Origin of the sequence: Mesorhizobium sp. B2-7-1 (assembly GCF_006440735.1) — a bacterium.
Lineage (GTDB): Bacteria > Pseudomonadota > Alphaproteobacteria > Rhizobiales > Rhizobiaceae > Mesorhizobium.
Genome location: NZ_VFUA01000018.1, coordinates 1 through 82772 on the forward strand (window position 1 = coordinate 1; position 82772 = coordinate 82772).

Consider the following 82772-nt stretch of genomic DNA (forward strand, 5'->3'; position numbering starts at 1 on the left):
CGCTTCGTGCTGCCGGGCTCGGCCCTGCTGCGCGGGCTGATCACGACATGGCCGATGCCGGCGGCCAAAAGCGACTTCGGCACACCGGCCCAGTTGAACAGTACCAGCAGCCCCATGCCGATGATCAGGTAGCTCACGGTGAGCGGCAGCGTGATCAGCCCGCGCAGCAGGGCCGAGCCCGGCAGCACGAAGCGCGCGAAGCCCCAGGCGGAGAGGAAGCCGAGCGTGACCGAGGCAAGCGAGGAAAGCACCGCCACCAGCAGCGAATTGACCAGCGCCGAGGTGAGCCGCGCATCGGACAGCACCGCCTGGTACCAGCGCAGCGACGGGCCGGTGAAGGGCGGGATCGGAAACGAGGTCGCCTGCAGCGAAAACAGCACCAGCACGAACACCGGCAGGAAGATGAAGCCGTAGACGGCGAGCGCGTAGAGCCAGGCGGCGAGGCGGATAACGGCGCGCATCGTCAGGCCCGCTCGATCTTCAGCCAGCGCGCGCAGGCCAGATAGGCGATGGTGACGACCGCCATCAGGATGATCGACAGCGCGGAAGCCAGCGGGAAGTCGCCGCGGCGGCCGATCTGCATCATCACCAGCTGCGGCATGAGCAGCTCGTTGTTGCCGCCGAGGATTTGCGGCGTGATGTAGTCGCCGATGCAAAGCACGAAGGTGAGGAAGGCGCCGACCATGATGCCGGGCAGGGTCAGCGGCAAGACGACATGCAGGAAGGTCCGCACCGGCCCTGCGCCGAGATCCGCGGCAGCCTTGCGGTAGCTGGGGCTGAGCTGCTTGAGGTTGGCGAAGATCGTCAGCGTCAAAAGCATGACGAAGAAATGCACGAAGCCGGTGACGGTGGCGAAGCGCGTGTTGGCGAGCTGCAGCGGCTCGCCGATCAGGCCGATGCCGGTCAGCGCCCGGTTGATGACGCCGTTCTGCGCCAGCACCAGCAGCCAGGAATAGGAGCGCACCACATAGGAGGTCCAGAACGGCAGCACGGCCAGCATCAGCGCCAGCCGCTGCCAGCGTTCCGGCACTTGTTCCGCCAGGATCCAGGCAAAGGGATAGGCGAGCAGGATCGAGATCACGGTGACGGTCGCCGTGACCTCCAGCGAGTTCACCATCGCCCGCCAGTAGGATGGATCGGTGAAGAACTGGCTGTAGTTGGCTAAAGTGAAGCCGCCGCCTTCATGCGCCGTGAGGCTGGAAAACCCCATGGCGATGAAGGGCAGCACGAAAAACAGAAGCGTCCACGCCAGCGCCGGCGTGACGAGCGCCCAGGGCAGGGCACGCGAATTGCCTCCAGAAACACTCATTGGCCGATTTACTGCGCCTGCAGCATCTCGGTCCACATGTCCTGCATCTTCTTGTCGAGATCGGCGTTCGGCGCCGGATAGGCCTGGGCGCGGGCGAGGAAGCCGGGCTGCTCGTCGAAGCGCAGGATCTTCTTCTGCTCGTCGGTGAGCGCCGCCTTGGTGTTCGACGGCATGCCCCAGTAGCAGGAGGATGTCGCAAGCCGCGCCTGGCCCTCGGGGCTCAGTATGTACTGGATGAATTTCAGCGCCATGTCCTTGTTCTTGGAATCCTTGAACATGGCGAGCGACTGCGACCACAGCACCGCGCCTTCCTTCGGGATCGAGAAGTCGAGCGCCGGGTTCTCCTTGGCAAGGCCGGCCGTCACCCATTCGCCGCCGCCAACCAATATGTCGACCTCGCCGGTGGCCAGCGCCGTCTGGCTGGCTGTCACCTCGCCAACCAGCTTGGCATTGGCCTTCATCTTGAGGAGCTCGGCCTTCAGCGCCGGCAGGTCGGCCTCGGTGAGGTCGGCGGTTTTCTTGCCGATGGCCAAGGCCGCCATGCCGATCACCGGCAGGTAATAGTCGTAGATCGCGACCTTGCCCTTGTATTTGTCGCTGGTGAGCGAGGCCAGCGACTCCATATCGGCCGGGTCGACCTTGGTCTTGTTGAAGCCGATCGTGTTGTAGCCGAACTTTTCGGTGATGCCGTAGCGCTTGCCGTCGACGATGGTGGACTTGTCCATCTTCACTTCCGGGAAGAGGTCGGCGAAGGGCAATTTATCCTCGGGCAGCGGCTCGAACAGGCCTTTCTCGACGCCGCGCGGCACGTCGATGCTATCGATCACCATCACGTCCCAGTCGCCGGGCTGCGACTGGTCGACGATGGCCAGCCCCGCGCCGGTGCCTTCGAATTCCTTGACGTTGACCTTGACGTTGTTGGCCGCTTCGAAGGGCTGAAGCAGCGCCGGATCGGAATGATCGCACCAGATCAGCGCATTGAGATCGGCAGCCTGAGCGCCGCCCGCCGCGACGAGGAGCGCGGCGGCTGCGCAAGCGGCTGCGAGACGGGACTTCAGGCTGGAAAGCGGAGTCCGGGCATTGACGGTCATCGAGTGTTCTCCCTGCCTTGCTGGCTTGTTGGAAGAAAAGTTGAACCAATTCTAAAATTGAGTCAATTATGATTTTGTGGCAGAGAGGCCGATATGAGCGGATTGCGCGAACGGCAGAAGGCGGACCGGCACCGCCGCATCATCGATGCGGCGACGGAGCTTTTCCGCGAGGTCGGCTATGAAGGCGCCAAGATCGAGGCGATTGCCGCTCGAGCCGAAGTCTCGATCGGCACCATTTACAATTACTACCAGAACAAGGGCGACATCCTCGGCGCCATCGTTTCGATGGAAGTCAACGAGGTGCTGAACGCCGGGCGAGGAGTCGTCGCCAACCCGCCCGCCAATGTCGGCGACGCGCTGGATACGCTGATCGGCATCTATATCGAGCACTCGCTGAATTATCTGAGCAAGGAGATGTGGCGGCAGGCGATGGCGATCTCGACCCAACTGCCCGACAGCCCCTTCGGCCAGGCCTATACGGCGCTCGACCGCGACCTGACCGAGCAAATAAGCGCGCTGATCGCCCGCCTGCGGGAGGTCGGCCTAGTGCGACCGGACATAGACGGGCCCGCGGTGGGCGAGCTGATCTTCAACAATATGAACATGATGTTCATCGAGTTCGTGAAGCGCGACGAGGCGAAGATACCGGAGCTGAGGGCGGCGATCCGACGGCAGAATAGGGTGCTGGTGACGGCGATTGGGGTGTGAGGCCCTCAGGAAAGGTCCCGGCATGCAAAGTTTTGAGCGGGCGCTAATCGAGCTTCAGGATGCGCCCCTTGTCGAGGCGGAATATTCCGTCATTGTCCCCCTGGGACTCAAAATCGGTCTGCAGATCGTCCGTCCCATGTACCGAGATATTGCCCGCAATCAGCACATCTGATTGGCGTTGAAGGCTGCGCATCGGCCGGAATCTGGAGGCGGATCGTCCCGCAAAAGGGGCACTCCAAAAGGTGATCCAGATATGCGCCGGCCATCGTCTTCATTCAGAGAGCCCCACGTCGAATTCAACCACAAACCCCGCGTCGATGGCGGCTCGTGCAATGTGATCGCCAAGCTGCCAATCCGTCAACTCGCAAAGTGGGAACATCTCTCTGATGGCATCGACAGCGTCGGCGATCGAAATGCTGGGATTGTCGACCCTATCGAGCAGGTAGCGGACAACCGCCTGCCGAACGTCCGACGAAGTGGCTGTCTGCGTGACCGTGAGCATCTCCGGGCCCTATGAATGGAGCCGCATTTCCTCGCCCTTGGCCATCGTTGCGTCGAAGGCCACGGGAATGCCGTGAACGATGCAGGCCGCCGCCAGCATACCTTCCAATTCGTGGTCGCTGGTTCTGCAGGCAGGCATAAGTGTTCGGATGGCGCGGATTGCCTGTGCGATGGAAAGGAACCGGGCTCGACCCCTGGAAAGGACATAGGCCTCGGTTGCCTTTTCAACTGTGACGCCGTGAAAAGCGTTGGTCATTGCGAGTTCCTCCCTGAACCCAAACCAACGTAATTTACGCCCCATTTTCAGCGGCCATCAAGCTTATGTACGATTTCGGACAATGCTGAAATGCCGTTGCTCCTCCTCGCCATAGGCGCCGTGCGTGAGCTTTATCAGTCCGCTGCGATCGACGATCGTGATCTCACCACGCCTGGCCTGGATCAGCCCCCGATATTCAAGCATTTGGAGGGCAGTAGTGACCCCAGGGCGCCGGGCACCGAGCATGGTCGCGAGAAATTCGTGCGTCAGGTAAATCCTGCTTCCTGAAGAGCGATCGTGGACCATGAGCAGCCACCGAGCCAGTCGCTCCTCGATCTTCGAGTGGCCGTTGACCAGCGCGGTCCGGGAGGCCTGGATGAGGAAGGCGTTGGCATATCGAAGCAACGATCGGCCAAGGGTCGGGCTTTTTGCGAGGGCCGCGCGAAGATTTTCAACCGGCAGGGACCAGCCCTGGCCAGCGATCTGAATATAGGTCTCGTTGGGGGAGCTCTCCTGGCCGAGAATGACCGTAACACCCGTCATACCATCGTGGCCGATGATGCCGACTTCGCTTTGTCGCCCTCCGGTCATGATAGCGACTACCGAAGCGATCCCCGTCTCCGGAAAATACACCTGCTCTATCGGCTGATAGGGGACCTCTAACTGATCTTTGATGCCCAGTTCGACGTGATGCATCGACGGCTGCAAGAGGGCGAAATCATCAGGGTCGATGGATTTCAGAACGTGGTTGCGAAAAGTGGATTGACGCATGGCTCTTCTCCCGTTGCGGGCAAGAGCACTTTCCTCTCACTGTCGGCTGCATCCGTACATGTCTGGCGGCCGATATCGAAAGCATAGGCTTCGGACGGCCTATTAGCAACGACGGCTCGCTTGCCTGCAACTTTGCATGCCGGATTTCGCATCGCTCAAGGCGCAGTATATTTTGTCCTCTCTGGCCAATGCGGAACACGAGTGGATACGCCGGGGACCTGGAATATTAGGCGACTAATCGGCGTGCGGAACAAAATCGCTCCAAACACGTTGCATCATGTTGGGACACGCTCCATGGCCGACCATAGCAGCGAACTTCGCGCAAAGGCCCTCAGAGACCACCACGTCGCTTGGCTAGTAAAGGAAGCTGGTGTCACAGCCGCGCAAGCTCACGAGCTAATCGAATTGATCGGCATGGGCAATCTACCATCCCTGCGGCGCGAAGCTTTCTTGCTGAAAAAGTCGCTCTACTAACCGGCGGCTACCCCAACATGCGCCTTCCCGCTGGTATCTCCCTTAAAAGAGCACGGACGCGTCACGGCTGATAGGAAGTACAGGTTGGTGCCGCCTGAGGGACTCGAACCCCCGACCAATAGTTTACAAAACTACTGCTCTACCAGCTGAGCTAAGGCGGCACATTTACCCGTACGCATACCCCTGAAACTCCCTCTCTGGAAAATGATGAGGCTTTCCAGAATTTTAGCTGATTGATCCAACGAATTACAAAACCGCTGCTCTACCAGCTAAGCTACAAGGGCATGGCGCTCCGGTAGCATATTTCGTGCGCCAGTAAAGACAAAACTCCGTTTTGGGTTGCTAATGGACCCGCCGCGGTCACCAAGGGGGCATCCTGAAATTCGGCGTGCCGCTTCCTACATCTCATTCGGGTGCAATCGCATCGAACGGGGTGCCGCATGATCAGATTCGTCATCATCCTGCCGCTCATCGTCGTGACCTGGCTTCTCTTGGTGAAGGTCATCAGCGACCTGAAGAAGGCCAATATCGACTGGACCGGCGTCGCCACCTTCGTCGGCTTCGTCGTGCTGGCCTTCTGGCTGAGGCATGTCACGGGGATGGGGTGAGGGAGCGAATAGGGAATAGCGAGGAGCGAATAGGGATTTGAGTCCAGCATCCGCCGTGCTTTCCCTACTCACTATTCGCTACTCCCTACTCGCTCATATTCGAACCTTTTGCCGCTTCGCCACGACTGATCTCTCGAGAGGCGAATGGTCGCCTCGATCAAGGATCCAGGAGATCATTATGCTGAAGCGTACCCTTACGTCCGGCGTCGTCGCCGTCTTCGTCGCCACCGGCGCGCTGGCCGCCACGGTCCAGACGTCCTCGGCCCATGGCAACCATCATCACCACCACCACAGCCATCACGGCAAGCCTTGGTGGTGGTGGCACAACCATCATTACAAGCATCACCACCACGGCAAGGTGATCATCTTCCTCTGACGAGAAGACCATTTTTCTTCGAAGGGCGGCCTCGGGCCGCCCTTTTTTCGTTCCGGGCTAACCGGCGGCCGCGGGCGAGGAAATCGCCGGTCAAAAAATCTGAAAATTCTTCGAACCTTTTTGCGGCTCGCCGCGACCCATGATCAAGAGGCGGATGGTTCGCCTCTCCACCGAAACCAAGGAGATCCATCATGTTCAAGCGCACCATCGTTTCCGGCCTCATCGCCACCATCGTCGCCGCCGGCGCGCTCGTCGGCACCGTCCAGCCCTCGGCCGCCCACGACCATCATCACCGCCGCGAGCTCGGCATCGGCATTGCCGCAGGTGTCGGTGGTTTCGTGCTCGGCAGCCTGCTCGCCCAACAGCCCCGCACCGTCTATGTCGAGGACGACGGCTACGGCTCGATCCACGTCCGCCGCTGCTACGCCCGCTACGCCAGCTACGACGAGCGCTCCGACACCTATATGAGCTATGACGGCCCGCGCTACTGCCGGCTCTAGGAGGGGGCAAGATCAACGACAGGAAAGAGGGGCTACGCACAGCCCCTTTTCTTGCGTTCGAGCGCTACGCATCCGTCTGATTGATTTGATCTTTTTGGCGAACAACGTTTTAGGAGTTGGGCTTCAGTTCGGGCAACGCCAAGCCCGCCATGCGGCAGGCGCCGCTGACCGAAGCGTCGTTTATCGCGACGAGCTCGAAGCTGTTTCCGGCATCGGGATGGATCTTGCCGATGAAAGGCTCGTTGCCGCCGGGAGAGCCCTTGTCGTCGACATAGCCGCACACGACGGTCTCGTCGCGGCCGTTCAAACTGCGCTCTCCGGCGAGCATCGTTCCGAACTTTGCGGCGATCGGGTTCCTCAGATGCTGGCGGACGCCGGCGGTGATGATCTCCTCCAGGGCCAGCGAAATCGGAATGGGATCGACGCGTTGATTACCGCCGGTGTTGCTGCTGGGCACGGGCGGCGCCGGTGCCGTCGCCACGCATCCGCAAAGCGAAACGGCCGACAGGAGGTAGATTGTTTTCCGCATCCTTGCCCTTTCGCATGCACTCCAGCGGCACGGCAAGACGGGCAAGTCTAGCGTCCGACCTAGCTGTGGGGTCGGCTGGCTCAACCAACGATGTACAGCGATTTTGCAAGCGTCTAGTCTGCTTCTGGCACCAATCGAGGGGAGGGTGGCTTGGACGAGCGGGATCCCAAGGAAGACCTGATCGAGCCGGTTTTTCGCAACGGCACGGTCACCACCGTCGGCATCCTGTTGGCGTTTTCGCTGGGTTTCCTCACCCATTGGGCCGCCAACCCGATCCCCTGGCAGACCTATCATCTGTTCGCCGTGGTGCCGATCCTCGTCGGCATCGCCCTGCAGATGCGGGCCCTGGCCATGCTGCTCGACACCAAATCGCTGCAGCGGCCCATCTATGCGCGCGCCAACCGGATCTTCATTGCCGGCCTGGTCTTGACCGCTTGCGGCGTCGGGCTGGCGATCCTGCTCGATTTCTTCGAGATAGCGGCCAAGAGCGCTTTGCCGGGCGCCGCTTAGAATGCCTTCGCACCGCCGATCATCTTCGTCACCTCGACCGCGGCGTCGCGCACCAGCGGACCGATCTCGGCCAGCCGTTCAGGTGTGACCCGCACCGTCGGGCCGGACACCGAAACGCCGCCGATCGGCTCGCCATATTCGTCGAAGATGGCTGCCGCCACGCAGCGCATGCCGGGATGGCGCTCCTCGTCGTCCACCGACCAGCCGCGATGCTTGATGGTCGCGAGGTCATGGGCGAGCGCCGAGATGTCGGAAAGCGTCTTGTCGGTGTAGCGCTGCAGGCCTGACTTGCGCAGGATGGCGGCGACCCGTTCAGGCTCGAGATGCGCCAGCACCGCTTTGCCGATACCCGAGGCATGGAAGGGGCTGCGCGTGCCTGGGCGAAAGAAGGCGCGGATCGCCTGGTGCGTCTCGACCTGGTTGACGAAAACCACGCAATCGTCCTCGGCGACGCCGAGATTGGCGGTCTCTCCGGTCTTTTCCATCAATTCCTGCATGACGATGCGGGCGCGGTCGACGAGCTTACGCCGGCGCAGGAAAGCCGAGCCCATGCGATAGGTCTCGACGCCGACCGACCAGAGCTGGTCGGTCGTATCGAACTCGACCATGCCGTGGTTCTCCAGCGTCGTCAGCATGCGATAGGCGGTGGAGGCGGCAATACCGCTTTGCGCCGCGATTTCGCTGAGCGACAGGCCGCTCGCCTCGGCCACGATCGCGAGGATCCGCAACGCGCGGTCGAGCGACTGAACCGAAGCCGCTTCGGATGGACCATTGAAGGCGCGCGGCCGGCCGCGCTGGCGTTTTTCCGTGGTTTCCATGCCCGTCATTCTCGCCGATTTGACGCTGGATGCAATGAAAAAGTTTTTCAGTAGTTGTCGAAGCGGGTTTTCTGGAAAACGAAAAACAAAATAAAATCAGTTAGAAGGAGGCGTTTTCCAGAAATGAAAAAATATTCTGAAAAAATTGAAAAATCGAATACGCGCTGTCATTCTCAAGCCAACCAACGAAATGGAGGCTTGTCATGGCCAGGATGCGCGCTGTCGACGCTGCGGTTCTCGTTCTCGAAAAGGAAGGCATCACCAATGCCTTCGGCGTGCCGGGCGCGGCGATCAATCCGCTCTATTCGGCGCTGAAGGCGAGGGGCACCATCCGCCATGTGCTTGCCCGCCATGTCGAGGGCGCCTCGCACATGGCCGAAGGCTATACCAGGGCCAAGGCCGGCAATATCGGGCTCTGCATCGGCACCTCCGGTCCGGCCGGCACCGACATGATCACCGGTCTCTATTCGGCCTCGGCGGATTCCATTCCGATCTTGTGCATAACTGGCCAAGCCCCCCGCGCGCGCCTCAACAAGGAGGATTTCCAGGCCGTCGACATCGCGTCGATCGCGGCACCCGTCGCCAAGTGGGCCGTCACCGTCATGGAGCCCTACCTGGTGCCGATGGCGCTGCAGAAGGCGTTCCACCTGATGCGCTCCTCGCGCCCCGGACCGGTGCTGGTCGACCTGCCGCTGGACGTTCAGCTTGCAGAGATCGAGTTCGACATCGACGCCTATGAGCCGCTCGCCCCCTTCAAGCCGGCAATCACGCGCGCCCAAGCCGAGAAGGCGCTGGCGATGCTCAACGAGGCGGAAAAGCCGCTGATCGTCGCCGGCGGCGGCATCATCAACGCCGATGCCTCGGATCTCTTGATCGAATTCGCCGAAGTCACCGGCGTGCCGGTCATCCCGACGCTGATGGGCTGGGGCGCGATCCCCGACGACCACCGTTTGATGGCCGGCATGTGCGGCCTGCAGACCTCGCACCGCTATGGCAACGCGACGATGCTGGCGTCCGACTTCGTCTTCGGCATCGGCAACCGCTGGGCCAACCGCCACACCGGTTCCGTCGACGTCTACACCAAGGGCAAGAAATTCATCCATGTCGACATCGAGCCGACGCAGATCGGCCGCGTCTTCGCGCCGGATCTCGGCCTCGTCTCGGATGCGGGCGCAGCGCTGAAGATCCTGCTCGACGTCGCCACCGAATGGCGCACTGCCGGCAAGCTGCGCGACTGGTCGGGCTGGGCGAAGGAATGCCAGCAGCGCAAGAAGACCATGAAGCGCAAGACGCATTTCGAGCAGGTGCCGCTGAAGCCGCAGCGCGTCTATGAGGAGATGAACAAGGCGTTTGCCCGCGACACCACCTATGTCACCACGATCGGCCTGTCGCAGATTGCCGGCGCGCAGTTCCTGCATGTCTACAAGCCGCGCAACTGGATCAATTGCGGCCAGGCCGGCCCGCTCGGCTGGACGCTGCCGGCGGCGTTGGGCGTGCGCGCCGCCGATCCGGACCGGGATATCGTCGCGCTCTCCGGCGACTATGACTTCCAGTTCATGATCGAGGAGCTGGCCGTCGGCGCGCAGCACAAGCTGCCCTACATCCATGTCGTCGTGAACAACGCCTATCTCGGCCTGATCCGCCAGGCGCAGCGCGGCTTCTCGATGGATTACGAGGTGAGCCTCGCCTTCGAGAACGTCAACCGTGCCGGCGATCCGGAGGCAGGCTATGGCGTCGACCATGTCGCGGTTGCCGAGGCGATGGGCTGCAAGGCGGTCCGCGTGAAGAAGCCGGAGGAATTCGCCGGCGCCTTCAAGGAAGCGCAGCGGCTGATGAAGGAGCACCAGGTGCCAGTCGTCCTCGAATTCATCCTCGAGCGCGTCACCAACATTTCCATGGGCACTGAAATCGACAAGATCACCGAATTCGAGGACCTTGCCGAGAGCCATGAGGATGCCCCTACCGCTATAGTGATGTTGGATTAAGCCGAGCGGAGAAGGAGAAAAAGAATGCCGCGTTTTTCAGCCAATCTTTCGATGCTCTTTGGCGAGCATGATTTCCTCGATCGCTTCGATGCCGCGGCCCGCGCGGGCTTCAAGGGCGTCGAATACATTGGCCCCTACGACCATGCGCCGGACGTCGTCGCGGCGCGCCTGAAGAAGAACGGCCTCAGCCAGGTTCTCTTCAACCTGCCGGCCGGCGACTGGGCGAGGGGCGAGCGCGGCATTGCCGTGCTGCCCGACCGGGTGCCGGAATTCCGCCAGGGCGTCGCCAAGGCGATCACCTACGCCCATGCGCTGGGCTGCGAGCAGATCAACTGTCTTGCCGGCATCGCGCCGCAGGGCGCCCATCGCGTCGTGTTGGAAAACGTCTTTGCCGAAAACCTGGCCTTCGCGGCCGAGAAGCTGGAGCAGGCCGGGATCAGGCTGCTGATCGAGCCGATCAACACCCGCGACATTCCGGGCTTCTTCCTGAACTATTCCGATCAGGCCCTGGCGCTGATCGACCGCATCGGCTCGAAGAACCTGTTCCTGCAGTACGACATCTACCACATGCAGATCATGGAGGGGGATCTCGCCCGTACCATCGAAGCGAACCTTCCCCGCATCGCGCATATCCAGCTTGCGGACAATCCCGGCCGTCACGAGCCGGGGACGGGCGAGATCAACTATCCCTTCCTGTATGATCACATTGATCGCCTCGGCTATTCCGGCTGGATCGGCGCCGAATACAAGCCGACGGCCGGCACGGAAGCCGGGCTCGGCTGGTTCAGCGGCTTCGCCGGGCAGGGGAGCGCGGCGGCTTAGGCGCTTCCCTTCTCCCCGTCACTATACGGGGAGAAGGTGCCGGCAGGCGGATGAGGGGCAGCACCCACGTTGCGATGTATTCGAACGAGACGTTCAGGAGAACAACATGGAAACCATCGGTTTCATCGGCCTCGGCATCATGGGCGCGCCAATGGCGGGACATCTTCTCGACGCCGGCTATAAGGTCGTCGCCAGCGATCATCGCTCAAAACCGCCGGCCGACCTCGTCGCCAAGGGCCTGAAGACCGCCACCGGCCACAACGCGGTGGCCAAGGCCGCCCACATCATTATCACAATGGTGCCGGACACCCCGCAGGTCGCCGACGTGCTGTTCGGCGACAACAGCGTTGCCTCCGGTCTGTCCAAAGGCAAGCTTGTCATCGACATGAGCTCGATCTCGCCGATCGCCACCAAGGAATTCGCCAAGAAAATCAACGATCTCGGTTGCGACTATCTCGACGCGCCGGTGTCGGGTGGCGAGGTCGGCGCCAAGGCGGCGTCGCTCACCATCATGGTCGGCGGCGAGGACAAGGCGTTCGAGCGGGCGAAGCCGGTGTTCGAGAAGATGGGCAAGAACATCACGCTGGTCGGGCCGAACGGCGTCGGCCAGACCACCAAGGTCGCCAACCAGATCGTCGTGGCATTGACCATCGAAGCCGTCGGCGAAGCGCTGGTTTTCGCCTCGAAGGCGGGCGCCGATCCCGCCAAAGTCAGGCAGGCGCTGATGGGCGGGCTCGCCGCCTCGCGCATCCTCGAAGTGCATGGCGAGCGCATGATCAAGCGCACCTTCGCTCCAGGCTTCCGCATCGAGTTGCACCAGAAGGACCTCAACCTGGCGCTGGAAGGGGCGAAGGCGCTCGGCGTCTCGCTGCCCAACACCTCGACGACGCAGCAACTGTTCAATTCCTGCGCCGCCAATGGTGGGGCGAAGGAGGATCACTCGGCGCTGGTTCGGGCGCTGGAGCGGATGGCGAATTTCGAAGTCGGCGGCGCCGCAGCCGAAGCCAAAGGCAAGGCAGCTTAGGTCAGGAGAGGGCGGCTCAACGTTCCCACGCCGCCTGCTCTTTGCCTGTCAGAGAACGGGTTCCTGCGTTTTACCGCGGGAGCCCGTTTTTTCGTGTCGGTCAAAGTCGATCCGTGCTCAGCCGCGCCTCAGGAATGCGTGCGCAGCATAAAGACTGACCGCCGCCGCATTGGACACGTTGAGCGAGTGGATGGCGCCGGGCATGTCGAGGCGGGCGAGCGCGGTTACCGTCTCGCGGGTTTTCTGACGCAGGCCCTTACCTTCCGCGCCCAGCACGAGCGCGATTTTTTCACCGTCGAAGGTCTTTTCAAGCTCGGCCGGGCCTTCCGAATCGAGCCCGATCGTCTGGAAGCTGGCCTCGTGCAATTGTCCGAGCGCATCGGCGAGGTTCTTCACCTCGATCTGGTCGATATGCTCAAGCGCGCCGGAGGCGGATTTCGCCAGCACGCCCGATTCCTGCGGGCTGTGGCGGGCCGTCGTGATCAGCGCGCCGGCGCCGAAGGCGACCGCGGATCGCAGGATCGCGCCGACATTGTGCGGGTCCGTCACCTGGTCGAGCACCAGCACCAGCTTGGTGTCGCCAAGCGCGTCGAGACGCTTCGGCTTGAGCGGCTCGGCCTCGATCAGCACGCCCTGATGCACCGCATCCGACCCGGTGATCCTGTCGATGTCCTTCGGCTCGACCAACTCGGTCTTGAACGGCAGGGCGGCAAGATCGGTGATTGAAAGACGTTCGGCGGCGTTGCGGGTCACCAGCATTTTTCTGATCTTGCGCCGCGGATTGTCGAGCGCGGCCCGCACCGTGTGCAGGCCGTAAAGCCGCACCAGCCCGTCGCCAGGCGCTTCGCCTGGGGGCACAGGCTGGCGCGGCCGGAACGCCGGCGCGCCGCCCGCCTTCTGGTCGCGATGCGCGCGCCTCAGTTTGGCGTAGTGGGTGTCCTTGCGCGTGCCGGGCTTGTTGCTTCTATCGTCGCTCATGGCGGCTTCTATAGCCGTCCCGTCCGGCTAAGGATATGGGCTGGGGAAATGAATGCCGAACATCCTCGAAAAACCCTGGCCGCGCCGGTTGACACCCACCGGCCTTGCCGCCATAAGGCGCTTCGCTGATTTCGGAGAAGATCTTACTCGGGCTCCGGATCGGCGAAAATGCCTCGTTGCATGGCTCCGGCGGCAGACTGGAGAGGTGCCCGAGTGGTTAAAGGGGACGGACTGTAAATCCGTTGGCTTAGCCTACGTTGGTTCGAATCCAACCCTCTCCACCACTGCCGGCCCGGAAGCCCTGAAACGAACAAGTCTCGGACCGAAAAGTGCATGGCGCTTTTCGGGTGAATCCGGTACTTCAGTGTAAGGCGCGGGTATAGCTCAGTGGTAGAGCAGCAGCCTTCCAAGCTGAATATGCGGGTTCGATTCCCGCTACCCGCTCCAGATTTCCTCCTCGCACGCTCCAAAGAAAACGCCGCGCGCCGTGGCGCGCAGCGCATTCCGTTTCATCCAGCCGCTTAGCTGTTGAAGGCCGAAGCGACCTGATGGTTCTGCGGCACCTGGCCGTTCGGCGTCAGCTTGTCGACGATGCCGGGCAGCGCCGTAGAGAGCTGCTGCAGCAATTCCTGCTCATTCATGCCGGTGCGCTGGGCGATCTCGCGGATCACCGCTGGCCCGAGCGCCGAACCGAGATCATTGGCGTTGATCTGCTGGTTCTGACCGGTGCCGACCCAGGAGTCGGCGACGTTGCCATGACCAGCATCCTTCAGCTTGCCGAGCAGGCCGCCGAGGCCGCCGAGCAGGCCGCCATCGGCCGACGCGTCGGTTCCCGCAGGCGTCGGCACCGGCGCTTGCGGCACGGCCGCTTCCTCGCTCCTGCCGCTCAGCATCTTGCCGACCAAAAGCGCGCCGAGCGCGATCATCAGGGGTTTGGTGATGTTGCCGCCCGGAACGGCGTTGTCGAAAAGGCCCATAATGGATCTCCTTATCCAGCCAAGTCCACCCGACGCCAGCATGGCGCAAACGAATGGAATTTCAAGCTGTCTTGAGCTTTTGACAATCATATGAAAATGATTGGGGCGGCGGGGAAATTTGGAGGGAATTATGGGCATCATCAGCTGGATCATTCTCGGCATCGTCGCTGGCTTCATCGGCAGCAAGATCGTCAACAAGACCGGCCAGGGCATGATCATGGACATCGTGCTCGGCATCGTCGGCGCCATCGTCGGCGGCGTGATCTTCAGCGCCTTCGGAGCGCAGGGCGTCACCGGCCTCAACATCTGGAGCCTGATCGTTGCCGTCATCGGCTCGGTCGTCGTGCTGTGGGCCTATCACCAGATTTCCGGCAAGCGCACGCTTTAGAAGCGTAGAAAGCCGGACCTGGGGGGCTTAGGGTCGACCCGTTCGGGTCGGCCTGCGCTGGATTTATGCCGTCAGGCGACCATCGCCAGCCGGCGCTTTCGTTCGTCGAGCGAGACGATCGCCAGGCCGCTGGCCATCACCAAAAGGATGCCGCAGACGGCGAGCGCGTTGGGAAACTGCCCGAAGACCAGCAGGCCCGAGATGACCGCCCAGACGGTGAAGCAGTAATAGAAGGGCGCGACCGCGCTTGTCGGTCCGACCCGGTAGGCCATGAAGATGAAGAAATGGCCGAAGATCAGGAACAGGCCCGCTCCGGCGATCAGCAGCAGGTGGTGGCCTTGGGGCATTACCCATTGCTCGGAGACAAGATGCGCCGCGCCTGAGCCGACCAGCACCACCACGACCGCAGAGATGGCGACGATCATGCCTGGCACCTCGGCGCCCACCTTGCGGCCGGCAAGGTCGCGCACCGCCGCGAAGGCGGCGTTGCCGAGCGCCAGCAGCGCATAGACCGAAATGCCCTGCATGGTCGGCTGCGCCACCATGAGCGCCCCGACAAAGCCAAGGCCGATCAGCGCCATGCGCGTGGCGCCGATCTTTTCGCCGAACAGCATCGAGGACCCGACCAGCACGATGAGCGGCGTCACCTGCCCGAGCGCGGTGGAATCCGCGATCTGCATATTGGCCAAGGCGACGACATAGCAGAGGATCGCCAGGAGCTCGAACAGGTTGCGGCGCAGCACCTTGCGCTCGAAGAGCAACGGAACCTGCCTGGCATAGCCCAGCATCAGAAGCAGCGGCACACCCCACAGCATCGCGGCAGCACCGCGCAGCAAGAGCACTTCATAAGGCGGCAGCCCGGTGGTCGCTAGCTTCATCATCGTGTCGTTGACGAGGTAGGCCCCCGTCGAGACGATCATGAACAGCGGACCACGGATATTGGATGGAATGAACTGCATCCGCCGACCAAATCAGAGCGGCGTCGCGGCGGCAATGGGCCAGCCCGGAGGCTTTGATTTTACGCTCGGCACCCCTATATCCCCGCCATATCCCCCTGAAATCGACCGTTGGTCCGGGTCGAGCGGGAATCCGCTCAGCCACAAGGCACTTGTGTTTTTCGGCCGTTGTCGCTAATCGCCCCGCATTCGACTGAACTGAAGGTCAAGGCCGTCCAAGGAAAGAGACTATGGCAAAAGGTAAATTCGAGCGCACCAAGCCGCATGTGAACATTGGCACGATCGGTCACGTCGATCATGGCAAGACGTCGCTGACGGCGGCGATCACGAAGTATTTTGGCGAATACAAGCGCTATGACCAGATCGACGCGGCGCCCGAAGAGAAGGCGCGCGGCATCACGATCTCGACGGCGCATGTCGAGTATGAGACGGCCAACCGTCACTATGCTCACGTCGACTGCCCCGGCCACGCCGACTATGTGAAGAACATGATCACCGGTGCGGCGCAGATGGACGGCGCGATCCTGGTTGTTTCGGCCGCCGACGGCCCGATGCCGCAGACCCGCGAGCACATCCTGCTTGCCCGTCAGGTCGGCGTGCCGTCGATCGTGGTGTTCCTGAACAAGGTCGACCAGGTCGACGACGCCGAGCTGCTCGAGCTGGTCGAGCTCGAGGTTCGCGAGCTTCTGTCGAAGAACGAGTTCCCCGGCGACGACATTCCGATCGTCAAGGGCTCGGCGCTGGCTGCGTTGGAAGATTCCAACAAGACCATCGGCGAGGACGCCATCCGCGAGCTGATGGCTCAGGTCGACGCCTATATCCCGACGCCGGTTCGCCCGCTCGACAAGCCGTTCCTGATGCCGATCGAGGACGTGTTCTCGATCTCGGGCCGCGGCACGGTCGTGACCGGCCGCGTCGAGCGCGGCATCGTCAAGGTTGGCGAGGAGTTGGAAATCGTCGGCATCCGTCCGACCACCAAGACGACCTGCACGGGCGTCGAGATGTTCCGCAAGCTGCTCGACCAGGGTCAGGCCGGCGACAACATCGGCGCGCTGCTGCGCGGCGTCGACCGTGAGGGCGTGGAGCGCGGCCAGGTTCTGGCCAAGCCGGGCACGGTGAAGCCGCACAAGAAGTTCGTGGCCGAAGCCTACATCCTGACCAAGGACGAAGGCGGCCGTCACACGCCGTTCTTCACCAACTACCGTCCGCAGTTCTACTTCCGCACGACGGACGTGACGGGCATCGTGACGCTGCCGGCCGGCACCGAGATGGTGATGCCCGGCGACAACATCACCGTCGACGTCGAGCTGATCGTGCCGATCGCGATGGAAGAGAAGCTGCGCTTCGCCATCCGTGAAGGCGGCCGCACCGTCGGTGCCGGCATCGTCGTCACCATCAAAGAATAATTGGACTGAAACCGATCTGTCGCGGGCGCGGTAGTTGCCCGCGCCGCGCCAGAACAAGGAATTGACGCATGAACGGACAGAATATCCGCATCCGCCTTAAAGCGTTTGACCACCGGGTGCTCGACGCCTCGACGCGCGAAATCGTGTCGACCGCCAAGCGCACCGGCGCCAACGTCCGCGGCCCCATCCCGCTGCCGACGCGGATCGAAAAATTCACGGTCAACCGGTCGCCCCACGTCGACAAGAAGAGCCGCGAGCAGTTCGAGATGCGCACGCACAAGCGTCTGCTCGACATCGTCGATCCGACTCCGCAGACGGTCGATGCTTTGATGAAGCTCGATCTGGCCGCCGGTGTCGACGTCGAGATCAAGCTCTAGGGAACAAGAGGGCGGGGCGACCCGGAACTCTGAAGGAACAAGAGGCGTGGAGGGGCGATAGCCCCGACAGGGAACTCTAAAGGAATTGAACCGATGCGTTCAGGTGTGATTGCAAAGAAGGTGGGAATGACCCGCATCTACAACGATGCCGGGGAACACGTTCCCGTCACCGTTCTCCAGATGGAGAACTGCCAGGTCGTGGCCCAGCGCACGCAGGAGAAGAACGGCTACACCGCCGTCCAGCTCGGCGTTGGCCTTGCCAAGGTGAAGAACACGTCGAAGGCGATGCGCGGCCATTTCGCCGCCGCTTCCGTCGAGCCCAAGGCCAAGGTCGCGGAGTTCCGCGTCTCCGCCGACAACATGATCGACGTCGGCGCCGAGCTGACCGTCGAGCATTTCGTCGCCGGCCAGAAGGTCGACGTCACCGGCACCTCGACCGGCAAGGGTTTCCAGGGCGTGATCAAGCGGCACCACATGGGTGGCGGCCGTGCGACCCACGGTAACTCGGTCTCGCACCGCACGCACGGCTCGACCGGTCAGCGCCAGGACCCCGGCAAGGTGTTCAAGGGCAAGAAGATGGCCGGCCACATGGGCGACACCCGCGTGACCACGCAGAACGTCGAGGTCGTCTCGACCGATGCCGATCGCGGCCTGATCCTGATCCGCGGCGCGGTTCCCGGCGTCAAGGGCGCCTGGATCCTGGTTCGCGACGCCGCCAAGGTTGCGCTGCCGGCCAATGCGCCGAAGCCTGCCGCGATCCGCGCCGCTGCCGCCAAGAACGAAGCCCCGGCCACTGAGGGAGCCGAATAATGGATCTCAAGATCACAACGCTGGGCGGCAAGGACGCCGGCAAGGTGAAACTCTCCGAGGAGATTTTCGGCCTTGATCCGCGCGAGGACATCCTGCAGCGCGTCGTGCGCTGGCAGCTCGCCAAGAAGCAGCAGGGCACGCACAAGGCCAAGGGCCGCGCCGAGATCGCGCGCACCGGCGCCAAGATGTACAAGCAGAAGGGTACGGGCCGCGCCCGTCACCACTCGGCTCGCGCTCCGCAGTTCCGCGGCGGTGGCAAGGCGCACGGCCCGGTCGTTCGCAGCCATGAGCACGAACTGCCGAAGAAGGTCCGCGCCCTCGGCTTGAAGCATGCTCTGTCGGCCAAGGCCAAGAGCGCTTCCATCATCGTCATCGACGAGCTGAAGCTCGCCGAGGCCAAGACCAAGACGCTGGCGGCGAACCTCGAGACGCTGGGGCTGACCAACGCCCTGGTGATCGGCGGCGCCGAGCTCGACCAGAACTTCAAGCTGGCGGCGACCAACATCCCGAACATCGACGTGCTGCCCATCCAGGGCATCAACGTCTACGACATTCTGCGCCGCGGCACGCTGGTCCTTTCCAAGGCCGCCGTCGAGGCTCTCGAGGAGCGCTTCAAATGACCGACCTTCGTCATTACGACGTGATCGTCTCGCCGGCGATCACCGAAAAGTCGACCATGGCTTCCGAGCAGAACCAGGTCGTCTTCAACGTCGCCAAGAAGGCGTCGAAGCCGGAAATCAAGGCAGCCGTGGAAGCTCTCTTCGGCGTCAAGGTGACGGCTGTGAACACGCTCGTCCGCAAGGGCAAGATCAAGCGCTTCCGCGGCACCGTTGGCCGCCAGGGCGACGTCAAGAAGGCGGTTGTGACGCTGGCCGACGGCCAGTCGATCGACGTCGCGACGGGTCTCTGAGCAAGGCCGCGAGGACAGGACAATGGCACTTAAGAAATTCAACCCGGTAACGCCGAGCACCCGCCAGCTGGTCATCGTCGACCGCTCGGGCCTCTACAAGGGCAAGCCCGTCAAGGGCCTGACCGAAGGCCTGACCAAGTCGGGCGGCCGCAACAATTACGGCCGCATCACGGCCCGCTTCATCGGCGGCGGTCACAAGCGTTCGTACCGCATCATCGACTTCAAGCGTAAGAAGTACGACGTCGTCGGCACGGTCGAGCGTATCGAATACGATCCGAACCGCACCGCTTTCATCGCGCTGATCAAGTACGACGACGGCGAGCTGTCCTACATCCTGGCCCCGCAGCGCCTTGCTGCCGGCGACAAGATCGTGGCCGGCGAAGCGGTCGACGTGAAGCCGGGCAACGCGATGCCGCTGGCCTCGATGCCGGTCGGAACGATCGTCCACAACATCGAGCTGAAGCCGGGCAAGGGTGGCCAGGTCGCCCGTTCGGCTGGCGGTTACGCCCAGCTCGTCGGCCGCGACCAGGGCATGGCGATCCTGCGCCTCAACTCGGGTGAGCAGCGCGTCGTGCACGGTTCCTGCATGGCCACCGTGGGTGCCGTGTCAAATCCCGACCACGGCAACATCAACGACGGCAAGGCCGGTCGTACCGTATGGCGCGGCAAGCGTCCGCACAATCGCGGCGTGACCATGAATCCGGTCGACCATCCGCATGGCGGCGGCGAAGGCCGCACCTCGGGTGGCCGTCATCCGGTTTCGCCCTGGGGCAAGCCGACCAAGGGCAAGAAGACGCGGTCCAACAAGGCGACCGACAAGTTCATCCTGCGCTCGCGTCATCAGCGCAAGAGCTAAGAAGAGGTAACGCCAAGTGACTCGTTCGATTTGGAAAGGCCCCTTCATCGACGGCTACCTTCTCAAGAAGGTGGACAAGGTTCGTGAAGGTGGTCGCAATGAGGTGATCAAGATGTGGAGCCGTCGCTCCACCATCCTGCCGCAGTTCGTCGGCCTCACCTTCGGTGTCTACAACGGCCAGAAGCACGTCCCGGTCTCGGTGAACGAGGACATGGTCGGCCACAAGTTCGGTGAATTCGCTCCGACCCGGACCTATTACGGTCATGGCGCGGATAAGAAGGCGAAGAGGAAATAATCATGGGCAAGGCCAAAGCTCCGCGCAGGCTTGCTGATAACGAGGCGCGTGCCGTTCTGCGCACGATCCGTATCAGCCCGCAGAAGCTGAACCTGGTTGCCGCGCTGATCCGCGGCAAGAAGGTCGCGACAGCGCTTTCCGACCTCGAATTCTCGGCCAAGCGGATTTCCGGCACGGTCAAGAAGACGCTGGAATCGGCGATCGCCAACGCGGAAAACAATCACGACCTCGACGTCGATGCGCTGGTCGTGGCGGAAGCCTATGTCGGCAAGTCGATCGTCATGAAGCGTTTCCACGCTCGTGGCCGCGGTCGCGCCAGCCGTATCGAAAAGCCGTTCTCGCACCTCACGATCGTCGTTCGTGAAGTCGAGGAAAAAGGGGAGGCCGCATAATGGGCCAGAAAGTCAATCCGATCGGGCTGCGTCTCGGCATCAACCGTACCTGGGATTCGCGCTGGTTCGCGAACACCGGCGAGTACGGCCTGCTGCTGCATGAAGACCTCAAGATCCGCAAGTATCTCGAGAAGGAGCTCAAGCAGGCCGCGATCTCCAAGGTCGTGATCGAGCGTCCGCACAAGAAGTGCCGCGTCACCATCCACGCAGCGCGTCCGGGCCTGATCATCGGCAAGAAGGGCGCCGACATCGAGAAGCTGCGCAAGAAGCTGACCGAGATGACGAAGTCCGAAACGCACCTCAACATCGTTGAAGTGCGCAAGCCGGAAATCGACGCCACGCTGATCGCCCAGTCGATCGCCCAGCAGCTCGAGCGCCGCATCGCGTTCCGCCGCGCCATGAAGCGCGCCGTCCAGTCGGCCATGCGTCTCGGCGCCGAAGGCATCCGCATCAACTGCTCCGGCCGTCTCGGCGGCGCCGAAATCGCGCGCATGGAGTGGTACCGCGAAGGCCGCGTGCCGCTGCATACGCTGCGCGCCGATGTCGACTACGGCACGGCCGAGGCGAACACGGCCTACGGCATCTGCGGCGTCAAGGTGTGGGTGTTCAAGGGCGAGATCCTCGAGCACGACCCGATGGCCTCCGAGCGTCGCGCCACCGAAGGTGATGCCGCGCATGGCGGCGGCGGTGGTGAGCGCGAACGCGGCCGTCGTCGCGAGAACGCCTGAGACATTTGAGAATTTGGAGTTAGAACGATGCTGCAGCCAAAGCGCACAAAGTTCCGTAAGCAGTTCAAGGGCCGTATCCACGGTACCGCCAAGGGCGGCACCAATCTGGATTTCGGCGGTTTCGGACTGAAGGCGCTTGAGCCGAACCGCGTCACCGCGCGTGAGATCGAGGCGGCCCGCCGCGCGATCACCCGCGAGATGAAGCGCGCCGGCCGCGTCTGGATCCGGGTGTTCCCGGACCTGCCGGTCACCTCGAAGCCGACCGAAGTCCGCATGGGTAAGGGCAAGGGCGCCGTCGACTATTGGGCGGCGCGCGTCAAGCCCGGCCGCATCATGTTCGAGATCGATGGCGTCAGCGAGGAGACCGCGCGTGAAGCGCTGCGTCTCGGCGCCGCCAAGCTCTCGGTCAAGACGCGCTTCGTGCAGCGCATCGCAGAATAAGGACAGGCGATCATGAAAGCCGAAGACATCCGGACAAAGACCCAGGATCAGCTGACCGACGACCTGGCAGCCCTCAAGAAGGAGCAGTTCAACCTGCGCTTCCAGAAGGCCACCGGCCAGCTCGAAAAGACCGCGCGCGTGAAGCAGGTCCGCAAGGACATCGCGCGCATCAAGACCATCGCCGCGGAAAAAGCCGCGGCCAAGAAGGCTTAAGGACGAGAACCATGCCAAAGCGCATCCTGCAGGGCACCGTCGTCAGCGACAAGAACGAGAAGACGGTCGTGGTCAAGGTCGAGCGTCGCTTCACCCATCCGGTGATGAAGAAGACCGTGCGTATGACCAAGAAGTACAAGGCGCACGACGAGAACAACGCCCACAAGGTCGGCGACCAGGTGTTCATCCAGGAATCGAAGCCGATTTCGAAGGATAAGCGCTGGGTTGTCGTCTCTTCGGATCAGGGTTGATCCGGGCGAACGAACCGAATTTTGGACAGACCGGGGAGGGGTGAAAGCACCCGTCCCGATAGAAGAGAAGAAGGCGGCCAGTCATGATTCAGATGCAAACAAACCTCGACGTCGCGGACAATTCCGGCGCCCGTCGTGTCATGTGCATCAAGGTGCTGGGCGGCTCGAAGCGGAAGTATGCCTCCGTCGGCGACATCATCGTGGTGTCGATCAAGGAAGCCATTCCGCGCGGCCGCGGTAAGAAGGGCGATGTGATGAAGGCGGTCGTGGTTCGCACGGCCAAGGACATCCGCCGCCCGGACGGCAGCGTGATCCGTTTCGACAAGAACGCGGCCGTTCTCGTCGACAATAAGAAAGAGCCGATCGGCACCCGCATCTTCGGACCGGTTCCGCGCGAGTTGCGCGCCAAGAACCACATGAAGATCATCTCGCTCGCGCCTGAAGTGCTGTAAGGAGCCGGACCAATGCAAAAGATCAAAAAAGGCGACAAGGTCGTCGTGCTTGCCGGCAAGGACAAGGGCCGTTCGGGCGAAGTCCTGTCGGTGCAGCCGAAGGAAGATACCGCGGTCGTCCGCGGCGTGAACCTCATTCGCCGTCACCAGAAGCAGACCCAGTCCCAAGAGGGCGGGATCATCACCAAGGAAGCGCCGATCCACCTGTCGAATATCGCGCTGGCCGACCCCAAGGATGGCAAGCCGACCCGCGTCGGCTTCACCGTCCAGAAGGACGGCAAGAAGGTGCGCGTCGCCAAGCGTTCGGGAGAAGTCATCAATGGCTAAGTCTGAAACCAAGCAGGCAACTGCCAAGAACGAGCCGCGCCTCAAGAAGGTCTACAACGAGACTATCCGCAAGGCGATGCAGGAGCAGTTCGGCTACGACAACGACATGCAGGTTCCGCGCATCGACAAGATCGTGCTGAACATGGGTGTCGGCGAAGCGACCGGCGATTCCAAGAAGCCTGCGGTCGCGGCCGAAGATCTCGCGATGATCGCCGGCCAGAAGGCCGTCGTCACCCGTGCCCGCAACTCGATTGCCGGCTTCAAGGTGCGCGAGAATATGCCGATCGGCGCTAAGGTCACGCTGCGCAAGGAACGCATGTACGAGTTCCTCGACCGCCTCGTGAACATCGCGCTGCCGCGCGTTCGCGACTTCCGCGGACTGAACCCGAAGAGCTTTGACGGCCGTGGCAACTACGCCATGGGCATCAAGGAACACATCGTGTTCCCGGAGATCAACTACGACAAGGTTGATCAGGTCTGGGGCATGGACGTCATCGTTTGTACGACGGCGAAGACGGACGACGAGGCCAGAGCACTGCTCAAGGCCTTCAACTTCCCCTTCCGCCAGTAACGGCAGCGAAAAAGGAACAATCTGAAATGGCAAAGACCAGCTCAGTCGAGAAGAACAACCGGCGCCGCAAGCTCGCCGACCAGTACGCCGCCAAGCGCACGGCGCTCAAGGCCATCATCATGGATCAGTCCAAGCCGATGGAAGAGCGTTTCCGCGCCCAGTTGAAGCTGTCGGCGCTGCCGCGCAACTCGGCCAAGATCCGCATCCGTAACCGCTGCGAAGTCACCGGCCGTCCGCGCGCCTATTATCGCAAGCTGAAGCTTTCGCGTATCGCGCTTCGCGATCTGGGCAATACCGGCCAGATCCCGGGCCTGGTCAAGTCGAGCTGGTAAGGAGACACTGAGATGTCATTGAGCGATCCTCTCGGCGATATGCTGACCCGCATCCGCAACGCCTATGGCCGCAAGAAGTCGAGCGTTTCGACTCCGGCTTCGCGTCTGCGCGCCCGCGTCCTCGAAGTGCTGAAGTCGGAAGGCTATATCCGCGACTACAGCCAGACCGATTTCGAAAACGGCAAGTCGGAAATCGAGATCGAGCTGAAGTATTTCGACGGCGCTCCGGTCGTGCGCGAAATCGAGCGCGTCTCGAAGCCCGGCCGCCGCGTCTATGTCTCGGCCAAGTCGATCCCGCAGGTCGCCAACGGCCTCGGCATCGCCATCCTTTCGACGCCGAAGGGCGTCATGGCCGACCATGAAGCGCGCGAGCAGAATGTCGGCGGCGAGATCCTCTGCCAGATCTTCTGATCCGGCATGAGATTGAATGAATGGGCTTCGGTTCTCGGGATCGCGCCCGGGAACTGGAACTTGAAACCAAAGAAGTGACGAGGACAACAAAATGTCTCGTATCGGAAAGAAACCCGTTTCGCTGCCGCAGGGCGTGACCGCGACCGTCAACGGCCAGACCGTGACGGCGAAGGGCCCCAAGGGCGAGCTGAAGTTCGTGGTGAACGACGAAGTGCTGGTCAAGATGGAAGGCAGCGAGATCGCTGTCGAGCCGCGCGACCAGACCAAGGCGGCACGCTCCAAGTGGGGTATGTCGCGCACGCAGATCGTCAACATCCTGCAGGGCGTGAAGGACGGCTTCGAAAAGAAGCTCGAGATCACCGGCGTCGGCTATCGTGCGGCGTTGCAGGGCAAGAACCTGCAGCTCGCGCTGGGCTTCAGCCACGACGTGGTCTATGAGACGCCTCAGGGCATCACGATCACGGTGCCGAAGCCGACCGAAATCACGGTCTCGGGCATCGACAAGCAGCAGGTCGGCCAGGTCGCCGCCGAGATCCGCGAATATCGCGGTCCGGAGCCGTACAAGGGCAAGGGCGTGCGCTATGCCGACGAGCGCATCGTGCGCAAGGAAGGCAAGAAGAAGTAAGATTTACACAGCCGCGGGGAGCGGCCGCGGGAGGCCTGGCCTACCGCACAGGGTTGCCCCCGTTTTCCGAAGGCAAGGAACTGACATTATGGCAAGCCCCAAAGAGACCATCCAGCGCCGCGCGCAGCGCGTCCGCCGCCAGTTGAAGAAGGTCGCCGGCACGCGGCCGCGGCTTTCGGTGCACCGCACCTCGAAGAACATCTACGTCCAGGTCATCGACGATGCCAACGGCCACACGCTGGCCGCTGCTTCGACGCTCGAGAAGGACCTCAAGGGTTCGCTCAAGACCGGCGCCGACACCGCGGCCGCCGCTGCGGTCGGCAAGCTGATCGCCGAGCGCGCTTCGAAGGCCGGCGTCAAGGAAGTCGTCTTCGACCGCGGCCCGTACATCTACCACGGCCGCGTCAAGGCGCTGGCCGAAGCTGCCCGCGAAGGCGGCCTCAGCTTCTAATTTCGCCGCTGATGACCCAAAGCGGCATCGGCAAACAGCAACCCGTGCTTCCGGAAAAGAACAAGGACTAGGATATGGCACAGGAACGTAGAGAAGGCGGTCGCGGCCGCGAACGCGAAGAGCGTGACGACGGCATGGTGGACAAGCTCGTCCACATCAACCGCGTCGCCAAGGTGGTGAAGGGTGGCCGTCGTTTCGGTTTTGCCGCTCTCGTCGTCGTCGGCGACCAGAAGGGCCGCGTCGGCTTCGGCCACGGCAAGGCGCGCGAAGTGCCGGAAGCGATCCGCAAGGCGACCGAGTCGGCCAAGCGCGACATGATCTTCGTGCCGTTGCGCTCGGGCCGCACGCTGCATCACGACGTCGAGGGCCGTTGGGGCGCCGGACGCGTTCTGTTGCGCGCCGCCAAGCAGGGTACCGGCATCATCGCCGGCGGTCCGATGCGCGCCGTCTTCGAGACGCTCGGCATGCATGACGTGGTCGCCAAGTCGATGGGTTCGTCGAACCCCTACAACATGGTTCGCGCCACCTTCGACGCGCTGAAGAGCCAGATGCATCCGAAGGATGTGGCTGCCGCGCGCGGCATCAAGTACTCGACCCTTCAGGCCCGCCGCGGCACCGCCGTTGCGGCTGAAGAATAGTCGACGCTGACCAGGGATTTCGACCATGGCCAAGAAAGCTACCAAGACCATCACCGTCGAGCAGATCGGCTCGCCGATCCGCCGGCCGAAGGAGCAGCGCGCGACGCTGGTCGGCCTCGGCCTGAACAAGATGCACAAGCGGCGCACGCTGGAAGATACCCCTTCCGTGCGTGGCATGATCGCCGCCGTCCAGCACCTCGTCCGCGTCGTGGACGAGGCCTGAACGGAAGCGCAGGAGAAGAATCATGAAACTCAACGATCTGCGTGACAAGGACGGCGCCACGCACTCCAAGAAGCGCCTCGGTCGCGGCATCGGCTCCGGCTCGGGCAAGACCGCCGGTCGCGGCGTCAAGGGCCAGAAGGCTCGCTCGGGCGTTGCCATCAATGGCTTCGAGGGCGGCCAGATGCCGCTCTACCGGCGCCTGCCGAAGCGTGGCTTCAACAACATCTTCGCCAAGAGCTTCACCGTCGTCTCGCTGGCCAAGATCCAGGCAGCCATCGACGCCAAGAAGCTCGACGCCAAGGCGACCGTGACGGCCGAGGCCCTGGTTGCCGCCGGCGTCATCCGCCGCGCCAAGGACGGCGTGCGCGTTCTCTCCGACGGCGAGCTCAAGGCCAAGGTTTCCTTCGACGTCGCCGGCGCCTCCAAGGCCGCGATCGAGAAGATCGAGAAGGCTGGCGGTTCGGTGAAGCTGCCGGAAGCGGCCGCCGCCGAGTAACGGCGATTTGAAGCGCGGCCGATCGGGATGATTCGCATTTTCCGTCGAACCGCACTTTGATCTGGTGAATTGGGCGGCCGCGTCAACGCGGCCGCTTGCATGTTTACGGTCCGGAGCTTATCTCGTGAGCTTCGGTGACACGCGCCGCCTGAGCTGCGGGCATCGAGCGTGACATGGAAATCAATGAAGTAGAGCATGACGTTGTCCGAAAACCGCTCCACATTTTTCGGCACCATGCTCTAGCGGAGAATCAGGCATGGCTTCGGCTGCTGAACAACTAGCCTCCAATCTGAATTTCGCGGCCTTCGCCAAGGCCGAGGATCTCAAGAAGCGCATCTGGTTCACTGTCGGCGCGCTGCTTGTCTACCGCCTCGGCACCTACATACCGCTTCCCGGCATCAATCCCGACGCCTTCGCCCAGGCCTTCTCTTCGCAGAGCAAGGGCGTGCTCGGCATGTTCAACATGTTCGCCGGCGGCGCCGTGCAGCGCATGGCGATCTTTGCGCTGGGCATCATGCCCTACATCTCCGCCTCCATCATCATGCAGCTGATGACGTCGGTCATCCCGTCGCTGGAAGCGCTGAAGAAGGAAGGCGAGCAGGGCCGCAAGATCATCAACCAGTACACGCGCTACGGCACCGTGCTCCTGGCGCTGATCCAGGCCTACGGCATTTCGATCGGCCTCGAAGGCGGCAACGGCATCGTCAACGATCCCGGCATGTTCTTCCGCATCTCGACCGTCGTCACGCTGGTCGGCGGCACCATGTTCCTGATGTGGCTCGGCGAGCAGATCACCGCGCGCGGCATCGGCAACGGCATCTCGCTGATCATCTTCTCCGGCATCGTCGCCGGCCTGCCGCGGGCCATCTCCGGCACGCTGGAGCTCGGCCGCACGGGAGCGCTGTCGACAGGCCTCATTCTGGCAATCATCGTGCTGGCCATCGTCGTCATCGCCGTGATCGTGTTCTTCGAACGCGCCCAGCGCCGCCTGCTCATCCAGTATCCGAAGCGCCAGGTCGGCAACCGCATGTTCCAAGGCGATACCTCGCATTTGCCGCTGAAGCTCAACACCTCGGGCGTCATCCCGCCGATCTTCGCGTCCTCGCTGCTACTTCTGCCGGCGACGGTCGCCGGCTTCTCGCAGGCGACGAACCTGCCGGCCTGGGCAAGCACGGTCCTGGCTTCGCTCGGCCACGGCCAGCCGCTCTACATGATCTTCTATGCGGGCATGATCGTCTTCTTCGCCTTCTTCTACACGGCGATCGTCTTCAACCCGAAGGACACCGCCGACCAGCTCAAGAAGCACTCCGGCTTCATCCCGGGCTATCGTCCGGGCGAGCGCACCGCCGAATATATCGACTATGTTCTGACGCGTATCACCGTCATCGGCGCCATCTACCTGGTGCTGGTCTGTCTGCTGCCGGAATTCCTGATTTCGGCGACTGGCGTACCTTTCTACCTCGGTGGCACATCGCTTCTGATCGTGGTCAGTGTCACGCTCGACACGGTGGCGCAGATTCAGGGTCACCTGATCGCGCACCAGTATGAGGGCCTGATCAAGAAGTCGAAGTTGCGCGGGGGGAAGAGGAGCAGATGAGGCTGATATTGCTTGGGCCGCCAGGAGCGGGCAAGGGGACGCAAGCACAAAGACTGGTAGAAAAACACGGCATCCCCCAGCTCTCGACGGGTGACATGCTGCGTGCCGCCGTCCAAGCCGGAACCGAGGTCGGCAAGCGCGCCAAGGCGGTTATGGATGCCGGTGAGCTGGTCTCGGATGCAATCGTCAACGCCATCGTCGCCGAACGCATCGATCAGCCGGATTGCGCCAAGGGTTTCATCCTCGACGGTTATCCGCGCACGCTGGTCCAGGCCGACGCGGTCGAGGCCATGCTCGCCGAACGCGGCATTGCGCTCGACACCGTCATCGAGCTTGTCGTCGACGACAAGGCGCTGGTCGGCCGAATCGTCAAACGCGCCGAGGATGCCAAGGCCGCCGGCCAGCCGGTGCGCAAGGACGACAACCCGGCGGTGTTCGAGGAACGCCTGCGCGAATACTACAAGAAGACGGCGCCGCTGATCGGCTACTACTACGCCAAAGGCAAGCTCAAGACCGTCGACGGCATGGCCAGCATCGATGCAGTGACCACCGAGATCGGCAAGGTGCTCGCGGCTGCGGCGAAGTGAGCCGGGCCGGCAATTAAAGATTGCGCTTGGCGACAATTGAAGATTGCGCTTGACTGGATTGGGCCCTTGGGGTATGGCGGCCCGTCTTCCTATCAGGCATGGACTTTGCTTGCCCTTGCGGGCAAGGCAGTTGCTTTGAACTAGGAAACTCCCGCGAGGGCCGGCCTCCACCGGACGCGGGGCAACTTCGATAGCGCCGGCTTGTCCGGCCCAAATGGAGAAAGAGAAGAAAATGGCTCGTATAGCCGGCGTCAACATTCCGACCAACAAGCGCGTCGTCATTGCGCTTCAGTACATTCACGGCATCGGCAAGAAGTTCGCCCAGGAGATCGTCGACAAGGTCGGCATCCCGGCGGATCGCCGCGTCAACCAGCTGACCGACGCGGAAGTGCTGCAGATCCGCGAGACGATCGACCGCGACTACCAGGTCGAAGGCGACCTGCGCCGCGAAGTCTCGATGAACATCAAGCGGCTCATGGACCTCGGCTGCTACCGCGGCCTGCGTCACCGCCGCTCGCTGCCGGTTCGCGGCCAGCGCACGCATACCAATGCGCGCACCCGCAAGGGCCCGGCCAAGGCGATCGCCGGCAAGAAGAAGTAATTGAGCGAATAGTGAGTAGCCGTTAGCGAGTAGGGACCCTACTCGCCATTCCCTACTCACTACTCGCTTCTAAGGTGGAGCCGCTGGCATTACGGCGGTGTAGAGATCAACTGAAAGGACTACCATGGCCAAGGAAGCCGCTCGTGTTCGCCGTCGCGAACGCAAGAACATCTCGTCGGGCGTTGCCCACGTCAATTCGACCTTCAACAACACCATGATCACCATCACCGACGCGCAGGGCAATTCGATTGCCTGGTCGTCGGCCGGCGCCCAGGGCTTCAAAGGTTCGCGCAAGTCGACCCCGTTCGCCGCCCAAATGGCTGCCGAGGACGTCGCCAAGAAGGCGCAGGAACACGGCATGCGTATGCTCGAGGTCGAGGTCTGCGGACCCGGCTCCGGTCGTGAATCGGCCCTTCGCGCGCTGCAGGCGGCCGGCTTCACCATCACCTCGATCCGCGACGTGACGCCGATCCCGCACAATGGCTGCCGTCCGCGCAAGAAGCGCCGCGTCTGATTTTTTAAGCGCCGCGCGAACGCCACGGCGTTCCTCCGCGGTTTTCCGTGTCGCCCGCCACGATTGGATGGTGGCGGGGCAAAGGAAGGAAGACATTTATGATCCAGAAAAACTGGCAGGAACTGATCAAGCCGAACAAGATCGAGTTCTCGTCGAAGAAGAAGACGCTGACCACGCTGGTGGCCGAACCGCTCGAACGCGGCTTTGGCCTGACGCTGGGCAACGCGCTGCGGCGCGTGCTTCTGTCTTCGCTGCGCGGCGCGGCTGTGACCGCCGTGCAGATCGACGGCGTGCTGCATGAATTCTCGTCCATCGCCGGCGTGCGCGAGGACGTGACCGACATCGTGCTCAACATCAAGGAAATCGCCATCCGCATGGAAGGCGATGGTCCCAAGCGCATGGTCGTGCGCAAGCAGGGCCCGGGTGCCGTGCTCGCCGGCGACATCCAGACCGTGGGCGATGTCGAGATCCTCAACCCCGACCACGTCATCTGCACGCTGGACGAGGGCGCCGAGATCCGTATGGAGTTCACCGTCGACACCGGCAAGGGCTATGTGCCGGCAGAGCGCAACCGCGCCGAGGACGCGCCGATCGGCCTGATCCCGGTCGACAGCCTCTACTCGCCGGTCAAGAAGGTCTCCTACAAGGTCGAGAACACCCGCGAAGGCCAGGTTCTCGACTATGACAAGCTGACCATGACGATCGAGACCAACGGCTCGATCTCGGGCGAGGACGCGGTCGCTTTCGCCGCCCGCATCCTGCAGGACCAGCTCGCGCTCTTCGTCAACTTCGACGAGCCGCAGAAGGAAGTCGCGGCCGAAGCCGTCACCGAGCTCGCCTTCAACCCGGCGCTGCTCAAGAAGGTCGACGAGCTCGAGCTTTCGGTGCGTTCGGCCAACTGCCTGAAGAACGACAACATCGTCTATATCGGCGACCTGATCCAGAAGACCGAAGCCGAGATGCTGCGCACCCCGAACTTCGGCCGCAAGTCGCTGAACGAGATCAAGGAAGTGCTGGCCGCCATGGGCCTCCATCTCGGTATGGAAGTGCCGGACTGGCCGCCGGAAAACATCGAAGACCTCGCAAAACGTTACGAAGATCAATATTGAGCATGAATTCCAAGGATCGGCGGCGTGAGCCGCTCGATCCGACGGTCATGCGGAAAACCATCAGAGGCCGTGGCCTCTTGAACAACTGAAGAAGGAAAAGAGCCATGCGCCACGGTTTCAAAGGCCGTCGTTTCGCCCGCAGCATCAGCCACCGCAAGTCGATGTTCGCCAACCTCGCCGTGTCTCTGATCGAGCACGAGCAGATCGTCACCACCCTGCCGAAGGCGAAGGACCTGCGTCCGATCGTCGAGAAGCTGGTGACGCTCGGCAAGCGCGGCGACCTGCACGCCCGCCGCCAGGTAATCGCGCAGATCGGCAATGAAGGCGTCGTCAAGCGCCTGTTCGAAACCCTCGCCCCGCGCTACGCCACCCGCAACGGCGGCTACCTGCGCATCATGAAGGCAGGCTTCCGCAAGGGCGACAACGCTGCCATGGCGGTCATCGAGTTCGTCGACCGCGACACTTCGGCCAAGGGCGCCGGCGACCGCGCCCGCCTCGAGGCAGAAGGCACCAATGAGGAAACCGCGGCCGCCTGAGGCCGGCGTTTTCGTCAATGACTTCAAGGGGCCTACGGGCCCCTTTTGCATATGGAAGAGGTTTGAGCCGGGCGAGCGGAATTTCAGATCCGAGCTCACGCTTTTGCGCGACAAGCGCCGCATTTGTGTGCATTAGCCTTTCATTCTGCACAATCGTCGGGACAATGGCGCCCGATCTGGAGGATTCGGAATGCACCTCAAACGACTGTTTCTTGTCGCGGTTTGCGCGCTGGCCGTCTTCGCCGCGACACCGGCCGCAAGACAGGCTTTTGCCGAGGACGCCGCCAAGCCGGCCGATCCGGGCCTCTCCGATGTGCTGACCGATCTCCTGCATGGCGTCGAAGGCGAGAACGGCACGTCCGGTCCCGACAAGCGCGTGCCGTTTGGCCGCGAGGAGGTGCAGCTCTCCTTCGCGCCGCTGGTCAAGCAGACGGCGCCGGCGGTGGTCAATGTCTATGCCTCGCAGACCGCCAAGGTGACCTCGCCCTTCGAGGGCGATCCCTTCTTCGAGGAGTTCTTCGGCCGCGCCCAGCCGCGCGCGCAGTCCTCGCTGGGCTCGGGAGTGCTGGTCGATCCGAGCGGCGTCATCGTCACCAATTTCCACGTCATCAAGGACGCCGACGAGGTTAAGGTCGCGACCGCGGACGGCCGCGAGTTCACCTCGAAGGTCATGCTCAAGGACGAGACGCTCGATCTCGCCGTGCTCAAGATCTCGGCCGACAAGCCGTTCCCGGTGATTGCCATCGGCGATTCCGACGCGCTCGAGGTCGGCGACCTGGTGCTTGCCATCGGCAACCCATTCGGCGTCGGCCAGACCACCACCAGCGGTATCGTCTCGGCGCTTGCCCGCAGCCATATCGGCGTCTCGGATTCAGGCTATTTCATCCAGACCGATGCGGCCATCAACCCTGGCAATTCGGGCGGCGCGCTGATCAACATGGGCGGCCAGCTGGTCGGCATCAACACGGCCATCTACAGCCGCAGCGGCGGCTCGATCGGCATCGGGTTCGCCATTCCCTCCAACATGGTGCGCGCCTTCGCCGACGCCGCCAAGGCCGGACTGGACTTCTTCGAGCGTCCCTATATCGGCGCGGAATTCGAAATGGTGACCCCGCAGATCGCCGAATCCCTTGGCATGGAAAAGCCGACCGGCGCATTGGTCTCCACGGTGGACGCCACGGGGCCAGCGGGCAAGGCGGGCCTGAAGCCTGGCGACGTCGTCCTGTCGCTCAACAACACGCCAGTCGAAAGCATCGAGGCGCTCGACTACCGCATGGCGACGCTGTCGATCGGCACCAAGGCGACCTTCGCCGTGCTGAGCAAGGGGCAGCAGGCGACGCTGGAAATCCCGCTGGAGCGCGCGCCGGAAGGCGCCAAGCCCAGCGAAGTCACCTTGCGCGGCCGCAGTCCCTTTTCCGGCGCCAAGGTCGCGGAACTGTCGCCCAGGCTTGCCCAGCGGCTTGGCCTTCGCACCGATCTCAAGGGCGTCACCGTCATCGATATCAGCCGCGATTCGCCGGCCGCCGATTTCGGCTTCCAGCCCGGCGACATCGTGCGTGAGGTGAACGGCACCACCATCGACACCGCGGCGACGCTGGCGCAGGTTGCCCAGCAGGACACGCGCTGGTGGCGCTTTACCGTCGAGCGCGGCGGGCAGATACTGCGCCAGGTGTTGCGCTACTGAGGTGGTCTTCCCATTTAGAGCATGATCCCGAAAAGTGGGAACCGGTTTTCGGGTAAGATCATGCTCCAAAACGAGCGGGATCGCTTTTCAACCAAAAGACTTGCATGGCCGATCTGTTCAGTTCCGATGAACCGGAGAAAGTGGCGCCCGGGCGACCGCTGGCCGATCGGCTGCGCCCGAAGAACCTAGGCGAGGTCGTCGGCCAGGAGCATCTGACCGGCCCCGACGGCGCGCTGACCAGGCTGATCGATTCCGGTTCGCTCGGCTCGATGATCTTCTGGGGTCCGCCCGGCACCGGCAAGACGACGGTGGCGCGGCTGTTGGCCGGCGAGACCAATCTTGCCTTCGAGCAGATCTCCGCCGTGTTTTCCGGCGTCGCGGATCTCAAGAAGGTCTTCGAGGCGGCGAAGCTCAGGCGTGCCAACGGCCGCCAGACGCTGCTCTTCGTCGACGAGATCCATCGCTTCAACCGCGCCCAGCAGGACGGTTTTTTACCGGTGATGGAAGACGGCACCGTAGTGCTGGTCGGCGCCACCACGGAGAACCCGTCCTTCGAGCTGAATGCAGCGCTTCTGTCGCGAGCGCGCGTTCTGGTGTTCCGTTCGCTGGGCGAGGAAAGCATCGCCAAGCTTCTGGCGCGGGCGGAAGAATCCGAGGGCCGGCCGCTGCCGCTCGATGAAGAGGCGCGCGCGATGCTGATCCGCATGGCGGACGGCGACGGCCGCGCCTCGCTGACACTGGCCGAGGAAGTCTGGCGCGCCGCGAAAAAAGGCGAGGTGTTCAGCCCTGAGGGCCTGCAACGCGTCATCCAGCGCCGCGCGCCGATCTACGACAAGGGCCAAGACGGCCATTACAATCTGATCTCGGCGCTGCATAAGTCGGTGCGCGGTTCCGATCCGGATGCGGCCCTCTACTATCTTGCCCGCATGTTCGATGCCGGCGAGGATCCGCTCTATCTCGGCCGCCGGCTGGTGCGCATGGCTGTGGAGGATATCGGGCTTGCGGATCCGCAGGCGCTTGTCGTCGCCAATGCCGCCAAGGACGCCTATGATTATCTCGGCTCGCCCGAGGGCGAGCTCGCCTTCGCCCAGGCCACCGTCTATCTGGCCACGGCGCCGAAATCGAACGCCCTCTACACAGCCTTCAAGGCTGCGACCGCGGCCGCCAAGGAGTTCGGCTCGCTGCTGCCGCCAAAACACATCCTCAACGCGCCGACCAAGCTGATGAAGCAGGAAGATTACGGCGCCGGCTATCGCTATGACCATGACGAGCCGGACGCGTTTTCGGGCCAGGACTATTTTCCGGAGAAGATGGGTCGGCGCGCTTTCTACGATCCGCCGGAGCGCGGTTTCGAGCGCGATATCCGCAAGCGGCTGGAATACTGGGCAAAGCTGCGCAGCGAACGGAACGGTTGAGTTGCGTGCCCCTGCGGTCGGCACGCTTCGTCGCGAAGCCGCGCCATGGGGCATACCCGCATCGATCGCCCTGCACGCGCTGCTCGCCGCGGTGCTGGTGTTGATGCCGCTGCCCAAGCCGCCAAAACGGCTGGAGGAAGAGCGGGTCTCGGTCGACATTCTGACGCCCCGGCAGTTCGAAGCCGCGACGCGGCCGACGCCGGCACAGGCAATGGAAGCACCGCCGCAGGTGCCAAAGCCGCAACCCGCGCTAAACCGACTGCTCCGCAACCTTCCACCCAGCCCGCCATGATCCATGCGGGCGAAATGCTGTCGGGAAAGACACTGGCCGATCCGCGCAGCCGGCATGCACGCGCGGACCTGGCAACCTTCGCCTCCGAGGAGCGTATGGTGCAGCTTTGCAATATCGAGGCCCAGGACCAGATCCACAAATGGCGTCCGGACTTCCAACCGGAGCGCGTCGTGCCTTACGCAACCGCCGAGGAGAAGGTGAGGGGCACCACGATCGAGGCGGAGGGCGCCGCCTTTCGCAGTCGCCGGAACTGGCACGGGCTGAAGTTCAATTGCGAGCTCGCCGGAGATGGCGAAAGCGTCGTCGGCTTCGAGTTCCTGGTCGGCGATCCCCAGAGACAGATGGGACGAGCTTGGCTTACCGGCCGTGCACTGAGATAAAGTGGAGTATAAAACTCCAAATATTTGCTCCGACCGACCACCCGGACCGGTGCGGCGGCATTGTGCCGGGAAACAAAAAATCTTATCAAGACGCACGGCAGGCGGGGGTCGCCGTGATTTTGGCTCATGGAACAGGATCGCGCTCCCGCGCGAATGACAATGACAAAGCAAACCGTCAAGACGCTCCGCAAGGCCGCCATCGCGGTCGTGGTCCTCGCGCTCGCTTTCTACTTCATCCCAATCATCACGGCGATCTGGGTCGCCTGCGGCCTGATCGACGTCATGCGCAACGACCAGAAGAACCGGAACCTGTTCGAGCGCTACTTCCTCGGCAATGGCCTGTTCACCTGGCTGCTGGCGCCGTTCAACCTGATCGTCGATCTCCTCTGCTATCGCAACCCCGGGGTCTGGAAGCCCGAGCAGTTCCCTGAGGACTATCAGCGCGAGATCAACGAGGTCCTGGGCGTCTTCAAGGCCCGCAAGGACGAGATCATCGCCGACATCGACGCCAATTTCGGCACTGGCCGGCGCGGCATGTATGTCTACCAGTGGTACGGCAAACACAAGATCGACAACGTTCCCGAATTCAACAAGGACTACAAATACATCAAGACGATCGCGGTATCCGTTTTCAGCAAGCGCGAATCCACATCCTGGCATTTCGGTCCGCTGCGCCTCAGCCTGCGCATCCTCTACAATCTGATCCCGGTGAAGGCGGAGATCTTCGTGCAGTGCGGCAGCAAGAAGAACTACTGGTACGACAACCCGCTGTTCATCTTCGACGACACGCTGTTCCACCGCTCGGTCAACGAATATGATGGCCGCCGCTATTGCGTCTTTGTCGATATCATCCGGCCGTCCCCATTCCCGAAGCTGATCGCCGGCCTTCTCGCCATCGTCTCGGTCAGCGTGGAACGCATCAATTCCATCTTCTACAAGAACTGGAAAATGATCGGCTCGTCCAAGCCGAAGGCCGCCGCCAACTGATTTTGCACCAGGCCGCAATCCTGGTTCGGCCGACATCCGGCCGAACCAGCGAAACCCACTCTTGAACCAACGTCCTATAGCGCCGCGGGGCTCCCGCCGTTAAAACTCTTCCATCGGATATATCCGTACGGATATAACGACGAGCGGAAGGAGGATCCGCTCGCTGGGAGGATGGTTTGAGCGGACGGCAAGCAGCCGGTCATGCGGATTTTGTCCAGGCCTCGATCGCCAGGAGCGACGCGGCCCGTTCGGCGCTGGTCGCCTCGTGGCAGCGCTCCCTGCAACTGCATCACCTCGATCCGGCAGAACGCACGGCGCCCAGGCGGCTGACCGAGGTTGAATTGCGGTGGGCCCGTCAGCGTATGGAGCGGATGATCCGCGCGGCGGAAGCTAGCCTCAACCGGCTCTATCTGGCGGTAGGCGGCGTCGGCTGCTGCGTGATGCTGGCCGATCGCGACGGCACCCCGGTCGAGCGCCGGGGCGCGGTCGCCGACGACGAAACCTTCGACGAATGGGGCCTGTGGACCGGCACGGTCTGGAGCGAGGACAGTGAAGGCACCAACGGCATCGGCACCTGCCTTGCCGAACAGCGGGCGCTAACCATCCATCGCGACCAGCATTTCTTTTCGCGCAACACGCTGATGAGCTGCACCACGGCACCGGTCTACGACCATGAAGGCAATCTGGCGGCCGCGCTCGACGTATCGTCCTGCCGCTCGGACCTGACGGAAGGCTTCGTCCAGCTTATCTCGGTCGCGGTGGGCGATGCCGCGCGCCGCATCGAGGCGGAAAATTTCCGCTTGTTCTACTCCAATGCCCGCATCCTTTTGGCGCCGGTCGCAGAACGCGGCGCCGGCGCGCTGATCGCGGTCGACCAGGACGACCTGGTGATCGGCGCGACCCGGTCGGCGCGCCTAGCGCTTGGCATTACCGGCGAAGTCCTGGCCAAGGGACTGCTGGCTGCCGATGTTCTCGGCGATTCCGCCAAGGCTGCCGAAGACCTCGACGACGCCGAACGCGGCGCGCTGCAGCGGGCGATGGCGCGCGCCGGCGGCAATGTCTCGGCGGCGGCGCAGAGCCTCGGCATCTCGCGCGCGACGCTGCATCGCAAGCTCGCGCGTTTCGGCATACGCCGCCCGCACTGAAACAAGCTGTCATTTCGGTGAAATGTCAAAATGACCTGTCGCAGTTCTGCGACAGTCGGCACCGGCGATCGATCGGCCCCGGGCTGACAAGCCGGCGTTGATCCGCGACCCTTCCTCTCCAGCGCGCCGCATCCCGCGGCGTGGTTTTTGGGAGGATGCGATGAACAAGGTGGAATTCTCGCGCACGGCCAAGGTTCCGTTCGCCAAGCGCTACGACAACTTCATCGGTGGCAAGTGGGCAGCACCGCTCTCAGGCAGGTATTTCGAGAACATCTCGCCGGTCACCGGCCGGCCATTGGGCGAGATCGCCCGCTCGGATGCCAAGGACATCGATGCCGCGCTCGACGCCGCTCACAAGGCCAAGGACGCCTGGGGCAAGACCAGCCCCGCGGCACGCGCGTTGATCCTCAACCGCATCGCCGACCGTATGGAAGACAATCTCGACCTTCTGGCGCTCGCCGAGACCTGGGACAACGGCAAGCCGATCCGCGAGACGACCGCCGCCGATCTCCCCCTGGCCATCGACCATTTCCGCTACTTCGCCGGCGTGCTGCGCGGCCAGGAAGGCTCGATCTCCGAAATCGATCACGACACCGTCGCCTATCACTTCCACGAGCCGCTCGGCGTCGTCGGCCAGATCATTCCCTGGAACTTCCCGCTGCTGATGGCTGTATGGAAGCTCGCGCCCGCACTTGCCGCCGGCAATTGCGTGGTGCTGAAGCCGGCCGAGCAGACCCCGGCAACGATCATGCTGTGGGCCGACCTCATCGGTGACCTTCTGCCCGAAGGCGTGCTCAATATCGTCAACGGCTTCGGCCTCGAGGCCGGCAAGCCGCTCGCCTCGTCGAACCGCATCGCCAAGATTGCCTTCACCGGCGAAACGACGACGGGCCGGCTGATCTCGCAATATGCCAGCCAGAACCTCATTCCGGTGACGCTCGAGCTTGGCGGCAAATCGCCCAACATCTTCTTCCAGGACGTGACGGCGGAAGACGACGATTTCTTCGACAAGGCGATCGAGGGCTTCGTCATGTTCGCGCTCAACCAGGGCGAGGTCTGCACGTGTCCCAGCCGCGCGCTCGTGCATGAGAAGATCTACGACAGGTTCATCGAGCGCGCGCTGAAGCGTGTCGAGGCGATCGTCCAGGGCGATCCTCTCGATCCCGCCACCATGATCGGCGCGCAGGCGTCGAGCGAGCAGCTGGAAAAGATCCTGTCCTACTTCGACATCGGCCGCCAGGAAGGCGCCGAGGTGTTGACCGGCGGCGAGCAGAACCATCTGCCGGGCGACCTTGCCGGCGGCTACTACGTCAAGCCGACCGTGTTCAAGGGCAACAACAAGATGCGTATCTTCCAGGAGGAGATCTTTGGCCCCGTCGTGTCCGTGACGACCTTCAAGGACGATGACGAAGCGCTGTCGATCGCCAACGACACGCTCTACGGCCTGGGCGCCGGCATCTGGAGCAGAGACGCCAACCGCTGCTACCGCTTCGGCCGCGCCATCCAGGCCGGGCGGGTCTGGACCAACTGCTACCACGCCTATCCGGCGCATGCCGCCTTCGGCGGCTACAAGCAGTCCGGCATCGGCCGCGAGAACCACAAGATGATGCTCGACCACTACCAGCAGACCAAGAACATGCTGGTCAGCTACAGCCCCAAGAAGCTCGGCTTCTTCTGATCCTCCCAGGGCCGAAGGGAGGGCGCGGTTCACCCGCGTCCTCCCGTCATGTGGAGGAGGTTTCGATGGATAGTGGTTCATTGGGCAAAGTGTCGGCCACACCGGAGGCCTTGGCGCTGCTTGCCGAGATTATCGCCGATCACGGCCCGGTTCTGTTCCACCAGTCCGGCGGCTGCTGCGACGGCTCGTCGCCGATGTGCTATCAGCGCGGCGAGCTCATGATCGGCGACAACGACGTGAAGCTCGGCGAGATCGGCGACACGCCGGTCTATATCAGCGCCTCGCAATATGAGGCGTGGAAGCACACCGACCTGACCATCGATGTGGTGAAGGGCAGGGGTGGCATGTTCTCGCTCGACAATGGCCGCGAGAAACGATTCCTGACGCGCTCGACGATCTGCGCCGTTCCGCCGCCATATTCCGGCGACTGAGCGAATAGCCTGGTCGGCATCCAGCGCGACGATTGGGGTAATCGTCCGGCTTTGTTGGGCCTTTGGCTCGCAACATCCTCGCCTTAGTGCTATGGCGCCGCTTTCGAATGGAAAAGCGAAGTCATGGCAAGTGTTGAACAGATCACGGTGGAGGCCGGCGAGGCGGGCATGCGGCTCGACCGCTGGTTCAAGGTCCATTATCCGGGCCTCGGCTTCGGCCACCTGCAAAAGCTCTTGCGCTCCGGCCAGGTCCGCGTCGACGGCGGCCGGGTGAAGGCAGACACGCGCGTCGAGCCGGGCCAGACCGTGCGCGTGCCGCCGCTGGAGGTCGACAAGAAGGGCGATACCGCGCTCACCGGCCACTCGATCCGCAACCAGGGCGACGCCGATGTGCTCGCCAAGATGCTGTTGCATGAGGACCCGAAGGTCTTTGTCTTCAACAAGCCGGCCGGCTTGGCGGTGCAGGGCGGCTCGGGCGTCACCCGCAATGTCGACGACATGCTGGAGGCCTGGCGCAACCAGAAGGGTGAGAAGCCGCGCCTCGTCCATCGCCTCGACCGCGACACGTCCGGCGTGCTGGTGGTGGCCCGCACCCGTCTTGCCGCGATGAAGCTTTCGGAAGCGTTCCGCGCGCGCGAAACCAAGAAGACCTATTGGGCGCTGGTCAAGGGCGTGCCGCCGAAGCGCGAGGACAAGATTTCGACTTGGCTGATCAAGGAGCCGACTGAGGACGGCGACCGTGTACGCGTGGCCGCGCATGGGGAAAAAGGCGCCGACCACGCTGTGTCCTTCTACCGCATCATCGAGCAAGCGGCACAGACCATGAGCTGGCTTGAAATGGAGCCTTATACCGGCCGCACACACCAGCTTCGCGTTCATGCCGCCCATATCGGCTGCCCGATCATCGGCGATCCCAAATATTTCGAGGCCGATACAAACTGGGATTTCCCAGGCGGCATCCAGAACCGGCTGCATCTCCATGCCCGCCGCATTGTCATCCCGCATCCCGACCAGGGCGTGATCGACGTGACGGCGCCGATGCCGCCGCATATGCGCCAGAGCTGGAACCTGCTCGGCTTCGACGAACAGAGCGCGGAGGACTGAGGTTTGACAGCTGCGCCCGTACTGGATCGCCGCGATGCGGTCGACATGGCGGCGGCGGCCATCATGGTCGGGCTGACCTTCTCCTGGGGGCTGAACTACGTCGCCGCCAAGGTCTCCTATGCAGGCTACGATCCTGTCTTCGTCTCGATCGCCCGTTCGCTGATCGGGGGAGCCTGCGTGCTCGGATGGTGCCGGCTGCGCGGCATCAAGCTGTTCGAAGCGGATGGGACGCTGGCCGCCGGCATCGTCGTCGGCGTGCTCTTCGGCGTCGAATTCCTCTGCCTCTATATCGGGCTCGAATACACGACCGTTGCCCGCAACACGCTCCTGGTCAACACCATGCCGTTCTGGGTGCTGATCGGCGGTCATTTCCTGCTTGGCGAGCGCATCAACGCGCGCAAGCTCGGCGGTCTCGTTCTCGCCTTCTGCGGCCTCGCGGCGGTTTTCTCCGACGGTATCTCTGCCGGCAGCGACGCGACACTGACAGGCGATCTGCTCAGTCTCGGCTCGGGCATTCTCTGGGCGGCGACCAGCATCGTCATCAAGCGGTCGAAGCTGGTCGAGACGCGCGCGGAGAAACTGCTGCTCTATCAGCTGGCCGGCGCCGCCATTGTAGGTGCCCTGGTGATGCCTTTCGCCGGCCCGCCGATCCGCGCGGTTGCCGCCTTGCCGACACTGGCGCTGCTGTTCCAGTCTTTCTATATCGTTGCCTTCACCTATGTGTTGTGGTTCTGGCTGCTCACGCGCTATCCGGCGGCAAGCCTCTCGATCTTCGCCTTCCTGTCGCCGGTGTTCGGCGTCCTGTGCGGCGCGGTGCTGCTCGGCGAGCCGCCGACGGCCAGGATAATCCTGGCGCTCGGCCTGATCGCCGCCGGGCTGATCATCGTCAACCGCTCGGCGCGCAGGCAGCCAGCACCATAGGCGTTCGCCGCAATTCCGGACGGAAAACCACTTCACACTTTTCCTGGAATTGCTTTAAGGAGTTCGGCATGCGCGACATCCTCGAAGACCTCGAAGCCGGCAAGCTGCTGTCCGATCCCGATCCCGTGCGCCGCGCCCAGATCCAGATGAAGACGCCGCTGCCGAAGCGGTTCTACAAGGCCGTTTCGCTGGCTCCCGGCGAGAATGGTTTTGCCGTTCATCTGGACGGCCGGCCTGTGCGCACGCCGGGCAAGGCCGTGATGGCGCTGCCGACCGAAAAGGCTGCAGCGCTCGTGGCCGATGAATTCAGCGCGCAAAGCGAGGTCATCGATCCGGTGACGATGCCCGTCATGCGGCTCGTCAACACCGCCATCGACGGCGTCGCCTCCGATCCGCAGGCGGTTTTGGAGGATGTGCTGCGCTTCGCCTCGTCCGATCTCTTGTGCTACCGGGCCGACGGCCCGCAGGGACTGGTCGATCGCCAGAACAAATTCTGGGATCCGGTGCTCGACTGGGCGCGCGGCCACCTTCGCGCGCACTTCAACCTTGCCGAAGGCGTCATCCATGTCGAGCAGCCGCGCGAGACCATCGCCGTCCTCGGCGCGCATCTTGGCCAGCGTGCCGAGCCGATGCGGTTGGCCGCCATCCATGTCATGACGTCCCTGACCGGATCGGCGCTTCTGGCGTTGGCTGTCGATTTCGGCGAGCTCGACGGCGAGGAAGCCTGGGCCGCGGCTCATGTCGACGAGGACTGGCAGATCGAGCATTGGGGCCAGGATGCAGAGGCGGTCGCCCGCCGCTCGGCCCGCAAGCGCGACATGATGGCGGCGGTCAGCCTGCTCGAGGCGCTGCAAGGCCAAAGCAATTCCAGGAAAAGTGCGTAGCGGTTTTCCGTCCGCAATTGCGTAAACAAAACCTGGAGTGGATCGGCGATCCCCAGAGCCGAGCCACTCCACACACTGCGCCGCTTTCGCAGCGCACCTAATACCAAAGTCATAATCCCATTGTCGCGGTGCCTTTGGCCCGCCCTTTCTGTCATTTTTTCTTCGTTGGCTGCGTTTTTGAGTCCGCGTTCGGAGGAGCACGGATGGTGGCGCGCAGTCATCGAGGACAGACGGGATCTCACGGGAGGAAATATCAATGGCAATGGCTTCGACCGCCGGCAGAACCAGCCGCGGCATGACGCGGGAGGAGAAGAAGGTCATCTTCGCCTCCTCGCTCGGCACCGTTTTCGAATGGTACGATTTCTATCTCTACGGCTCGCTCGCCGCCTTCATCGGCTCGACCTTCTTCAGCCCGACAATCCCGGAAGCCACGCGCAACATCTTCGCGTTGCTGGCCTTTGCCGCGGGCTTCCTCGTGCGTCCGTTCGGCGCCCTGGTGTTTGGCCGGATCGGCGATCTCGTCGGCCGCAAGTACACCTTCCTCGTCACCATGACGATCATGGGCCTGTCGACATTCCTGGTCGGCCTGCTGCCCGGCTATGCCAGCTGGGGCATTGCGGCGCCCGTGATCCTGATCGGGCTTCGCATGCTGCAGGGCCTGGCGCTCGGCGGTGAATATGGCGGCGCCGCGACCTACGTCGCCGAGCACGCGCCGGACGACCGCCGCGGTTTCTACACGTCGTGGATCCAGACGACGGCGACGCTCGGCCTGTTCCTGTCGCTGATTGTCATCCTGATCGTCCAAGGGTCGCTCAGCAAGGAGACTTACGCCGCCTGGGGCTGGCGCATTCCCTTCATCGTTTCTTTCGTGCTGCTCGCCGTTTCGATCTGGATCCGGCTGTCGCTCTCGGAGTCGCCGACCTTCCAGCGCATGAAGGAAGAGGGCAAGGGCTCCAAGGCGCCGCTGACGGAAGCTTTCGGTCAATGGAAGAACGCCAAGATCGCGCTGCTGGCGCTGCTCGGCCTGACCGCCGGCCAGGCGGTGATCTGGTACAACGGCCAGTTCTATGCACTGTTCTTCCTGCAGAACGTGCTGAAGGTCGAAGCGCAGACGGTCAACATCATGATCGCTATCGCGCTTGCCATCGGCTCGATCTTCTTCGTCGTGTTCGGCTGGCTGTCGGACAAGATCGGCCGCAAGCCGATCATCATGGCCGGCCTCGCACTCGGCATCGTCTGCACCTTCCCGCTGTTCAAGGCGCTTACATGGGCCGCCAATCCGGCTCTGGCTACCGCGCAGCAGAACACGCGCGCGACGGTGACGGCGGCGCCCGGCGACTGCAAGTTCCAGTTCAACCCGGTCGGCACGGCGAAGTTCACGACCTCCTGCGACATCGCGACCTCGTTCCTGACCAAGAATTCGGTGCCTTACGATGTGGTGACCACGGCAGCGCCTGGCACCGCGGCTTCGGTCAAGATCGGCAACGAGACGGTCGCCTCCTATGACACCGTCGCCGCCGGAGATCAGGCCAAGGCCAAGGACGCAGCCTTCGTCAAGGCGGTGAACATGTCGCTGCAAGACGGCGGCTATCCGCTGAAGCGCGCCGCGGCCAAGGTGGCGGACCAGAAGCTCGACGCCTTCATCGCGGCCAATCCCGAACTGAAGCTCGACGCCGTGGCCGTTCGCGGCGGCGAGAAGACGGCAGTTCCGACCGACAAGGCGATCGCCGACAAGATACTGACCAAGGATGAGGCAGCCGGCGCGCCGGAAGTCACCGTCTACAACATCCCCGGCGGCGGCGCTTTCGCCATGACCGCCGATCCGGCAGCCATCAACTGGCCGATGACGATCGGCATCCTGTTCATCCTGGTGCTGTTCGTCACCATGGTCTATGGGCCGATCGCCGCGATCCTGGTCGAGATGTTCCCGACCCGTATCCGCTACACCGGCATGTCGCTGCCTTACCACATCGGCAACGGCTGGTTCGGCGGCCTGCTGCCGGCGACGGTGTTCGCGCTCAGTGCCTATAAGGGCGATATCTACTACGGTCTCTGGTACCCGGTGATCATCGCGGCAATGTCGCTCATCATCGGCATGATCTTCGTCAGGGATACGCTCGGCACCGACCTGCAGACCAAAGACTGACCTCGATCACCCGCTGAAACGGCAAAGCCCGGCGCTAGCGATCGCGCCGGGCTTTGCCGTTCCTGAGCCTCGAAGAGACGATCAGCCGTTGCGCTGGTTTTCTTCCTCGATGGCCGCTTCATGGTACCAGCCGTCGAAATCGGCCTGCTCACCGCGAAGCGCTGCAAGTTCTGCCGCGAATTTGGCCTTGGCGCCTAAATTTGAGGCAGACTTGCGTGCTGCAAGTGGGAACATCAGGATTTTTGCCGACGGGCGCGATGGCGTGACTTGCATGGCCGGTCTCCTTGTCTCTTCAGGAGCGTATCGATTCATCTTTCCATCAAAATAGGTTCTGCGATTCCTTTAGGCAATATGCCCATCAAAAGATCATCTTATGCACATTATTTAAGCAATATTGGTGCCTGAACAATCCGGACGCATTGCTGAGGCGGCTCGGCAAATCAACGCCTTGCCATGACCATTTTGCCGCACCCCGTGAAATCTAAGTGGCATACGACTTGCTTTTTTAATCATCGGCAGGCCGGCTTGATCCGGCCATGCATCGATGCCGCCATGGCGGCGTCCAAGCAACGAGAGGCACTGGAATGACCAAATACAAGCTCGAGTATATCTGGCTCGACGGATACGTCCCGACCCCCAGCCTGCGCGGCAAGACCCAGATCAAGGAATTTGCCGAGTTCCCGACGCTCGAGCAGCTGCCACTGTGGGGTTTCGACGGCTCCTCGACAAACCAGGCCGAGGGCCGCAGCTCCGACTGCGTGCTGAAGCCCGTCGCCGTCTATCCGGATCCGGCCCGCACCAACGGTGTTCTCGTGATGTGCGAAGTCATGATGCCCGATGGCGTCACCCCGCATGAATCGAACAGCCGCGCGACCATCCTCGACGACGAGGGTGCCTGGTTCGGCTTCGAGCAGGAGTATTTCTTCTACAAGGACGGCCGGCCTCTGGGCTTCCCCGAAAGCGGCTATCCGGCGCCGCAAGGCCCGTATTACACCGGCGTCGGTTACAAGAACGTCGGCGACGTCGCCCGCCAGATCGTCGAGGAGCATCTCGATCTCTGCCTCGCCGCCGGCATCAACCACGAAGGCATCAACGCCGAGGTGGCCAAGGGTCAGTGGGAATTCCAGATCTTCGGCAAGGGCTCCAAGAAGGCCGCCGACCAGATGTGGATGGCTCGCTACCTGCTGCTGCGCCTGACCGAGAAATACGGGATCGACATCGAGTTCCACTGCAAGCCGCTCGGCGACACGGACTGGAACGGCTCGGGCATGCACTGCAACTTCTCGACCAGCTACATGCGCGAAGTCGGCGGCAAGGCTTATTTCGAGGCGCTGATGGCGCAGTTCGAAAAGAACCTGATGGATCACATCGCCGTCTACGGTCCGGACAACGACAAGCGCCTGACCGGCAAGCATGAAACCGCGCCGTGGAACAAGTTTTCCTACGGCGTCGCCGACCGCGGCGCCTCGATCCGCGTGCCGCACTCCTTCGTCAAGAACGACTACAAGGGCTACCTGGAAGATCGTCGCCCGAACTCGCAGGGCGACCCCTACCAGATCGCTTCGCAGGTCTTGAAGACGATCTCGGAAGTCGCAACCGACGCAAAGGTTTCGGCCGCCGCTTGATCTTCAGCCTGCGGCCTATCAAAGAAAAAAGCCCCGGCGGGTCAACGCCGGGGTTTTTTGCTTGGCGACTGCCGGCGAGAGAGCTCCGCCCGCTGCCGTCAGCCGGCAATGACGCCGCGCGCTTTGAGCGCCGCCACCACCTTGGCATGCGGCAGGGCAGGCGTGCGGTTGCCGTCGCGGCCGACCATATCCGTGTTGGCGATGAGTGCGTTGAGCACGGCTTCCTCGGTCGCCTGCACGACGGCCGTGTAGAAATCGTCCATGCGGCCCCAGGGGATGAAGTTCATGTGGCTGTAGCTCTCCTCGCCGGGGACGCCCTTGGGAAAGCGGCCGTTGAGCGCGTCCTGATTGGCGGTCGAGAAGGCGAGGAAGATGTCGCCGGAGAAATGCGAGCCGGCGGTGCCAGTGCGCCCCAGCCCAAGCGGCACGCGCCGCGCCAGCGCCTTGCACTGTCCAGGCAGCAGCGGCGCGTCGGTGGCGACGATGCCGATGCAGGAACCGGCGCCGGTCGGCCCGCCGCTGAAATAGGCCTCCATCGGATTGTCGGCCGCAAGCTCCTGTCCAAGTGGCACACCGGCGATGCTGAGCTCGTTGCGCGAACCGAAATTGGCCTGCAGGAAGACGCCGACCGTGTAGGCGCGATGGCCGTAGTCGACGGTCCGCGAAGCGCTGCCGGAGCCGCCCTTGAAGGCGTAGCAATTCATGCCGGTGCCGCCGCCGACCGATCCTTCCTCGATGGCCCCGCCGGCTGCATTGTCGATCGCCTCGATCGCGTGGTCGACCGTGACATGCGAGCCGTTGATGTCGTTGAGATAGCCATCCCAGGTTTCGGCCACCACCGGCAGCAGCCATTGGTTCGCCACATCGGGCTTGTTGCGCGCCACCCAGTCGATGACGCCGCGATGGCAGGGGCCGACCGCATGCGTGTTGGTGATGAGGATCGGCATCGAGAGGCTGCCGGCTTCCTCCAGCCATGACGCGCCGGTCATCTCGCCATTGCCGTTGAAGGAATGATAGCCGGCAGCCAAAGCCGCACCGACGCCGTCGCGGCCGAGCGGCAGGATCGCGGTGACGCCGGTACGAACCGGCCCGTGCCCGAGGCTGAGTTTTCCGTCGCCTTTGATCAGCGTCGAATAGCCGACGAGCACGCCATCGACATCGGTGATGGCGTTGGCAGGCCCCGGCGTGCCCGGCAGCGGAATGCCAAGGCCGCGGGCGCGCATCTTGCCGGCCGGCGTGGTGATCGAGGCAGCTCGTTGGTCCATGCGAAAGGATGCTCCGTTGATAATGGCCGGCTCAGCCAAGGCTGCAGCCGGTCGCAAGTTCGGCGTAGCCGGTGAGGATCGCCATCGCCGAGGCGTGGTCGACAGCCGGCACGACGTTGACGAGGTGGAGGCCGAGACCGTCTTCCAGGACGACGAGACCGCGCGCGATGATTTCGCTCGCCGCGTTCAGTTTGAAGACGCCGGTGGCCGCGCCCGCCTCCAGGATGCCGACATAGATCGCCACCTGGCGCTCGAACAGCGTGATGTGGCGGGCGGCATAGCTGGCATCCGAGCGCGAATAGGCGCCGAGCTCCAACAGGAGCCGGCAAAGTTGGTCGTCCGGATCGGTCGGCAGGCCGCTATCCAGCATCGTTTTCAGCCGCGCTCTCGGATTGGCGATCGCGGCGACCGCTGCCGCGCGTTGCGTGCAGAAGCGCTCGACCGCCTTCTTCTGCACGTCGTCCAGCAGATCCTTGAGGCCGGGATAATAATAGAGCAGGGCGCTCGAGCTCATGCCCGCCTCATTGGCCACGTCGCGCAAGGTGACGCCGGCGAGGCCGCGTTTGGCGATCATCGATTCGGCTGCCGCGACCAGCGTCAGGCGGCGATCGGTCTGTGTCTTCGGTCTGCCCATTTCGTTTCCTGAATTTGATTCAATAAAAACTGGCCTGTGGGTTTTTGCAAGCCTGCCTATCGCATATTTGTTGACGGTATGTGTCAACGCAGATAGCTTCCGCTGCGGATAGTAATTTTTATCCAATTAAAAAAAGGGGAGGATAATGTCTACAAACGAAGCCACTACGACGGCCGCCGACAAGGCCGCGCCCGGCGCCAAGGGCCTGGACCGGGCGCTGAACGCGCTGGGCACGCTGATGATCGTGCTATCGGCGGTGACGCCGGCATCATCCGTCTTCATCATCGTGCCGGGCGTCATCGCGCTTGCCGGCACAGGATCGTTTCTGAGCTTCGTGATCGCGGCCGTCATCGGCCTGTTCATGGCCTTCGTCTATGCCGAGCTTTCCTCGGCCTATCCGATGGCCGGCGGCGAATACACCATGATCGGCCGCACGCTCGGCCGCTTCTGGGGTTTCGTCACGCTGGTGCTGGTGTTCGTGTCGATCGTGCTGATCGTCGCGGTCATCGCGCTCGGCGTCGGCACCTATCTCGGCGTCCTCATTCCCAACCTCAGCCCGCAATGGGTGGGCGTGGTGACGATCATCCTGGCCGGCGCGGTCGCCGCCATGCGCATCAAGCTCAACGCCTTCGTCACCGGCATCTTCCTCGGCATCGAGATGCTGGCGCTGCTGGTCCTGATCTGGCTCGGCTTCACCCATATCGAGCGGCCGCTCTCCAGCCTGTTCACCACGCCGCAACTGCTCGACGCCACGACCAACACGCTGGTCCCGGCCTCGGCGGCGATCATCCTCGCATCCACCGCCGTGTCGCTCTTTGCCTATAATGGCTATGGCGCCGCCGCCTATTTTGGCGAGGAGACGCACGATGCCAAGCGCAACATCGGCAAGGTGGTGCTCTGGGCGCTGGTGATCACGGTCGCGGCCGAGCTCATCCCGCTGACCGCGGTGCTCCTCGGCGCGCCGGATCTCGTCGGCCTGCTCTCAGCGCCCCAGAAGATTGAGTATTTCCTCGAGGCGCGCGGCGGCCATTGGCTGACCGTGGCGATCAGCCTGGCGATCGCAGTGGCCATCTTCAACGCCGTCATCGCCATCATCCTGCAGGCGGCACGGCTGCTCTTCAGCTCCGGCCGCGACAAGACCTGGTTCGGTCCGATCAACGCCGCGGTCGCATCCGTCCACGGCACTTACGCTTCGCCATGGATCGCAACCATCGTCGTGGTGGTGCTGGCGGCACTTGCCTGCTTCATCGACCTCAACCTGCTGCTCGTCGTCAGCGGCACGTCGCTGGTGGTGATCTATGCGCTGCTGTGCGTCGCCGTCTTCGCAGGTCGCCGCAACGGCACCACTTCGGGCGGCCACTATCGCATGCCGCTGTTCCCGGTGCCGGCGATCCTTGCCTTCGTGGCGCTGGTCTATGTCGCCTACCAGAACTGGCTCGACGCCGCCTTCGGCCGTCCGAGCCTGATCGCGACGCTGGCGATCATGGCCGTCGCCGCGATCTACTTCCTGCTGTTCCTGGCGCGCCGCGCCGACTGGACGCTGCACGGACCCGACGAGCTTGCGGGATAGGCGTCAGCCCTCCGACACCTGTCCATGCGAGAACCCCGGCGAAACGCCGGGGTTCTTTTTTGCGCTCGGAGAACGATCTTGAAAACCTGTCTCCAAAAATGAAAAGCCCTTGGAGGCAATGACCTCCAAGGGCTTCATTTCAGTATCCGATCAGAAGCTTAGACCGAATAGTACATGTCATACTCGACCGGATGCGGGGTCATTTCGAAGCGCATGACCTCGGCCATCTTGAGCTCGATATAGGAGTCGATCTGGTCGTCGTCGAAGACGCCGCCGGCCTTCAGGAAGCCGCGGTCCTTGTCGAGGCTCTGCAGCGCTTCGCGCAGCGAGCCGCAGACCGTCGGGATCTTCTTCAGCTCCTTCGGCGGCAGATCATAGAGATCCTTGTCCATCGGCTGTCCGGGATGGATCTTGTTCTTGATGCCGTCGAGGCCGGCCATCAGCATGGCGGCGAATCCGAGATAAGGGTTCGCTCCCGGATCGGGGAAGCGAACTTCGACGCGCTTCGACTTCGGCGAGTTGCCGAATGGGATGCGGCAGGAAGCCGAACGGTTGCGCGCCGAATAGGCGAGCAGCACCGGCGCTTCATAGCCCGGCACCAGACGCTTGTAGGAGTTGGTGAGCGGGTTGGTGAAGGCGTTGATCGCCTTGGCGTGCTTGATGATGCCGCCGATATAGAACAGGCAGCTTTCCGACAGGCCGGCATATTCGTTGCCGGCGAAGGTCGGCTTGCCGCCCTTCCAGATCGACTGGTGGACGTGCATGCCCGAGCCGTTGTCGCCGAACACCGGCTTCGGCATGAACGTGGCCGTCTTGCCATAGGCGTTGGCGACCTGGTGCACGACATACTTGTAGATCAGCATCTTGTCGGCGTTGCGCACCAGCGTGTCGAACTTGATGCCGAGCTCGTGCTGGGCGGCGGCGACCTCGTGATGGTGCTTTTCGACCCGAACGCCCATCTCGGCGAGCACGGTCAGCATTTCGGAGCGCATGTCCTGGCAGGAGTCGATCGGCGGCACCGGGAAATAGCCGCCCTTGATGCGCGGACGGTGGCCGAGGTTCCCGGTCTCGTAGTCGGTGTCGTCGTTGGAGGGCAGTTCGGTCGAGTCGAGGCGGAAGCCGGTGTTGTAGGGATCGGCCTTGTACTTCACGTCGTCGAACACGAAGAACTCGGCCTCCGGGCCGACATAGATGGTGTCGCCGATGCCTTCTGACTTCATATAAGCCTCCGCCTTCTTGGCCGTGCCGCGCGGATCGCGGTTATAGGCCTCGCCGGAGACCGGATCGAGGATGTCGCACAGGATGACCATGGTCGACTGGGCGAAGAACGGATCCATGTGGACGGTGTCCGTATCGGGCATAAGCACCATGTCGGACTCGTTGATCGCCTTCCAGCCGGCGATCGATGAGCCGTCGAACATGACGCCGTCGGCGAACATGTCTTCCTCGACCTCGACGACATCCATCGTCACATGCTGCAGCTTGCCCCGCGGATCGGTGAAGCGCAGGTCGACGAATTTCACGTCGTTGTCCTTGATCTGCTTCATGATGTCTTTGGCTGTCGTCATGTCATTTCTTCCCTGTGTGATGACGTCTGGAATGGGTTGGGGTCAGATGGCGTCGATGCCGGTCTCGCCGGTGCGGATGCGCACGACTTCCTCTATGTTGGAGACGAAGATTTTTCCATCGCCGATACGGCCGGTCTGCGCCGCCTTGCGGATGGCCTCGATGGCGCCTTCGACGGCCTCGTCGCCGAGCACCACTTCGATCTTCACCTTGGGCAGGAAGTCGACGACATATTCGGCGCCGCGATAAAGCTCGGTGTGACCTTTCTGGCGGCCGAAACCCTTGGCCTCGGTGACGGTGATGCCTTGCAGTCCGGCCTCCTGAAGCGCTTCCTTCACTTCGTCCAGCTTGAATGGCTTGATGATCGCTTCGATCTTTTTCATGTAAAAAGTGGCCTCCACTGCCAAGAAGACGGGTTGTGTGCCCCGCTTGCGCCTCCATCAAGCACGAACCGTGCCAATCCCGAGGAGTGCGGACGGCGAGGGGCCTTTTCGAACCTATGCCGCGTCCGGATGCAAATTCGCGTCATCCGCTGCATCGGATGCGTCATGGACGCCCAAACCCTATACATCGCTCCTCCTCACGTCTGCGCAAAAAATGGGCAGACAGCGCAATTTGCAGGCGGAACCCCTCCCGGATGCGACCGGACGCGCAGCAGATGCGCGGTCGCGCTGGTTTGCTTCGAACCGAAAACTGGACAATGCTTGATCGCATGGAGATCGGCAATCCCATGCGCAATGAACTTCTATCGCCGGCCGAAATGGCCGAGGCCGACCGGTTGGCGATCGCTGCCGGGCCGCTCGACGGTTATGGGTTGATGCAACGTGCCGGCGAGGCGGCCGCTGCCGTCGCGCTGGCGCGCTACCCTGGCGCGAAGAGGGTCCACGTGCTGTGCGGCCCCGGCAACAATGGCGGCGACGGCTATGTCGTGGCGCGGCTGCTGGCCGAGGCCGGCGTCGATGTGGCCCTGTGGGCGTCGGGCGAACCGCGGGCAGGCAGCGACGCCGCGCTCGCGGGGGCTGACTGCCCTCTGGAGCGGCACCCGCTTTCGGCCTTCACCGCGGAAGCCGGCTCGCTGGTTGTCGACGCGATCTATGGCGCGGGCTTGTCGAAGCCTCTCACCGGCGACGCCAAGGGCGCGGTCGACATCGTAACGGGGATGAACCTCCCGGTCGTCGCGATCGACCTGCCTTCGGGCGTATCCGGCGAAAGCGGCGAAGTCCTCGGCTCGGCATTTCGCGCGGTCCTCACGGTGACCTTCGCGCGAAAGAAGCCTGGGCACCTGCTTCTGCCTGGCCGCGAGCGATGCGGCGAGATCGTGTTGGCCGATATCGGCATTCTCGACGAGATTATCGACGCGATCGCGCCGCAAACCTTCGAGAACCGGCCTGGACTCTGGATCGCGGACTTTCCCACGCCGGCCATCGACGCGCATAAATACAAGCGCGGCCACACGAGCGTCTTTTCGGGCGGACCATCCGTGACAGGCGCGGCGCGCCTTTCGGCGCTTGCGGCAGCCCGAAGCGGGGCAGGTGCCGTCACCATGCTCTCGCCCGCCAACGCCATGCAGGTCAACGCGGCGCATCTGACCTCCATCATGCTACGCAAGGTCGATGCGATCGAGGACGTGCATGACCTTATCGGCGATCGCCGGCCATCGAGTTTTGTCCTCGGCCCCGGCTTCGGCATCGGCGACAAGGCACGCGATTTCACGCTCGCCGTGCTCGCCAAAAACCGCCAGGACGGCGGCGTCGAGGGCCTCGTGCTCGACGCCGACGGCATCACGTCTTTCCGCAACGCGGCCTCGACGCTGTTCGAGGCGGCCGGCAGGCCGGACGCGCCGGCCTTGATCATGACGCCGCATGAGGGCGAGTTCGGCAGGCTGTTTGCCGACATTGCCGGCAACAAGGCGATGTCGAAGCTGGCCAAGGCGCGCGCCGCCGCAGAGCGCTCCAACGCCGTGATCGTCTATAAAGGCGCCGACAGCGTGATCGCATCGCCGGATGGCCGTGCCGCGATCAACAGCAATGGCGCGCCCTGGCTTGCCACCGCCGGCTCGGGCGACGTGCTGGCCGGCATCATTGCCGGGCTTCTCGCGCAAGGTATGCCGGCCTTCGAAGCGGCTTGCGCTGGGGTTTGGATTCATGCCGAAGCCGGCAGCCGCTTTGGGCCGGGTTTGATAGCCGAAGACCTGCCCCTGGCTATGGTGCCGGTTCTGCGTCAACTGATGGAGACCACTGTCCGATGAAACGGCTGGGGCTCCTTATCGCGGCCCTTCTCCCCGCGCTGTTCGCCGCGCAATCGGCGCGCCCCGCCGATCATCCGGTCACCATCGTCGACGACCCGCGCGTGCTCGCCACGCTCGACGCCAAGGGATACGGTTTCGCAGGCCTCTTCGGTGTCGACGGCAAGGACGACCTGGAAACCCTCTACGATTCCGCACCGGCCTATCACGCCATCGTCGAGACTGTCGCGGCAGACGTTGCGGCGTTGCGCGCCGACGTGAAGGCCGGCGGCCGCACCCTCTATGAAGTGACCGACGGCAATGTCGGCCGCATCATCGACATACGCTGGCTGAAGACGAACGCGGCGCGTTTCCGCCTGGTCGGGGTCGTTAACCGGCTCGACCGGCGCGATTTCGCGGCGCTTGGCAATGAGACGAGCTGCGGCGAGGTGCGGTTCATCTATCGCCTGGCCTACTCGTTCAAGAAGAACGGCAAGCAGCTGGCCTCGCGCCTGCCGTTCAACTTCAGCGCCATATACCGCGTCGCGCAAGACGCCGACGGCGGCTGTACGGGGGGTGCCGGCCGCTGGTCGCCGCAGCTCGACGAAACCGTCGATGCCGGCTGGCTGACCGGCGGGCCGCTCGAAAAGGCCTCGCTGTCCTTCAAGCAGCTCGAGCTCAACGCGCAGGTGGTTCGCTTTCCTTCCGGCCAGGAAACCGAGTTCGGCGGGCAGGCCGCTTACCTGATGCGCATCTTCAGTATCGACGGCGCGACGGTCGGCGAGAAACCGCTGGAAAATACGCCGGACACGGCCCGGCTTGCGCAGGATGCAGAATTGAAGGCACGGCTCGCCGACTATGTTCGCGCCAATGCCGCGGCGGTCGATCTCGGCGTCTACGAAATCCCGGACGAGTTCCTCGCCCGTAACGTCATCTCCTGGTCGACCTTCGGCAGCGCAAGGCAGGCCAATCATCCGTTCACGCCGCTGTTCGATCCCAAAGAGTTCGTCGGGCTCGACTATTCGAAATTCACCTTGGCGCGCACGCCGGACGCTTTGGTCGAGCGGCTCGACAACGGCGCTTGCCAGGGCTGCCATCAGGCGGGTTCGACCGCCGGCTTCCATTTCATAGGGCCCGACGATGCCACGACCTCGCCGCTCAACCGTCTTGAGGTCGGCATCTCGCCGCATCTCCATGCCGAGATCGCGCGCCGCGAAGCGTGGCTCAAGGCGACAGCCGAGGGCAGGGAACCCAACCGCTTTCGCCCGCTCTCCTTCGCGCCGCCCGCCGCCTGGAAAGACACTGGCGAGGTCTCCTATGCGCCGGCCGAAACGGCGATGCCGTGCCTGGTGCCAGAAGACGCAAGCCGCTTCGGTAGCACCTGGCAATGCGGCGCCGGCACGGTCTGCACGCCGATCGCGACCGCTTCGGAGGTGAGGACAAAACTGGCGCAGTGCCTGCTGCCCAAGGACAGCGACAAGATGTTTTCAGGCCACCCATGCCTGACCGGCTCGATTGCCAGCAACGCGGCGCAGCCTTTCAACGATCGCTACAAGATCACCGGCCAGTTCGCCGCCCCCGCGCCGGCGATCTCGCGCACCGCCTATACTTGCCGGCCGCCGAAGATCGGCGTTCCAGGAGGCTTCGCCTACCGCGCCTGCGATGACAAGGACCGCAGCTTCGCCGCCTTCAAGGCAGGCAAGCCGATGCCGAGTGAAATCTGCGGCCTGGTCGGCGGCAAGAAGTTCGACATCTGCGTGGCCACCAACAATTTCGACCAGTGTCTCGGCGGCGCGGTCAACCGCGGCAACCGGCCGGCCTGCTCGGCCGAGCATTTCTGCCGCGAGGACTATATGTGCCAGTCGCTGCCGGCGGACACGCCGGGCGCCGCCAAGGTCAAGGGCATCGGCTTCTGCTCGCCGACCTATTTCATCTTCCAGATGCGCATCGACAACCATGCCACGCCATGGGCGACCACGGCGCGCGCGGGCATGGGCACGGGTTTCGGGGCAGCCGCGGAGGAATAGTTCAGGCGAACTGCGGCGCGTGTTTGCGGATCGCTGCCGCGAGCGCCTCGCGAACCCTGTCTTCGCTCACGGCGCGCGTGTTCTCCACCCAACCCGGTGTCGAAATCGGCGGTTCGAGAAAGATCACCTGTTCGTTCACCGGACCGTGCACATAGGCCCGCTTCGAACCGTATATGAGCACGCATGGACCGCCCAGCGCTCCAGCGGCATGAGAGATGCCGCCATCGACGCCGAGAAAGACGGTCGAGGCTGCGATCTGGCACATGGCTTCCGCGATATCGGGCGTCGAGGTGAAGTCGATCGCCTCGGGCAAATGAGCTTTGATTTCCGCGGCAGCCTGCCGCTCGCGCGGCCCGCCGATCAGCCAAACCGACCAGCCGCGAGCAGCATGGTCGCGCGCGATCGAGACGAAGCGCTCTATCGGCCACGAGCGTTTGTTGGCAAAGTCGGACGTGTAGAGTGCGATCGCCGGTTTCGCCGGGTCGATCCCGTTGCGCCGGCGCCAATCCGCAAGCTCCTCTGCGGAAACGACCAGTTGCGGAGCCGGCAACGGTCCGTCTTCGGCCGGCCTTTTGCCGAGACGCGCGATTGTGCAAACCTGTTCTGCAAGCCGTGCCTTGCGCGGGCCGAAGGCCACCATCGACTTCAGCCAACCGGCAGGCAGCCGGTTGACGATGCCGAACTGGAACTCGCGCGGATAGCCGATGCGCTCCGGTATCCCGGCCAGCCACGGCACCAGCGAAGCCTTCGTGCTGCTGGTGAGCAAATAGGCCGCCTGGTAATCTTCCTTGCGGATTTCGCGCGCCAGACCTGCGCGTTCTTTCAGTCCCGGCTTCCAGTGCTTCTCCGCTATCCAGACTTTGCGGACATGCGGCATCAGCCGCGCCAGCGGAGCGGCGAGCCTCGAGGTGACGATATCGATCGGCTGCCCCGGAAAACGCTCGGCGATGATCCGGACGGCCGCGTGGCAACGGATGAAGTCACCGATCGCCGGCAGGCAGAAAACCAGGATGGGGCGCAATGCGCGAAACCTTTTCGATCCGAAGCGGCCGCCGCTGATGGGAGACACTTGCGTGATGTCTCACGGAAGCGCTTCGCCATCAAGAATGCGGTGGTAGAGCTCCAGATAGGCTTTTGCGGCCTTCTGGATCGGAAACCGGTCTGCCGCGGATTCGCGGCATCTTTGCGCCGACAAACCGCTGATTTCGCCGAAACCGCGCGCGAACTCCTCGTCCGTGTCGAAGAAGCGGCCGGTATCGGCATCGACGGTTTCGGGCAACGCGCCGCGTGCCGTCGTCAAAACCGGTGTGCCGCACAACATGGATTCGACTGGCGCGTTGCCGAAAGGCTCTTCCCAGGAAATTGGGTTCAGGAAGGCCTTGGTCTCACCCAGCAGGCGCACCTTTGGCTCACCGTCGACCATGCCGTGATAGCGGAAGCGGGACGACAGGCTTTTGAAAAAGACGCCCTCACGGCGGGTCTTGCTGCGGCCAAGCAGCTTCCAGCGCGAGCCGCCGGCGATGTCGAGCTTGAAATCGTATTTTTTCGCGAGATCCACCGCCCGGTTGAGGCCCTTTCCGGCCCGCGCGATGGCCGCCATGAAAAACAGATGGTCGTTCTTCGACGGCGCCAGGCGATAGGCATCCACCGGAAAGCCATTATAGACGAAGGTCTTGCGGCCATGCAGCTCGGCATGGCGGGCGCTGATGAAGCTCCAGTTCGGCTGCGGCCTCGGGTAATCCGGCAGATGACCGCGCTCGGTGTTGAGCGTCGGGAAGGGGACCTCGACCTTCCAGGCGTGAAGATGGACGATATCGGTATCCTTGGGAACGGCCGCGCGGCACTCGTCATTGGTCACCGCGTGGCGGACCTCGCACAGCGGATGTGACGATCCCGGGCCGGCGATCAATGTCACCTGATGGCCCATCTTGACCATTTCCGTGGTCAGCCACTCGACCTGCCGCTGGATGCCGCCATAGCCTTTGCACGGAATAAGGCCCTGGGCCGCAAGCGTTATTCGCATTTCGTCTCAGCGCTCATGTTGGCGGTTGTCGTCCTTTCGGCTGATGGAGGTCGTTTCACAACGGGATGTTGTCGTGCTTCTTCCACGGATTCTGCATGTCCTTGTTGCGCAGCATGCGCAGCGCCCGGGCGACGCGGCGCCGGGTCGAATGCGGCATGATCACCTCGTCAACATAGCCGCGTTCGGCGGCGACGAAGGGCGACAGGAAGCGATCCTCATAAGCCTTTGTATGGGCAGCGATTTTCCCCGGATCGCCGATATCCTTGCGATAGATGATCTCGACCGCGCCCCTGGCGCCCATCACCGCGATCTGCGCCGTCGGCCAGGCGTAGTTCATGTCGCCACGCAAATGCTTCGACGCCATCACGTCATAGGCGCCGCCATAGGCCTTGCGGGTGATGACGGTGATCTTCGGCACGGTCGCCTCGGCATAGGCGAAGAGCAGCTTGGCGCCATGCTTGATCAGCCCGCCATATTCCTGCGCAGTGCCGGGAAGAAAGCCCGGCACGTCGACGAAGGTGACGATCGGAATCGAGAAGCAGTCGCAGAAGCGCACGAAGCGCGCCGCCTTGCGGCTGGCGTCGGAATCGAGAACGCCGGCCAGCACCATCGGCTGGTTGGCGACGAAACCCACCGTGCGGCCTTCGACCCGACCGAAGCCGGTGACGATGTTTTTGGCAAAGCTCTGTTGGATCTCGAAGAAGTCGCCTTCGTCGGCGACCTTCAGGATCAGCTCCTTGATATCGTACGGCTTGTTGGCATTGTCGGGGATCAGCCGGTCGAGCGAGAGGTCGTGGTCGGCCACCGACTGGTAGCACTCGATCTCAGGGATTTCGGCCGTGTTCGACGCCGGCAGCAGGTCGACCAGCCGGCGCATCTGCAGCAGCGCCTCGACGTCGTTGTCGTAGGCGCCGTCGGCGATGGAGGATTTGGTGGTGTGGACGGAAGCACCGCCGAGGCTTTCCGCGGTCACCGTCTCGTTGGTCACCGTCTTCACCACGTCCGGCCCGGTGACGAACATGTAGGAGGTGTCGCGCACCATGAAGATGAAGTCGGTCATCGCCGGCGAGTAGACGTCGCCGCCGGCGCAAGGCCCCATGATCAGCGAGATCTGCGGGATGACGCCGGAGGCGAGCACGTTGCGCTGGAATATCTCCGCGTAGCCGCCGAGCGCCGCCACGCCTTCCTGAATGCGGGCGCCGCCAGCGTCGTAAAGGCCGATGATCGGCGCGCGGTTGCGCAGCGCCATCTCCTGGACCTTGATGACCTTCTCGGCATGCGCTTCCGACAGCGAGCCGCCGAACACGGTGAAATCCTTGGCGAAGATATAGACCGGGCGCCCGTTGACGGTGCCCCAGCCGGTTACGACGCCGTCACCGGCGATCTTGGTCTTCTCCATGCCGAAATCGGTCGAGCGATGCTCGACATACATGTCGAACTCTTCGAACGAGCCCTCGTCGAGGAAGATTTCGATACGCTCGCGGGCGGTGAGCTTCCCCTTCTTGTGCTGTGCCTCGATGCGGTCCTTGCCGCCGCCCATGCGGGCGATTTCGCGGCGACGCTCGAGTTCCTTCAGCACATCTTTCATCGCACGGTTCCTGAATGGGAAGCTGCTTTCGTGGTAAAGATGCCTGCGAGCTAGCGCAAGCGCTGCCTTTCTTGAGCGATCTTGGAAGCCGGGAGCTGTGTATGGCAGAATGAAACGATGAAGAACAATGTCGAAATATCCGAGGATTTGAATCGCAGGATCGAAATGCTGACCTCGCGTTCAACACTCACTCGCGATCAGATCATTGAAGATGCCCTGTCCCACGGTCGCTCGCTCGCGTGGCAGGAAAAGTGGATCGCCGGCATTCAGGCGGGATCGAGGCCGCCGATTGTGGCGACTTCGGAGATGAAGAAGAGATAGCCGCCGTTTTGAACAAATACGGTCGGGCATAACGATCTGTGCGGATTGTCTGGACCCGACACTATTTGATCGAACTTGCATCAATCGGCGACTACATCGGCCAACACAACCCACGCGCCGCAGCGCGGGTCGTCAATGAGATCCATTCAAAGACAGCTCGGCTATTGTCGGCAACCCCTTTCTCGGGCGGGGTGGCGAGATCAAAGGAACTCGAGAACTGGTGATCCCAGGTACGCCCTATATCGTCGCGGCTCTTGGGTTTTTGCTGCGATGCAACATGACCCTCTTGCATTTCGGGCCGGACTCGGCCATATGCAGCGGCATAGGCGCTTGGGCCGGCTTGTCCGGCTTTCTCCGCGAATGAGACTGGTTGCGTCTGTTTTCCCTCTTTCCGCCAAATCGGCCCCGGTCGATCGGCAAGACGGTGAAAAAGTCCCGGGGCATGAAGCCCGCGGGCACGACAGCGCAGCCGAGCGGACGGATACGTCCGCCGCCTTGTCGTTTCCTGATGATTGTTTCGACGGCAGGTTGCGCCCTGCCGCCATTTGATGTTTGCGGCCAGAGGCCGCTTGAAAGAAGATTATTTTGACCAATGAAAACACAGCAGAACTGAACGGTTCTGCCACACAGCTGTCGGGCTTTGCCGCTCTGGGAATTTCGGGCGCGCTGCTCAAGGCGACCCTTGCCGCCGGCTTTACCGAGCCGAAGCCGATCCAGGTGCAGGCGATCCCGCCGCAACTGGAAGGCCGTGACATTTTCGGCATCGCCCAGACCGGCTCGGGCAAGACGGCGGCCTTCGCGCTGCCGATCCTGTCGAAGATCATCGGCCTCGGCACCAAGCGCCGGCCAAAGACGGCGCGCGCGCTGATCCTGGCGCCGACGCGCGAACTCGCCGTGCAGATCGAGGACACCATCAAGGTGCTCGCCAAGGGCGCGCATGTCTCGACCGCGCTCGTGCTCGGCGGCGTCTCGCGCTTCAGTCAGGTGAAGAAGATCGCCCCCGGCGTCGACGTTCTGATCGCCACGCCGGGCCGCCTGACCGATCTGGTGCGCGAAGGCGATCTTATCCTTGCCGACACCAAATGGCTCGTTCTCGACGAGGGCGACCGCATGCTCGACATGGGCTTCATCAATGACGTCAAGCGCATCGCCAAGGCGACCGCGCCGGACCGCCAGACAGCGTTGTTCTCGGCCACCATGCCGGATGAGATCGCCGAGCTCGCCAAGGGTCTTTTGAAGAGCCCGGTCCGCATCGAGGTCGCGCCGCAGAGCACGGCGGCGGCCGAGATCGTGCAGAGCGTGGTGCTTGCCCGCACCAAGCAGAAGCGCCAGGTGCTGTCCAAGATGCTGGCCGACGAGGCGATGCGCGCGGTGATCGTGTTCTCACGCACCAAGCACGGCGCCGACCGCGTCACCAAGGACCTTGCCCGCGACGGCTTCGAAGCCGCGGTCATCCACGGCAACAAATCACAGAACGCCCGCCAGAAGGCGCTCAACGATTTCCGCGATGGCTCGGTTCGCATCCTGGTCGCGACCGATATCGCGGCACGCGGCATCGACGTGCCCGGCATCAGCCATGTCGTGAATTTCGACCTGCCGGACGAAGCGGAAAGCTATGTCCACCGCATCGGCCGCACCGGCCGCAACGGCAGGGACGGCATTGCGATCACGCTTTGCGATCCTTCGGAAAACGCCAAGCTGCGGCAGGTCGAGCGCATCATCCGCATGAAGCTGCCGGTCATCGCCGATCATCTTGGCAGCCCGGATCCGCAGCGCGACCCCCGGGAAAAGACCGAGCGCCATTTCGAGCCGGCCAATGACCGCGAGCATCACGGCGGCCGTCGCGACGGTCGCCGCCCGGGCAATGGTGCCGATAACAAGCGTTTCGGCGGCAAGCCTCACGGCGAGCGCGGGCCGAAGCCGCAGGGCGAGCGCCCGGCGGCCGCCAAGCCGAATGGCTCGATCAAGCCCGACGGTTTCAAGCGCTTCAAGGGCAATAACAAGCGCCGCTTCGGCGGCAAGCGTCCGGCGAACAGGGCGGCTTGAGTTCCAGCGGGATACCAGGAACAGAAACGGCCGGAGCATGCTCCGGCCGTTTTCATTTCACCGGCCCGATTTCATTGGCCTGATTGCTGCTGCATCAGCGCCTTGACCCACACCACGATACGCTGGGTGAGAAAGGCCGTGGTCTGCGGCGACAAGACATCGCCGGCAATGACATGATTGTCCGGGTCGCCTGTGTCGTCGACCGGTACCAGCTCGTGCGGACCGCCCCAGCGCCCGGCGATCTCGCGCGTCCGGTCCGGCTGCACCACCTTGTCGGAATCTGAGAAGATGAACAGGGCAGGGATCGTCGCCTTCTCGACCGGCGCCTCATAGGCAAGGTTGGTGAGCGCTGCCATCGGCAGCACCGCCTTCATGGGATATCTGGTGGTCCAGAATTTTTCGTGGAGCGCGTTGCGCGCGGGGAAACTGCGCTCTTTGCCGCCGACAAGCTCGGCGAGCTGCCCGCCCCAGGGCATGGTCAGCAACTCGGCACCGGACGCCTTGACGCCGAAATTCGGCGATATGAAAGCGATTGCCGCGACACCGTCCGACGCGCCCGGCTGCGTGGCGGCCCATGCCGCCAGCGAGCCGCCGGTCGAGGTTCCGATGACGATCACCTTGTCGCCGATGGCGCGGCCGATCGCCAAAGCCTCCTCATAGTCGTTGACCCACGCGTTGACGCTGCCTTGCGCCATGGCCTCGCCGTCCTGGCCGTGGCCGGTCAGCCGCGTGTAGAAAAGGTTGGCGTCCAATTCGTCCGCGACATCGTCCGGCAACGGGCGGACCTCGCCCTTCGAGGCCGAAAAGCCATGGATGTAGACGATGGCCAAAGGCGTCTTCACATGGACCATCGGGTTCGCCCAGATGATCTCCTTGTCGAGCCCGTCGCGGATGTTGGGCACGGCAGCCTCCTCACGCGCCAGATAGGCCTGCGGGTCGTCGCCGATCACCGATGGATTGAAACGGATTGTGGTGTCGACCGGCACGCGCGGGCCGAGGAAAAATCCCGCGACCAGGATGACTGCAAGGCCAAGCACCGCAAGCACGATCCGCCGCCCCATTACAGTCTCCAAGCTATGATTCCCAACCTATGGCCGTCCCTGCCGGCGGGCAATCGCTGTTTCGCCGGCTCATGTCGCCTTGTCGCGGGACGGATCTTTGCTGCCGGGCAGCTTGCGGTCGAAATGCAACGGCCGCCCCCACCAATGGGTGGTGAGTCCGATGACGAACCGGCAGATCGGCCGCGGCAGCAGGGCGAGGAACTTCAACGGCCAGCTTACGTGATACGGGAAGGTGACTTCGAAACCGCCCTTCATGATGCCGCGCGCCATGCGGCGCGACGCGCGGTGCACAGGCATCAGGCCCGGCATCGGCAGCTTGTTCTTTTCGGTCAGAGGCGTGTCGACGAACCCCGGATTGATGACCTGGATACGGATGTTCATCTTGTCGAAGTCGTATTTCAGCGACTCCGCCAGGATGTTGATCGCGGCCTTGGTGCCGCCATAGGCCGCCGTGGTAGGCCAACCGGAATAGGCAGTGACCGATCCGACCAGAACGACATGGCCGCGTCCGCGCACGCGCATATGCTCGACGACAGGCACCACGCCGTTGACGATGCCGAAATAGTTCACGGCGAAGGAGCGGTGGAAGTCGCGCACCACCAGATTCTCACCGGGGGTGGCGATGTAGTTGCCAGCGTTGAAGACGGCAAGCACGATCGACCCCATTTGCTCTTCGATCGCGGCGGCCGTGCGCGCCATGCCGTGCTCGTCGGTCACGTCGCAGGGAAAGGACCTCGCATGCCCGGACATTTGCGCCGTTTCGACGATCAGCGTGTCGGCGGGATCTTCCGGCAGCGACGTTACCGCGACGGCATAGCCCTGATTGGCGAGATCCTTGGCCAACGCCCGGCCAAGGCCGCTGCTGCCGCCCGTGATCCAGGCGACACCGTCTTTCGGATTGGCCCGGTAGAGTGCCATGGGATGTCCTGTGAATGTTCCGGTTTGCTCTAGCGGCGGAGAAATCGATTGAAAAGAGCGGTTTTGGCCCGTGGCGTTGAAATGATCGCGAGCGTTGCACCATCCGGAATGCGACTGGACCAGGCAAAATCTTGCCTTGAAACCGCGGCGTCCGGTTTTTAGGGTCTCGCCGCACACATGAAGGAATCCCGCATGCCCCGTTCTGTGATCGAAGCGATCGGCAACACGCCCCTCATCCGGCTCAACAAGGCCTCGGAAGCGACCGGTTGTGAAATCCTCGGCAAGGCCGAGTTCATGAATCCAGGGCAATCGGTGAAGGATCGGGCCGGCCTGTTCATCATCCGCGATGCCGAACAGCGCGGGCTCCTGAAACCAGGCGGGCTTATCGTGGAAGGCACTGCCGGCAACACCGGCATCGGCTTGACGCTGGTCGCCAAGGCGCTCGGCTATCGCACCGTGATCGTCATCCCCGACACGCAGAGCCAGGAAAAGAAAGACGTGATCAAGATCCTGGGCGCGGAACTGATCGAGGTGCCGGCCGTGCCCTACAAGAACCCCAACAATTACATAAAACTGTCGGGCCGCCTTGCCGAGCAACTGGCGCGCTCCGAACCCAACGGCGCGATCTGGGCCAACCAGTTCGACAATGTCGCCAATCGCGACGGCCACGTCCGCACGACCGCGCAGGAAATCTGGGCCCAGACCGGCGGCAAGATCGACGGCTTCGTCTCGGCCGTAGGCTCCGGCGGCACGCTCGCCGGTGTCGCGCTCGGGCTCAAGGGCAAGAGCAAGGACGTCAAGATCGCGCTTGCCGATCCGCTGGGCGCCGCGCTCTACAGTTTCTACACCAGCGGTGAACTGAAATCCGACGGCAACTCGATCACCGAGGGTATCGGGCAGGGCCGCATCACCGCCAACCTGGACGGGTTCATGCCGGACTTCTCCTACCAGATCCCGGACGAAGAAGCGTTGCCGATCATCTTCGACCTGATCCAGGAGGAGGGGCTCTGCGTCGGCGGCTCGACCGGCATCAACATCGCCGGCGCCATCCGGCTGGCGCGCGAGCTTGGTCCCGGCCACACGATCGTGACAATCCTTGCCGACTACGGCACGCGCTACCAATCCAAGCTCTTCAATCCGGAGTTCCTGCGCGGCAAGAACCTTCCGGTGCCGGGCTGGATGGAAGAGAAGACCGGCATTTCCGTGCCGTTCGAAAAGGTGGCATGATGGCGCGCAAGACCGAGGCGCTGTTTCGCGACGACGCCTATCAGAAGACGGCCGAGGCCGAGGTGGTCGCCATCAACGACCGTGGCGGCATCCTTCTCGACCGGACCGTCTTCTATGCGACGTCTGGCGGGCAGCCGGGCGATACCGGCATGTTCGAACGCGCTGATGGCAGCCGCATTGCGATCGCCGCCAGCATCACCGGCGAGACCAAGGATGAGATCATCCATGTGCCGGCGCCGGAGCAGGCGATGCCCATTATCGGCGAAAGGCTAAAGCTCCTGATCGATTGGGAGCGGCGGTATCTCCTGATGCGCATGCATTCCGCCTGCCACCTGCTGACCGTGGTCTGTCCGTTTCCGATCACCGGGGCGGCGGTCGCGGAGGACGACAGCCGTGTCGATTTCGACATTCCCGACGCCGGCTTCACCAAGGAGGATGTGACGGCCCGGCTGATGGAGTTGGTGCGCGCCGATCATCCGATCTTCACCCGGCTGATCACCGACGAGGCGCTTGCCGCCAATCCCGGCCTGGTGAAATCGAAGAACGTCCGCCCTCCCGTCGGCACGGGAAAAATCCGTCTGGTCTGCATCGGCGACAACGGCTCGATCGACAGCCAGCCATGCGGCGGCACCCATGTGAAGTCGACCGGCGAGGTCGGCGAGATCCATATCGGCAAGATCGAGAAGAAAGGCCGCGAGAACCGCCGCTTCCGCATCCGCTTCGGGCCGATACCGGCGAACTGACCGCCGGATGATTTCGGCTCGAAACGACCTGAAATCGTTCGAAATCAAGGAGGTAGAGCATGATGTCGCCTGACAGCCGCTCTACATTCTTCGGCATCATGCTCTAAGCGCGAAGGTGGGGCAGGGAGAACAAAAATGGCGCAGGATAGTCCTTTCATCGTCGACGCCGACTGGCTGGAAAAGCAACTTGGCGAGCCGGGTCTCACCATCGTCGACGCCTCCTGGTACCTGCCGGCGCAAAAGCGCGATGCCCGCGCCGAATACGATGCCGCTCACATTCCCGGCGCGCGCTTCCTCGACCAGGATGCGGTTTCCGATCCGGATTCGAAACTGCCGCACACTTTGGCCTCGCCGCAGCACTTCGCCCAATATGTCGGCGCCATGGGCGTTTCGGCCGACGACACCATTGTCGTCTATGACGGCCCGGGCCTGTTCTCGGCGCCGCGCGCCTGGTGGATGTTCCGTGTCATGGGCGTCTTCCAGGTCTACATCCTGAACGGAGGCATCGACCGCTGGAAAGCAGAGGGGCGACCCGTGACGGCGGAGCCGACGAAGATCGCGCCGAGCGTCTTCCATGCCGATTTCGATGCGGGCCGGGTCGTCGGCCTCGACGAGATGCGCAGGATTGTCGGCGACGGAGAGAGCCAGGTCGCGGATGCGCGCTCTGCCGGCCGTTTTGCCGGGACCGATCCGGAGCCGCGCCAGGGCGTCCGCTCGGGCCATATGCCGGGCGCACACAATGTTCCGATCACGGCGCTTGCCGAGAATGGCGAGCTGCTGTCCAAGGACCGCTTGCGCAAGGTGATCGAGGACGCCGGCATCGACCTGTCGAAGCCGGTCGTCACGTCTTGTGGCTCGGGCATCACGGCGGCGGCGATCACGCTGGCGCTGGAGACGCTTGGCCATGCCAACAATCGGCTTTACGACGGCTCCTGGACGGAATGGGGCGGTCTCAGCGACACGCCGGTGGTGACGGGGAAAGAATGATGGAAAACGGCGCGCTGCAAGATATCGATGTCACCGTCACCTTCCTGGAGATGCATGCCGCACCCGCGGTTTCGCCGCCAATCCCCTACAACCGCCAGATCGCGCTGCTGAAGACGAAAGATATCCCGCTTCATTTCTACCGCTACCTGATGGATCGCGTCGGGCGCAAATGGCACTGGGTCAATGTGCTCAGACTGAGCGACGAGGAGCTTGCCGCCGGCCTGCACCGCGAGGACCGCGACATCCGCGTGCTCTATCTCGACGGCGCTCCTGCCGGCTTCTTCGATCTCAAGCCGCATCTGCCGGACGAAGTGGAGCTCGCCTATTTCGGCATGATGGAGCATGCGCACGGCCAAGGCATCGGCCGCTGGTTCCTCGGCGCCGCGATCTCGGCTGCCTGGGCGCATGGGCCAAGGCGCGTCACCGTGCAGACCTGCACGCTCGACCATCCGGCGGCGCTTCCGCTTTACCAGAAGCTCGGCTTCGCCCCCGTGGCGCAGAAGAAGGAGGTCGTGCATCCGCTGACCTTCGCCGAGCGCTCGGCCAGCGTCATGCGAGGCTAAGCCGCTCAAGCAGTTTCGGGCGGAAAGCGGCGAGTCCCACCGACTGAACATCCCGTTCATCGCCGCTTCAGACTGTCTTTGCCATTGTCCGGCCGCATTACGAGGCCGAGCTTATAGGAGAAAAGACAATGTTGACCCGACGTACATTCGCCGTAGCCATGATCGCGGCAATTGCCATGCCGAGCCTGGCATCCGCGCAGGCGACGACGCCTTCGGCCGCGACCATCGAGCGCCAGCTCGACGCAGCTCCCAGGAAGAAGCTGCGCCCGAACGAGCGCGTCACCATTCGCGAGTTCAAGCGCCGGCCTGACCTGCGGCGCATGGCGCGTTCGATCGACATCCAGTCGATCAATTTCGAGTTCGGCTCGGCCGCTATCGCTCCCTCGCAATATGGCAAGGTCGAAATCATTGCCGACGCGCTCCATCGCATCCTGCGGCGCGACCGCGGCGCCCGCATCCTGATCGAAGGCCACACCGACGCGGTGGGTTCTTTCGAATCGAACCAGGTCCTGTCCGAACGCCGCGCAGCGTCGCTGAAACGCACGCTGGTGGGTGAGTTCGGCGTGCCGGCCTACGCGCTCGACACCGTCGGCTACGGCGAGGAATTCCTGCTTGTGCAGACCCAGCAGGAAAACTGGCGCAACCGCCGCGTGACGCTGCGCCGCTTCGACGATTTCGTGCGCTGACGACGAAGCGATAATACCGACAACGGAGCCCGGCCTGTTCAAAGCGGCCGGGCTCTTTCACGTGCGCGCGCGGTCGGTCAGGAATCGGGTGGGAGACACCGCCCTAAGGGCATAATTTCCGGAAATCGACACCCGGAGATTTGCCATGAGCATCCAGTTCAAAGCCTTGCCGACCGAAGCCGTGCGCGCCTTGCAGCGGGGAGCGCCCGATGCCTACGGCCGCGCCCCGGAGCGCCAGATCTCCGACGGCGACGGCGTGCCCTGCAGGCACTGCCTGAAGAATGTCGCCGCGGGCGAGGGCTACTTGATCGTCGCCTACCGGCCGTTCCCGGAACTGCAGCCCTACGCCGAAACCGGCCCTATCTTCCTGCACGCCGAGGAATGCGAGCGCGCTGCGGAAGGCGATGCGCTGCCGGAGATGCTCGAAAGCAGCGACTACATCGTCAGGGGCTATGGCAAGGACGATCGCATCGTCTATGGCAGCGGCGCCGTGACGCCGACCGACGACATTGCCGCCCGCGCGCAGACGCTACTTGGGCGCGAAGACATCGCCTACATCCATGTCCGCTCGGCCCGGAACAATTGCTATCAATGCCGCATCGAGCGGGCCTGATCCCAAACCGGTATGACCCAAAAAGAAGCCAGCCGATGGTCAGGCGGGCCGTTGGAGGGTCTGACAGAAGCTGTCGACCAGTGCTGTCCGAGCCGGACTTGTCCGACTCGGAAAGCAGCTCAGGCCGCCAGTAACGGCCCGTGTCTAGGCGTCCTTCGCGCGGAGCGAATGTGAAGCATTTCACACAAGCACGCATAATGGCCCGGAAGGTGGGAACCGGGCCTTTCCGGACTGTCGTATTCCCGTCGCACGACTGCGCTAGAAAAGGGTCGTTGATGATTTGTCGACCGCGGATGAACCGGCGGCAGGTCCCAACACTCGAGGAAGCGGGGCTTTTGCTCCGCTTTTTTGTTGCCCGGTTTCTTGGCGCGACCAGTTTGCGCGCAAGAAAAAGCCCGCCGGAATGACCGGCGGGCGACGGAAGGAAATCTCTGCGGATTTGTCAGGCGGCAAGGACCGCCTTTGGTTCGACCATCTCGTAGCCGAGCGCCTCTGCGACGGCGCGGTTGGTGATCTTGCCCTTATGGACGTTGAGGCCATTGCGCAGGTGGTGGTCGTCGACCAGCGCCTTGAGGCCCTTGTCGGCGAGCTGCAGGCCGTAATGCAGCGTCGCGTTGTTGAGCGCGTGCGCCGAAGTGACCGGCACGGCGCCAGGCATGTTGGCGACGCAATAGTGGATCACGCCATCGACCTCATAGGTCGGATCGGCGTGGGTCGTGGCATGCGAAGTCTCGAAGCAGCCGCCCTGGTCGATCGCGACGTCGACCAGCACCGAGCCCTTCTTCATGCCGGAAAGCATTTCGCGGGTCACGAGCTTGGGCGCCGCGGCGCCCGGGATCAGCACGGCGCCGATGACGACGTCGGCCGAGAAGCATTCTTCTTCCAGCGCCTCGACGGTCGAGTAACGCGTATGAACGCGGCCGCCGAAGATGTCGTCGAGCTGGCGCAGGCGCGGGATCGAACGGTCGATGATGGTGACGTCGGCGCCGAGGCCGGCGGCCATCTTGGCCGCATGCAGGCCGACGACGCCACCGCCGAGCACGGTGACCTTGCCGGGCAGCACGCCGGGCACGCCGCCGAGCAGCACGCCGCGGCCGCCATTGGCTTTCTGCAGCGCCGTGGCGCCGGCCTGGATCGAAAGGCGGCCGGCGACTTCCGACATCGGGGCGAGCAGCGGCAGGCCGCCGCGATCGTCGGTTACGGTCTCATAGGCGATGGCGGTGACACCTGAGCCAAGAAGACCCTTGGTCTGCTCCGGATCCGGAGCGAGGTGGAGATAGGTGTAGAGGATCTGGCCTTCGCGCAGCTGGACCCATTCGTTGGGCTGCGGTTCCTTGACCTTGACGATCATGTCCGACTTGGCGAACACGTCGGCGGCGGTCTTGGCGATGGTCGCGCCCGCGGCGCGATAGGCGTTGTCGTCGGCGCCGATGCCGGCGCCGGCGCCGGTCTCGACAAGCACTTCATGGCCATGCGCGACATATTCGCGGACCGAGCCCGGCGTCAGGCCGACGCGATACTCATGGTTCTTGATTTCCTTGGGGCAGCCGACACGCATCGTTCTTCTCCTGTCCGCGCCCTTTCAAGGGGCGCTCTCCCTGTCATTGGTGCATGCCATCAGCTCCAGAACGCCGCGCGATTTGGAGGTGACACGCAATAATCGCAGTCAACCACGAATCGTTGCGTATGTGTTTGCGAATGCACTTGCGGCAATGGCTGCTCTTCGATAATCGTTGCGCAAAACGACTGGAAATTCGCAGGAACCACGAAAAATGCGGCTCGACAGGATTGATATCGCCATTCTGGAGACTTTGCAGAAGGATGGGCGGATCCCCAATGCGGCGCTTGCCGAAAAGGTCGGCCTTTCCCAATCGGCCTGTTCGCGCAGGCTCGACAATCTGGAGAAGTCCGGAACCATCCGCGGCTACCACGCGCGGCTGTCCAATTCGGCGCTCGGCCACCAGATGACGGCGATCGTGCACATATCGCTGTCAGGGCAATTCGAGAAGACGTTGTCGGATTTCGAGGCGGCGATCAAGCGCTGCCCGAACGTGCTTTCCTGCCATTTGATGTCGGGCGAATACGATTACATCCTGCGCATCGCGGCGAAGGATCTCGTCGACTACGAGCGCATCCACAAGGAATGGCTGTCGGCCATGCCGCATGTGACCAAGATCAACTCGTCCTTCGCGCTGCGTGAGATCGTCGATCGCACGGCGGTCGGGCTGCGGCCGGAGATGGCCTAGCGAGGTTCATCGCTTGACGGAACAGTCGACCTCTCGCTCTCTTTGTTCACTTTGTTTTGACGCCATTTCCGGATGAAACCGTTTCACGCGTTGCCTGGAATTGCTTAGCGTCCGGCCTCGGCACAATTAAAGAGGCAGCGGCTGGACCATGACAGAAAGAGTCACTCTGGCCGAGTCATTGCCGGCAACCTCCGTCGTCCGCATCTCGCGCGCCACCTTCGACCCGGTTCGGTTCCCCGAAGTCGACGCTGCGAGCAAGAAGACCTCGCAGTATATAATACCGGCCGTCAGACGGCTGCCGGGGCTCCTCCACTTTTACTCAGGCGTCTCGCCGAAGGGCTCGATGGTCCAAGTTAGTGTCTGGGATACCGACGAGCATGCGGCGCAACTCAACACGCTGAAGGAGATGGCCATCGACGGTCGCAGGGACATGGAGGCGGTTGGCGTGACTTTCACCCCGATTTTCCACTATCCGATCGACTGGGCCTGGATGGTTTAGGCGGCATTCGCCTCCGTCACCACCTCGCTCATCGGAACATCGTGCGGCTGCGGATAAATGGTCGGGATGCGCTGCAATTCGTAGCCGACGCCGATGACCAGCGGCCTGAACGGCATCGCGGCGAGCGTACGGTCGTAAAAGCCGCCGCCATAGCCCAGCCGGTAGTTGCCAGGATCGATGCCGACGATCGGCGAGATCACGATGTCGGGCAGCACCGGATCGCCTTCGGCCGGGATCGGAATGTTCCAGACGCCTTTTTCCAGCCGGTCGCCCGGTCTGTAGGCGCGAAAGACCAGCGGCTGTCCCTTCTCGATGACGACAGGCAGCGCGGTGCGGCCGCCGCGCTCATTGATCGAGGCCATCCAGCCGCGCAAATCCGGCTCGCCGCGAAATGGCCAGTAGAGGCTGACCATCCGGCCGGCTATGTCTCCGATCAGCGCGTCGAGGCCGTCGGCGATACGCGCCGACATGGCGGCGCGCGCATCGGCTGAAACGGCGAGGCGGGCATTGATGAGCCGCTCGCGCTCCGCCTTGCGCCAGCGTCTGACATCCGTCCAGTCGGAAAGCGGCTCCCGGTATTCCGGGTCGAGCTCATGCATGAAGCAGGGCGGTGAGGCGTATTGTCCCGGCGCTTCGTCATCGCGGTTGTCAGCCATGCTGGCTCCTGTCGTTTTGTTTCACGCTATACCTGCGCCGAGGCAGTCGCATGTGCATTCACGACGCCGCGCGACGACTCCCCGGCATGGTCATTGCCCGATTCAATATTGTTGCAACGCACAAAAATACTTACATCATAGGCGGCAATTGCACCTGGCGAGGTGGAATGAAATGAACGAAACCGAGCATAGAGTCGTAGTCGTCGGCGCCGGCTTCGGGGGCCTCGAGCTCACGCGCGCGCTGGCTGGTTCCGCGGTGCGCATCACCATGATCGACAAGCGCAATCACCATCTTTTCCAGCCGCTGCTTTACCAGGTGGCGACGACGTCGCTCGCGACCTCGGAGGTTGCCTGGCCGATCCGTCATCTGCTGCGCAGGCGCAAGGACGTGACGACGCTTCTCGGCAATGTCACCGGCGTCGACCGCGCCGGCAGACGCGTGCTGCTCGACGACGGCAGCTCGGTCCCCTACGACACGCTGGTGCTCGCCACCGGCGCGCGCCATGCCTATTTCGGCCATGACGAATGGGAGCCCTTCGCGCCGGGACTGAAGACGCTCGAGGATGCCACGACGATCCGGCGCCGCATCCTGCTCGCTTTCGAGCAGGCGGAGCGCGAAACCGACCCGGCGAAGCGCCAGGCGCTGCTGACGCTGGTCATCGTCGGCGGCGGACCGACCGGCGTCGAGCTCGCCGGCACCATTGTCGAGCTTGCGCATGACACGTTGCGAGGCGAGTTCCGCAACATCGACACCCGCCAGGCGCGGGTCGTTCTGATCGAAGCCGGCGACCGTATCCTGGCCAATTTCGCGCCGCAGCTTTCCGATTACGCCCGCAAGGCGCTGGAACGGCTCGGCGTCACCGTCGAGCTCGGGCGTCCGGTCACCAGGCTCGATGCTGAAGGTGTCGTCTTCGACGACAAACGCCTGCCGGCAAGGACGATCATCTGGGCGGCCGGCGTTGCCGCTTCGCCGGCGGCTGAGTGGCTGGCTGTGCCGGCCGATCGGGCGGGCAGGGTGATGGTCGAACCCGACCTGACGGTGCCGGGCAGCCCAGACATCTTCGTCATCGGCGACACCGCGCATGTGCTGCGGCCGGATGGAAAGCCGGTGCCGGGCGTGGCGCCCTCGGCCAAGCAGGAGGGCAAGCACGTTGCCGCGACGATCAGGGCGCGGCTCGCCGGCGACACGGCAACGCATCCTTTCCAATACCGGCATGCCGGCGATCTGGCGACGATAGGCAAGCGCGCCGCCGCCATCGACTTCGGCTGGATTAAGCTCACCGGCTGGCTCGCCTGGTGGCTCTGGGGCATAGCGCACATCTATTTCCTGATCGATTTCCGCAACCGCCTAGCGGTCTCACTTAGCTGGCTATGGATTTACCTGACCGGTCAGCGCAGCGCGCGCCTGATCACCCAGGGCGACGACGACAAAAGCTGATCACTTCGCCATCCCCTGCTTCATCGACGCGTCACCTTCTCGTGATCGAAAGGCTTTTCGCGCACGTGGACTCACGGCGCCTTCAGCGCCATGCTTCGTGCTGGGGCAGGGGTTGTCGCGTTGTCGAAGAGGAGAAGAGAATGTCACGACTGCCCGTCTCCCGTCGCCGATTCTCCCGCCGGGAATTCCTGGCCGGCGCCGCTGCCGGCGGCGCGCTGATCATGCTGCACCCGTTCTCCGCCCGAGCCGCGGCCGGTCAGGCGCATCTCAGGATCATGGAGACTACCGACATCCATGTGAACCTGCTGCCTTACGATTACTACGCCGACAAAGCGAACGACACGATGGGCCTGTCGCGCACAGCCTCACTGATCGACGCCGTGCGCAAGGAAGCCACGAATTCGATGCTGATCGACAATGGCGACTTGCTGCAGGGCAGTCCGATGGGTGACTACATCGCCTACGAGAAAGGCATGAAGGATGGCGACCTGCACCCCGTCATGAAGGGCATGAACGTCCTCGGCTACGAATGCTCGACACTCGGCAACCATGAATTCAATTACGGCCTCTCCTTTCTCGACAAGGTGTTGGCCGGCGCCAACTTCCCCTTCGTCTGCGCGAACCTGATCCGCGGCACTACGCTTGCCACGAACCCGCGCGACGACAAGCTGTACCTCAAGCCCTATGTCATCCTCGATCGGAAGATCAAGGATGGCTCGGGCGCCGAGCAACCGATCAGGATCGGCGTCATCGGCTTCGTGCCGCCGCAGATCATGGTCTGGGACCTGAAGAACCTCGAAGGCAACGTCCAGACGCGCGATATCGTCGAGGCGGCCAAGGCCTGGGTGCCGCAGATCAGGGAAGAAGGCGCCGACATCGTCATCGCGCTTTCGCATTCAGGCATCGATATCAAGCAGGGCGACAAGATGGAGAACGCCTCCTTCTTCGTCGCCGGCGTCGAAGGCATCGACGCGGTCTTCACCGGCCACCAGCATCTGGTCTTCCCCGGCAAGAAGGATTTCCAGGCGCTTCAAGGCGTCGACACCGAGAAGGGCACGCTGCAGGGCAAGCCGGCCGTCATGGGCGGCTTCTGGGGCTCGCATATGGGCCTCATCGACCTGCTTCTGGAGCGCGACGGCTCGAAATGGCGGGTTGTGTCGGCCACCTCCGAAGCGCGGCCGATCTATGAGCGCGTCGACAACAAGAACAAGGCGACCGTCGGCGACGACAAGCGCATCATCGCCGCGCTGGAACAGGACCATGAAGCGACCCTAGCCTATGTCCGCCGCCCCGTCGGCAAGACATCGGCGCCGCTCTATTCCTATTTCGCACTGGTGGCCGACGATCCGTCCGTGCAGATCGTCAACCAGGCGCAGACCTGGTATCTCAAGGACATATTGAAGAGCACCGAGTGGAAGGACGTGCCGCTCCTGTCGGCGGCGGCACCCTTCAAGGCCGGCGGCCGAAACGGCGCCGACTACTATACCGACGTTCCCGTGGGCGATATCGCCATCAAGAACGTCGCCGATCTCTATCTCTACCCGAACACGGTGCGGGCCGTCGAAATCACCGGCGCCGAGGTGAAGGAATGGCTGGAGATGTCTGCCGGCATCTTCAACCATATCGAGCCGGGCAAAGCGGATCAGCCACTCATCAACACCGATTTCCCGTCCTACAATTTCGATGTCATCGACGGCGTCACCTACAGGATCGACCTGTCGCAGGCGCCGAAATACGATGCCAAGGGCGGCGCCGCGAATACCGGCTCCAACCGTATCGTCGACCTCAAATTCGACGGGAAACCGATTGATCCGGCAGCGAAATTCGTTGTTGCCACTAACAATTACCGCGCCGGCGGCGGCGGCAATTTCCCCGACATCAATGCTTCGAAGATCATCTACGAGGCGCCGGACACCAACCGCGACGTGATCGTGCGCTATGTCGTCAGCAAGGGCACCATCAACCCGTCGGCGGACGACAACTGGTCGTTCGCGCCGCTGCCCGGCGCCAGCGTCGTCTTCGAGACCGGACCCAGGGCCAAGGATTTCATCGCCGAGGTCAAGTCGTTGAAGATCGAGCCGGCGGGCGATGGCGAGTCAGGCTTCGCCAGATACCGCATCACGCTTTGACCAGCCCCTTGATCGCCGCTGTCAGGCTGCTCCGATTTGGCTATGGCGCGCTGGTCGTCGCGGGCGTGGTGAGCGGTCCCGGAAACACCGGCTGGATCGATGTGCCGAGCGGATCGCTGGGTACCGTCAACGGCGCCATGCCCTTCGGGTGATGGACCGCCGTGATCGACGAGGTCGGCACATTGTTGATCAGGTCGCCCACACCCGGCGTCAGTGTCGCGGTGGTGTTTGCGCCCAACGGGTCGTTGGTGACCGTTGGCCGGGATATTCTTGGAGCGGCGCTGGCCGGGATTGCGGCAAGCGCCAGCGCTGTTGCAATGATGGCGCGCTTCATGGAGGCCTCCTGTTGCCTGGCCGGCCGGCGCTTCGGAACGTCGCGCTCGTATCGGCTGGCAGCAAAAATGCCCGATGCCCGATCGCGGTTTCATCACGTCGCCTCACAAGCGTGCGGCTTCGCACCCCATAGGCTGGGCGTCTTCCAGCAAAGCGGTCGCTGACGGAACGCGGCCTCAGGCAAAAATCGGTGAACTGGACCAATCGCTCTCGCCGCCACTCTGGTTCCGGCCGTTCACATGCGATAGTTTTAGCCATGCGTTATGTGATCGTCATCGCCGCCATCACCTTCTTCCTGTTCTGGGACGGCCTCTACAATCGCGGCCATTACCTCGACGTGACCGTGCGGGAAATGTCGCGCATCGTGCGCTACGTCACCGGGTAAGGTCCCGCCGGTTTCGCATCGCGGGCGCGACATCGTTGCCGGTTGACGCCTGGGCATTGCTCCCACAGAAACACCGCTGAATCGAAAACAAGGGAGGCTGGCTTGATCCGGCACATCGTTTTCTTCAGCGTGCGGCGCAGGGAAGATGTCGAGGCGGTGCGCTCGGGCTTGCTGGCGCTTGGCAAGATTCCACACTCGAAGCATTTCGAGGTGACGCTCAACACCAAGGTCGATCTGTTCTCCAACGCGATCGATGTCGTCGTCTATGCCGAGTTCGAGGACGAGGCGGCGCTTGCCGCCTACAAGGCAGATCCCATCTATGCCGACACGACCAGCAGGGTGAAGCCGCTGCGCGAACTGCGCTATTCGGCCGATGTCGTGGCGGCGGCCTGAACCGGCAAGGCTTCGTCGGCTCCGCGCTCTTGAACAGCCGGCCGGAATGGGGCACACCGCCCCGGCATGACCATAAGCTCCGCCCATCCGCTTGACCATCTCGTGCTGCCGACCGGAAGCCTCGATTCCGTACGGTCGCGTCTGGCCTCGCTCGGCTTTGTCGTCGCGCCCAAGGGCATCCACCCCTTCGGCACGGAGAATGCCTGCGTCTTTTTCGCCGACGGCACTTATCTCGAGCCACTGGCGGTAGGAAGTGAACAGGCAGCAGGACAGGCGATCGCGGCCGGCAATGTCTTCGTAGCGCGTGACCGCCTTTATCGCGAGCGGCTGGGCGATGAAGGTTTTTCCGCCGTCGTGCTTGGAACCGGCAGCGCCGATGCCGACCATAGGCGCTTTGTCGAAGCCGGCCTGTCGGCTGGCGAGATGCTGGGTTTTTCACGCGCCTTCACCGATACGAACGGCAAGAGCGATACGGCATCGTTCAGGCTGGCCTTCGCGGCCGGCAAGGAGGCGTCGGACGCCTTCCTCTTTGCCTGCGAGCGCGTCAACGCGCCGAAGATCGATCGCACGGCGCTTCAGGCGCACGCCAATGGCGTGACCGGCATCGTCGAAGTGGTCGCGGTCAGCGACGCCCCCGCCGCGCAGATCGGGCTGGTCTCGATCGCCGCCGACGCAATTGCCGACGAGCTTGGGGCGGGCGACACGGTGCGGCTGCCGAATGCAATCCTGAGCGTCGTCACGCCTGAAACTTACGTGCGGCGCTTCGGCCTGACGGCCAAGTCCTCGTCGCATTTGCGGTTCGAGGCGGTTGTTTTCTCGGTCCGCGACAAAGCTTCGGCCATACGCGCGCTTGCGGCAGGCGCTGTCGATCACAACATGAGCGGCGATAATATCGTCGTTGCGCCGGCGCCCGGGCAGGGTGCCGCCTTCATCTTCCGGGAGATCCCATGAGCAAGCCCCTGGCGCCCAATGCATCGGTAACCGTCGGCAAGGTCGTCTTCGCCAACAATGCGCCGCTGTCGCTGATCGCCGGCCCGTGCCAGCTTGAATCGCGCCAGCATGCTTTCGACATGGCCGGCGCGCTGAAGGAGTTGACGCAACGCCTGGGCATCGGCCTCGTCTACAAGACCAGCTACGACAAGGCCAACCGCACCTCGCTGTCGGCGACGCGCGGCGCGGGGCTCGATGCGGCGATGCCGATCTTCGACGATCTGCGCAGCGAGTTTGGGCTCCCGGTGCTGACTGACGTCCACACCGAGGAGCAGTGCGCGATCGTCGCACCCCATGTCGATGTCCTGCAGATCCCGGCCTTCCTGTCGCGCCAGACCGACATGCTGGTCGCCGCAGCCAAGACCGGCAAGGTCATCAATGTGAAGAAGGGGCAGTTCCTCGCGCCCTGGGACATGAAGAACGTGGTCGCCAAGATCACCGGTTCCGGCAATCCGAATGTGCTGACCACCGAGCGCGGCGCCTCCTTCGGCTACAACACGCTGGTCTCGGACATGCGCGCGCTGCCGATCATGGCCGAGATCGGCGCCCCGGTGATCTTCGACGCCACCCATTCGGTGCAGCAGCCGGGCGGGCAGGGCGGCTCCTCGGGCGGCGAGCGGCGCTTCGTCGCGACACTCGCAAGCGCGGCCGTTGCCGTCGGCGTCGCCGGCGTCTTCATCGAAACCCATCGGGACCCCGACAATTCGACGTCTTCGGACGGCCCCAACATGGTGCCTCTCAAGGACATGCCGGCGCTGTTGGAAAAGCTGATGGCCTTCGACCGCATCGCCAAAGGCCTCTGATTCCAGCCGGCTCTAGCGAATCCCGCGCCGGCTTGTGGTTGCACCGAGCCGGCGCTACGCTCGTTTTCGTAACTGAGCGTCTTGGCAGGAGGAAGCCATGTCCGTTGCCCGCGTCACCGAAATCACGTCGTCGTCCAAGAAGAGCTTTCAGGATGCCATCGAGAAGGGCATCGCACGCGCCGCAAAGACCCTGAAGAACGTCGAGGGCGCCTGGATCCAGGACCAGAAGATCGTCGTCGAGGACGGCAAGATCGCCGCTTACCGGGTCAACATGAAGGTCACCTTCATCCTCACCGACAACTAGAGCAATGACAGGAAAAGTGTCAGCGGTCAGGCTCGGCGCCTTCGCCGTAGGCTTCCGTCCGGAATTGCGTCAAAACAAAGAAATAGAACGGGTCGCCGTTCCGCGAAACGGCGACCCGTTCTAGGCAGCAAGCCGGAACCTTCGTCCGCGCCCCTCATTGTCACCATATCGGAACGACAAAGAGGAGCACCACCATGACCACCCCGTCCGGGCACACCGCAGCCATTGCCGCCTCGCGCGTCATCGGCACGTCTGTCTACAACACCGAAGGCAAGAGCATCGGCAGCATCGAGGACGTGATGCTCGACAAGATGTCGAACGGCATCATGTTCGCCGTGATCGGCTTCGGCGGCTTCCTCGGCATGGGCGAGAAGTACCACGCGGTCCCGTGGGCGACCCTCGACTATGACAAGGATCAAGGCGGTTACATCGTGCCATTCACCAAGGAGCAGCTGCAGGCCGCGCCCGCATACTCGATCGAGGAACTGACCGGCGCCGACGGCGAAGCCGCTCGCGATGCCTCATTCCAGTATTACCATGTGGAGCCCTATTGGCATTGACCGCTGAATAGGCGCACTAACACCAAAGGCCTCCGGGTAAAACCCGGAGGCCTTTGGTGTTTTGAACTACGGCGCCGCTTGGAGGGTCGATAATTCTACCGAGCTTTGCTGGGGTTTCTGGTCGTCGCACGACGTCAGGAACGCCGCGGCGATCAGGAACAAACTCACGATACCGCTCAACTGGGACATGGCGAAACTCCTCCTGTTTCGCCCCGCGCGAACGCGACCATAGATGAGAAGGCCTTGCGGCGCGCATGACTTATGATGACAGAAATTTGCGCTTCGTGACTCTCGCCCGCGGCAATAATTGCGGCCCCGCCGATTGCCTTTTGCTCCGCTTTGGCTAAGAGGGGCGCGACGCTTCAATCGATCAATCGGGGACATCGCAAATGACCGCCATCATCGACATTGTCGGGCGTGAAATCCTGGACAGCCGTGGCAATCCGACCGTCGAGGTCGACGTGGTTCTGGAAGACGGCTCGATGGGCCGCGCCGCTGTGCCCTCGGGCGCATCGACCGGCGCGCATGAGGCAGTCGAGCTGCGTGACGGCGGGCCGCGCTATCTTGGCAAGGGCGTCCAGCGCGCCGTGGAAGCGGTAAATGGCGAGCTGTTCGAGGCGATCGGCGGCATGGAAGCCGAGAACCAGATCCATATCGACCAGACGATGATCGAACTCGACGGAACGCCGAACAAGAGCCGACTGGGCGCCAACGCCATCCTCGGCGTTTCGCTGGCGGTCGCCAAGGCTGCGGCGGAAGCTGCGGGCCTGCCGCTCTACCGCTATGTCGGCGGCACCAGGGCGCACATCCTGCCGGTGCCGATGATGAACATCATCAATGGCGGCGCGCATGCCGACAATCCGATCGATTTCCAGGAATTCATGATCCTGCCGGTCGGCGCGCCGACGCTGCGCGAAGGCGTGCGCTGGGGTTCGGAAATCTTCCACACGCTGCGCAAGAAGCTCAAGGACGCCGGCCACAACACCAATGTCGGCGACGAGGGCGGCTTTGCTCCCAACCTGAAGAGCGCGCCCGCAGCGCTGGATTTCATCATGGAATCGATCGAGAAGGCCGGCTTCAAGCCGGGCGAGGATGTCGCGCTTGGGCTCGACTGCGCGGCGACCGAGTTCTTCAAGGACGGCAACTATGTCTATGAAGGCGAGAAGAAGACCCGCGATCCGAAGGCGCAGGCCAAGTATCTCGCCAAGCTGGCTGCCGACTATCCGATCATCACCATCGAGGACGGCCTTGCCGAGGACGACTGGGAAGGCTGGAAGATCCTGACCGACCTGATCGGCAAGAAGATCCAGCTCGTCGGCGACGACCTCTTCGTCACCAACACGGCGCGGCTGCGCGACGGCATCCGCATGGGCGTCGCCAACTCGATCCTGGTTAAGGTCAACCAGATCGGCTCGCTGACCGAGACGCTCGACGCAGTCGAGACCGCGCATAAGGCCGGTTACACCGCCGTCATGTCGCATCGCTCGGGCGAGACCGAGGATTCGACCATTGCCGACCTCGCGGTCGCCACCAATTGCGGGCAGATCAAGACCGGCTCGCTGTCGCGTTCGGACCGCATGGCCAAGTACAACCAGCTTATCCGCATCGAGGAAGAGCTTGGCAAGCAGGCGCGTTACGCCGGCAAGTCGGTGGTCAAGAGCTGATCCGGCCTGTTCGGACGGTTTGAAAAGGGCGGGGCATTCCCGCCCTTTTTCGTTTCAGGCGGTCCTGCGACAGGTCGCCCGTAACCGTCCATTAAGCACAATCGGGCGAAATAGGACTCATGGCCGCTTGCGTTCGCGGCCGCGAGGGTTCGGGTTATGTGGACACGTCAGCACAAGCAGAGAAACACCGGCAGGCTGATCATCCCCTCGCTCTGCGTGCTCTTCCTGGCCTATTTCGGCTTCCATGCCTATCACGGCGAATTCGGCATCTATTCCAAATATCGGCTCGAGGCCCGGACGGTCGAATTGCAGGCGCAGCTCGATGCCGTCAAGGCGCGGCGGATCGACTTCGAGCGCCGGGTCCAGTTGATGCATGAAGGCACGCTGGAGAAGGATATGCTTGACGAGCAGGCCCGAAAGGCGCTCAATCTCTCCCACCCCGACGAAATCACCATCATGTTGCCCACCCCGACGAAATAACTGAATTCCGGTTAATCGTCTTTATTTTCAATGATTTTAATCGCTTAGATGCATGCCAGCCATGCATTTTTCAGCATGGCGCAATGCATCCTTGCGTGTTAGCTTCCCGCAAATCGGTGGGGAGGCGATCGATCTCCCCAAATGTCCGCAAAGAGACGCCAACAGGGAGTGACGCATGGCCACCGCCGCCAAAAAAGCGCCCGCCAAATCCAGATCCGACAAACAGCATAATCTGTCAGCGCCCAAGCCGGCCGATTTCACCAAGGAAGACGAGCTTTCCGCCTATAGGCATATGCTCTTGATCCGCCGCTTCGAGGAAAAGGCCGGCCAGCTCTACGGCATGGGCTTCATCGGCGGCTTCTGCCACCTCTATATCGGCCAGGAAGCTGTCGTCACCGGCATGAAGATGGCGCTGATCGAAGGCGACCAGATGATCACCGCCTATCGCGACCACGGCCATATGCTGGCGATGGACCTGTCGCCGCGCGGCGTCATGGCCGAGCTCACCGGGCGCCGCGGCGGCCTGTCGAAGGGCAAGGGCGGCTCCATGCACATGTTCTCCAAGGAGAAGCATTTCTATGGTGGCCACGGCATCGTCGGCGCGCAGGTGTCGCTCGGCACCGGTCTCGCCTTTGCCAACCGCTACCGCGACAACAAGAATGTTTCGCTGACCTATTTCGGCGACGGCGCCGCCAACCAGGGCCAGGTCTATGAAAGCTTCAACATGGCCTCGCTGTGGAAGCTGCCGGTGATCTACATCATCGAGAACAACCGCTACGCCATGGGCACGTCTGTGTCGCGCTCGTCGGCCGAGACCGACTTCTCGCATCGCGGCGCTTCCTTCAAGATCCCCGGCATCCAGGTCGACGGCATGGACGTCCGCGCCGTGAAGTCGGCCGCCGATCTCGCCACCGAATGGTGCCGCGCCGGCAACGGCCCGCTTATCCTCGAAATGCAGACCTACCGCTATCGCGGTCATTCGATGTCCGATCCCGCAAAGTACCGCTCCAAGGAAGAAGTGCAGAAGATGCGCTCCGAGCACGATCCGATCGAGCAGGTCAAGGCGCGGTTGATGGACAAGAAATGGGCAAGCGAGGACGAGCTCAAGGCCATCGACAAGGACGTCCGCGACATCGTCGCCGACGCCGCTGAATTCGCCCAGCACGACGCCGAGCCGGATCCGTCCGAGCTCTGGACCGACATCGTACTCTGAGGAGAGGGCAAGGACATGCCGATCGAAATTCTCATGCCCGCGCTCTCGCCGACGATGGAAGAGGGCAATCTTTCCAAATGGTTGAAGAACGAAGGCGACAAGGTCGTCGCCGGTGACGTCATCGCCGAGATCGAGACCGACAAGGCGACGATGGAGGTCGAAGCTGTCGACGAAGGCACGCTCGCCAAGATCGTG

At 63.0% G+C, this 82772-nt stretch carries 99 protein-coding genes, 3 tRNA genes and 2 pseudogenes; 78 read left to right on the forward strand and 26 right to left on the reverse strand.

The window, feature by feature from the left end; translation table 11 throughout:
• The 3 genes and pseudogenes from FJ471_RS09780 to FJ471_RS09790 form a co-directional block, all read right to left on the reverse strand.
• Window positions 1-461, reverse strand: a pseudogene (locus tag FJ471_RS09780) (ABC transporter permease); the annotation flags it as partial.
• 2 nt (window positions 462-463) lie between these two features.
• Window positions 464-1309 carry an ABC transporter permease gene (locus FJ471_RS09785; RefSeq protein WP_140802972.1) on the reverse strand — a complete coding sequence of 282 codons (846 nt, stop codon included), beginning with the start codon at window positions 1307-1309 and terminating at the stop codon, window positions 464-466.
• A gap of 8 nt (window positions 1310-1317) precedes the next feature.
• Entirely contained in the window at window positions 1318-2400 is a 1083-nt protein-coding gene (locus FJ471_RS09790) for a spermidine/putrescine ABC transporter substrate-binding protein (protein WP_140802973.1), read from the reverse strand.
• A 93-nt stretch (window positions 2401-2493) separates the two neighbouring features.
• On the opposite strand from FJ471_RS09790, the gene FJ471_RS09795 reads away from it, so the two are divergent.
• Window positions 2494-3108 (forward strand): TetR/AcrR family transcriptional regulator, encoded by a 615-nt coding sequence (locus FJ471_RS09795; RefSeq protein ID WP_140802974.1) that lies wholly within the window; start codon window positions 2494-2496, stop codon window positions 3106-3108.
• Between the two features lie 22 nt (window positions 3109-3130).
• A complete protein-coding gene (locus FJ471_RS34745; protein ID WP_181179295.1) occupies window positions 3131-3280 on the forward strand; it encodes a hypothetical protein in 150 nt (49 codons plus the stop codon).
• 99 nt (window positions 3281-3379) lie between these two features.
• Here FJ471_RS34745 and FJ471_RS09805 read toward each other — a convergent pair whose 3' ends face one another.
• From FJ471_RS09805 to FJ471_RS09820, 4 genes are all read right to left on the reverse strand, one after another.
• On the reverse strand, window positions 3380-3610 hold the full coding sequence (locus tag FJ471_RS09805; protein ID WP_140802975.1) for a hypothetical protein: 231 nt from the start codon (window positions 3608-3610) through the stop codon (window positions 3380-3382).
• A 9-nt stretch (window positions 3611-3619) separates the two neighbouring features.
• Window positions 3620-3865: a hypothetical protein gene (locus FJ471_RS09810; protein WP_140802976.1), complete on the reverse strand. Its 246-nt coding sequence runs from the start codon at window positions 3863-3865 to the stop codon at window positions 3620-3622.
• A 63-nt stretch (window positions 3866-3928) separates the two neighbouring features.
• Window positions 3929-4636, reverse strand: coding sequence for a Crp/Fnr family transcriptional regulator (locus FJ471_RS09815; RefSeq protein WP_140802977.1), 708 nt, complete (start codon window positions 4634-4636; stop codon window positions 3929-3931).
• A 559-nt stretch (window positions 4637-5195) separates the two neighbouring features.
• Window positions 5196-5271 (reverse strand) — tRNA-Thr (locus tag FJ471_RS09820).
• Window positions 5272-5550: 279 nt separating this feature from the next.
• Here FJ471_RS09820 and FJ471_RS09825 point away from each other — a divergent pair.
• The 3 genes from FJ471_RS09825 (at window position 5551) to FJ471_RS09835 (ending at window position 6594) form a co-directional block, all read left to right on the forward strand.
• Window positions 5551-5718, forward strand: a complete 168-nt coding sequence (locus FJ471_RS09825) for a hypothetical protein (protein WP_140802978.1) — start codon at window positions 5551-5553, stop codon at window positions 5716-5718.
• 178 nt (window positions 5719-5896) lie between these two features.
• Window positions 5897-6094 (forward strand): hypothetical protein, encoded by a 198-nt coding sequence (locus tag FJ471_RS09830; protein ID WP_140802979.1) that lies wholly within the window; start codon window positions 5897-5899, stop codon window positions 6092-6094.
• 191 nt (window positions 6095-6285) lie between these two features.
• A complete protein-coding gene (locus FJ471_RS09835; protein ID WP_140802980.1) occupies window positions 6286-6594 on the forward strand; it encodes a BA14K family protein in 309 nt (102 codons plus the stop codon).
• A gap of 109 nt (window positions 6595-6703) precedes the next feature.
• Here the strand turns inward: FJ471_RS09835 and FJ471_RS09840 are convergent, their stop codons facing one another.
• Window positions 6704-7051, reverse strand: coding sequence for a hypothetical protein (locus FJ471_RS09840; protein WP_246684673.1), 348 nt, complete (start codon window positions 7049-7051; stop codon window positions 6704-6706).
• Between the two features lie 222 nt (window positions 7052-7273).
• Between FJ471_RS09840 and FJ471_RS09845 the strand changes: the two genes are divergently transcribed.
• Complete coding sequence (locus FJ471_RS09845) at window positions 7274-7633, forward strand: hypothetical protein (RefSeq protein WP_140802982.1); 360 nt, start codon at window positions 7274-7276, stop codon at window positions 7631-7633.
• On the opposite strand, the gene bhcR is transcribed toward FJ471_RS09845, so the two are convergent.
• On the reverse strand, window positions 7630-8451 hold the full coding sequence (bhcR, locus tag FJ471_RS09850; RefSeq protein WP_140802983.1) for an HTH-type transcriptional regulator BhcR: 822 nt from the start codon (window positions 8449-8451) through the stop codon (window positions 7630-7632). The genes FJ471_RS09845 and bhcR overlap by 4 nt on opposite strands.
• A 203-nt stretch (window positions 8452-8654) precedes the next feature.
• On the opposite strand from bhcR, the gene gcl reads away from it, so the two are divergent.
• The 3 genes from gcl to FJ471_RS09865 all read left to right on the forward strand — a co-directional run bounded on the left by gcl (window position 8655) and on the right by FJ471_RS09865 (window position 12282).
• Window positions 8655-10436, forward strand: a complete 1782-nt coding sequence (gene gcl, locus FJ471_RS09855; protein WP_140802984.1) for a glyoxylate carboligase — start codon at window positions 8655-8657, stop codon at window positions 10434-10436.
• Window positions 10437-10460: 24 nt separating this feature from the next.
• Window positions 10461-11258 (forward strand): 2-oxo-tetronate isomerase, encoded by a 798-nt coding sequence (gene otnI / locus FJ471_RS09860; RefSeq protein ID WP_140802985.1) that lies wholly within the window; start codon window positions 10461-10463, stop codon window positions 11256-11258.
• Between the two features lie 106 nt (window positions 11259-11364).
• Window positions 11365-12282 carry a 2-hydroxy-3-oxopropionate reductase gene (locus tag FJ471_RS09865; RefSeq protein WP_140802986.1) on the forward strand — a complete coding sequence of 306 codons (918 nt, stop codon included), beginning with the start codon at window positions 11365-11367 and terminating at the stop codon, window positions 12280-12282.
• A 117-nt stretch (window positions 12283-12399) separates the two neighbouring features.
• Here the strand turns inward: FJ471_RS09865 and FJ471_RS09870 are convergent, their stop codons facing one another.
• Window positions 12400-13260 (reverse strand): RNA methyltransferase, encoded by an 861-nt coding sequence (locus tag FJ471_RS09870; RefSeq protein WP_140802987.1) that lies wholly within the window; start codon window positions 13258-13260, stop codon window positions 12400-12402.
• A gap of 199 nt (window positions 13261-13459) precedes the next feature.
• Here FJ471_RS09870 and FJ471_RS09875 point away from each other — a divergent pair.
• Window positions 13460-13544 (forward strand) — tRNA-Tyr (locus FJ471_RS09875).
• An 89-nt stretch (window positions 13545-13633) separates the two neighbouring features.
• A tRNA-Gly gene (locus FJ471_RS09880) sits at window positions 13634-13707 on the forward strand.
• 74 nt (window positions 13708-13781) lie between these two features.
• On the opposite strand, the gene FJ471_RS09885 is transcribed toward FJ471_RS09880, so the two are convergent.
• Window positions 13782-14237, reverse strand: coding sequence for a YidB family protein (locus FJ471_RS09885; RefSeq protein WP_140802988.1), 456 nt, complete (start codon window positions 14235-14237; stop codon window positions 13782-13784).
• Window positions 14238-14367: 130 nt separating this feature from the next.
• On the opposite strand from FJ471_RS09885, the gene FJ471_RS09890 reads away from it, so the two are divergent.
• Entirely contained in the window at window positions 14368-14625 is a 258-nt protein-coding gene (locus tag FJ471_RS09890) for a GlsB/YeaQ/YmgE family stress response membrane protein (protein WP_140802989.1), read from the forward strand.
• 71 nt (window positions 14626-14696) lie between these two features.
• On the opposite strand, the gene FJ471_RS09895 is transcribed toward FJ471_RS09890, so the two are convergent.
• Window positions 14697-15584: a DMT family transporter gene (locus FJ471_RS09895; RefSeq protein WP_140802990.1), complete on the reverse strand. Its 888-nt coding sequence runs from the start codon at window positions 15582-15584 to the stop codon at window positions 14697-14699.
• Between the two features lie 227 nt (window positions 15585-15811).
• Here FJ471_RS09895 and tuf point away from each other — a divergent pair, with 227 nt between their 5' ends.
• The 40 genes from tuf (at window position 15812) to FJ471_RS10095 (ending at window position 44797) form a co-directional block, all read left to right on the forward strand.
• A complete protein-coding gene (gene tuf, locus FJ471_RS09900; RefSeq protein ID WP_140646975.1) occupies window positions 15812-16987 on the forward strand; it encodes an elongation factor Tu in 1176 nt (391 codons plus the stop codon).
• A 68-nt stretch (window positions 16988-17055) separates the two neighbouring features.
• Window positions 17056-17364 (forward strand): 30S ribosomal protein S10, encoded by a 309-nt coding sequence (gene rpsJ / locus FJ471_RS09905; protein WP_006205468.1) that lies wholly within the window; start codon window positions 17056-17058, stop codon window positions 17362-17364.
• Window positions 17365-17457: 93 nt separating this feature from the next.
• Window positions 17458-18174, forward strand: a complete 717-nt coding sequence (gene rplC / locus FJ471_RS09910; RefSeq protein ID WP_095765515.1) for a 50S ribosomal protein L3 — start codon at window positions 17458-17460, stop codon at window positions 18172-18174.
• Window positions 18174-18794 (forward strand): 50S ribosomal protein L4, encoded by a 621-nt coding sequence (rplD, locus tag FJ471_RS09915; RefSeq protein ID WP_112099609.1) that lies wholly within the window; start codon window positions 18174-18176, stop codon window positions 18792-18794. The genes rplC and rplD overlap by 1 nt, the downstream gene beginning before the upstream one ends.
• On the forward strand, window positions 18791-19084 hold the full coding sequence (locus tag FJ471_RS09920; protein ID WP_040983033.1) for a 50S ribosomal protein L23: 294 nt from the start codon (window positions 18791-18793) through the stop codon (window positions 19082-19084). The genes rplD and FJ471_RS09920 overlap by 4 nt, the downstream gene beginning before the upstream one ends.
• 22 nt (window positions 19085-19106) lie before the next feature.
• Window positions 19107-19940, forward strand: coding sequence for a 50S ribosomal protein L2 (gene rplB / locus FJ471_RS09925; protein WP_095818138.1), 834 nt, complete (start codon window positions 19107-19109; stop codon window positions 19938-19940).
• 16 nt (window positions 19941-19956) lie between these two features.
• Window positions 19957-20235, forward strand: coding sequence for a 30S ribosomal protein S19 (gene rpsS / locus FJ471_RS09930; RefSeq protein ID WP_015317982.1), 279 nt, complete (start codon window positions 19957-19959; stop codon window positions 20233-20235).
• A gap of 2 nt (window positions 20236-20237) precedes the next feature.
• Window positions 20238-20627 carry a 50S ribosomal protein L22 gene (rplV, locus tag FJ471_RS09935; protein ID WP_010909277.1) on the forward strand — a complete coding sequence of 130 codons (390 nt, stop codon included), beginning with the start codon at window positions 20238-20240 and terminating at the stop codon, window positions 20625-20627.
• Window positions 20627-21355: a 30S ribosomal protein S3 gene (gene rpsC, locus FJ471_RS09940; RefSeq protein ID WP_140802991.1), complete on the forward strand. Its 729-nt coding sequence runs from the start codon at window positions 20627-20629 to the stop codon at window positions 21353-21355. The genes rplV and rpsC overlap by 1 nt, the downstream gene beginning before the upstream one ends.
• A 27-nt stretch (window positions 21356-21382) precedes the next feature.
• Window positions 21383-21796, forward strand: coding sequence for a 50S ribosomal protein L16 (gene rplP / locus FJ471_RS09945; protein ID WP_027170364.1), 414 nt, complete (start codon window positions 21383-21385; stop codon window positions 21794-21796).
• A 12-nt stretch (window positions 21797-21808) separates the two neighbouring features.
• Window positions 21809-22009: a 50S ribosomal protein L29 gene (rpmC, locus tag FJ471_RS09950; protein WP_040983026.1), complete on the forward strand. Its 201-nt coding sequence runs from the start codon at window positions 21809-21811 to the stop codon at window positions 22007-22009.
• Between the two features lie 11 nt (window positions 22010-22020).
• The gene (gene rpsQ, locus FJ471_RS09955; protein WP_140802992.1) at window positions 22021-22260 is read left to right on the forward strand and encodes a 30S ribosomal protein S17; all 240 of its coding nucleotides are present in this window, start codon (window positions 22021-22023) and stop codon (window positions 22258-22260) included.
• An 83-nt stretch (window positions 22261-22343) separates the two neighbouring features.
• Window positions 22344-22712 carry a 50S ribosomal protein L14 gene (gene rplN, locus FJ471_RS09960; RefSeq protein ID WP_140802993.1) on the forward strand — a complete coding sequence of 123 codons (369 nt, stop codon included), beginning with the start codon at window positions 22344-22346 and terminating at the stop codon, window positions 22710-22712.
• A 12-nt stretch (window positions 22713-22724) separates the two neighbouring features.
• A complete protein-coding gene (gene rplX / locus FJ471_RS09965; RefSeq protein ID WP_140802994.1) occupies window positions 22725-23039 on the forward strand; it encodes a 50S ribosomal protein L24 in 315 nt (104 codons plus the stop codon).
• Entirely contained in the window at window positions 23032-23610 is a 579-nt protein-coding gene (rplE, locus tag FJ471_RS09970) for a 50S ribosomal protein L5 (RefSeq protein ID WP_140802995.1), read from the forward strand. Before rplX ends, rplE begins: the two co-directional genes overlap by 8 nt.
• A 26-nt stretch (window positions 23611-23636) precedes the next feature.
• Window positions 23637-23942, forward strand: coding sequence for a 30S ribosomal protein S14 (rpsN, locus tag FJ471_RS09975; protein WP_042642199.1), 306 nt, complete (start codon window positions 23637-23639; stop codon window positions 23940-23942).
• A 12-nt stretch (window positions 23943-23954) separates the two neighbouring features.
• Window positions 23955-24353, forward strand: coding sequence for a 30S ribosomal protein S8 (gene rpsH, locus FJ471_RS09980; protein ID WP_042642201.1), 399 nt, complete (start codon window positions 23955-23957; stop codon window positions 24351-24353).
• Window positions 24354-24444: 91 nt separating this feature from the next.
• Window positions 24445-24978 carry a 50S ribosomal protein L6 gene (gene rplF / locus FJ471_RS09985; RefSeq protein WP_140802996.1) on the forward strand — a complete coding sequence of 178 codons (534 nt, stop codon included), beginning with the start codon at window positions 24445-24447 and terminating at the stop codon, window positions 24976-24978.
• An 88-nt stretch (window positions 24979-25066) separates the two neighbouring features.
• Window positions 25067-25429: a 50S ribosomal protein L18 gene (rplR, locus tag FJ471_RS09990; protein ID WP_140802997.1), complete on the forward strand. Its 363-nt coding sequence runs from the start codon at window positions 25067-25069 to the stop codon at window positions 25427-25429.
• Window positions 25430-25503: 74 nt separating this feature from the next.
• On the forward strand, window positions 25504-26067 hold the full coding sequence (gene rpsE, locus FJ471_RS09995; RefSeq protein WP_032933400.1) for a 30S ribosomal protein S5: 564 nt from the start codon (window positions 25504-25506) through the stop codon (window positions 26065-26067).
• A 25-nt stretch (window positions 26068-26092) separates the two neighbouring features.
• A complete protein-coding gene (gene rpmD / locus FJ471_RS10000) occupies window positions 26093-26290 on the forward strand; it encodes a 50S ribosomal protein L30 (RefSeq protein ID WP_027170355.1) in 198 nt (65 codons plus the stop codon).
• Window positions 26291-26312: 22 nt separating this feature from the next.
• Entirely contained in the window at window positions 26313-26786 is a 474-nt protein-coding gene (gene rplO, locus FJ471_RS10005) for a 50S ribosomal protein L15 (protein ID WP_140802998.1), read from the forward strand.
• A 256-nt stretch (window positions 26787-27042) separates the two neighbouring features.
• Window positions 27043-28383 carry a preprotein translocase subunit SecY gene (secY, locus tag FJ471_RS10010; protein WP_140802999.1) on the forward strand — a complete coding sequence of 447 codons (1341 nt, stop codon included), beginning with the start codon at window positions 27043-27045 and terminating at the stop codon, window positions 28381-28383.
• Window positions 28380-28970, forward strand: coding sequence for an adenylate kinase (locus tag FJ471_RS10015; RefSeq protein WP_140803000.1), 591 nt, complete (start codon window positions 28380-28382; stop codon window positions 28968-28970). The genes secY and FJ471_RS10015 overlap by 4 nt, the downstream gene beginning before the upstream one ends.
• Window positions 28971-29202: 232 nt before the next feature.
• A complete protein-coding gene (rpsM, locus tag FJ471_RS10020; RefSeq protein WP_027170351.1) occupies window positions 29203-29571 on the forward strand; it encodes a 30S ribosomal protein S13 in 369 nt (122 codons plus the stop codon).
• Between the two features lie 124 nt (window positions 29572-29695).
• Window positions 29696-30085 carry a 30S ribosomal protein S11 gene (gene rpsK, locus FJ471_RS10025; RefSeq protein ID WP_006205444.1) on the forward strand — a complete coding sequence of 130 codons (390 nt, stop codon included), beginning with the start codon at window positions 29696-29698 and terminating at the stop codon, window positions 30083-30085.
• A gap of 98 nt (window positions 30086-30183) precedes the next feature.
• On the forward strand, window positions 30184-31194 hold the full coding sequence (locus tag FJ471_RS10030) for a DNA-directed RNA polymerase subunit alpha (protein ID WP_040983001.1): 1011 nt from the start codon (window positions 30184-30186) through the stop codon (window positions 31192-31194).
• Between the two features lie 104 nt (window positions 31195-31298).
• Entirely contained in the window at window positions 31299-31730 is a 432-nt protein-coding gene (gene rplQ, locus FJ471_RS10035; RefSeq protein ID WP_140803001.1) for a 50S ribosomal protein L17, read from the forward strand.
• Between the two features lie 190 nt (window positions 31731-31920).
• The gene (locus FJ471_RS10040; protein WP_140803002.1) at window positions 31921-33414 is read left to right on the forward strand and encodes a DegQ family serine endoprotease; all 1494 of its coding nucleotides are present in this window, start codon (window positions 31921-31923) and stop codon (window positions 33412-33414) included.
• 104 nt (window positions 33415-33518) lie between these two features.
• The gene (locus tag FJ471_RS10045) at window positions 33519-34829 is read left to right on the forward strand and encodes a replication-associated recombination protein A (RefSeq protein WP_140803003.1); all 1311 of its coding nucleotides are present in this window, start codon (window positions 33519-33521) and stop codon (window positions 34827-34829) included.
• Between the two features lies 1 nt (window position 34830).
• Window positions 34831-35121, forward strand: coding sequence for a hypothetical protein (locus tag FJ471_RS10050; RefSeq protein ID WP_140803004.1), 291 nt, complete (start codon window positions 34831-34833; stop codon window positions 35119-35121).
• Window positions 35118-35501 carry a DUF930 domain-containing protein gene (locus FJ471_RS10055; protein WP_246684674.1) on the forward strand — a complete coding sequence of 128 codons (384 nt, stop codon included), beginning with the start codon at window positions 35118-35120 and terminating at the stop codon, window positions 35499-35501. The genes FJ471_RS10050 and FJ471_RS10055 overlap by 4 nt, the downstream gene beginning before the upstream one ends.
• Window positions 35502-35660: 159 nt before the next feature.
• Window positions 35661-36488 carry an aspartyl/asparaginyl beta-hydroxylase domain-containing protein gene (locus tag FJ471_RS10060; protein WP_140803005.1) on the forward strand — a complete coding sequence of 276 codons (828 nt, stop codon included), beginning with the start codon at window positions 35661-35663 and terminating at the stop codon, window positions 36486-36488.
• 176 nt (window positions 36489-36664) lie between these two features.
• Window positions 36665-37633, forward strand: coding sequence for a helix-turn-helix domain-containing protein (locus tag FJ471_RS10065; RefSeq protein ID WP_140803006.1), 969 nt, complete (start codon window positions 36665-36667; stop codon window positions 37631-37633).
• Window positions 37634-37793: 160 nt separating this feature from the next.
• Entirely contained in the window at window positions 37794-39311 is a 1518-nt protein-coding gene (gene adh, locus FJ471_RS10070) for an aldehyde dehydrogenase (protein ID WP_140803007.1), read from the forward strand.
• Window positions 39312-39376: 65 nt separating this feature from the next.
• Window positions 39377-39742: a DUF779 domain-containing protein gene (locus tag FJ471_RS10075; protein WP_140803008.1), complete on the forward strand. Its 366-nt coding sequence runs from the start codon at window positions 39377-39379 to the stop codon at window positions 39740-39742.
• Between the two features lie 123 nt (window positions 39743-39865).
• Complete coding sequence (locus FJ471_RS10080) at window positions 39866-40846, forward strand: RluA family pseudouridine synthase (protein ID WP_140803009.1); 981 nt, start codon at window positions 39866-39868, stop codon at window positions 40844-40846.
• A gap of 45 nt (window positions 40847-40891) precedes the next feature.
• Window positions 40892-41767: a DMT family transporter gene (locus FJ471_RS10085; RefSeq protein WP_140803039.1), complete on the forward strand. Its 876-nt coding sequence runs from the start codon at window positions 40892-40894 to the stop codon at window positions 41765-41767.
• Window positions 41768-41835: 68 nt separating this feature from the next.
• Complete coding sequence (locus FJ471_RS10090; protein WP_140803010.1) at window positions 41836-42651, forward strand: ATP12 family chaperone protein; 816 nt, start codon at window positions 41836-41838, stop codon at window positions 42649-42651.
• A gap of 256 nt (window positions 42652-42907) precedes the next feature.
• A complete protein-coding gene (locus FJ471_RS10095) occupies window positions 42908-44797 on the forward strand; it encodes an MFS transporter (protein ID WP_140803011.1) in 1890 nt (629 codons plus the stop codon).
• Between the two features lie 81 nt (window positions 44798-44878).
• Here FJ471_RS10095 and FJ471_RS10100 read toward each other — a convergent pair whose 3' ends face one another.
• Entirely contained in the window at window positions 44879-45070 is a 192-nt protein-coding gene (locus tag FJ471_RS10100) for a DUF2735 domain-containing protein (RefSeq protein ID WP_140803040.1), read from the reverse strand.
• A 311-nt stretch (window positions 45071-45381) separates the two neighbouring features.
• On the opposite strand from FJ471_RS10100, the gene FJ471_RS10105 reads away from it, so the two are divergent.
• Window positions 45382-46422: a glutamine synthetase beta-grasp domain-containing protein gene (locus FJ471_RS10105; protein ID WP_140803012.1), complete on the forward strand. Its 1041-nt coding sequence runs from the start codon at window positions 45382-45384 to the stop codon at window positions 46420-46422.
• A gap of 98 nt (window positions 46423-46520) precedes the next feature.
• Here FJ471_RS10105 and FJ471_RS10110 read toward each other — a convergent pair whose 3' ends face one another.
• Both FJ471_RS10110 and FJ471_RS10115 read right to left on the reverse strand, forming a co-directional pair.
• Entirely contained in the window at window positions 46521-47687 is a 1167-nt protein-coding gene (locus tag FJ471_RS10110) for a P1 family peptidase (protein ID WP_210242011.1), read from the reverse strand.
• Between the two features lie 31 nt (window positions 47688-47718).
• The gene (locus tag FJ471_RS10115; protein WP_140803013.1) at window positions 47719-48321 is read right to left on the reverse strand and encodes a TetR/AcrR family transcriptional regulator; all 603 of its coding nucleotides are present in this window, start codon (window positions 48319-48321) and stop codon (window positions 47719-47721) included.
• A gap of 145 nt (window positions 48322-48466) precedes the next feature.
• Here FJ471_RS10115 and FJ471_RS10120 point away from each other — a divergent pair, with 145 nt between their 5' ends.
• Window positions 48467-49891, forward strand: a complete 1425-nt coding sequence (locus FJ471_RS10120; protein WP_140803014.1) for an APC family permease — start codon at window positions 48467-48469, stop codon at window positions 49889-49891.
• 158 nt (window positions 49892-50049) lie between these two features.
• On the opposite strand, the gene glnA is transcribed toward FJ471_RS10120, so the two are convergent.
• Entirely contained in the window at window positions 50050-51459 is a 1410-nt protein-coding gene (gene glnA, locus FJ471_RS10125; protein WP_140646263.1) for a type I glutamate--ammonia ligase, read from the reverse strand.
• 42 nt (window positions 51460-51501) lie between these two features.
• Window positions 51502-51840 (reverse strand): P-II family nitrogen regulator, encoded by a 339-nt coding sequence (locus FJ471_RS10130; RefSeq protein ID WP_018428041.1) that lies wholly within the window; start codon window positions 51838-51840, stop codon window positions 51502-51504.
• A gap of 347 nt (window positions 51841-52187) precedes the next feature.
• Here FJ471_RS10130 and FJ471_RS10135 point away from each other — a divergent pair, with 347 nt between their 5' ends.
• Window positions 52188-53705, forward strand: coding sequence for an NAD(P)H-hydrate dehydratase (locus FJ471_RS10135; protein WP_140803042.1), 1518 nt, complete (start codon window positions 52188-52190; stop codon window positions 53703-53705).
• Window positions 53702-55708, forward strand: a complete 2007-nt coding sequence (locus tag FJ471_RS10140) for a hypothetical protein (RefSeq protein WP_140803015.1) — start codon at window positions 53702-53704, stop codon at window positions 55706-55708. The genes FJ471_RS10135 and FJ471_RS10140 overlap by 4 nt, the downstream gene beginning before the upstream one ends.
• A gap of 1 nt (window position 55709) precedes the next feature.
• Here the strand turns inward: FJ471_RS10140 and waaF are convergent, their stop codons facing one another.
• The 3 genes from waaF to FJ471_RS10155 are packed head-to-tail and all read right to left on the reverse strand — an operon-like array spanning window position 55710 to window position 59319.
• Window positions 55710-56729: a lipopolysaccharide heptosyltransferase II gene (gene waaF, locus FJ471_RS10145; RefSeq protein ID WP_140803016.1), complete on the reverse strand. Its 1020-nt coding sequence runs from the start codon at window positions 56727-56729 to the stop codon at window positions 55710-55712.
• A gap of 60 nt (window positions 56730-56789) precedes the next feature.
• Window positions 56790-57731 carry a glycosyltransferase gene (locus FJ471_RS10150; RefSeq protein ID WP_140803017.1) on the reverse strand — a complete coding sequence of 314 codons (942 nt, stop codon included), beginning with the start codon at window positions 57729-57731 and terminating at the stop codon, window positions 56790-56792.
• A 55-nt stretch (window positions 57732-57786) separates the two neighbouring features.
• Complete coding sequence (locus FJ471_RS10155; protein WP_140803018.1) at window positions 57787-59319, reverse strand: acyl-CoA carboxylase subunit beta; 1533 nt, start codon at window positions 59317-59319, stop codon at window positions 57787-57789.
• Between the two features lie 117 nt (window positions 59320-59436).
• On the opposite strand from FJ471_RS10155, the pseudogene FJ471_RS10160 reads away from it, so the two are divergent.
• Together FJ471_RS10160 and FJ471_RS10170 are read left to right on the forward strand one after the other, a co-directional pair.
• Window positions 59437-59672: pseudogene (locus tag FJ471_RS10160) on the forward strand (transcriptional regulator).
• A gap of 553 nt (window positions 59673-60225) precedes the next feature.
• Window positions 60226-61686, forward strand: coding sequence for a DEAD/DEAH box helicase (locus tag FJ471_RS10170; RefSeq protein WP_140803019.1), 1461 nt, complete (start codon window positions 60226-60228; stop codon window positions 61684-61686).
• A 71-nt stretch (window positions 61687-61757) separates the two neighbouring features.
• Here the strand turns inward: FJ471_RS10170 and FJ471_RS10175 are convergent, their stop codons facing one another.
• The gene (locus tag FJ471_RS10175) at window positions 61758-62747 is read right to left on the reverse strand and encodes an alpha/beta fold hydrolase (protein ID WP_140803020.1); all 990 of its coding nucleotides are present in this window, start codon (window positions 62745-62747) and stop codon (window positions 61758-61760) included.
• Window positions 62748-62816: 69 nt separating this feature from the next.
• Window positions 62817-63665, reverse strand: coding sequence for an SDR family NAD(P)-dependent oxidoreductase (locus FJ471_RS10180; RefSeq protein ID WP_140803021.1), 849 nt, complete (start codon window positions 63663-63665; stop codon window positions 62817-62819).
• Between the two features lie 192 nt (window positions 63666-63857).
• Between FJ471_RS10180 and FJ471_RS10185 the strand changes: the two genes are divergently transcribed.
• From FJ471_RS10185 to FJ471_RS10210, 6 genes are all read left to right on the forward strand, one after another.
• Window positions 63858-64892: a cysteine synthase A gene (locus tag FJ471_RS10185; RefSeq protein WP_140803022.1), complete on the forward strand. Its 1035-nt coding sequence runs from the start codon at window positions 63858-63860 to the stop codon at window positions 64890-64892.
• Window positions 64892-65635 carry an alanyl-tRNA editing protein gene (locus FJ471_RS10190; RefSeq protein ID WP_140803043.1) on the forward strand — a complete coding sequence of 248 codons (744 nt, stop codon included), beginning with the start codon at window positions 64892-64894 and terminating at the stop codon, window positions 65633-65635. The genes FJ471_RS10185 and FJ471_RS10190 overlap by 1 nt, the downstream gene beginning before the upstream one ends.
• 135 nt (window positions 65636-65770) lie before the next feature.
• Window positions 65771-66622, forward strand: coding sequence for a 3-mercaptopyruvate sulfurtransferase (gene sseA / locus FJ471_RS10195; protein WP_140803023.1), 852 nt, complete (start codon window positions 65771-65773; stop codon window positions 66620-66622).
• Window positions 66622-67185, forward strand: a complete 564-nt coding sequence (locus FJ471_RS10200) for a GNAT family N-acetyltransferase (RefSeq protein WP_140803044.1) — start codon at window positions 66622-66624, stop codon at window positions 67183-67185. Before sseA ends, FJ471_RS10200 begins: the two co-directional genes overlap by 1 nt.
• A 128-nt stretch (window positions 67186-67313) precedes the next feature.
• On the forward strand, window positions 67314-67871 hold the full coding sequence (locus tag FJ471_RS10205) for an OmpA family protein (RefSeq protein ID WP_140803024.1): 558 nt from the start codon (window positions 67314-67316) through the stop codon (window positions 67869-67871).
• A gap of 145 nt (window positions 67872-68016) precedes the next feature.
• Window positions 68017-68484, forward strand: coding sequence for a DUF1203 domain-containing protein (locus tag FJ471_RS10210; RefSeq protein ID WP_140803025.1), 468 nt, complete (start codon window positions 68017-68019; stop codon window positions 68482-68484).
• Window positions 68485-68926: 442 nt separating this feature from the next.
• On the opposite strand, the gene ald is transcribed toward FJ471_RS10210, so the two are convergent.
• A complete protein-coding gene (gene ald / locus FJ471_RS10215) occupies window positions 68927-70042 on the reverse strand; it encodes an alanine dehydrogenase (protein ID WP_140803026.1) in 1116 nt (371 codons plus the stop codon).
• A gap of 214 nt (window positions 70043-70256) precedes the next feature.
• Here ald and FJ471_RS10220 point away from each other — a divergent pair, with 214 nt between their 5' ends.
• Entirely contained in the window at window positions 70257-70730 is a 474-nt protein-coding gene (locus tag FJ471_RS10220; RefSeq protein WP_040982960.1) for an Lrp/AsnC family transcriptional regulator, read from the forward strand.
• Between the two features lie 148 nt (window positions 70731-70878).
• Window positions 70879-71229 carry a hypothetical protein gene (locus FJ471_RS10225; protein ID WP_140803027.1) on the forward strand — a complete coding sequence of 117 codons (351 nt, stop codon included), beginning with the start codon at window positions 70879-70881 and terminating at the stop codon, window positions 71227-71229.
• Here the strand turns inward: FJ471_RS10225 and FJ471_RS10230 are convergent.
• Window positions 71226-71885, reverse strand: coding sequence for a 5-formyltetrahydrofolate cyclo-ligase (locus FJ471_RS10230; protein ID WP_140803028.1), 660 nt, complete (start codon window positions 71883-71885; stop codon window positions 71226-71228). The two genes, FJ471_RS10225 and FJ471_RS10230, sit on opposite strands and share 4 nt — an antisense overlap.
• Window positions 71886-72057: 172 nt before the next feature.
• Between FJ471_RS10230 and FJ471_RS10235 the strand changes: the two genes are divergently transcribed.
• Together FJ471_RS10235 and FJ471_RS10240 are read left to right on the forward strand one after the other, a co-directional pair.
• Window positions 72058-73323: an NAD(P)/FAD-dependent oxidoreductase gene (locus FJ471_RS10235; protein WP_140803029.1), complete on the forward strand. Its 1266-nt coding sequence runs from the start codon at window positions 72058-72060 to the stop codon at window positions 73321-73323.
• Between the two features lie 140 nt (window positions 73324-73463).
• Window positions 73464-75452 (forward strand): bifunctional 2',3'-cyclic-nucleotide 2'-phosphodiesterase/3'-nucleotidase, encoded by a 1989-nt coding sequence (locus tag FJ471_RS10240; RefSeq protein ID WP_140803030.1) that lies wholly within the window; start codon window positions 73464-73466, stop codon window positions 75450-75452.
• 40 nt (window positions 75453-75492) lie between these two features.
• Here the strand turns inward: FJ471_RS10240 and FJ471_RS10245 are convergent, their stop codons facing one another.
• Window positions 75493-75786: a hypothetical protein gene (locus FJ471_RS10245; protein ID WP_140803031.1), complete on the reverse strand. Its 294-nt coding sequence runs from the start codon at window positions 75784-75786 to the stop codon at window positions 75493-75495.
• Window positions 75787-76041: 255 nt separating this feature from the next.
• Between FJ471_RS10245 and FJ471_RS35545 the strand changes: the two genes are divergently transcribed.
• The 6 genes from FJ471_RS35545 (at window position 76042) to FJ471_RS10270 (ending at window position 79220) form a co-directional block, all read left to right on the forward strand.
• On the forward strand, window positions 76042-76170 hold the full coding sequence (locus FJ471_RS35545) for a hypothetical protein (RefSeq protein WP_263497950.1): 129 nt from the start codon (window positions 76042-76044) through the stop codon (window positions 76168-76170).
• 102 nt (window positions 76171-76272) lie between these two features.
• Window positions 76273-76563: a Dabb family protein gene (locus tag FJ471_RS10250; RefSeq protein ID WP_140803032.1), complete on the forward strand. Its 291-nt coding sequence runs from the start codon at window positions 76273-76275 to the stop codon at window positions 76561-76563.
• A 66-nt stretch (window positions 76564-76629) separates the two neighbouring features.
• Window positions 76630-77514 carry a VOC family protein gene (locus FJ471_RS10255; RefSeq protein ID WP_140803033.1) on the forward strand — a complete coding sequence of 295 codons (885 nt, stop codon included), beginning with the start codon at window positions 76630-76632 and terminating at the stop codon, window positions 77512-77514.
• Complete coding sequence (kdsA, locus tag FJ471_RS10260) at window positions 77511-78356, forward strand: 3-deoxy-8-phosphooctulonate synthase (RefSeq protein ID WP_140803034.1); 846 nt, start codon at window positions 77511-77513, stop codon at window positions 78354-78356. Before FJ471_RS10255 ends, kdsA begins: the two co-directional genes overlap by 4 nt.
• A 97-nt stretch (window positions 78357-78453) precedes the next feature.
• Window positions 78454-78660 carry a dodecin family protein gene (locus FJ471_RS10265; protein WP_112099570.1) on the forward strand — a complete coding sequence of 69 codons (207 nt, stop codon included), beginning with the start codon at window positions 78454-78456 and terminating at the stop codon, window positions 78658-78660.
• Window positions 78661-78854: 194 nt separating this feature from the next.
• Complete coding sequence (locus tag FJ471_RS10270; protein WP_140803035.1) at window positions 78855-79220, forward strand: PRC-barrel domain-containing protein; 366 nt, start codon at window positions 78855-78857, stop codon at window positions 79218-79220.
• 66 nt (window positions 79221-79286) lie between these two features.
• Here FJ471_RS10270 and FJ471_RS35550 read toward each other — a convergent pair whose 3' ends face one another.
• Entirely contained in the window at window positions 79287-79409 is a 123-nt protein-coding gene (locus FJ471_RS35550) for a hypothetical protein (RefSeq protein WP_281408522.1), read from the reverse strand.
• Between the two features lie 200 nt (window positions 79410-79609).
• Between FJ471_RS35550 and eno the strand changes: the two genes are divergently transcribed.
• The 4 genes from eno to FJ471_RS10290 form a co-directional block, all read left to right on the forward strand.
• On the forward strand, window positions 79610-80884 hold the full coding sequence (gene eno / locus FJ471_RS10275) for a phosphopyruvate hydratase (protein WP_140803036.1): 1275 nt from the start codon (window positions 79610-79612) through the stop codon (window positions 80882-80884).
• A gap of 156 nt (window positions 80885-81040) precedes the next feature.
• Window positions 81041-81364: a septum formation initiator family protein gene (locus FJ471_RS10280; protein ID WP_140803037.1), complete on the forward strand. Its 324-nt coding sequence runs from the start codon at window positions 81041-81043 to the stop codon at window positions 81362-81364.
• A gap of 175 nt (window positions 81365-81539) precedes the next feature.
• Window positions 81540-82577 (forward strand): pyruvate dehydrogenase (acetyl-transferring) E1 component subunit alpha, encoded by a 1038-nt coding sequence (pdhA, locus tag FJ471_RS10285; RefSeq protein ID WP_140803038.1) that lies wholly within the window; start codon window positions 81540-81542, stop codon window positions 82575-82577.
• 15 nt (window positions 82578-82592) lie between these two features.
• Window positions 82593-82772, forward strand: a 180-nt coding sequence (locus FJ471_RS10290) for a biotin/lipoyl-containing protein (protein ID WP_348643328.1), incomplete at its 3' end; no start/stop codon positions are given.

Excerpts from the sequence above, each read along its gene's own strand:
- rpsJ (WP_006205468.1), top strand. The coding sequence starts at position 17,056 with ATGAACGGACAGAATATCCGCATCCGCCTTAAAGCGTTTGACCACCGG.
- FJ471_RS10140 (WP_140803015.1), top strand. The coding sequence starts at position 53,702 with ATGAAACGGCTGGGGCTCCTTATCGCGGCCCTTCTCCCCGCGCTGTTC.
- FJ471_RS09790 (WP_140802973.1), bottom strand. The coding sequence starts at position 2,400 with ATGACCGTCAATGCCCGGACTCCGCTTTCCAGCCTGAAGTCCCGTCTC.
- rplP (WP_027170364.1), top strand. The coding sequence starts at position 21,383 with ATGCTGCAGCCAAAGCGCACAAAGTTCCGTAAGCAGTTCAAGGGCCGT.
- FJ471_RS10210 (WP_140803025.1), top strand. The coding sequence starts at position 68,017 with ATGAGCATCCAGTTCAAAGCCTTGCCGACCGAAGCCGTGCGCGCCTTG.
- rplN (WP_140802993.1), top strand. The coding sequence starts at position 22,344 with ATGATTCAGATGCAAACAAACCTCGACGTCGCGGACAATTCCGGCGCC.
- FJ471_RS09895 (WP_140802990.1), bottom strand. The coding sequence starts at position 15,584 with ATGCAGTTCATTCCATCCAATATCCGTGGTCCGCTGTTCATGATCGTC.
- sseA (WP_140803023.1), top strand. The coding sequence starts at position 65,771 with ATGGCGCAGGATAGTCCTTTCATCGTCGACGCCGACTGGCTGGAAAAG.
- FJ471_RS10115 (WP_140803013.1), bottom strand. The coding sequence starts at position 48,321 with ATGGGCAGACCGAAGACACAGACCGATCGCCGCCTGACGCTGGTCGCG.
- FJ471_RS10270 (WP_140803035.1), top strand. The coding sequence starts at position 78,855 with ATGACCACCCCGTCCGGGCACACCGCAGCCATTGCCGCCTCGCGCGTC.
- FJ471_RS10255 (WP_140803033.1), top strand. The coding sequence starts at position 76,630 with ATGACCATAAGCTCCGCCCATCCGCTTGACCATCTCGTGCTGCCGACC.
- eno (WP_140803036.1), top strand. The coding sequence starts at position 79,610 with ATGACCGCCATCATCGACATTGTCGGGCGTGAAATCCTGGACAGCCGT.
- bhcR (WP_140802983.1), bottom strand. The coding sequence starts at position 8,451 with ATGGAAACCACGGAAAAACGCCAGCGCGGCCGGCCGCGCGCCTTCAAT.
- FJ471_RS09805 (WP_140802975.1), bottom strand. The coding sequence starts at position 3,610 with ATGCTCACGGTCACGCAGACAGCCACTTCGTCGGACGTTCGGCAGGCG.
- rpsQ (WP_140802992.1), top strand. The coding sequence starts at position 22,021 with ATGCCAAAGCGCATCCTGCAGGGCACCGTCGTCAGCGACAAGAACGAG.
- FJ471_RS10045 (WP_140803003.1), top strand. The coding sequence starts at position 33,519 with ATGGCCGATCTGTTCAGTTCCGATGAACCGGAGAAAGTGGCGCCCGGG.
- FJ471_RS10280 (WP_140803037.1), top strand. The coding sequence starts at position 81,041 with ATGTGGACACGTCAGCACAAGCAGAGAAACACCGGCAGGCTGATCATC.
- glnA (WP_140646263.1), bottom strand. The coding sequence starts at position 51,459 with ATGACGACAGCCAAAGACATCATGAAGCAGATCAAGGACAACGACGTG.
- FJ471_RS10135 (WP_140803042.1), top strand. The coding sequence starts at position 52,188 with ATGCGCAATGAACTTCTATCGCCGGCCGAAATGGCCGAGGCCGACCGG.
- rplO (WP_140802998.1), top strand. The coding sequence starts at position 26,313 with ATGAAACTCAACGATCTGCGTGACAAGGACGGCGCCACGCACTCCAAG.
- rplE (WP_140802995.1), top strand. The coding sequence starts at position 23,032 with ATGGCTAAGTCTGAAACCAAGCAGGCAACTGCCAAGAACGAGCCGCGC.
- pdhA (WP_140803038.1), top strand. The coding sequence starts at position 81,540 with ATGGCCACCGCCGCCAAAAAAGCGCCCGCCAAATCCAGATCCGACAAA.
- FJ471_RS10090 (WP_140803010.1), top strand. The coding sequence starts at position 41,836 with ATGCGCGACATCCTCGAAGACCTCGAAGCCGGCAAGCTGCTGTCCGAT.
- rpsN (WP_042642199.1), top strand. The coding sequence starts at position 23,637 with ATGGCAAAGACCAGCTCAGTCGAGAAGAACAACCGGCGCCGCAAGCTC.
- FJ471_RS09815 (WP_140802977.1), bottom strand. The coding sequence starts at position 4,636 with ATGCGTCAATCCACTTTTCGCAACCACGTTCTGAAATCCATCGACCCT.
- rpsE (WP_032933400.1), top strand. The coding sequence starts at position 25,504 with ATGGCACAGGAACGTAGAGAAGGCGGTCGCGGCCGCGAACGCGAAGAG.
- FJ471_RS10105 (WP_140803012.1), top strand. The coding sequence starts at position 45,382 with ATGACCAAATACAAGCTCGAGTATATCTGGCTCGACGGATACGTCCCG.
- FJ471_RS10100 (WP_140803040.1), bottom strand. The coding sequence starts at position 45,070 with ATGCAAGTCACGCCATCGCGCCCGTCGGCAAAAATCCTGATGTTCCCA.
- FJ471_RS10185 (WP_140803022.1), top strand. The coding sequence starts at position 63,858 with ATGCCCCGTTCTGTGATCGAAGCGATCGGCAACACGCCCCTCATCCGG.
- FJ471_RS09890 (WP_140802989.1), top strand. The coding sequence starts at position 14,368 with ATGGGCATCATCAGCTGGATCATTCTCGGCATCGTCGCTGGCTTCATC.
- FJ471_RS09920 (WP_040983033.1), top strand. The coding sequence starts at position 18,791 with ATGACCGACCTTCGTCATTACGACGTGATCGTCTCGCCGGCGATCACC.
- FJ471_RS09825 (WP_140802978.1), top strand. The coding sequence starts at position 5,551 with ATGATCAGATTCGTCATCATCCTGCCGCTCATCGTCGTGACCTGGCTT.
- FJ471_RS10015 (WP_140803000.1), top strand. The coding sequence starts at position 28,380 with ATGAGGCTGATATTGCTTGGGCCGCCAGGAGCGGGCAAGGGGACGCAA.
- FJ471_RS09865 (WP_140802986.1), top strand. The coding sequence starts at position 11,365 with ATGGAAACCATCGGTTTCATCGGCCTCGGCATCATGGGCGCGCCAATG.
- rpsC (WP_140802991.1), top strand. The coding sequence starts at position 20,627 with ATGGGCCAGAAAGTCAATCCGATCGGGCTGCGTCTCGGCATCAACCGT.
- FJ471_RS10200 (WP_140803044.1), top strand. The coding sequence starts at position 66,622 with ATGGAAAACGGCGCGCTGCAAGATATCGATGTCACCGTCACCTTCCTG.
- FJ471_RS09885 (WP_140802988.1), bottom strand. The coding sequence starts at position 14,237 with ATGGGCCTTTTCGACAACGCCGTTCCGGGCGGCAACATCACCAAACCC.
- FJ471_RS09830 (WP_140802979.1), top strand. The coding sequence starts at position 5,897 with ATGCTGAAGCGTACCCTTACGTCCGGCGTCGTCGCCGTCTTCGTCGCC.
- FJ471_RS10060 (WP_140803005.1), top strand. The coding sequence starts at position 35,661 with ATGACAAAGCAAACCGTCAAGACGCTCCGCAAGGCCGCCATCGCGGTC.
- rplR (WP_140802997.1), top strand. The coding sequence starts at position 25,067 with ATGGCAAGCCCCAAAGAGACCATCCAGCGCCGCGCGCAGCGCGTCCGC.
- FJ471_RS10235 (WP_140803029.1), top strand. The coding sequence starts at position 72,058 with ATGAACGAAACCGAGCATAGAGTCGTAGTCGTCGGCGCCGGCTTCGGG.
- rplX (WP_140802994.1), top strand. The coding sequence starts at position 22,725 with ATGCAAAAGATCAAAAAAGGCGACAAGGTCGTCGTGCTTGCCGGCAAG.
- FJ471_RS10230 (WP_140803028.1), bottom strand. The coding sequence starts at position 71,885 with ATGGCTGACAACCGCGATGACGAAGCGCCGGGACAATACGCCTCACCG.
- FJ471_RS09810 (WP_140802976.1), bottom strand. The coding sequence starts at position 3,865 with ATGACCAACGCTTTTCACGGCGTCACAGTTGAAAAGGCAACCGAGGCC.
- otnI (WP_140802985.1), top strand. The coding sequence starts at position 10,461 with ATGCCGCGTTTTTCAGCCAATCTTTCGATGCTCTTTGGCGAGCATGAT.
- FJ471_RS10180 (WP_140803021.1), bottom strand. The coding sequence starts at position 63,665 with ATGGCACTCTACCGGGCCAATCCGAAAGACGGTGTCGCCTGGATCACG.
- FJ471_RS10055 (WP_246684674.1), top strand. The coding sequence starts at position 35,118 with ATGATCCATGCGGGCGAAATGCTGTCGGGAAAGACACTGGCCGATCCG.
- gcl (WP_140802984.1), top strand. The coding sequence starts at position 8,655 with ATGGCCAGGATGCGCGCTGTCGACGCTGCGGTTCTCGTTCTCGAAAAG.
- FJ471_RS10225 (WP_140803027.1), top strand. The coding sequence starts at position 70,879 with ATGACAGAAAGAGTCACTCTGGCCGAGTCATTGCCGGCAACCTCCGTC.
- FJ471_RS35550 (WP_281408522.1), bottom strand. The coding sequence starts at position 79,409 with ATGTCCCAGTTGAGCGGTATCGTGAGTTTGTTCCTGATCGCCGCGGCG.
- rpsK (WP_006205444.1), top strand. The coding sequence starts at position 29,696 with ATGGCCAAGGAAGCCGCTCGTGTTCGCCGTCGCGAACGCAAGAACATC.
- FJ471_RS10265 (WP_112099570.1), top strand. The coding sequence starts at position 78,454 with ATGTCCGTTGCCCGCGTCACCGAAATCACGTCGTCGTCCAAGAAGAGC.
- rplQ (WP_140803001.1), top strand. The coding sequence starts at position 31,299 with ATGCGCCACGGTTTCAAAGGCCGTCGTTTCGCCCGCAGCATCAGCCAC.
- FJ471_RS10220 (WP_040982960.1), top strand. The coding sequence starts at position 70,257 with ATGCGGCTCGACAGGATTGATATCGCCATTCTGGAGACTTTGCAGAAG.
- rplC (WP_095765515.1), top strand. The coding sequence starts at position 17,458 with ATGCGTTCAGGTGTGATTGCAAAGAAGGTGGGAATGACCCGCATCTAC.
- rplD (WP_112099609.1), top strand. The coding sequence starts at position 18,174 with ATGGATCTCAAGATCACAACGCTGGGCGGCAAGGACGCCGGCAAGGTG.
- FJ471_RS10110 (WP_210242011.1), bottom strand. The coding sequence starts at position 47,687 with ATGGACCAACGAGCTGCCTCGATCACCACGCCGGCCGGCAAGATGCGC.
- rpmD (WP_027170355.1), top strand. The coding sequence starts at position 26,093 with ATGGCCAAGAAAGCTACCAAGACCATCACCGTCGAGCAGATCGGCTCG.
- rplF (WP_140802996.1), top strand. The coding sequence starts at position 24,445 with ATGTCTCGTATCGGAAAGAAACCCGTTTCGCTGCCGCAGGGCGTGACC.
- FJ471_RS10030 (WP_040983001.1), top strand. The coding sequence starts at position 30,184 with ATGATCCAGAAAAACTGGCAGGAACTGATCAAGCCGAACAAGATCGAG.
- FJ471_RS10095 (WP_140803011.1), top strand. The coding sequence starts at position 42,908 with ATGGCAATGGCTTCGACCGCCGGCAGAACCAGCCGCGGCATGACGCGG.
- FJ471_RS10080 (WP_140803009.1), top strand. The coding sequence starts at position 39,866 with ATGGCAAGTGTTGAACAGATCACGGTGGAGGCCGGCGAGGCGGGCATG.
- FJ471_RS10130 (WP_018428041.1), bottom strand. The coding sequence starts at position 51,840 with ATGAAAAAGATCGAAGCGATCATCAAGCCATTCAAGCTGGACGAAGTG.
- FJ471_RS09835 (WP_140802980.1), top strand. The coding sequence starts at position 6,286 with ATGTTCAAGCGCACCATCGTTTCCGGCCTCATCGCCACCATCGTCGCC.
- FJ471_RS10040 (WP_140803002.1), top strand. The coding sequence starts at position 31,921 with ATGCACCTCAAACGACTGTTTCTTGTCGCGGTTTGCGCGCTGGCCGTC.
- FJ471_RS34745 (WP_181179295.1), top strand. The coding sequence starts at position 3,131 with ATGCAAAGTTTTGAGCGGGCGCTAATCGAGCTTCAGGATGCGCCCCTT.
- FJ471_RS09795 (WP_140802974.1), top strand. The coding sequence starts at position 2,494 with ATGAGCGGATTGCGCGAACGGCAGAAGGCGGACCGGCACCGCCGCATC.
- FJ471_RS35545 (WP_263497950.1), top strand. The coding sequence starts at position 76,042 with ATGCGTTATGTGATCGTCATCGCCGCCATCACCTTCTTCCTGTTCTGG.
- FJ471_RS09785 (WP_140802972.1), bottom strand. The coding sequence starts at position 1,309 with ATGAGTGTTTCTGGAGGCAATTCGCGTGCCCTGCCCTGGGCGCTCGTC.
- FJ471_RS10175 (WP_140803020.1), bottom strand. The coding sequence starts at position 62,747 with ATGGGGCGGCGGATCGTGCTTGCGGTGCTTGGCCTTGCAGTCATCCTG.
- FJ471_RS10245 (WP_140803031.1), bottom strand. The coding sequence starts at position 75,786 with ATGAAGCGCGCCATCATTGCAACAGCGCTGGCGCTTGCCGCAATCCCG.
- ald (WP_140803026.1), bottom strand. The coding sequence starts at position 70,042 with ATGCGTGTCGGCTGCCCCAAGGAAATCAAGAACCATGAGTATCGCGTC.
- adh (WP_140803007.1), top strand. The coding sequence starts at position 37,794 with ATGAACAAGGTGGAATTCTCGCGCACGGCCAAGGTTCCGTTCGCCAAG.
- FJ471_RS10205 (WP_140803024.1), top strand. The coding sequence starts at position 67,314 with ATGTTGACCCGACGTACATTCGCCGTAGCCATGATCGCGGCAATTGCC.
- FJ471_RS10150 (WP_140803017.1), bottom strand. The coding sequence starts at position 57,731 with ATGCGAATAACGCTTGCGGCCCAGGGCCTTATTCCGTGCAAAGGCTAT.
- FJ471_RS09870 (WP_140802987.1), bottom strand. The coding sequence starts at position 13,260 with ATGAGCGACGATAGAAGCAACAAGCCCGGCACGCGCAAGGACACCCAC.
- FJ471_RS10085 (WP_140803039.1), top strand. The coding sequence starts at position 40,892 with ATGGCGGCGGCGGCCATCATGGTCGGGCTGACCTTCTCCTGGGGGCTG.
- FJ471_RS10075 (WP_140803008.1), top strand. The coding sequence starts at position 39,377 with ATGGATAGTGGTTCATTGGGCAAAGTGTCGGCCACACCGGAGGCCTTG.
- rplV (WP_010909277.1), top strand. The coding sequence starts at position 20,238 with ATGGGCAAGGCCAAAGCTCCGCGCAGGCTTGCTGATAACGAGGCGCGT.
- FJ471_RS10240 (WP_140803030.1), top strand. The coding sequence starts at position 73,464 with ATGTCACGACTGCCCGTCTCCCGTCGCCGATTCTCCCGCCGGGAATTC.
- rpmC (WP_040983026.1), top strand. The coding sequence starts at position 21,809 with ATGAAAGCCGAAGACATCCGGACAAAGACCCAGGATCAGCTGACCGAC.
- tuf (WP_140646975.1), top strand. The coding sequence starts at position 15,812 with ATGGCAAAAGGTAAATTCGAGCGCACCAAGCCGCATGTGAACATTGGC.
- secY (WP_140802999.1), top strand. The coding sequence starts at position 27,043 with ATGGCTTCGGCTGCTGAACAACTAGCCTCCAATCTGAATTTCGCGGCC.
- FJ471_RS10155 (WP_140803018.1), bottom strand. The coding sequence starts at position 59,319 with ATGAAAGATGTGCTGAAGGAACTCGAGCGTCGCCGCGAAATCGCCCGC.
- FJ471_RS10120 (WP_140803014.1), top strand. The coding sequence starts at position 48,467 with ATGTCTACAAACGAAGCCACTACGACGGCCGCCGACAAGGCCGCGCCC.
- rpsH (WP_042642201.1), top strand. The coding sequence starts at position 23,955 with ATGTCATTGAGCGATCCTCTCGGCGATATGCTGACCCGCATCCGCAAC.
- kdsA (WP_140803034.1), top strand. The coding sequence starts at position 77,511 with ATGAGCAAGCCCCTGGCGCCCAATGCATCGGTAACCGTCGGCAAGGTC.
- rplB (WP_095818138.1), top strand. The coding sequence starts at position 19,107 with ATGGCACTTAAGAAATTCAACCCGGTAACGCCGAGCACCCGCCAGCTG.
- rpsM (WP_027170351.1), top strand. The coding sequence starts at position 29,203 with ATGGCTCGTATAGCCGGCGTCAACATTCCGACCAACAAGCGCGTCGTC.
- FJ471_RS10190 (WP_140803043.1), top strand. The coding sequence starts at position 64,892 with ATGGCGCGCAAGACCGAGGCGCTGTTTCGCGACGACGCCTATCAGAAG.